This window comes from Rhodopirellula bahusiensis, from assembly GCF_002727185.1.
Lineage (GTDB): Bacteria > Planctomycetota > Planctomycetia > Pirellulales > Pirellulaceae > Rhodopirellula > Rhodopirellula bahusiensis.
The window spans coordinates 217501-329094 of record NZ_NIZW01000003.1 but is presented as its reverse complement, the minus strand read 5'-3'; the positions used below and the strand labels follow the sequence as shown (position 1 = coordinate 329094).

At 55.8% G+C, this 111594-nt stretch carries 63 protein-coding genes and 1 CRISPR repeat array (1 of these 64 only partly in view); of the genes, 35 read left to right on the top strand and 28 right to left on the bottom strand.

Features of this window, described 5'->3' with window-relative positions; all coding sequences use genetic code 11:
* Together CEE69_RS33080 and CEE69_RS06615 are read right to left on the bottom strand one after the other, a co-directional pair.
* Nucleotides 1–188: hypothetical protein (locus CEE69_RS33080; RefSeq protein ID WP_233214920.1), on the bottom strand; the 188-nt coding region annotated here is incomplete at its 3' end.
* A 134-nt stretch (nucleotides 189–322) separates the two neighbouring features.
* Entirely contained in the window at nucleotides 323–2179 is a 1857-nt protein-coding gene (locus CEE69_RS06615) for a TolC family protein (protein ID WP_099259924.1), read from the bottom strand.
* Between the two features lie 260 nt (nucleotides 2180–2439).
* On the opposite strand from CEE69_RS06615, the gene CEE69_RS06605 reads away from it, so the two are divergent.
* The 3 genes from CEE69_RS06605 to CEE69_RS06595 are packed head-to-tail and all read left to right on the top strand — an operon-like array spanning nucleotide 2440 to nucleotide 7132.
* A complete protein-coding gene (locus tag CEE69_RS06605; protein ID WP_099259922.1) occupies nucleotides 2440–3825 on the top strand; it encodes an HlyD family efflux transporter periplasmic adaptor subunit in 1386 nt (461 codons plus the stop codon).
* Nucleotides 3825–4925 carry an HlyD family efflux transporter periplasmic adaptor subunit gene (locus tag CEE69_RS06600; RefSeq protein WP_099259921.1) on the top strand — a complete coding sequence of 367 codons (1101 nt, stop codon included), beginning with the start codon at nucleotides 3825–3827 and terminating at the stop codon, nucleotides 4923–4925. The genes CEE69_RS06605 and CEE69_RS06600 overlap by 1 nt, the downstream gene beginning before the upstream one ends.
* The gene (locus CEE69_RS06595; RefSeq protein ID WP_099259920.1) at nucleotides 4922–7132 is read left to right on the top strand and encodes an HlyD family efflux transporter periplasmic adaptor subunit; all 2211 of its coding nucleotides are present in this window, start codon (nucleotides 4922–4924) and stop codon (nucleotides 7130–7132) included. The genes CEE69_RS06600 and CEE69_RS06595 overlap by 4 nt, the downstream gene beginning before the upstream one ends.
* A gap of 18 nt (nucleotides 7133–7150) precedes the next feature.
* Here CEE69_RS06595 and CEE69_RS06590 read toward each other — a convergent pair whose 3' ends face one another.
* Both CEE69_RS06590 and CEE69_RS06585 read right to left on the bottom strand, forming a co-directional pair.
* Complete coding sequence (locus tag CEE69_RS06590; RefSeq protein ID WP_099259919.1) at nucleotides 7151–12931, bottom strand: protein kinase domain-containing protein; 5781 nt, start codon at nucleotides 12929–12931, stop codon at nucleotides 7151–7153.
* Nucleotides 12921–15530, bottom strand: coding sequence for a hypothetical protein (locus CEE69_RS06585; RefSeq protein ID WP_099259918.1), 2610 nt, complete (start codon nucleotides 15528–15530; stop codon nucleotides 12921–12923). The genes CEE69_RS06590 and CEE69_RS06585 overlap by 11 nt, the downstream gene beginning before the upstream one ends.
* A 295-nt stretch (nucleotides 15531–15825) precedes the next feature.
* Between CEE69_RS06585 and CEE69_RS06580 the strand changes: the two genes are divergently transcribed.
* The 6 genes from CEE69_RS06580 to fae all read left to right on the top strand — a co-directional run bounded on the left by CEE69_RS06580 (nucleotide 15826) and on the right by fae (nucleotide 26210).
* Complete coding sequence (locus CEE69_RS06580) at nucleotides 15826–16629, top strand: hypothetical protein (RefSeq protein ID WP_099259917.1); 804 nt, start codon at nucleotides 15826–15828, stop codon at nucleotides 16627–16629.
* 147 nt (nucleotides 16630–16776) lie between these two features.
* Nucleotides 16777–17712, top strand: a complete 936-nt coding sequence (locus CEE69_RS06570) for a 3'-5' exonuclease (protein ID WP_099259915.1) — start codon at nucleotides 16777–16779, stop codon at nucleotides 17710–17712.
* Between the two features lie 16 nt (nucleotides 17713–17728).
* On the top strand, nucleotides 17729–18760 hold the full coding sequence (locus CEE69_RS06565; RefSeq protein ID WP_099259914.1) for a hypothetical protein: 1032 nt from the start codon (nucleotides 17729–17731) through the stop codon (nucleotides 18758–18760).
* Nucleotides 18761–18923: 163 nt separating this feature from the next.
* Nucleotides 18924–20084 (top strand): WD40 repeat domain-containing protein, encoded by a 1161-nt coding sequence (locus CEE69_RS06560; protein WP_233214919.1) that lies wholly within the window; start codon nucleotides 18924–18926, stop codon nucleotides 20082–20084.
* 158 nt (nucleotides 20085–20242) lie between these two features.
* Complete coding sequence (locus CEE69_RS06555) at nucleotides 20243–25426, top strand: SdrD B-like domain-containing protein (RefSeq protein WP_315852517.1); 5184 nt, start codon at nucleotides 20243–20245, stop codon at nucleotides 25424–25426.
* Nucleotides 25427–25661: 235 nt separating this feature from the next.
* Nucleotides 25662–26210 (top strand): formaldehyde-activating enzyme, encoded by a 549-nt coding sequence (gene fae / locus CEE69_RS06550; protein WP_008661069.1) that lies wholly within the window; start codon nucleotides 25662–25664, stop codon nucleotides 26208–26210.
* A gap of 79 nt (nucleotides 26211–26289) precedes the next feature.
* On the opposite strand, the gene CEE69_RS06545 is transcribed toward fae, so the two are convergent.
* Complete coding sequence (locus CEE69_RS06545; protein ID WP_099259912.1) at nucleotides 26290–27006, bottom strand: HEAT repeat domain-containing protein; 717 nt, start codon at nucleotides 27004–27006, stop codon at nucleotides 26290–26292.
* 502 nt (nucleotides 27007–27508) lie between these two features.
* Here CEE69_RS06545 and CEE69_RS06540 point away from each other — a divergent pair.
* From CEE69_RS06540 to CEE69_RS06500, 8 genes are all read left to right on the top strand, one after another.
* Nucleotides 27509–31498, top strand: coding sequence for a DEAD/DEAH box helicase (locus CEE69_RS06540; RefSeq protein ID WP_233214916.1), 3990 nt, complete (start codon nucleotides 27509–27511; stop codon nucleotides 31496–31498).
* A gap of 795 nt (nucleotides 31499–32293) precedes the next feature.
* Nucleotides 32294–35029 (top strand): type I-G CRISPR-associated helicase/endonuclease Cas3g, encoded by a 2736-nt coding sequence (gene cas3g / locus CEE69_RS06530; RefSeq protein WP_099259909.1) that lies wholly within the window; start codon nucleotides 32294–32296, stop codon nucleotides 35027–35029.
* Complete coding sequence (gene cas8g1 / locus CEE69_RS06525; protein ID WP_158230977.1) at nucleotides 35022–37259, top strand: type I-G CRISPR-associated protein Cas8g1/Csx17; 2238 nt, start codon at nucleotides 35022–35024, stop codon at nucleotides 37257–37259. Before cas3g ends, cas8g1 begins: the two co-directional genes overlap by 8 nt.
* A 58-nt stretch (nucleotides 37260–37317) precedes the next feature.
* The gene (gene cas7g / locus CEE69_RS06520; protein WP_199169808.1) at nucleotides 37318–38262 is read left to right on the top strand and encodes a type I-G CRISPR-associated RAMP protein Csb1/Cas7g; all 945 of its coding nucleotides are present in this window, start codon (nucleotides 37318–37320) and stop codon (nucleotides 38260–38262) included.
* 8 nt (nucleotides 38263–38270) lie between these two features.
* A complete protein-coding gene (gene csb2 / locus CEE69_RS06515) occupies nucleotides 38271–39884 on the top strand; it encodes a type I-G CRISPR-associated protein Csb2 (protein ID WP_099259907.1) in 1614 nt (537 codons plus the stop codon).
* Nucleotides 39885–40148: 264 nt separating this feature from the next.
* Nucleotides 40149–40439, top strand: a complete 291-nt coding sequence (gene cas2, locus CEE69_RS06510) for a CRISPR-associated endonuclease Cas2 (protein ID WP_099259906.1) — start codon at nucleotides 40149–40151, stop codon at nucleotides 40437–40439.
* A gap of 102 nt (nucleotides 40440–40541) precedes the next feature.
* Nucleotides 40542–42605 (top strand): CRISPR-associated endonuclease Cas4/Cas1, encoded by a 2064-nt coding sequence (locus CEE69_RS06505; RefSeq protein WP_099259905.1) that lies wholly within the window; start codon nucleotides 40542–40544, stop codon nucleotides 42603–42605.
* A gap of 190 nt (nucleotides 42606–42795) precedes the next feature.
* A CRISPR array of direct repeats spans nucleotides 42796–46541; the repeat unit is 36 nt; unit sequence CTTTCCGCGCTCAACGAAGCGCGGCCTCATTGAAGC.
* 80 nt (nucleotides 46542–46621) lie between these two features.
* On the top strand, nucleotides 46622–46846 hold the full coding sequence (locus tag CEE69_RS06500; protein ID WP_099259904.1) for a PDDEXK family nuclease: 225 nt from the start codon (nucleotides 46622–46624) through the stop codon (nucleotides 46844–46846).
* Here the strand turns inward: CEE69_RS06500 and CEE69_RS06495 are convergent.
* The 3 genes from CEE69_RS06495 to CEE69_RS06485 all read right to left on the bottom strand — a co-directional run bounded on the left by CEE69_RS06495 (nucleotide 46834) and on the right by CEE69_RS06485 (nucleotide 49766).
* A complete protein-coding gene (locus tag CEE69_RS06495) occupies nucleotides 46834–47067 on the bottom strand; it encodes a hypothetical protein (protein WP_099259903.1) in 234 nt (77 codons plus the stop codon). The genes CEE69_RS06500 and CEE69_RS06495 overlap by 13 nt on opposite strands.
* A 139-nt stretch (nucleotides 47068–47206) precedes the next feature.
* The gene (rtcA, locus tag CEE69_RS06490) at nucleotides 47207–48241 is read right to left on the bottom strand and encodes an RNA 3'-terminal phosphate cyclase (RefSeq protein WP_099259902.1); all 1035 of its coding nucleotides are present in this window, start codon (nucleotides 48239–48241) and stop codon (nucleotides 47207–47209) included.
* On the bottom strand, nucleotides 48234–49766 hold the full coding sequence (locus tag CEE69_RS06485) for an RtcB family protein (protein WP_099259901.1): 1533 nt from the start codon (nucleotides 49764–49766) through the stop codon (nucleotides 48234–48236). The genes rtcA and CEE69_RS06485 overlap by 8 nt, the downstream gene beginning before the upstream one ends.
* Before the next feature lie 184 nt (nucleotides 49767–49950).
* Here CEE69_RS06485 and rtcR point away from each other — a divergent pair, with 184 nt between their 5' ends.
* Complete coding sequence (gene rtcR, locus CEE69_RS06480) at nucleotides 49951–51567, top strand: RNA repair transcriptional activator RtcR (protein WP_099259900.1); 1617 nt, start codon at nucleotides 49951–49953, stop codon at nucleotides 51565–51567.
* A gap of 673 nt (nucleotides 51568–52240) precedes the next feature.
* Here the strand turns inward: rtcR and CEE69_RS06465 are convergent.
* The 6 genes from CEE69_RS06465 to CEE69_RS06430 form a co-directional block, all read right to left on the bottom strand.
* On the bottom strand, nucleotides 52241–53275 hold the full coding sequence (locus CEE69_RS06465) for a bile acid:sodium symporter family protein (RefSeq protein ID WP_099259898.1): 1035 nt from the start codon (nucleotides 53273–53275) through the stop codon (nucleotides 52241–52243).
* Nucleotides 53276–53280: 5 nt separating this feature from the next.
* On the bottom strand, nucleotides 53281–54297 hold the full coding sequence (locus tag CEE69_RS06460; protein ID WP_233214915.1) for a sugar phosphate isomerase/epimerase family protein: 1017 nt from the start codon (nucleotides 54295–54297) through the stop codon (nucleotides 53281–53283).
* Between the two features lie 615 nt (nucleotides 54298–54912).
* The gene (locus CEE69_RS06450; protein WP_099259897.1) at nucleotides 54913–55470 is read right to left on the bottom strand and encodes a hypothetical protein; all 558 of its coding nucleotides are present in this window, start codon (nucleotides 55468–55470) and stop codon (nucleotides 54913–54915) included.
* Nucleotides 55471–55502: 32 nt separating this feature from the next.
* Nucleotides 55503–56120: an imidazole glycerol phosphate synthase subunit HisH gene (gene hisH / locus CEE69_RS06445; RefSeq protein ID WP_099259896.1), complete on the bottom strand. Its 618-nt coding sequence runs from the start codon at nucleotides 56118–56120 to the stop codon at nucleotides 55503–55505.
* A gap of 460 nt (nucleotides 56121–56580) precedes the next feature.
* Nucleotides 56581–58569 carry a RecQ family ATP-dependent DNA helicase gene (locus tag CEE69_RS06435; protein ID WP_099259894.1) on the bottom strand — a complete coding sequence of 663 codons (1989 nt, stop codon included), beginning with the start codon at nucleotides 58567–58569 and terminating at the stop codon, nucleotides 56581–56583.
* 18 nt (nucleotides 58570–58587) lie between these two features.
* Nucleotides 58588–64068, bottom strand: coding sequence for a cadherin domain-containing protein (locus CEE69_RS06430; RefSeq protein WP_233214914.1), 5481 nt, complete (start codon nucleotides 64066–64068; stop codon nucleotides 58588–58590).
* 428 nt (nucleotides 64069–64496) lie between these two features.
* Here CEE69_RS06430 and CEE69_RS06420 point away from each other — a divergent pair, with 428 nt between their 5' ends.
* Entirely contained in the window at nucleotides 64497–65843 is a 1347-nt protein-coding gene (locus tag CEE69_RS06420; RefSeq protein ID WP_233214913.1) for a S1C family serine protease, read from the top strand.
* 19 nt (nucleotides 65844–65862) lie between these two features.
* Here the strand turns inward: CEE69_RS06420 and CEE69_RS06415 are convergent, their stop codons facing one another.
* Genes CEE69_RS06415 through CEE69_RS06405 form a run of 3 tightly spaced genes read right to left on the bottom strand, consistent with a single transcriptional unit; the run spans nucleotide 65863 to nucleotide 69881 of the window.
* The gene (locus CEE69_RS06415) at nucleotides 65863–67149 is read right to left on the bottom strand and encodes an ABC transporter permease (protein WP_099259892.1); all 1287 of its coding nucleotides are present in this window, start codon (nucleotides 67147–67149) and stop codon (nucleotides 65863–65865) included.
* Nucleotides 67150–67155: 6 nt separating this feature from the next.
* Nucleotides 67156–68679: a sugar ABC transporter ATP-binding protein gene (locus CEE69_RS06410; RefSeq protein ID WP_099259891.1), complete on the bottom strand. Its 1524-nt coding sequence runs from the start codon at nucleotides 68677–68679 to the stop codon at nucleotides 67156–67158.
* Nucleotides 68676–69881 carry a peroxiredoxin family protein gene (locus tag CEE69_RS06405; protein ID WP_099259890.1) on the bottom strand — a complete coding sequence of 402 codons (1206 nt, stop codon included), beginning with the start codon at nucleotides 69879–69881 and terminating at the stop codon, nucleotides 68676–68678. The genes CEE69_RS06410 and CEE69_RS06405 overlap by 4 nt, the downstream gene beginning before the upstream one ends.
* 505 nt (nucleotides 69882–70386) lie before the next feature.
* On the opposite strand from CEE69_RS06405, the gene CEE69_RS06395 reads away from it, so the two are divergent.
* From CEE69_RS06395 to CEE69_RS06360, 8 genes are all read left to right on the top strand, one after another.
* Nucleotides 70387–73341 (top strand): secretin N-terminal domain-containing protein, encoded by a 2955-nt coding sequence (locus tag CEE69_RS06395; protein WP_099259889.1) that lies wholly within the window; start codon nucleotides 70387–70389, stop codon nucleotides 73339–73341.
* Nucleotides 73341–76265: an MMPL family transporter gene (locus CEE69_RS06390; protein ID WP_099259888.1), complete on the top strand. Its 2925-nt coding sequence runs from the start codon at nucleotides 73341–73343 to the stop codon at nucleotides 76263–76265. The genes CEE69_RS06395 and CEE69_RS06390 overlap by 1 nt, the downstream gene beginning before the upstream one ends.
* A gap of 48 nt (nucleotides 76266–76313) precedes the next feature.
* Nucleotides 76314–76526, top strand: a complete 213-nt coding sequence (locus CEE69_RS06385; RefSeq protein WP_099259887.1) for a hypothetical protein — start codon at nucleotides 76314–76316, stop codon at nucleotides 76524–76526.
* Nucleotides 76523–77947, top strand: a complete 1425-nt coding sequence (gene miaB, locus CEE69_RS06380; protein WP_199169807.1) for a tRNA (N6-isopentenyl adenosine(37)-C2)-methylthiotransferase MiaB — start codon at nucleotides 76523–76525, stop codon at nucleotides 77945–77947. The genes CEE69_RS06385 and miaB overlap by 4 nt, the downstream gene beginning before the upstream one ends.
* An 89-nt stretch (nucleotides 77948–78036) precedes the next feature.
* On the top strand, nucleotides 78037–79335 hold the full coding sequence (locus CEE69_RS06375) for a M16 family metallopeptidase (protein WP_099259886.1): 1299 nt from the start codon (nucleotides 78037–78039) through the stop codon (nucleotides 79333–79335).
* Nucleotides 79332–80594, top strand: a complete 1263-nt coding sequence (locus tag CEE69_RS06370; protein WP_099259885.1) for a M16 family metallopeptidase — start codon at nucleotides 79332–79334, stop codon at nucleotides 80592–80594. The genes CEE69_RS06375 and CEE69_RS06370 overlap by 4 nt, the downstream gene beginning before the upstream one ends.
* Nucleotides 80595–80601: 7 nt before the next feature.
* The gene (locus CEE69_RS06365; protein WP_099259884.1) at nucleotides 80602–82569 is read left to right on the top strand and encodes a hypothetical protein; all 1968 of its coding nucleotides are present in this window, start codon (nucleotides 80602–80604) and stop codon (nucleotides 82567–82569) included.
* Nucleotides 82570–82854: 285 nt separating this feature from the next.
* Nucleotides 82855–83535, top strand: coding sequence for a transposase (locus CEE69_RS06360; RefSeq protein ID WP_099259883.1), 681 nt, complete (start codon nucleotides 82855–82857; stop codon nucleotides 83533–83535).
* Nucleotides 83536–83619: 84 nt separating this feature from the next.
* Here the strand turns inward: CEE69_RS06360 and CEE69_RS31900 are convergent, their stop codons facing one another.
* The 6 genes from CEE69_RS31900 to CEE69_RS06330 all read right to left on the bottom strand — a co-directional run bounded on the left by CEE69_RS31900 (nucleotide 83620) and on the right by CEE69_RS06330 (nucleotide 93756).
* Nucleotides 83620–84117, bottom strand: coding sequence for a hypothetical protein (locus tag CEE69_RS31900; RefSeq protein WP_143549175.1), 498 nt, complete (start codon nucleotides 84115–84117; stop codon nucleotides 83620–83622).
* Nucleotides 84118–84770: 653 nt separating this feature from the next.
* Nucleotides 84771–85892, bottom strand: coding sequence for a hypothetical protein (locus CEE69_RS06350; RefSeq protein WP_233214912.1), 1122 nt, complete (start codon nucleotides 85890–85892; stop codon nucleotides 84771–84773).
* A gap of 539 nt (nucleotides 85893–86431) precedes the next feature.
* Nucleotides 86432–88636: a sensor histidine kinase gene (locus CEE69_RS06345; RefSeq protein WP_099259881.1), complete on the bottom strand. Its 2205-nt coding sequence runs from the start codon at nucleotides 88634–88636 to the stop codon at nucleotides 86432–86434.
* Nucleotides 88637–88729: 93 nt separating this feature from the next.
* Entirely contained in the window at nucleotides 88730–90721 is a 1992-nt protein-coding gene (locus tag CEE69_RS06340) for an ABC transporter ATP-binding protein (protein ID WP_099259880.1), read from the bottom strand.
* A gap of 57 nt (nucleotides 90722–90778) precedes the next feature.
* Nucleotides 90779–92806: a vWA domain-containing protein gene (locus CEE69_RS06335; protein ID WP_099259879.1), complete on the bottom strand. Its 2028-nt coding sequence runs from the start codon at nucleotides 92804–92806 to the stop codon at nucleotides 90779–90781.
* Nucleotides 92803–93756 carry a DUF58 domain-containing protein gene (locus tag CEE69_RS06330; protein WP_233214910.1) on the bottom strand — a complete coding sequence of 318 codons (954 nt, stop codon included), beginning with the start codon at nucleotides 93754–93756 and terminating at the stop codon, nucleotides 92803–92805. The genes CEE69_RS06335 and CEE69_RS06330 overlap by 4 nt, the downstream gene beginning before the upstream one ends.
* A 273-nt stretch (nucleotides 93757–94029) precedes the next feature.
* Here CEE69_RS06330 and CEE69_RS06325 point away from each other — a divergent pair, with 273 nt between their 5' ends.
* Genes CEE69_RS06325 through CEE69_RS06310 form a run of 4 tightly spaced genes read left to right on the top strand, consistent with a single transcriptional unit; the run spans nucleotide 94030 to nucleotide 98626 of the window.
* Entirely contained in the window at nucleotides 94030–95424 is a 1395-nt protein-coding gene (locus CEE69_RS06325; protein WP_099259878.1) for a vWA domain-containing protein, read from the top strand.
* Between the two features lie 6 nt (nucleotides 95425–95430).
* On the top strand, nucleotides 95431–97119 hold the full coding sequence (locus CEE69_RS06320) for a sensor histidine kinase (RefSeq protein WP_099259877.1): 1689 nt from the start codon (nucleotides 95431–95433) through the stop codon (nucleotides 97117–97119).
* The gene (locus CEE69_RS06315; RefSeq protein WP_099259876.1) at nucleotides 97116–97835 is read left to right on the top strand and encodes a response regulator transcription factor; all 720 of its coding nucleotides are present in this window, start codon (nucleotides 97116–97118) and stop codon (nucleotides 97833–97835) included. The genes CEE69_RS06320 and CEE69_RS06315 overlap by 4 nt, the downstream gene beginning before the upstream one ends.
* On the top strand, nucleotides 97832–98626 hold the full coding sequence (locus CEE69_RS06310; protein WP_099259953.1) for a cupredoxin domain-containing protein: 795 nt from the start codon (nucleotides 97832–97834) through the stop codon (nucleotides 98624–98626). Before CEE69_RS06315 ends, CEE69_RS06310 begins: the two co-directional genes overlap by 4 nt.
* A 20-nt stretch (nucleotides 98627–98646) precedes the next feature.
* On the opposite strand, the gene CEE69_RS06305 is transcribed toward CEE69_RS06310, so the two are convergent.
* Complete coding sequence (locus CEE69_RS06305; protein ID WP_099259875.1) at nucleotides 98647–99345, bottom strand: Uma2 family endonuclease; 699 nt, start codon at nucleotides 99343–99345, stop codon at nucleotides 98647–98649.
* 124 nt (nucleotides 99346–99469) lie between these two features.
* Complete coding sequence (locus CEE69_RS06300) at nucleotides 99470–102523, bottom strand: protein kinase domain-containing protein (protein WP_099259874.1); 3054 nt, start codon at nucleotides 102521–102523, stop codon at nucleotides 99470–99472.
* An 80-nt stretch (nucleotides 102524–102603) separates the two neighbouring features.
* On the opposite strand from CEE69_RS06300, the gene CEE69_RS06295 reads away from it, so the two are divergent.
* Nucleotides 102604–103233, top strand: coding sequence for an RNA polymerase sigma factor (locus CEE69_RS06295; RefSeq protein WP_099259873.1), 630 nt, complete (start codon nucleotides 102604–102606; stop codon nucleotides 103231–103233).
* Between the two features lie 25 nt (nucleotides 103234–103258).
* On the opposite strand, the gene CEE69_RS06290 is transcribed toward CEE69_RS06295, so the two are convergent.
* From CEE69_RS06290 to CEE69_RS06280, 3 genes are all read right to left on the bottom strand, one after another.
* Nucleotides 103259–104737, bottom strand: coding sequence for a DUF7133 domain-containing protein (locus CEE69_RS06290; protein ID WP_099259872.1), 1479 nt, complete (start codon nucleotides 104735–104737; stop codon nucleotides 103259–103261).
* A gap of 67 nt (nucleotides 104738–104804) precedes the next feature.
* Entirely contained in the window at nucleotides 104805–108404 is a 3600-nt protein-coding gene (locus CEE69_RS06285; protein WP_099259871.1) for a family 16 glycoside hydrolase, read from the bottom strand.
* Between the two features lie 23 nt (nucleotides 108405–108427).
* The gene (locus CEE69_RS06280; protein ID WP_099259870.1) at nucleotides 108428–110044 is read right to left on the bottom strand and encodes a neutral/alkaline non-lysosomal ceramidase N-terminal domain-containing protein; all 1617 of its coding nucleotides are present in this window, start codon (nucleotides 110042–110044) and stop codon (nucleotides 108428–108430) included.
* Nucleotides 110045–110184: 140 nt separating this feature from the next.
* Between CEE69_RS06280 and CEE69_RS06275 the strand changes: the two genes are divergently transcribed.
* The 3 genes in view from CEE69_RS06275 to CEE69_RS06265 are tightly spaced (at most 48 nt apart) and all read left to right on the top strand, a layout consistent with a single transcriptional unit that may run on beyond the window.
* Nucleotides 110185–110934, top strand: a complete 750-nt coding sequence (locus CEE69_RS06275) for a sulfite exporter TauE/SafE family protein (protein WP_099259869.1) — start codon at nucleotides 110185–110187, stop codon at nucleotides 110932–110934.
* Nucleotides 110935–110976: 42 nt separating this feature from the next.
* A complete protein-coding gene (locus CEE69_RS06270; protein WP_099259868.1) occupies nucleotides 110977–111531 on the top strand; it encodes a GNAT family N-acetyltransferase in 555 nt (184 codons plus the stop codon).
* A 48-nt stretch (nucleotides 111532–111579) separates the two neighbouring features.
* Nucleotides 111580–111594, top strand: partial view of a DUF4870 domain-containing protein gene (locus CEE69_RS06265; protein WP_099259867.1) — the beginning only. Its footprint extends 333 nt past the window's final position; only the first 15 of its 348 coding nucleotides appear in the window; the start codon lies at nucleotides 111580–111582; its stop codon lies off the right edge, out of view.

The window sequence follows — 111594 nt, the reverse complement described above, 5'->3', positions numbered from 1 at the left end:
GTTACGGACTGCTCATTCGCTTTTGGTTGCTCTCCACCCTTTCTGTTGAAAACGCAGTTACCATCAGCTACGGGGCGGTAACGAATTCCCCGGTCAGGACTTTCACCTGACAATTCAATCGCCTTTGCAGGCGCACTAGCCGACAGAGGCCCTCTGTCGGCAAAACACGCCGGCAATGCAGCAGACATCGGCAAACTCATCGCCTCGGACCTACTTGGGAAACCAATCCCTTCCTGCGCTGGGTTGCGCTCAGGCCGACGGAGAGCCTCCGTCGGCTACACTCGACACGCCAATCATGTCGCCGACAGAGGCCCTCTGTCGGCTACTCCGAGATAGCTGGCAGCGCTTTGACCGTGTCGCCGATGATTCCGACGTGGCAGTTTTCGAGCAGCGTGCCGGATTCGAAATACACGTTTTTGGCCGCGATCATGTACTCGGTCATCGCCAAGTGATAGCGAGTTTGTGATTCGTTGAGCCGTCGCTGGGCGTCGAGCAGTTGCTCCAAACTGATCGGCAAACCTGCCTTGCGGTTGGCCTCGAGAGCATCCAGTGCGTCCTTCGAAGCCAGGTAGCGATTCAGGTTGGTTTCCATTTGGGCGTATGCCCGTTCTGTCTCCGCGATGACGGCCAGCAAGTCATGGGTGATCTGCCGCTCTTGCTCTCGCAACACCGCCCGCTCACGTGCCACCTGGATCTTGGCGTGCTGCACCGCGGCGTGTGCCTGACGAAAACCGACCGGCATTCGGAACTCGACTCCGGCCTCGTACTCTTGGTAGTCGCCAGTCCCAAGTTCGTTGAACGCGGAATCGCTACCCGCCAAATCCTTGCCGAGACCGCGCAGCCGATACGTGGTGACCAAGTCCAAGGTTGGCAGCTGAAAGTTCTTCGCCGCAATGACTTCCAACTCTCGGCGTTTGACCAGCAACCGTTGCTGCTGCAATTCGCTCCGCATTCGCAACGCGTCAACGGCCAACGATTGAGAGTCAAAGATCAACGGAGCCGACAAGGGCTCGTCGACAGGACGCAGCAGTTGCCCATCGGCGATCGGCAATCCAATCAGCAAACGCAAACGACGCTCCGCCGCTTGGACTCCCGTGACACCCGCGAACGTGCCGCCAGAGGTAGAGTTGTTGGTTTGAGTTCGCTGAATCAGCTTGCCAGCAATCGCATCTTGTAACTCCGACACAAACCGGTAGTACTGTTCTCTCGCAAGTGCTTCCGCCGAACCGCCACGTCGGTTCGATGACTTCTGTGCGTCGTAGCTTCGCCAAGTCTCCAGGCTACGAGCGACTGCTTCTTGCTTGGCGTCGACATCACGATAAGCGAAGTACAAATCCCAGTACGCATTGACGACATTGCTGAGATAGTTGCGAGCGTCTTCGCGAAATTGTGCGTTGGAGATATCGCTGTTTGTTTTCGCAATCAACACACCGTTGTACACACCCGGCAAAGCCGCCGGCCCGGCGATCCGGTTGAATGCCAACCCGCCGCCCTGCAGCAATGGTTGCCGCAATTCGGCATGCAGTTGCGTTTGCCAAGCACTGGGCGTCAAGTTGCCCGTCGCGTTGTTTGCGTCGTAATCGGTGATGCTTCGCAGACTGATCTCCGCACCCGTTGCCGTTCGCTTAGACAACTGCAGCACGTAATCATGCACATCTTGCTTGAACGCGTTGGCACCACCGCCAAAGAACCGGTTGTTGAACCGACGGTCGTTGTTCTGCCAAGTTCCCACTGCGGTGAGCTGCGCATCAAACGCCGAGAGCGCGGCCTCCATGCCCAACTGCGGGTCGGTTTGAACCAAACCAGGGCTCTCATCCGTCGTCACCGTCTCGGGTGCTCGCAGCACGGTTGCGTTCAGGTCTCGCAAGACCTCGCTGTTGCTCATCGCTTGATTGAGAGCCTGCTGCAGCGTCAGGTCTCGATAATCCGCTTTGGCCAAAGCCTCGGGATCTCGCAATGTCAGCGGTGCGATGACGGGAGTCGTGAGCGTCTCCGGCGGTGCCCCGGCGTCCACTCGCGACATGATCTGATCGACGTGAGCGGTGCGATTGCCGAGCGTTTCAGGCAATGCCCGCGAAGCACGGCAACCCAACGAACTGATCGCCGGTACCATTGTCAGGACCATTCCGCCGGCGCACAAAATCCGCCGAGCTCGATGACCCAAAGCCCATCGAACCATCGAACGACCTGCACTGGGTCGACCTTTGGTCACACTTTCCCCTCGATGAATCCGCTAATTGAGGGCGCAGGAAGCACAACTGATGCAACCCGCACTATCCGGATTCTTCGACTGATCGATGCATCGAGATTGAGCGAATCTCAATCAAATGGAGCAGCGACGGATTCCAAGTACGCCCAAACAACGACGCAAAGACTTTACAGCGGCTGGTTAAACTAGGCAGCTGGTTTCGACCGTGAAACCGGCTCCAAATCGCAACCATGACAGCCACCATTCCATCTCAGACCGTCGTGTCGACCGATGAACTGACACCGTATCAACTGTGTCATCACATCGTCGCTCACACTCGCGCCGACCGAGCGTTGTGGTTTGCCCGACGACAGAACCAATGGGTTCCGATGGGCTCCTCCGTGCAATCCGAGATCGCGGTGGACTCGCCCGTCGCTCGCGATTGGTCCTCGATCCTTTCGCACATTCACGAATCGACCGAGACCAGCACTGACACGGTCTTTCAAAACCAGCTGGATCGATATCGCGAGACCTCCGGTGCCCAAACGATCCTGATTCTGCCGCTGCGTGCCAAAGAGGCAACCGGAGCGACATCGTTCTTGGTTCTTGAAACGTTCGACTCATCTGCACAACAGGTCGACTCGGCGGACCTGCAAGCGGATTGGGAGTCGATCAGCCACACGCTAGCTCCTAAACTCCAGCGTGCTGTCGACCAAATTCAAACGTCTCCGCCACGCCTTAAACGTCAATCTTCGCGAGCCATTTGGGCGGTCGTCTTTGCGGTAGTCGTGTTAATTCTGTGGGTCGTCCAGGTTCCCTTGCGACTCCCCGTGGAAGGCAGCCTGGAACCGATCCACCAACAACGTCTCTTTGCACCGACAGCGGCCCGAGTGGTCACGGTACACGTCGAAGATGGACAACAAGTTGAGCAAGGCACCCTGCTCATCGAACTGCGAAGCGACGAACTGGACCTGCAAACCCAAATGGTCGCGGGCAACTTGGCGACCGCGAAAGCGGAACTGGCCGGACGCCGCACCATCCGATCCGATCGATCAACTCCATCGGGCTCTTCCAACTCATCGACCGACTCAAGCGGCCTGCAGTCATCGACAAACGAATTGGTTCTTCGAGAACGCATTCGGTCGTACGAGAAACAACTTGAGCTACTGCATTCCGTGCAAGCATCGATGTCGATTCGATCGACAGTCCAAGGCCAAGTCCGACGTTGGGATGAGGAAGAGACCCTGGTTGGCCGTGATGTCTTCCAAGGACAATGGCTCTTTGACGTAGTGGATTCATCCGCCGGAATGATCGCTGACGTGGAACTGGCCGAGCAACACGTAGGGCATGTCCTGCAAGCTCAATCCGAAAGCCAGCCTTTGACGTGCCGCTTGCGTCTGCGGGCCCAGCCTGATGTCAGCTGGACCGGTGAAGTTCAACAAATCGCATCCGCGGTGCATCCCAATGCAGAACAGCAACCTGTCGTCCAACTCAGCGCGACCGTGCCGTCAACACTGGAAGGCATTACCGACCAACCCATGGGCTCGACGGTCGTTGGCGATGTAGAAGCAGGACGACGAAGTCTCGCGTACGTCCTCTTTCGTCCCTTCTTCGATTCCCTTCGGGAGATTTGGTAATGCACCGAGCACTGATCGCAGCGGGACTTTCGCTTGTCGTCGCTTTCCCCGTATTCGCCCAAGACGCGCAACAGCCAACTTGGATAGGCGATCTGATTGTCACTCCCGCGCAATCAGGTTCCGCCGTTGCCATGCATCCCGGACGGTTGGTCAAGATTCATGTGACCGAAGGCGACCCGGTTACTCAAGGCGAACTGCTGGCAAGCCTCGACGATGAGGTCGCCAAACTGCAACAACAGTCGGCCGAACAAGATCTCGCGATCATCCAATTTCAAAGCGACCAAACACTGGATCTCGATGCTGCGCTCGCATTTCTGGAAGAACAAAAGAGCGCAGCCAAAGAACACGATGCCGGCGCAGCGATTCAAAAACGTCTGGCCGAAAACGATATCCGTGTGCTCGCTGCCCAAAAAGCCGAAGCGGTTGCCAAGAGCGAATGGACGCGTGCGGTCAACGCCAAAAAAGATTTCGACGACGCGGTTTCGCAATCCGAGATCGATCAATTCCGCCTCGCTTACGAACAACGAAGCTTGGAAACCCAGCAAGCCATCTTCGAACAAGAGAACGCTCGTTTGGAACAATCGGTCGATCAGGCCACGGCGTCATCTCTGCAAAACAAAATCCGATCGGCCGAAGTCGCAGTCCGACAAGCCAAAGCCGCGGCGAACGTTGTCCAGCTCAAGACGAAACTAAAAGAGCAGCAACTCGAACTGGCAACGGTGAATGTCGACCAACACTCATTGAAGTCGCCGATCAATGGCATCGTGGTCGAGGTTTCGCACCGCGTGGGTGACTGGGTCCAACCCGGCGAATCGATCGCCCGTGTGGTGCAGCTCAATCGTCTGCGAGTGGAAGGCTATCTGCCCGCCAAATGGATCCATTGGCTTCGTGACGAATCCAAACCCAAGCTGATTATTGAGCTTGCGACAAGTGAGACAACCGAACGAATTGGCGAAGCGAAATTCATCAGTCCCGAAGTCGACCCGCTCACGCGAGAAACGCGATTTTGGATTGAAATAGACAACGCCGACGGGAAACTGCTTCCTGGCTCGCCGGCCCGACTGATGCTCCCGAACAACGATCACGGAACGACACGATGAGTTCCGCGGCCATCCAGCCTCGATTGCGTCCGGATTTGATTTGCCGCATCATCCGCGTTGGCAAAGCCTTTCAATGGGTGATCCGAGACCCTGTCGTATCGACGCGAGGCTCTCACGACCGCTTCTCGGCGCAATGGATGGTCAACGAGCAAGAATTCGCGATTCTTCAAAGTCTGGATGGACGTCGGTCGTTCGAACAAGCCCACCTGCATTGCCAACGTCTGCTCGCTCCAGTCGAACTTTCGCGAGAAGATTTTGCAGCCTTCGTAGACCAAGCCAACCGAAACGCTTGGGTCACAACCGCGTCTGCTGATGGCACTCCACTGCTTTCGCAGAGTGGAGCGGGAACTCAGCGACATGAACTCGGCGAGTCGTTTTGGCAACGGATTCTACACAACCCTTTGGCCATTCGAATCCCGTTGCTGGATCCCGATCGATGGCTTGATCGCCCTGTGAAAATCGCTCGAAACTTTGTTGCAAGGAATCAACGTACATGCACGGTCATTGGTTCCGCATGGACTGTGCTCACAGGAGCCATTCTTCTTACGCACTGGGAACGATTGATTCCAGCGATCGGCCAGAGTGCTTCGGCGCTACAATCTCCATCCACGTGGATCGTTCTGGCGTTTGTGATTTCGGGGGTCAAGCTGATCCACGAGCTCGCTCATGCGGTAGCATGCAAATGGTTTGGAGGAAGCTGTCACGAGATGGGTGTCATGCTGTTGTTTGGTATCCCTTGCTTGTACTGCGACGTCAGCGACGCTTGGTTGATGCCGCAACCATGGAAACGAATGCTCGTCTCCGCCGCAGGAATCCTGGCTGAGTGTGTGCTTGGATCCCTCGCACTGGTTGCCTGGACCCATTCGATGCCTGGACTGCCGCAAAACGTGTTGTTGTTTGTGTTGATGGTAACATCGGTCAACACGTTGATTCTGAACGGCAATCCACTGATGCGTTATGACGGCTACTACCTGCTGTCCGACGCGGTTTCGGTTCCCAATCTGGCAACACGTTCCCGAGTCGCGTTGCAAATGCGATTGCGGTCTTGGTTCTGGGGTGCGTCATCGATTCAAACGGAATCGCAGTCCCAACCCACCGCGGTGCAAAACGATCGCAACTCACTCGGCTTGCTCGCCTATGCAACTGCCAGCAGTGCTTATCGCTTAGTCGTCTTCGGAACCATCGGCTGGTTGCTGCTCAATCATCTCGCGTCCATCGGTGCGACCACCATCGGCATCGCCGCTATTGCGATCCTTCTGTATCGCGTGATGCGAGTTTGGACCGCTCCCATCCTGCGAACGCCATCCGAGGTCGCTCCCGTGAAAGCTCGCCGCCGATCTCGAATGATGATTGGTTTGGTTGCTGCCTTATCGGTGGCAGTTCTCTCGATCCCGCTTCCTCACCGCGTGAATGCGACGGCGAAGGTTCAACCGATCCAGCAAACCGAGATTTTTGCATTGACCGCGGGACGTTTGGAATCCATTGCCTCCACGGGACATTTCGTACGAGCCAACGAGTCGATCGCTAGGTTGTCGGATTGGAAAACCTTCCTCCAAATCGAACGCCTCGAGGGCGAGATTGCTGAATTGGAAGCTCGTCTGAAGGGAACTCGCATGAGGCGCATTCAATCGGACGCCGGAACTCCCACCTTGGCCAATATCCCGACCATCGAATTCGCACTGCAATCCAAACGCGAAGAACTGCTGACGATCCAAAAAGAGTCGGAGCACCTTGAGATTCGTTCGCCTCACGCGGGCCGGGTCGTTGCGGTCTCGGCCAAACCCGTCACACCATGGCATCGGTCACGATCCCAAATTGGTTGGAGTGGGCAACCAACCGAAGCGATCAACCGGGGAGCTTGGATCAACAGCGGAACTCCCATTTGCAATGTCGTTTCAGACGATCAGCACAAGGTCTCGGTGTCCATCGATGCATCGCAGATCGGATGGATGCGAGAGGGCCAAGCGGCCGTCACGACATTCCCCTCCGGTGCCACATGGATCGGGAATGTTACTGAAGTGGGCACGCGTCCGTCTGAGAATGATGGGACCTACGAAGTCACCGTTGCACTTGATCCTGACAAGCGACCGTTTGACTTCCCTCCGCCATCGAACTGGACGGCCAAAGTGAGCGTGCACGTTGAGCCCGCTTCGCTGTGGAAACGAACTCGGCACTGGTTGGCCACCCACTTCCGTACGAATAGCTGACGATCGACCAACCGGTCATCAGTCGGAACTCGTCGCCGCCGGCCACAACCGGACGGTGCCATCTTCGGACGCGGTCATCATCAGATCCCCCTTCTCGGTCAAATCCAACGCGGACAAGGCATCCTTGTGACCTCGCAGTTCCAGCAACTCTCGTCCCAACCTGGCTTGTTCGTCACGATTCGCTCCCTGTGCGATCGGATCCCACACTCTCACCGAGCGATCTTCACTGGCGGTAAACAACCGAAGCGGATTGGACAGCACGGCTAAATCGGAGATCGGTTCCGCATGTCCAATCATCTGAATCGGGGCCTCAATGTCCGCCGTTCCAAACCTTGGATTGGCGAACCACTTCTCCACGTCCCACATTCGCGCGACGTTGTCGGATCCACCAACCGCGACCCATTTGGAATCTTTGGAAAAGCGGCCGACGTTCAGTTTGCCGAGCGATGGATCCGCCATCAGGTTGAGCGTCTCCTCCCCGTCCATTCGCATCAACGTCGCCGCACCTTGATTGGTTGTCGCCAGCAAACACGAACCATCCGGACTGAAGTCCAACGAAGCGATCCCGCCTTGCAAAACCGGATCGTTCCACCGACTGACGGACTGGAATGTCCCTGAGTTCTCTTCAAAGTCCCAAACGCGAACTCGTGAATCGTCACCACCGGTTGCCAAGCGAAACGTTTCCGTAGGAGAGATCGCAATCGCGCGAACAGTGCCCTCGTGAGGCGACTCTAATTTGCCGATTGTCTTGCCAGTCTCCGCATCCCAAACTTTGACACTGCGACTGGCCGTGATCACACGGCGATCACCATCGGCAAAGGTGGCTCGTGTGACCGCACCGTGAGCTCGATAGCTCATCAGATGCGAGTTGGAGTCACCGTCCCATCGAAACGCCGCATTGCCGTGCATGGTCACGAAGCGATCACCTTGCAGCGACGCCACCGCGGTGCATTCCCCAATGCGTTCTGGCAGTTCAACCGCGGCGACTCGTTTCGCCGTCCCGATTTCGCTGGATAGGTCCCAGGTCTCAACGCGACTGGAACGATCTCCGGCTGGAGTCACAACCAACCGAGCCAACCGACCGTCTGTTGAAAATGCCGCTCCGCCAAAGTTGGGACGGCCACCAAAGACGCTGGTTTGATCCTTTGAAAATGTTTCCGAAAGCAATCGTTGTTGTCTGCCGCTGGGAAGATCCCACCAAGTCACACTGGCAATGGTTCGGTCGGTTCGCTTCGATTGATCGATCGTGATTGCCTGCCGTCCATCGGGCGAAACGACAAGGTCCATCACAAAGCCATCGGTGTCATAGCGGTCCGCCCAACTCCGATCGGACCAACGCCAACGCATCAACGATTGATTATCGGATCCAACCCAAACGCTTTCTGAATCACCCGCGAACGATGCCGTGTTGATGCGAAAGCCGAGGAAATCGTCGATTGGTCCACCGACCGGTTCGCCTGTTTGCAAATCCCACACACGGCCTCGGCCCGCTCGATCGCCGCTGAACAACCAATGGCTGTCAGGAGAAATCGCTAGAGCAGCGACGGATTCTTCATGCCCATTCAAACGATGCAGTAACCGAGGCGAAATTTGCTTGGACGGATCCAACTTCCAAACCAAAACGTCCGATTCGGTGGAACTGGAACCGGTGGCAAGAAGGCTGCCATCTTTCGAAACCGCCAACACATCGTTCAGCCCCGTCCCACGAACGCTGCCGAGTTCTGTTCCACGATCGATGTCCCAAATGCGGACCGTCGCGTCGGCATTGCCGAGAAACAATCGACGATGCACAGGGTCCATTCGCATAGACATCGCACCGAACGCGCTGCCTTCTTCCAGTGTTCCCCCATCTTCTGCCGGCGACGATTGCTCGTCCGACGAGATCGTCAGACGAGTATCGAATCGAGATGTATTGGAATCAATCGACAGCACTCGCGCCGTGTGATCGCGACTGGATGTCACAACCTTTGTTCCATCGGGGCTAAATCGCGCCGACCAAATCTCGTCCTCGTGGGCGGCCGTTTCGAATGCGTCCAAACCATCGGCCGCTAAATTCTGATCGCCCTTCGGCTGAGTGGATGTGAGATTGTCTTCCAATCCACTGTCCAACCGTCCCGTTTCTGATTCCCAATAACGAAGCGTTTGATCGTCGCCCAAAGACAGCACGTCGCCACCGGATGCAGGAACAAACACCGCTGACTTCACCGCCCCGCCGTGGCCGCGCAACGATCGCTCGCGAGCCCAAGGCCCAAGTTCGGCTTCGCTCGGAACGTCCGCACGCGTCCATGTTCTCACCACGTAGTCTTTACCGGCGGTTATCAGTCGATCGAGCGTCCCGTCATATCGAATGGCCTGCACCCCGCCGCGATGAATTGGTGTGGTTTCGCTCAACGCTGTGGAGACATCGACATTGCTTTTGGAAGCATCAACCGAAGCCAAGTTCTGGACCGCACTTTCGATGTTTTTCTTCGGATCCGCATCAACCAGATCTTCTTGATCCCAAACGAATACGTTTCCATCGGTGTCACCACTCGCGAAGACGGGAGAGTCATCCTCCATCCAAGCCGACACCGCAGACACTTCCGAATCATGCCGCATGAAACGGCCAACCCGAGTCCCAGCATCTGCTCCACCGACACCGATGTTCCAAACCGCCACACGTCCCCGTGCCGAATCGTTGACCGCCGCAGCAACCCAAACCGTTTCCCCATCGCGAACGGCAGTGACTTGTGTGACTGGACCGACGTGCCAATGTTCGTTGAAAGTAGGAAAGCCATCATCGCCATTCGAAATCAGGTCCCAAATCCGGACCGTACGATCGGTGGATGATGACACCAACGTGTTTGAGTCGGCAAAACCAAGGTCGCTGACCGGTCCGTCATGCGTCGGCAAACGCGATATGCGTTTGGACAGATCCCCGTTCCAAATTTCGATTTTTCCGTCGAGCATTCCGATTGCAACTTGTTCGCCTGATGCATTCATCGCGGTGGCCGTGACGAATCCGCCATTGGGATCGTCCCACGCTTCCGCCATTGTCAATTGACCGGAACTGGCGAGAGAGAATGTCGCGATCCGCCCGTCATCTTGAACAATCAAACCACGCCGAGACTCACTCGTTGGAGCCTGAGCCAACAACAATTGATCCGCGATCACGGGTAGCGAAGCGACTGTTTTGGATTGACGAACGGTAGCTGACAACCAACGCAGTTCCCATGGCAACGGCTCCTTGGGGAATCGCTCCCGATAGCCATCGGCCAACTTCGAAAGAATCCGTCGAGCGTCAGAGAACTCGTTGCGATCCACACGTGCTTTGGCCAATCCAATTTGAGAAACATAAGACTCGTATTCCGCCTCGGCTTGGGCTACACGGGCAGCTTCTGCGCTGACGCGAGCTTTTTCCGCATTCTTGTTGGCGCGTACTTCATTTCGTTCAGCCTGTTCCCTATTTTCGATTGCTGTGCGCTCGTTCGCCTTAGCGAGCTCAGTTTGTTCATTCGCGATCTTCCGTTGTTTTTCTGCCTCTTTCCTACGTTTTTCTGCAAGGGCCTTCTGCTTTTCAGCCACCGCTTTCTGACTTTCCGCGTTTTTTCTTTGCTCCTCAGCGATGTTCTTCTGCTCGGTGGCCGTTCTTTTTTCTTTCAGCGCGACCTGTTCCTGTTCTTTCGCGATCCGGGTTTGCTCCTCGGCTCTACTTGCCTGTCGCCGTGCCTCTTTCTCCTTCGCGTTGATCGTTACCAATGCGAACGCACCGCCGACGAAGATGAACAGCAACATCGCAGCAACCGCACGCTTCAAGAACTTGAACCGTGACTCACGAGCCTTTCGATCCTGGATGGCTTGTTCCAGCTTCATCGCCATTTCTTCGTGCTCAGGCGATTCATGCAGCAACACGCCATCCGGCTTCAGCAGCGACAAGCCAAGGTCGAAATCTTCGTTGTCATGGGCCGCGGAAGCATGAGCCAACCGCGCCCGAGCCATGCCGTCTCGCGCGGCTTGGTTTCCATCCCAAAGATGCAATGCTTCTTCAAAACCAAACGTCGCTCGTGAGAACAACGTGTACGAAAGAGTCTGTTCTGCCTTGTTCAGATCATCTGTCGCTCTGGCCGCCAGCGAGATGCTTTCGGAGTGCGAACGATATTCGCGAATCGCCTCTTGGAACTCAACCACGCTCGCATAGCGGTCTTCGATGCGAGTCGCCATCGCCTTGCGAGCAATGTTGAGCAGCTCACCTTCGTGCCGAGGATCAACATCCCGAATCTCGTTGGTCGCAACCGCTCGCAAGCATTCCCGAACGTTCTTGGCATGGTGCGGGGCCTTGCCGGTGACGATCATGAACAGCGTCGCACCGAGCAGATAGATATCCGCCGCTGGACCAATCGCCTCCAGTGGTCCCGTCGCCATTTCAGGCGCCATGAACGATGGCGTGCCACCCAATCCCTTCGCAGGTGTGATCGAACTCAGCTTTTCGAATTGGGGCAGTGCCAACGCGATGCCCCAATCCATCACCATCACGACACCAAAGTCACCCAGCATCACGTTTTCGGGTTTGATGTCGCGGTGGATGATCCCTCGCGTGTGAGCGAACGCGATCGCATCAGCCACCTTGATCAAGATCTCAAGATTTTCGTCCCGCGACTTCTCGCCGATGACCTTGTTCCACGGCGTCCCGACGACACGTTTCATGGCATAGAACAAAGTGTTCTCGCCGGTCACCGCGACATCGTGAATCGGAACAATGTTGGGGTGATCCAAGTCGCCGGTGATCACCGCTTCGGTCAGAAACTGCTGACGTCGACTGTTTTCGGTGGACTCCAAACGCCCCTGTTTTCGAAGTGCGTCGCGTTTGTCATCCTCCAGAGGTTTGATGATTTTGACCGCGATCAATCGATCCAGCGAACCTTGTCGAGCGACGAAAACATTGCCCATCCCGCCTTTACCAAGCAGCCGAACCAGTCGGTAATCGGACGCTTCCGTTTCACTCTCCTGCGGCGTCGTGACCTGACGTCCGCGAAGAGGCAACGACGAACCGGCAACCGCCGATCCAAATTCACTGAACGAAGCGACGGTGGCTGCGCCGGTGTGGAACTCTTGCGACAACTTGGACCAATAAGTCACATCCTCGGATGTCAATTCGCGAGGGTTGATGGTTTGACCAATGTCCTCGTCTGTCAGGATCGTTCCCGCCGTCGCTGCGTTGGAGTCTCCCGAATCCTCGTGTGTTTCCGAGTTCGATCGGATCGTGGGAAGCGAGTTCTCTGCCGTTTGGTCCAGCGTCGCGTTCAGGTCAACCGTGGCTTCCGTTTCCGGAATGGTCGCATTCGCCTCTGTCAGCGATTCGTCGATGACAGTGACGTTGGCATCGGTGAGCGTCAGATCCGTTTCCACCAAGGTCGCGTCGGGATCGAAGTCGGCGTCTTCCTCGACCGTTGCATCCAAATCCGAAACAGTCGACGACGCATCCGTGACCGTTGCATCGGCATCAACGACGGTGAAGTCGTTTTCGTCGATTGTTTGATCCGAATCTTCCACCGTCAGGTTGGTTTTCTCGACCGTTTGATCCAAGTCCGAGACGGTCGCATCGGGATCGTCTGACGGTGCGGCAGGGACGATCTCCCCTTCATCCAAAGTGGCGTCCAAGTCAGCGTGGTCAATCGTCTCCCCCAAACCGCGATGGTCGTTTCGTTGCTGCGGATCGGTTTCCTCGACCGTTTCATCCAAATCGAAATGGTTTTCGGTCGCATTCTCATCCTCTGGCATACCGTGATCTGGTTCACCTTGGCGATCTTTATCATTCGTCATGATCACGCTCCTCGTTTGGGAGTTGATCCGAATCCAATTCTTCTAGATCGAGCGGAATCAAACGCAACGTACCAGCCTCCAGGTCATCGCCGGTTTGGATTGGACGCCCATCTCTCAATTCAACCTGCAGGATCGTGCGTTCATCCGACTCACCGATCACATATTGAATCTCATACTCGCCATCGGGAAGCTTCGAAAAGAGGCGATTCAAGGAATCACTTTCCAAAGAACGATCCGGCAAACGCACCGGTTCGATCAAGTCTTCCGCATCGGGATCCGGCGAGAGCGCACGAAGTTGAAAGAACTCCTCGCGAATCGACGCGGGACTGGATGACGCTTCGGAAGTTTCGAAAGTCACGCTCGTCAAGGTTGTGGTCGTGGTCGTCACGACAGGCGTCACCGGATCAACTGGTTCTGGGATCACGTCTCGAATGGGCAAAAACGCCAGCGGAACGTTCACACGGGGAATCACAAAGAACGCTGCCCCTGATTCAAGAACCGGCCCAGCGGCCGTTTGCGTCAGCGGATTGTCTGTTGATGAGATCACGTTGCCAGGAACGTCCATTGAGACGAGCGAGCCGTCCGTGTTGGGTTGGGCGATCGACTCGCCGAGCAACACAATCGACTCATGATGTTCCACAGCAAACAACACGTTCAACGGGTCGGTTGCACTCCCGCGGCCATTCAAGGTCGATTCCAGAATGTCGTTCTCCATGTAGACATGGCTGACGCTGGTCGTTTGAAACGAGCCCGGTAGATTCTCAACACGCTGGAAGCGATCCGTGTCGGCTCCCCAGTCGATGATCAGCGTCAAACCATTCTCGCCTTCGGTACCAAGATTGACCGACAGAATCCCCTCGGCATCGTTGACATCGAACTGAGACAGAATGTTCGTGCGAATGGAATCGTGTTGATAGAAAGCTTCCGTCAATTCCCCCGGCTCCGGCGCCACGGGTGGAGCGGCCGGACGTGGCGGCAAATCAGGGTTGGGCGGCACAAGGTCTTCTGGATCGAGTTCTGGACGCGGGGTGAACTGCCTCGCGATTCCAACGCCGTTCCCGGTGTTGATTTCAAATTGCTGCCCCAGTTCGATTGCTGGTGCGGACAAGGTCACCGCGCCGGATTCGATCGATGCCGCTTGGATCTGAACGTTGTCCGAAGCGACAATCCGCTGGTCGGATGTCAAACGCACACGGCCATCGGTTCCCAGCGCAACGACCTCCGGATCCAATTTGCGATCTGGCCCATCATCGGTGGTTTCGTCATCCACCAAGATCAAATCGCCTTCGGCGTGAACATCGACATATCCATCACCGGCGACGACATCGTTGATGATGATGTTGCCATCGTTGCGAACCCAAATGGAACCTTGATCGACCATCACTCTTTCAAGCGTCAGGTCCAACCCACCATTCTGTTCCAATCGGAAGTCACCGCTACCGAAGTCGATGCGTGCCACAACGGGCTCGTCGACCGCCATCCATACCAAGTCCACGTTTCCGTCGCCGGCATCGACGTCCAACTGAGTCACCGACTGCAATTCCAGTTCTTGCACGTTGCCGATGCCATCGTTCGCTTCGAGCAGAAGTTCATCGGCGATGAAATCCGCCAAGTTGTCGTCCGCTGAATCGTTGATCGAATTCGCGAACACCTCGACTCTCGCGTCGCCCGCGTTGATCTGCTGCACGATCAAATCGGACTGGCTGACCAATTGCACATCCGCATCAGCCGTGAGTATTCGGACGTTGGAGATTTGGTTGCTGGTTTGATTCAACGTCACGCCCGCATCAGCCGAAACGTCCAGATCGTCGACCACCAACGTGCTGGTCACCAACTGACGGACCGCACCTTGGCCAGTCACTTCCAAAACCGGTGTTGTCAAAGATGACTCCAAGACCAGATCATCTTGCAGACCCAGCAGTTGAACTCGATCTTGAACCGTGGTGGTTGCTTCTCCCAAGTCAACGCGCCCGACATCTTCGGTGGTCAGTTCGGTGATGTTGACGACCGACATCCCCAACTCCGGCAGCAATGCGAATGATGTGTTGGCGTTGCCACGGACCGAAATCATTTCCGCGGCGACGTCGACATCATTTCCGATGGTCGATGGCGATAGCACTTCGACATCCACGCTGTCTTTCCCGAGCCCGCCACGAACGGTCGCATCCAAACCATCAGGCAATCGCAAGTGCAACGAATCGTTGCCACCGCCCAAGTTCACTCGAACGCGACCGCCAGTAATCGCGTCGACGCCGATCGAATCGACTTGGATCGGATTGCCAATCACGTCGTGGCCAATCGTGATCGGAATGATGCCCGTCACCGAATCAGTGAATTGAAGTTCGCCTGTTGGTGTCAACGATGATTCGATCGTGTCAAATCCCGCGTCCCCTTGGACCAGAAGATCGCCCAGTGCGGTCAACTCAGCGGTGGCGTTGAGAACCAACCGTTTTTCCAGCGGACGAATGCTCGGAACAAACCGGGCCGGCGGGCCGACTTCGGCGACATCCGCTCGGATCCATTTTGCCCACGAACGCGACCAAATTCGCGACGCCTTTGGCCTCCAATCGCGAGCCAATTTGGACTGGAGAAATCGCATGATTCTGGAGGCTTTGGTGACCGAGTGAAGAACGTGTATCGAGACGATTTCGCGAAGAAATATTCTAATCCGCACTTGCTTCAGGAACATTCAAAAGCCTCCTCCCCACCGAAGAACTGGCTCAGGTGGAAGAAACCGCCCAAATCGCAACGTTAAGGTGTTCCGATTGCAACGATCCCTCCCGGTTTAGCGGTTGTTGCGATCAAAATGGGGAAAGGAATGGGTTCCGCCGATTGAGACCATGAGGGACCAGCGTGAGTTCCCTCCGGAACTGGACGCAAATTGAAGCGAAGCTATGAACTTCATCCAAGCACTGATGGCTCAATCGCGATCGACCGAAATCATCGTCGCCGATGTTTCGCGGCCACTGTGGGTCGGTCGTGTCTCGAGAATCGCGATGCTGGTGCTTGGTTGTGCGAGTTTTCTTTCAGCGACGGCGACCGCCCAACAATCGCAATCCGTGTCGCTGGCTCCCGCGACGCAGTCCGCTTCGTTTCGAAGCATGCTGAAGGACGATCAAATCAGCACGCACGCGGCGCAAACGGTCTCACACCAATTGACCGATCAACCATCCGCGTCAGACGCCGCCCAAACGGCCCCACAGCAACGCGCCGCGGAAAGGCTGCAATCACGATTCGCGGCACTCGAAAAACCCATTCGCGAAATTCGCGTGGTTCAGGCGGACGTCGCGGGTTCGTTTCCCGAAAACCACGCCGCCGAGTTGCTCGCACCGATGGCCGCGCACGTGATCGAAAGCGATTGGCATGAGATCCCAACTTATGATCGCTATCCGGTTTGTTTCTTCCACCAGCCATTGCATTTTGAAGAACGCAATTTGGAACGCTGCGGCAACGGACACGGCTACCTGACCAACGCCGTCTCCACATTCTGGTTCCTCTCCAACACCGCCGTTTGGCCGTATCGAATGGCCAGCGAACCGCATTGTCAGTGCGTCAACTCAGCGGGCGACTGCAAAACTTGCCAACGCTACGCATTGTCGATCGAACCTTTGCATACCGATCCCACTCGGCATGAACTCGCGAAAGGTGTGCTGGCCGAAGCCGCCGTGATCGCCGGTTTCACCTTTTTGGTGCTCTGAATTGGCCTCGATCGATGCAGCTCATCGCGGCACGAATCACCCAATCTCGGTGAGTCTGTGGTAGTTTGTTCGCACCGATCAAAATGTCCCGAGTCGATGGCAATTTCGGCCCATCCGGTCACGGGCAAACGTTGAAAAGGAAGCACCATGAGTGACGCAGTCTCGCACCTGATCTTTGACGTCGAAAGCATCGCGGATGGCGATCTCATCTCGCGCGTCCGTTACTCGGGTGAAGACCTGTCCCCAGACGAGGCCATTGCGAAGTATCAAGCCGAGCGATTGGAACAAACCGGGTCGACGTTCATTCCCCATACGTTTCAAGTTCCCATCGCGGTGGTGGTCGCCAAAGTCACATCCGACTTTCGCTTGGTGGACATCAAATCGCTGGACGAACCCGAGTTTCGCCCGCACGTCATCACCAAGTACTTCTGGCAAGGCTGGGAGATGTACAACATGCCCCAGTGGGTGACGTTCAACGGCCGATCGTTTGACATTCCGATCATGGAACTGTCAGCGTTCCGGTATGGAATTTCGATCCCCAAATGGTTTGACGACAGCGGCTACAAGTCGCGTCGCAATCGATTCAGCACGCATGCCCATTTGGATTTGCAGGAACTGTTGACCAATTTCGGTGCCGCTCGCTTCAACGGAGGCCTCAACCTGGCCGCCCAAACGTTGAACAAACCCGGCAAGATGGGACTCAGTGGCGATCAAGTCCAAGCGTCTTACGATGCCGGCAATCAGAAAGAGATCAGTGACTATTGCCGCTGCGATGTGTTGGACACGTACTTCGTGTTTCTGCGGTGCATGGTGCTGACGGGCAAACTGGAATTGGAACGAGAGATCGAACTGGTTCAGCAAACGCGTGATTGGATCGAAAAGGAAAGCGAAACCTGCCAAGCCTGCGCCGATTACATGACGCAAATCGGGGATTGGAACAACCCTTGGCTCGCCGAATCGGAAGAGGCCGACGCCGAGCAAATTGAAAGCGAAGAAGACGTCTCCGCCGACACGGGTTCGAAAAGCACTGCATCATCGGGCGGCGAGCAAGACGCGGCTGAACCGGACGAATCCAAAGCGTGAATGCCGAGAATTCCTGATGAGCAACCAAGCATTGCGAGTGACCTGCCCGAATTGTGTGGCATTGATCGAATTTCCCGTTGTTTCACGCGACAACGAATCGAACAACCAACCGTTCCAAAGCGGTTCATGCGCCGCATGCTCACACATAATTGACTTGCGAGTTGCCGGCAATCAAGTCCCCGCCGACCCACACTCGTTTGCCAACCGGCAACGAGCCGTCACGCTGTTGCAGCCTACTGAATCGTCGGTTGAGAGCGTCTTGTTTGACGCACTTCAATTGTTTCGCAGCAATTGGAAAGTCCTGTTGGGCGTGTCTTGCCTGACAACTTTGATTTGGTTTGTCTTGGTCGCGTGGCCTTGCCGAAAGCTAAGCGATCTTTGGACCTTGGCTCAACAAGACGCGACTCAGATGCTGACCTTTGTTCTCGCGACTTTCATGGTGGTCTGCGTTGGCATTTTGACCACCGCCTACACAACGTCCGTGATGGCGAGAATGACGTTGGCCGTGGCTCGTTATGGCCGCGGCCGAAACCAGTCACCCCTTCGATTTGCTCCTGGATCGGACGCGATGCCGTCCCGGGGAAGCTTGTCCGTTCCCCCGCGTGTGCTGTTTCACATGACTTTGTTCATGCTGTTCGTTGCCGTGATGATGGGAATGCTGTTGTTAGTGGGCGTGGCGGTCATGATTGCGTTCATGTTGATCCTTCCGTTTCCGCGTGAAACAGCGACGCTGGTCGGCACCTTCTCCGTCGGCTGCGTTTACTTCGTTCTGATCTTCGCGTTGCAGTGGCTCCTTTGGCCAAGCGTTTGCTTGATCGCCGACGGTCGGTCCTCGTTCGGGCAGAGCCTGCAACAAAGCTTCGCGCTATCGTGGATACATCGGCGGGTGAGCCTGAAAGTTGTCACATTCTACTTTTTGCTATCCACGATCGGTGCTTTGCTGTTGTACGTCGGCCAAGCCATCACCACTCCGATCGCGAGTCTGCCGTTGGCGGTGGCATATCTGCGGATGACGGGCGGCCAAACAGCCCTCGACTCGACCGAGTGAAAACGGGCGCGAGCCCTTTCCCCCCGCCTGATTCCGATCTCGAAACACGCTGCGTGCGGATTTCGGTTCACGACCTGGGCGGATCATGCCGATCCTTCCGATTGGAGTGCGTACGCAAGGAACGCGTCGTCTCACCCTGGTTCGTCATGCGGGGGCATACGAAATGAGAAACACAATCAATCGGCGTCAACTCTTGGTCGCACTGGCAACGGCATCCATGGCCTCACCGGCTTGGAATGCGTTGGCGGAACCGCCGTTGGGCGTCAATGGCGTTCAATTGGTGGGCGAGCCCACTCAGTTGATCACCGCCAACGACCTGCCCGCGGCGCGTGTGGTTCGTCTTCCACCGGTTGATGACCGTGTGAAACAGGTGGTTGTGACCGCACTGGCGATTGACCCTCGTGGCGAATGGTTGGCTGTTGCAGGCGACGACCACGTGATTCGTTTGCTTCGTCAAGAAACGCTGCAAATCGTTCGCACTTTGGGCGACGGCCAGCGTTCTGGAGAATCCCCGATCGGCCACAGCGACATGATTCGCACGTTGGCCTTTGATGCGACGGGAAGCCGATTGGCATCCGCCGGCAACGATGGTCGGTTGGTGATTTGGGACCGCAACGAACAATTCAGAGTGTTGCAAGAAATCGGATCCGCGCCCGCTTTGGCGTGTGTCAATTTCTCACCGACCGGTCATCAAATGGTCGCAGTTGGATTTGACAAAGAAGTGTTCTTGATTTCGAACGAACCAACCAAAAACGATCGACTGCTTTGCGATTGCAACGATTTGCGTTGCTGCGTTTACCGACACGATGGCGAAGCACTTGCGATCGCCGGTCGTGACGGGCACCTGCACTTGTTTGATCCCAAGACGGGCAAATTGATCGCGGACCAGCACTTGCACGAACGACGCGTTCGCGACTTGGCGTTCATGCCAAACTCGGACATCTTGGTCAGTGTCGACGAAGACGGCGTGATCCTACGCTGGGACACACGGACCAACGAAGTGCTTTCGCGTCAAAAGATCACCTCGGGACGCTTGTTCTCATTGGCGATCGTCGACAGTCATCGCATCGCGGCGGCCGGCAGCGACGATGTGATTCACTTGGTCGACTTGGCCGACGACGGTCGATCGCTTTATGTGTCCGGACAACTCAGAGGCCATGTCGGATCGGTGGCAACGCTTGCCGCCGTCGATGGCATGGTGTTCTCCGGCGGATTTGACGCGACTTTGCGGCGTTGGGATTTGAATCGAAACGCAATGGCGGACAGCAAGATTGCACTCGGCAACGACGGGTCGACCCCGGCCAGCGAACCGACACCTCGCTGACCCATCGACCGCATCTCATCCTTCCATTCCTTCAGCTGACCTGAACTCCCTCGCGTCCAACTGAAATCAATGTGCGGTACAAGGAGGTACCAAACGTGATCTGGAAACGTCTCGAACGATTGCTAACACCCAACACTTCTGCTTCGACCGGGCGGAAGATGCGCATCGAGTCGCTGGAGAATCGTCGTTTGATGGTGGCGGATCCGATCCATGTGGGATTGGTCTATTTGGAAACGGACTACTTGGAATCCGATCAAGACGTCGGCAGCGACTCCAAGGGCGACCGATTTTTGCTTTCGTTCACCGGCGGAGCCCCCGGCACCGAGCTGACGGAATTGATCATCCGCACCGACAAAGACGGCGATGGAATTTCAGTTGGCGATCCGATCTTCGATACCGAAGTGGGCAACCGTGGAAAGAACGGTGCGCATCCCTTCACGGTTCAGAAGATTGAGACACTCGATGGGACTCCCGCCGATGTGACCGCGACGGTGGACGATGGTGGACAAGTCCTGAAGCTCAACTTCCGTGGCTTCAGTGCCGGCGATCAGTTGGAGTTCACGATCGACGTGGACGAAGTGTTGCGCAACCTCCCGGACCTCGATGAGTTCAACCAACGACTCGACGTGATCACGTCGGGACAAGAGTTCCAAGATTCGATTTTGGAAGCTCTCTTCGAAGCTCCCGATTACTACGCTGCCGAAGCCGACGCGATCTTCTTGAACGACTTTGGAGACCCGGCCCAGCAATACGGTTTGGATCTGCCGCCGGACGAAGGCACCGACATCGATAGTCGGCCCAACCGATCCGCCGCCGCGGTCGGAACCGCCACGCAGACTCCGATCCCCGCCTCGATTGGTGGATTTGTCTATCGAGACGACAACGATTCGGGCACCAAAGACGCTGGCGAAGTCGGCCTGGGCGGAGTCACGGTTCGGTTGACCCCAGTCGACACGATCGCGCCACAAAACCAGCTCGAAACCAAAACCAACGCCGACGGTTCGTACCAATTCACGAACCTGATGCCAGGTCGCTATCGCATCGTCGAAGTCGACCAGCCCGCTGATTTGGAAGACGGCAAAGATTCCGCAGGTACAATCGATGGCCAAGTCGTCGGTTCAGCGATCAACCCGGGCGACGAAATTCGCGACATCGTTCTCGGTGGTGGTGATGTCGGGGTGGAGTACAACTTTGGCGAAGTCCCGCTGGGATCGATTGGCGGCTTTGTGTACTTGGCCGCACCCGGTGCAGACTGCGATGGCGATCACGACGAAGGCGACAGCACGCCGCTGCAAAATGTCGAAGTTCGTTTGATCGACGAACAAGGCAAACTGGTCGCAACAACGCGAACCGGGGCGGACGGCAGCTACCTCTTTGACGATCTGCGCACCGGTGTGTACGAGATCGTCGAGATCACTCCCGATGGCTTGCTCGATGGCGGGTCGCATCCCGGAGAAATTCGCACCATCGCGTCGAACATCTTCGTCCCCGTCGGTGGATCCGTCGACGGCGGCCGAATCACCAACGTCGCGTTGCCACCTGGCGGCGAAGGTCACGAGTACAACTTCTGCGAAGCCGCACCAGGATCGTTGTCCGGCGAGGTCTATCACGACCGCGACAACGATGGAACTCGAGACGCCGGTGAAGAAGCGATCCCCGGCACCGAATTGGTGCTGGTTGGTTCGGACGGAAACGTTGTTGCCACCACCGTCACCGGTCCCGATGGCGCGTACAAGTTCAGCGGTTTGGCGGCCGACACCTACCGCATCATCGAAACGCAACCGCTCGGCTACATCGACGGCATCGACTCGGTCGGTCAAATCAATGGAACCACGGTCGGTGGACTGGGTTCGGATTCAGACAGCTTGATCGGCATCACGTTGCGTCAGGGTCTGCACGGCGTCAACTATGATTTCGGCGAACGCAAACTCGCTTCTCTCAGCGGACGCGTGCACGTTGACTTCGACGAAGACTGCTTCAAAGACGACGACGAACCAGTCTTGGAAGGCGTGACCATCACGCTGGTCGACGACAGCGGCAACCAAGTCGCGCAAACAAAAACGGACGCGGACGGTCGCTACTACTTCACCGATTTGATTCCCGGCAACTACACCGTCATCGAAACGCAACCGGAAGGCTACTTCGAAGGTGGAGCCAAACCCGGATCGGCTGGCGGCGTCAGCGAGAACGGCAGCCGAATTGGTTCGATCACGTTGACGTCGGGCGAAGTCGCGGTGGACTACGACTTCTGCGAGCGATCACCATCGGAAATCTCCGGGGTCGTGTATGTCGATCGTGACGCCGATTGCTTCCGCGATCCAGGCGAAGAAGGCCTGTCAGGCGTTCGCATCGAACTGGTCAACGAAGCCGGGAACGTCATCGCGACCATGCTGACCGATGCGTCGGGATCCTACAAGTTCACCTTCTTGCCAGCCGGCTTCTACACCGTTCGCGAAATTCAGCCGAGCGGCTATTTCCACGGCGGCCAAAAAGCGGGCAGCCACGGTGGCAACGACTCCCAAGCCGATGTGATCTCGACCATCGACATGGGCTGGGGCGAAACCCTGACGCAGTACAACTTCTGCGAACTGTTGCCATCCGAATTGTCCGGCATCGTGTATGTCGACAAAGATGCCGACTGCTTCCGCGATGCTGACGAGATCGGTCTGGCCGGCGTGATTGTCGAACTGTTTGACGAAAACGGTGCCTTGGTCGGCAGCACGACCACTGACGCTAGCGGTGCCTATCACTTTGGCAACTTGAAATCGGGCGTCTACACCGTTCGCGAAACGCAGCCGGAAGGCTACTTCCATGGCGGACAGGTCGCGGGCTCGGGCGGTGGCGATGACAGCGTCGCCGATGTGATTTCGACCATCGACATCGGCTGGGGCGAAACGCTTATCGACTACGACTTCTGTGAGCTTTTGCCATCGGAGTTGTCAGGCGTTGTCTACGTCGACAAAGACGCCGACTGCTTCCAAGACAACGACGAACCCGGCTTGGGCGGCGTTCTGATCGAGTTGTTCAACTCGGCTGATGAATTGGTCGCGACGACCACGACCAGCGCAGACGGTTCGTATCACTTTGGAAACCTGCAAGCCGGTTCTTACACCGTTCGCGAAACGCAGCCCGAAGGCTACTACCAAGGCAGCCAAATGGCCGGCAGCGCGGGCGGCGACGACAGTGTTGACGATGTGATCTCGACGATTCCGATTGGTTGGGGCCAGACGCTGACCGATTACGACTTCTGCGAAGTCTTGCCCAGCACGATTTCGGGCATGGTTTGGGCTGACACCGTTCGCAACAGCGTCTTCGACGACGGCGAAACTCCGCTGTCCAACGTGATCATTGAGTTGCGTGACGAAACCGATCAAGTCATCGCGACAACGCAAACCGACAACGAAGGTCGCTACACGTTTGATTCGTTGCCACCGGGAACCTACTCGGTCCATGAATCACAACCTGATGGCTACTTCCAAGGAGGCCAAGTTGTCGGCGACTTCGGTGGCCGCATTCTTCGCAGCGATGTGATCGGCGAGATCACCATCCCCGGTGGAATCAACGCGATCGGTTATGACTTCCCCGAATTGCCACCCGCAACGATCACCGGATATGTCTTCCAAGACGGCGAAAACCTGGTCCTTCGAGAAGCTCCCAGCCCGGAAGATTTGCGAGAGTATCGCGATGGCGAACTGACCGATGACGACACTCGTCTGGCCGGCGTCACACTCGAACTGCGAAACGTGTTGGGCAGCCCCATCGACAGCTCGACTGGAGCCTTGGCGGGAACGTATGGAACCGAAACCATTCGCGTCACCACCGACGAAAACGGTTACTACGTCTTCAGTGGCTTGCGTCCTGAAACGGTTTACTCGGTCTACCAAGTCCAACCTGCCGGCTTCATCGATTCGCTCGACACCCCCGGAACACTTGGTGGCTTGGCCATCAACGTTGCTGACTTTGTATCCGACAGTGGTGAAGGAACGCTGACGTTCCCAACGTCCGTTCAAAACTTGATGGCCGATGCATCGACCGATCCAAAGTTCGATGCAATCTTGCAACTGTTCGTCGGTGCGGGCCAAACCAGTGCCAACAACAACTTCAGCGAAATCGCGATCGAAGACCCACCAGTCTTCCCACCGCCAGAATACCCGACCGAGGATCCAATCACTCGGCCGTTGGCACCGATCGAGACGTTCGAAACTCCGATCCGGCCAATGGCATTTGGAATCCACTTGGATCCCAACCAGCAATTCTTCTTCGCCGATGAATGGCAAGTCAGTTGGCACCTCAGCGTGATCAACGGTGGCTTCCCTCGCGGCGACGGTGTCGATTCGGCAATCGTGCAAGCGGATGAGTTCTCAGATGACGGTGATCTGATTCGCCCCGCCAACTATCGTTTGGGTCTCGATGGCGACGGCAATGAAGAAGGCGATCGAAAAGGCAAGCTGCCCAGTTCCTTGTTGCGGAATGATTTGATGGCGGGGCTTTGGCACATCCAAACACCCACCGTTCGAACGTTGGCATCGCAACCTGAAACGGGTTCACACATTCAAATGGGACACCCTGACGCCACGGCGCTCACGGGCGACTTCAATGGCGATGGCGTCGACGAAGCCGTGCTATTTATCGGCGGACAATGGTTCGTCGACCTCAACGGCAACGGCACCTGGGACGCTGGTGACATGTGGGTCCGTCTGGGAACCGAACTGGATCGCCCCGTGGTGGGTGACTGGGACGGAGACGGCAAAGACGACATCGGAATCTTTGGACGCCGTTGGGAAAACGACTGGGCTCGTATCCGACGCGACCCCGGTTTGCCCGACCCCGCCAACATTCGCCGACGTGGCCTGACACGCGAAGAACTGGTTCCTCGCGAAACGACCGCCAACGAAGACCAACAACGCATGTTGATGCGTGGTGAAGACGGCGGGTTGCTAGCGGATGCGGTGGACCACGTCTTCCAGTATGGCGAACAAGTCGACACGCCCATCGCGGGTGACTGGAACGGCGACGGCATCGACCAAATCGGTGTCTTCCGCGGCGGCCAATGGTTGCTCGATGACGATGCCGATGGTCGTTGGACTGGCAAAACCAAACCTCACGACTTTGGGCGTCCCGGTGACGAACCCATCGTCGGTGACTTCGATGGCGACGGCATCGACGAAATCGGCGTGGTCCGAGGTGACGTGTGGATCATCGACAGCGATGGCGACCGCAAGCTGACGGCCAATGACAAACGCATTGTCGTGATGCGAGAGTCAGCCGATTCGCAACCGATCGTCGGCGACTTCGATGGCGACAACAAGGATGACCCCGGCTACTACACCAACGCCGGCTGATCGCTGAAACCATCCGGCCAAACCGTACGATGGACTTCCAAGTCCGTCGGTGCCCGCTACTTGTGACGGACTCGGAAGTCCATCCTACGGTCAGCAAACCAAATTGGCGTTTGATGGTCGCTCCAACCGCGGCCTTCATTGCCTGGAACAGGAGCACGGATTCGCTTACCCTGCGGTCCGTTTGAACGTGACTTTGAAAGAAGTCCCACTCCTCCTCCATGATTGAGCTGATTGAATGTCGGATCGCATCATCCTTCGCACTGGTGAATCTCTCGTCGCCGGTGGCCCGCCTTTTACCGCCGCAGAACCCGAAGTCGTCATCGGCGAACTCGACGGCCCCGTTGGCACCGCCCTGGCCACGCTGACGGGCGATCAATCGATGGGTCACTCCAAAGTTTTCGCGATTCTGAACACGGACATCCAAGTCCGCCCGGTGACGTTGTGCGTCAGCAAAGTGACGGTCAAAAGTAGCCGCTACACCAACATCCTGATGGGCACCGTTCAAGCCGCGATCGCCAATGGCGTCTTGGATGCGGTTCGTGCCGGCGACATCCCCAAGGAAAAAGCCAACGACCTCGGCATCATCTGCAGCGTGTGGTTGAATCCCGGTGTCATCGATGACGACAACTTGGACCACAAAGCCTTGTTCGACATCCATCGCAAAGCGATGACGCAGGCAATCCACAAAGCGATGAACAACGAGCCATCGATCGATTGGTTGCTAGAGAACCAAGACAAGATCACCCACAAGTATTACCAGATGGGTCTCGACGGCAAAATCTGATTTGTCGGTGGACCTGTCTCCGATTGGCACCGACAGATCGAAGACACCAACGACAGTTCGAAGAGTCTTGTCCGACTCGTTACCGGAATATTGATCCGCCGGCAGGTTCTTCACTTGGCTGACCGTTCAGGGCGGCGATCCATTCCGCAGGGTCGTTGCCCAAGTCTTTTCCGGTGCTCTCGCGAAGCGTTTCGATCACCAAGTCCTGCGTGGCAGGATCCCGGTCTTGAAGAGCGAGTTTGAGCGAATTGGTTGAGATCTCGCCGGGGTGTTTGCCCAGAGCAGCGATCGCCGCGTGACGGACATCTTGGTCTTGCGATTCACCGGCGATCGACGCCAGCAACTGAGCCGCTCTTTCTTCGGAACGCTCACCCAAAGCGCGACACGCTTCCATGCGAACCTTCAGGTTGTCGTCTTTCAAACCTTTCGCGACCAAATCGATTGTGGTCGCGTCTTTGGAACGTCCCGCGGCCAAGATTGCCAATCGACGCATCTCCGCGCTGGGATCGTTTTCGTAGATCTGTTCCAGGTGCGGCGTCCAGGTTTGTTGACGCTCGGCGGGCATGCCGTACATCGAATTCGCCAGCGTCTGCAATTCTTCGCGACGTTTGTGATCCGTCACACCGATCGCTTCGTCCGCCTTCCACTGCCGCATTGTGAAGTACGGATTGGCGTGTTTGAGTGCGTACATGGGACCATCGTGACAGCCCCCGGACAGCACCAAAACGGGTGCTAACACGACGACAGGCATCAACGGAACGATCGACTGGAAAAGGCGACTCGCCATGCGGTTCATCCGAGACGGGAAGATTCATTGAACAATTCAACCTTCGACGTAACAAAAGCAAGCGGATGAGAAAAACCCCAATTCATTCCCGCCATGTTTCACGGGTGTGTTTCTCAGTGATAGATCCTGTCCCCAAACGAGGTTGAAACAGGAAAGAGGTGGAACCAGCGTCGGTTAGGCACCGTCCGGCGGGAACGCTATCCTTTTCCCTTCGAAGATATCGCCAGCGAGTCGAAGTTTCGATTCTCGATCTCTGTTTCCCCATCGTTGGGCCGCTCTTGCGAGAGGCACCTGACACCTCCTTCCCGACCCGATACTAGATTGAAGTGGAGCCCTGCCTTTGTCATCCCACGGTCTGAACACAAAATTTGAATCCCTCGGGGGACTGGAGCAGTTGGCGTGTCAGCTTCTTGCCATCGCCTTTGACACCGTCGACCTGCCGGATCTAACGAAAATGGTGCGGCACGCGTTACCTTGCTTGAGCCAAGCCGGGAAACCGACGCCCCCCAAAGTGACCCAGACAATCCTCAAACCGGTGCTGAAACGGTTGCAAGACACCGGTTACATTCAGTCCCAATCCAACCTGCGGTTCCACATTCTGCCGTCCGTGGCCGACGCGGTACTGAGATCATCCATCCACGAGGGAACGTTCTCGGAACTGCTGGTCACCGTGAACACATTTGCGACTCACCACCGATTCCCGTGGAGACAAATTTACCAGTCAGAAAAACAGAAGAATCAACGGCTGGCTTTCTATCAAGGCGATGTGGAAAGCTATTTCGAGCTTGTCCCTGATGAGGCGATCCAAACACGAAAACTGGGCCTGCTAACTCCCTTTGACGAAACCGTCTACGAAGGCCTGCCTATCGAACTTCAAGACGCCTACTGGCCGGTCTTCGGACCGTCCCTGTTGCACACGGCGAATGGCTCGACGGGGATGATGGATCATGTCGAAGCTTGGTTGAAACGTTCTTCTCCCGACGACGAAGTCGCCATTTCCGTGGGCACCGATTTATTGTTTGCAGCAGGTCGCTGCTCGACGTTGCAACCGTTGGCGGAGCTGCTGAAAAAGCAACGCCCCGAAATTCTCGGGCTGGTCTGCCTTCTGCAAGGTGACCGAGATCAAGCGATCCAACAATTTGCCACCGCAATGCCAGCTGCATCGCTTGGAAAAAGCTCGTCCTCGACGGCATGCCAAACCTTCGCCGGACTGTATTACGCGCTGCTATTGCTCCGGCAGTCCAATCCTCAGGCGACCGCGACGGCCGAAAAAATCATCCAGCGACGCATCAAGAAATTGGATCAGGATCTGCTGCTTGGATGTGACGCCGTATTGAGCGGCTGCGACTTCTTAAAAGACCCAGGACTGATCCAACACATCCAAGTCAGTTGGACCGATGATGCATCTCGCCCCTTGGCAACGTTGCTCAGCGGCTATGTGCGTGAAATTTGTTCCAGCGCCGAAAATGCAGCCAGTGCACTGAAAAACCTTGCCAAAGTCAGCAAGTTGTATCGCACCTCGGGACTGGATTGGCTGGCTGCCGAAGCGATGACCCTCGCCAACGAGCTCAAACCAAATCAGTCGACGAAGAAAACGATCGAGAAACTGTACAACGCCACCGGCACATCACCGATGGCCGGCCAGTTCGAGCGAACACCCATCTGGAAAAAGCAGCTCGGCGCCTTGCAAGCTTTTGCGGCGAGTTACCAGCCCGCGTCTTCCCCCGCGAAGCAGACGGGCCCCGCAACGCCGCGAGAGAGCGACCGCCTGGCATGGTTGGTGACCATTGCTGCCAATGGCCACCACCTCGATTGTCGGCCAGTTCACCAAAGCTATGGCAAAAAGGGCTGGTCCAAAGGTCGCCCGATTGCTTTGGAGCGAATCTATGACCCGAGTCGACTCACCGAGTTCGATTTCTTGAAGCCAGCGGACCGAAAGATTTGCGGCTCGCTCCGTTGCGACACTTCACGTGACCGCTACGGGTACACCGAATATCGCTACTACTTTGAAACCGCATTGTTGGTCGATGCCCTGGTCGATCACCCCTGTCTGTTCATGGACGACGACTCCCGATCGCCAATTGAAATTGAAAAGGGTCAGGCTCGTTTGGTGGTCGAGCAATCCTCCGAGGGTGGCGCAACGATTTCCTTGTCACCTCGACCAACATCCCGTGACTGTCATTTGCTGGTCCATCGCGAAAGCACGTCGAAGTTTTCGATTGTTCAGTTCAGCGACGCGCAGTTGAAACTGGCATCCATGTTGTCCGACGGTTTAACGGTGCCCGATTCCGCCGTCGATCAGCTGCTCGACGCGGTGCGGCCACTGGCGCCGATCGCGCCGTTGCATTCGGAGATCGAAGTCGCTGCCGAGGGTGCGGAACAAGTCGTCGCCGACAACGCCATCCACGCTCACTTGACACCTTACGATCAAGGTCTGCAAATCGCGTTCTTCACTCGCCCCTTTGGCGACAGTGGCGGTTTCTTCGTTCCGGGTCAAGGCAGTCGAACGGTTGTCACCAAGATTGACGGTCAGATGCGATCAACTCGCCGGGATCTGGAGGCGGAAATAGAAAGCCTTCGCGCGGTGCAAAACGATTGTGACTTTTTGGGTGAGCAAGCCGGTGCCGATGTCATCGATCTGCCCACCGCAGCGGAGGCTCTCGAAGCACTGCTGGAGCTGGAATCGCTGGTCGAAGAATCACGTTTGACATTGCACTGGCCCAAGGGGCAATCCTTTCAGATCGCTGGGTCCGCGGATGAGTCGGACTGGAAGATCAAGATCAATGGGGGCCAAGACTGGTTCGCCGCTTCGGGGCAGCTGCATGTCGATAGCAAATTGGCCATCGAGATGAAGGACCTGCTGGAGATGGCTAGCACCAGCACGTCCCGATTTGTGCAGCTCAACGATGGGCGATTTGTGGCGCTGACCGAACACTTTCGCAAGCGGCTGGAAACGATGGCCGCGTACACGGATCGCCGCCAAAACGAAGTGCGGTTTCCCACCATTCGCACCACCGCGATCGCCGAACTGACTGGCAACGCGGACCTGACCGCCGACCAACAATGGAAATCCCAGATCAAGCGAATCGAATCGGCCGACCGAGTCCGGCCGAAAGTGCCCAAAACGCTGAACGCCGAACTACGTGATTACCAAGTTGACGGTTTCAAATGGATGTCCCGTTTGGCTCACCTGGGCGCGGGTGCCTGCCTGGCCGATGACATGGGATTGGGGAAAACGCTGCAGTGCCTCGCGGTCCTACTCAACCGCGGCAAGTCAGGTCCGGCATTGGTGGTCGCGCCGACTTCGGTGGCCGCCAACTGGGTTTCCGAAATCGCACGCTTTGCCCCGTCGCTTCGTCCGATCCTATTCAGCGAAGCGGATCGCGAAACGGTTGTTAAGTCCTTGGGAAAACGAGACCTGCTGATTTGCAGCTACGGTTTGCTGGCCAACGAAGCCCAGAAATTACAATCCCGACGTTGGCAGACGCTGGTTCTCGATGAAGCCCAAGCGATCAAGAACGCCGAGACCAAACGCAGCGAAGCGGCAATGGGACTCGAAGCGGATTTCCGAATCGTGCTCACCGGCACGCCCATGGAAAACCATTTGGGTGAACTGTGGAACCTGTTTCAATTCATCAACCCAGGACTACTCGGTTCCTCGGAGTCGTTTCAAGAACGCTTTGCCATTCCGATTGAACGCGATCATCGCCGCGACGTTCAACGCCAACTCAAGCAATTGATCGCACCGTTCATTCTGCGACGGACGAAGTCACAAGTTTTGGATGAACTGCCACCGCGAACCGAAATCACCGTGCCGATCGAATTGGGTGAAAACGAAGCCGCGATGTACGAAGCCATTCGTCAAAAGGCACTCCAAAACTTGGAGGACAGTGACGACGACCGACCCATGCACATCAAGATCCTGGCGGAATTGATGCGTCTGCGCCGGTTCTGTTGCCATCCCGATTTAGTCGACCCCAATGCTGGTTTGGAAGCGGCAAAACTGGAACGCTTTACCGAAACAGTGACGGATCTGATCGCGGGCGGTCACAAGGTGTTGGTGTTCAGCCAGTTCGTCGGCCACCTGCAACTTTTGCGAGACCGGCTCGATGAGCGAAAAATTTCATATCAGTACCTGGACGGCAGCACGCCGGCGAAGAAACGCAAGACCAGCGTGGATGCCTTCCAGGACGGCGAAGGCGACGCGTTCTTGATCAGCTTGAAAGCCGGAGGCGTGGGGCTGAACCTGACGGCAGCCGACTATGTGATCCACATGGACCCCTGGTGGAATCCCGCCGTGGAAGACCAAGCGTCCGACCGCGCCCATCGCATGGGACAACAGCGGCCCGTCACGGTGTACCGATTCATCACCACAGGGACCATTGAAGAACGAATCCTGCAACTCCACGAAAGCAAACGCGACCTCGCCGACAGCCTGCTCGAAGGCACTGAATCATCCGCCAAACTCTCCGCCGAAGAACTCATGAAGTTGATTCTGTAGAGAGAGAATACCGGTTGCCCAAAGCCTCCTGCCAACCTGGCTCGAATCAATCCGTCACCTCTTTCCCAGCGTCGAGGTCGTGCAGTTTTCTGACACCGCAATTCGGCAGATTTTCAAATGACGCACATCTCCCAAAACGAAGTTTGGGGAGAACTCAAGCGCCGCCGTTCAACCGTACGCGAGGGTAAGAGCCGGGAATGAGAAGTGACGCATATTACCCTCCCCCAGAAAGCCCACACAATTTGAACTTTACAATTTACAATTTCACTTTTTCACTTTTTCAATCACCGCCCCGCCTCTCAGCCTCCCCGCCACCAACTCCCACCGTCCACCAGCAAAGCCTCTCTTCGCCAAGCTCGGCCCCCATTCGCTCCCCCTCTACCACAGAGCCGCCAGCCGCACCCCGAGGGCCCCCAATCGGCATAGACCCACGCGTCCAGGCACGCTAATTTTGAGCACACCGCCACCGACGGCGCCGCGAGCTCCTCTGAGCACCCACAAAGTGACGTCACCCTCCGAAGCGTCACCGCGCAGCTACCTGTTACCAAGAAACTCCCCACCCGAGTGACCAAACGTGTCACGTAGGCAGTTACAAGGGGGAACACAAACCATCCCCCGCTCCATTCCAAGTGCTTTGCCTGACGAAACCCACCGCCAGCCCGGACATCGCGGCCGCGCCCAGCCGCCCAAATGACCATGGACAGCTGCAGTTAAACAATTGCGATCAGTTTTGACCAAGTGCCCCCCATCAAAGCACTCTCTCCGTAAGCCTTGAATCGTCACATCAAACGCACAATGACCGACCAAACGCAAAGCTACAAAGAGTTTTTCCTCCGCGTCACGAAAGACTTTTCACCTCATCCTTGGCAAAAAGAACTCGCTGGGAACCCCGACTGCGGGAACCGGCTGATTCGCATCCCCACAGGAATGGGCAAGACCCTTGGCGTTCTCACAACCTGGCTGTACCACCGAATCGAGCAAGGCAATCAAGATTGGCCGACGCGTCTGGTCTGGTGCTTGCCAATGCGAACTCTTGTCGACCAAACAGCCCGCGAAGCCAAGCTACTGCTGGAATCGCTTGGCATGGAACAACACGTCGATGTTCGTGTGTTAATGGGAGGCGTTTCCGAAAAACGCTGGTATCAGTCTCCCGAGAAGCCGCAAATTCTCATCGGCACCCAAGACATGCTGTTGTCGCGCGCACTCAACCGCGGCTATGCGATGGGCCGCGCAGCATGGCCGCGAGCCTTCGGCTTGATCCACACCGACACGCTCTGGGTGATGGACGAAGTTCAGTTGATGGACGTGGGCCTGACAACGAGTGCACAGATCCAGGCGTTTTGGGAAGACTACGAGTCGCTGCTTGGAAAACCACGCGTGACGTGGTGGATGAGCGCCACGCTACAACCCGAATGGTTGCACTCCGTCGAAACCGCATCGATGCTTCCGCAACTCTCCGACAACATGCTGACGGTACGAAGGGAAGATCGTTTTGGCTCACAGTGGGCGGCAAAAAAGCCCATTGAACGTTTCGTGGCGGCTCCCAAGGATTGGGCTCAAAAGGTCATCGAGACTCACTCGTCCCACACAGCGGATCCCCAAACAGGGCGTCAAACGCTTGTCGTCCTGAACACCGTTCGCAAGGCACGCGACCTGTTTGGCGAGCTTGAGAAACACTACAAATCCGATGAACAAAGACCAGACCTTCGATTGGTTCACAGCCGTTTCCGTGAAGCTGATCGAGAATCATGGGCAGATGAATTCCTTTCGAGATCCACACTGAGTCCTGACACCAATCGGATCCTTGTCGCAACGCAAGTCGTGGAAGCCGGAGTCGACATTTCCGCCAGTTGTCTCTTCACTGAGTTAGCTCCTTGGCCAAGCTTGGTGCAACGGTTTGGGCGGGCAGCTCGGTACGGGGGCAACGCCAGCGTGATAGTGTTGGATAGCGAGGACAACAAAAAAACGCAGCCGTATACTCCCGAGCAATTGACAGCAGCCCGTGAAGCCGTTGAGCAAATCTCCGATGTCTCTATCGGCTCGCTGGAAGACTACGAATCGAAGTTGTCGCCTGAAGACCTGAAAAAGCTGTATCCGTTTACCCCACTTCATGTCTTGTTGAACGAAGAGTTCAACGAGCTCTTCGATACCAGCATTGACCTTAGCGGCTTTGACATGGATGTCAGTCGATTCATTCGACAAGCTGACGATTCAACTGACGTGCACGTCTTTTGGCGTGATTGGGAGGGTGAAACCCCTGACCCAGAACTACAACCCCATCGGTCGGAACTGTGTCGAGTTTCCATTCGCGACGCGAAAGATTGGCTGAGCAAAGTAACCAAACGAAAGGAAGCCGTTTGGAAGTGGGACTACTTGGACGGTTCCTGGATCAAAACGAAGGCGGATGATCTCTCACCATCTTCAGTCTTTCTTGTTGCGCCTCAAACTGGCGGCTACAGCAAAACCAAAGGTTTCACCGGAGCTCCACCAAGCAAAAAAGAACCAACGGAATCGGTGCCCCTTCAACAGAAGCCCGCATTGGACGACGAATCCAAAAGCGATCTCGCTGACGAGAGCGAGGCAACATCCCAAGTCGACACCTGGAAAACAATTGCAACGCATTGCTGGGAAGCTGCCCAAGTTGCAGACGAACTGTGTGAAAGAAACGACATTCCCGCCAACTACAAAAGGCTTATCAACCTCTGCTTGCGATTGCACGACTGGGGAAAAGCCCACCCATCATTTGCGAATGGAACGTACCGATGCGAGCCAAGTCGTGCGGACCTCGCCAAAGCGCCCGACAAGGCATGGCGAAAAGGAAACGCCATTTACAACACGCTTTCCCACGGCCCACGACGCGGCTTTCGTCATGAACTCGCATCCTGTTTAGCCGTCCTTGAATTGCTTCGCAGGATTGATCCAACGCATGACGCCCTCTTGGGACGCTACGAAGTGTTTCTCTCAGAATTGGGAGAAGAACCTGAAACGCAACCTGGGATTCACGAAACGAACTCCGTAGCAGCGGAACTTCAACAACTTTCGGAACAGGACTTCAACCTGCTGCTCTATTTGATTGCGTCGCACCACGGCAAAGTACGGATGAGCCTACAAGCATCCCCCAAGGACCAGGACTTCCCTCTCGACAACGCCCAATTCCAAGGCGAAGGAATGCCAATACGCGGTCTACGATCGGGCGACGAACTTCCACCAACACTCGTCACCGATGCAGACGGGAACGATGCATTGATGCCCGATATCACGTTCGACTTGTCGCCGGCCACATTGGGGCTCTCGACACGCTACGGAGAAAGTTGGGCCGAGCGAACGCTGAAGCTCGTCAAGTCGATCAATCCATTCACTCTCGGCTATTTGGAAGCGATCGTGCGAGCAGCCGACTGCCGAGCCTCGGATGATTCAGCAGCCCCCGGCAACCTGCCTGACAAACGATTGGTTGACCAACCACTTTCCATCCCTGAGCACGAAGGCACGAACGAAGAAGCCTCAACCAAGGAGGAATTGCAGCATGTCTAAAACCGAACAAATTCAGATCCATTCGCTGACCGGATGTCGCCCCACGCCACTCGCTCACTACTTGAAGGCTTTGGGAATCCTGCGACTTGTTTCCGAACAAGCCGATCCGTCAGCACGAGGTTGGTGGAAGAATGACGTCTTCCACCTGGCAACAACCCTGCGCAGGCACGAACTAGAAACATTTTTCAACAACAAATATGCACCAACGCCAATGACAGCGGCATGGCTGCCCCGCTCTGGATACTCAAAGGGAAGCAACCACAAAAAAACGAGACAATTCCTTGAACCGTTAATCGAATCAACTTGCTCACGCTTCGAGTCATTTCGCATGGTCGCCTCGCTAATGGAGGACATCTCACACACGGATGGGTTTTCAATTGACGACCCTGCCTCGCTGAGAAACATGGCTTGCATATTGAAAGCTCGTGCAAATGGACCGAGAGCATTTCAGGAATGGTGTGACACAAGTATTGTCTTCGCAACAGAGAAACAATCCTACCCGGCTATCCTGGGAACAGGCGGGAGCGAAGGAAGTGGTAGCTATATGGCCAACTTTTATGTCGCACTGAATGCAACAATCATTGAAAAGCTCGAAGGCGTTGAAAATTCTCTATGGCAACACACAAGCCCGTCCCTAAACTCTCCCCTTTCTCTCTACCTAAACCGATCCAACTTTAACGCAGGTCATTTCGATTCCCAGATCAAGCAACAGTGTCCTTGGACCTATATTTTAGCAGTCGAAGGCACACTACTTTTTAAAGCAAACGCAACACGTCGTTTGAGCCCCGAACTCTCATCGCCAGTCAGCGGAACGAATGCGTCAATGGCAGCCCCATTTGCTGTCGGCAATAGTTGCGTAGGCTACGGCAGCAGCTCTCAACGGGACTCAAAAACCAAACAATCCGGAAGCCTTGCAGGAGGACGAGGAGAACAATGGTTCCCAATTTGGAATCAACCGGCAACTCTTGATGAACTAAAAGCGTTCTTCGCGAAGGGGCGTATGACAGTAGGCCGCGAACGCGCGAAATACGCTACGGATGCCGCAAGAGCAATCAGCCGAGCAGGGATCGAAAAGGGCGTCGAGGCATTCGAACGATACGGCTACCTTCAAAGAAATGGTGACAATCACATCGCTGTTCCTCTAGGACGCTTCGCCGTTCGCTCGCCGAAAAACCAAAATCTACTCGACGAGGCTGCTCCCTGGATTGATCGCCTCAGAAGAATTACCACGGACAAGAATGCACCCACTTCATTGCTTCGAGCGTTCCGCAAGTGCGAAGACGCGATCTTCCGCTGCGTTCGAAATCCGATCGGCAATTCATTCCTGCATTTGCTGATCGCGATGGCCGAGGCAGAAGACCAGCTCATATCCAGCCCTAAGTTCGCCGCCGAAAAGAACGCATGGCCAATTCCTTGGCTCACAGGGCCTTGGATGGAAGAGATTGAACAGTCCGAACAATCACATGAGTTCCGTCTCGCTCGTTCGCTGGCACGGCAAACCACGCCCTACTCGAAGGGAACACAACAAACGCCCATTCGCGAGCATTGGGTCCCGCTCTCGGGATCGTACTTCGCCAAAGGAGAAAGTGGTCTTACCAACGGGCCACAGCAATGCGCGACCGGAATGGACCTTTCTCGTGCCACGATAGAAGTGATGAAACGCCGCCTCTTGATGATGCATAACTCTCAACTCGCGAATGTCCCGCTTGTCTTGGATCGCGAGGCAGACGCATGTTCGCTAGCCGACATCAAGGCATTCGTTGAACGACGCGTTGATCAGAAAAAGATCTTGTCCACTGCTCGCGCTCTCATGGCACTGCAATTTCGTTCGACACACGACAAAAATAGCGGATCACAACCGGAATCAAATTCATTAGCGGGGCTCGCAACCTACGGCCTTTGTCGGCTTGCGTTTTCCAATCGCCCAATCTTCGTTCCTCAACAAGATGACGTTGACGTCAAAGTGTCTCCGACTGTCTTTGTGCGACTCGCAAACGGCGACTCGCCTCGGGCCGCCGACCTTGCAATCCGCCTCCTATCCAATGCCGGATTGCGTCCCAAGGTGCAACTCGCTGTCACCTCCCCCACAGTCTCCAAGCGGATTGCCGCGTCAATGATCTTTGGTTTGTCCAGAAGCAGCATGACTCGTATCGCCATGGAACTGACCGCCCCACAAATGGACCCAAGTACGGAGCAGGAAATGAAAGAATCCTATTTCGACCCTGTTTAACTGGCCCCCCACAACGTTCCCCACCTCACTTCAATCCTCTCTAGCGATTTAATCAACGATGTCAATTGATCTAGCTCCCGTTCGCTCCGCCCGCCGTCTCTTGATCGAAGCTGAACTTGAACCCGTACAGGGCAAGCGATTTCAACCGACAGGCTTCCCTGACCTCGGCCCCGCAACCTTTCAAGCAGGCGACACCGCATGTCTTCTACTTGAAAGTGCACAAAGCATGGCCAACCGATTAGAGGAAACCATCTGGGACACAGGATCAAATTCTCTTAAAAACAACTTTGAAGGGTTGAGCTATATACGAGTCAACGACACAGAAGGTGCCTTCCTTACGTCATCGACCCTGGAGGCCCATCGTCTAAACAGCGTCTATATCGAAAAATGCGAAGGCGACTTCTTCACAAAGGAGATATCGTCCGCAATTGGTGTAGATAAGAAACAACCTGTCGATCGTACCAAATTTGTAAATGCCCTTTTTAAATATGACATAAACAGTCTATTGCATGGCGTATTTCTTGAATCGCTTGACGGTCGTCTGAGAATCCCCCGATCGCTCTCAGCTTTCATTGAAGCTGATTCGGTTACCAGTGTTGCTTCTGGAGGGGTGAAGAACGATCGAGTCCAAGCCTCCAAGGAAGACGGGAAGGCTTCCAAGGATGGATTTGGCAATGTTCCCTTCCACCGAGAAGAGTTCACAGCGGAGACGATCACAGCATATTTCAATGTCGATATTCAGCAAATACGAAGCTACGGGCTCGATGACGATGCCACCGAACTCCTGATTTCATTGGCTCTTTTCAAGATCCGTGCGCTTTTGGACGGTGACCTTCGGCTTAGAACTGCGTGCGACTTGCAACTTAAGGAGAAACAGGTTGTGGCAAAACGCCCAGACAGGTTCGTGCTTCCATCGCTCGATCAGATTGCTGATGCATTGACGCTAGCGATCAAAAAATGCGTAAGCAAAATGGTTGCTAGCACTGTCGTCTACAAAAAGTGAGGCGTCCCATGGTTGTTATTTCAATTGAATTCGTTGCCAATCGCTACCATGCCACCCCATGGGGAGCGCATGTCAACGAAGGACAAATCGAATGGCCACCTTGTCCCTGGCGAATCCTACGGGCCCTGATAGCCGTCGGATACAACAAGCTGGGCTGGTCAGACGAATTGCCCTCGAATGCAAAAACGTTGCTCGAAAAGCTATCGCAAAGCGAACCGGCATTTTGTCTACCAGCGACATGGACCGAGACGCACACCCGGCATTACATGCCCGTTCGAGACGGGAAAGCCGAAAAGAAGGCCAAGGTATTTGACACGTACCTGCGTTTCCACCAACCAAATAGCAAACTGTTGGTTCGGTTCGAGACCGATCTCGACAATGAGGAACGGACTATGCTCCAACAACTCGTCGAAGCTCTCGCATACCTCGGTAGAGCAGAAAGCTGGGTCGAAGCATCCTTGCTTTCCACTCAAGACGCCGAAGAGCTCAACGAGCAGAGAAACTGGTGCGTTCCTGCATCAGACTCGACGGAAGAACGAACGCAGCTTCTTTCACCAGTTGCCAAAAACCAATACGCCGAGTGGCGAAAAACCGCGGTGGCAACCGCCGGAGATCGAGCTGAACGGGAAGTCGTCCGTGCAGCAGAGAACAAAAACAAAACGGCGTCACCAGCAATAATCAAGAAGGCTCGCAATAAAGCCGCCGCTCAATATCCAATTGACCTCGTGTCCGCTTTGCAAACGGACAACAGCACTTGGCAATCTGCTGGATGGCCTCGACCACCTGGGAGTCACTGGATTGATTATGAAACACCGCAACCTGCGGCGTCTTCAAGGACCATTAGTTCCCGGGTGAACACCAACGCACTCACATCAACTGACACTTTACTGTTGTCGATTGACGGTGAGGGCAAACAGGGGAACGTGCGACCATTGATGAAACGTTGCCTCCCGCTGATGGAATTGCTTCACGCTGAGGCTGTTCGGCAAACGGACAAACTAGGATTCGGGTATCTACCGGAGATCACTGGAACAACTGCCGACGGACGTCCTCTCCCGGGATCGCACAAGCACGCTCATTGGTTGCCGCTATCCTTGTTCGGACGTGGACAAATTGACCATGTCCTAGTCCATGCGCCCGGACGATTTTCAGAATATGCCATCCAAGCAGTTTCCAATATCCGTTGGGCCTATGCAAAAGGGATTAAAAAACTATCTGTCAACCTCGTGGGCGAAGGGACACTCCCGGAATTAGTCGACTCACTGCCCTCCCAACACCAAGGTGCGTTTCCTCGTTACGGAGGGCAGGTTTTTGAATCAGTTGCTCCAATGGTGCTCAGGAAATACCTCAGCCGTGGGAAGAAATCTGTTCAAGGACAAATCCGTGAAGAACTGCTCGAACGTGGATTCAGCGAGCCCGAGAGCATTGATGTCTGGTGCGATCAGAAAATGGTTGAGAGAGGGCTAAAGGGTTACGTACTTCAACGAAAACCCGGGAAACCACAGCCAAGATTTGCTCGCAGTTGGGGAGCGACCATACGATTCGCATCACCGCAAGGGAGCGTCCCTCTCGCGCTCGGATATGCCAGCCACTTTGGGTTGGGCCTCTTCCGCAGTATCTAATTCGAAACCTCGAACGATCTGTTCTTTCTCAAGTTGGTTGTTTTCTATCAACACTTCTTCCTGCCGTTCGGCGTTCTGGGATCGCTACCGAACGCTGGACGGGATGGAAGATTCGTGCTTACTCGGGCCATTGCCATTCAACAACATGCTTGCCCCGAAACGCTCAAAAATCGTAATTTTCGCTTGTCCTCACCCCCCCTCGAGCTAGAGTGGATTGCCGCACGGAGGGTTAACCAACCGTCCGAATGAGGAGAATGCTTCACCATGCGACGCATTTACCTGATCACCTACGACGTCTGTGATCCCAAGCGTCTTCGTCACACCTTTCGCTGCTTGCGAAACTGGGGCGATCATCTGCAATACAGCGTCTTTGAGTGCCAACTCACCGAGACCGACCTGCTCCGCTGCAAAGCGGAATTGGCCGAGATCATTCACCACAAAGAAGACCAAGTCCTAGTCATCGACCTGGGCCCAGCCGCCTCCCGCCGCGATGACTTGGTCGAAGCCATTGGCCAGCCCTACTCCGCCATGGCCGCGCCCTGCCTGGTCATCTAGTCGATTCGCCTCGCCATCGTTTCGCACCACCAGAAAACCATCCGCCAAACGATCGGCCGACTTCCGCCCACACGCTCATCCTGCCCGACGAGGTTGACCGCCATGATTCGTTCTACCGATCACGAACTCCATGACTCACCTTCCGTTTCAGAATCCACGGACGATCCCAAACGCACGGAAAAATTCACGGAGTACCTACCGGTCCGAATGATCAACGAGTTCGTCTATTGCCCTCGTCTGTTTTACTTGATGCACGTCGAAGGCCAATTCGCAGACAGCTATGAAACGATCGATGGTGGCATCGTGCACCGCCGAGTGGACTCGGGCAACGGGCACCTACCGTCCGTGAACGAACCAGCCCCAAGCAACGATCTCTCCTTTGCCGCGGAAGAACTGGACGATCCGCCCGCGGATGCATTGATGGAGCAACTGCCACAACCCAAACGCAAACGCCGCAAACACATTCAACCGCCAACTCTGTTCGTTGACCCCGAGGACGATTCCGAAGACGACACATCCTCTCCGGTCGACGATGCATCGCCCAATTCCTCACGTCCTCCATCCAAAGAACACGGCGCAGAAACAGCCAACGATCGTGAGCAGGAGGACGAATCACCGGCAACAATTCATGCTCGCTCGGTTACCCTCAGCAGCGATGCATTGGGCGTGATTGGAAAACTCGATTTGGTCGAAGCCACTGGAGACGTTGCCACACCAGTGGACTACAAACGCGGTCGCCCCAAGAAGATGTCAGATGGATCGCTCGATGCATGGCCACCCGAGAAAGTTCAAATCTCGCTCCAGGCAGCCTTGCTACGTGACAACGGCTATCGAGTCAACGAAGGCGTGTTGTACTTCAACACCACGCGGCAACGAGTCGTCGTTCGCTTGGATTCCGAACTCGAAAATCAAACTGCCAAGGCGATTCAAAACGCCAGACAACTGTTTGAGTCTCGCCAAATACCGGCACCGCTGGAAGACAGCCCCAAGTGTGCCAAGTGCTCGCTGTTGAAAATCTGTCTCCCTGATGAGACTCGCTCGCTGATGCCAGTCATCCACGAACACGACGCGGACGCCCCGCCGGCGACCAGTGACGTCGCAGTTCGGCCGATGATCACAGCACGAGACGAACGTCGCCCGTTGTACTTGAATCAACAGGGCTTGATGATTGGCAAAAAGGATGACCTGTTGATTGTCAAAGAGGATCGCAAAGTGATCCAACAGGTTCGATTGCGCGAGATCAATCAACTCAGCCTATTTGGCAACATCCAGTTGTCCACTCAAGCTGTTCAGCACCTTTTGCACATGAACATCCCGGTAGCATACTTCACACGGCGTGGCTGGTTTTACGGCACCACCCAACCACTTGGCGTGAAGAACATCTTGGTTCGGCGAGAGCAGTTTCGAAAGGCGGACGATCCCGTCACCTGCCTGCGACTCGCCCGTGAACTGGTCCGCGGCAAAATTCGCAACAGTCGAACGCTGTTGATGCGAAATCACGTTGAGCCACCTCGCACGGTACTGGCAGAACTGAAACGACTCTCCGAACGAGTGCTGAAAGCAGATTCGCTGGCCTCGCTGCTGGGGCTCGAGGGGACCGCCGCACGAATCTATTTCTCACAGTTCACAGGGATGCTGAAAGTCAAATGTGATATTGAAACGGATCCTGGATCCGCGTTAAGTGAACGCCGCCCCGCATTTGACTTTCGTGGACGCAATCGTCGTCCGCCCCGCGATCCGGTCAATGCGTTGCTATCACTTGCGTACAGTTTGTTGACCAAAGACTGCACGATTGCCTCAACAATTGTGGGACTGGATCCTTACCTCGGTTTTTATCATCAAGTGAAACCGGGCAAACCAGCCTTGGCGCTCGATCTGATGGAACCCTTTCGCCCACTGATTGCCGAAAGCGTCGTGCTGACTGCAATCAACAACCGCATGGTGATACCCGAGCATTTCATCGTCGCAGGCAAATCGGTGGTCCTCAGTGATGCGGGACGGAAAGGATTCCTCATGGCCTATGAACAACGGATGGATGCGCTCGTCACTCACCCGTTGTTTGGTTATCGTGTCAGCTACAGAAGGCTCCTGGAAATCCAGACGAGGCTGCTCGGAAGATGGTTGACAGGAGAGATTAGCGAATACCCTGTGTTCATCACCCGTTGAGCAACACTCGCGACACCGACGCGAGCGGTCCAGTGCCGAGCCAATCCTGGGCGGCACTCGCGAGCCCGTAAAACACGAAGAAAACCACACTTTTCCGAGCAAAAGCATGAGCCCCAACCGAGTCGCCAAGCAACACCGCTCGCAACTCCGTTCAAAAACGATACCTTTTCCGCTAGCTCCGACAGGGGCTCTTTCCGCGCTCAACGAAGCGCGGCCTCATTGAAGTTTAGCCAAGCCAGCCTCCCTCTCTTCGATCCGTTGCTTTCCGCGCTCAACGAAGCGCGGCCTCATTGAAGTAAGCTCAACTTGAAGTAACGCCGATCGAAGACGTAGCTTTCCGCGCTCAACGAAGCGCGGCCTCATTGAAGTTAGACTTCGCGGGGAACACCAACCGCTTAGGGCCGACTTTCCGCGCTCAACGAAGCGCGGCCTCATTGAAGTCAGCCATTGCAAGTTTTCATTCCGTCTGAAATATCCACTTTCCGCGCTCAACGAAGCGCGGCCTCATTGAAGTTACAGTTGTACTGAGCCAGTATTCGACAAGCGCTGGTCTTTCCGCGCTCAACGAAGCGCGGCCTCATTGAAGTACAGGATCATAGAGTGTGATCGCTCGCGTCGACGACTTTCCGCGCTCAACGAAGCGCGGCCTCATTGAAGTAAGCCGGTTGATCTGGCGTTGCTTTCCGCACTACTCACTTTCCGCGCTCAACGAAGCGCGGCCTCATTGAAGTGATGCCTTTTCGTAAACGTAACCGGCACGCTCAGGCTCTTTCCGCGCTCAACGAAGCGCGGCCTCATTGAAGTGAAAAGCCCATTCAATTCTTGCCGATGTGGGTTACTACGGCTTTCCGCGCTCAACGAAGCGCGGCCTCATTGAAGTGTGTCGGAGTCAGCAATTAAAGATTCGCCATCACCAGTCTTTCCGCGCTCAACGAAGCGCGGCCTCATTGAAGTCCTATGGTGGCTCGACCGGCGGCAGTGTCTCGCAATACTTTCCGCGCTCAACGAAGCGCGGCCTCATTGAAGTACCCGTCGCATCGAACCAATCACAAACACCAATCAAAGGCTTTCCGCGCTCAACGAAGCGCGGCCTCATTGAAGTGATGGCTGCTGTGGACGCTGTCGAGGTGCTTCTCCCACTTTCCGCGCTCAACGAAGCGCGGCCTCATTGAAGTTGTTTCGATGACGCAGATATCCAGCTTGACTGGGTGCTCTTTCCGCGCTCAACGAAGCGCGGCCTCATTGAAGTGATGAGAACGCGGTCAATGCGATTCGCGGCGCACTTGACTTTCCGCGCTCAACGAAGCGCGGCCTCATTGAAGTGTGGCGTGGCAGGCTACTAACGTCCGACCAACTTGTTCTTTCCGCGCTCAACGAAGCGCGGCCTCATTGAAGTGACTCAGGATTGCTCGACCAGTTGTATGACTCGTTCTTTCCGCGCTCAACGAAGCGCGGCCTCATTGAAGTCCGCCGATGGCAGTGATGCCCTGCCGCTCGATGTGTTCTTTCCGCGCTCAACGAAGCGCGGCCTCATTGAAGTCTAGACGAATTTGAATGTTCCTTTTTCGCGAAGGAGTCTTTCCGCGCTCAACGAAGCGCGGCCTCATTGAAGTCGGCGATTGTCGCCATCGGCGCGGCTCGGTTCAGCTCCTTTCCGCGCTCAACGAAGCGCGGCCTCATTGAAGTTTCTTCGATCATTGATTGTGCGTGAATTCCGCAGCCCTTTCCGCGCTCAACGAAGCGCGGCCTCATTGAAGTAGTGTGTCGACGGCCGCCGAGTGCGTGACCGAGCTGCACTTTCCGCGCTCAACGAAGCGCGGCCTCATTGAAGTCCAGCAATCCGAAATGATCGGAACTTACGAAGAGTCTCTTTCCGCGCTCAACGAAGCGCGGCCTCATTGAAGTGGGCGGCCCTTGGACGATGATTTGGTCGACGACGTCTTTCCGCGCTCAACGAAGCGCGGCCTCATTGAAGTGTTGGTTTTTGCATCTTCGCCGTGGTTGTTGCAGCGATCTTTCCGCGCTCAACGAAGCGCGGCCTCATTGAAGTGCGATTGCGCAACGTAATGTTCGCGGCCTCTTTCTGCTTTCCGCGCTCAACGAAGCGCGGCCTCATTGAAGTAGAGTTGGCTTTGGTTGAGCCGACGCGGTGATCGCTCTTTCCGCGCTCAACGAAGCGCGGCCTCATTGAAGCCTGCCGGAATAGATTGGCCTCGCAGTCATGTGATCCGCTTTCCGCGCTCAACGAAGCGCGGCCTCATTGAAGCGATCAGATGGAACCAGCCGACGAGAAAACTCACGGCGACTTTCCGCGCTCAACGAAGCGCGGCCTCATTGAAGCGACGGTTTCGGGCGATACCATGTCAATCTCGATAATCTTTCCGCGCTCAACGAAGCGCGGCCTCATTGAAGCTGACGGCTGGGGAATCGTAGACCTGCAAGCTTACTCCCCTTTCCGCGCTCAACGAAGCGCGGCCTCATTGAAGCAAGCTTAGATTGGTCGATGTGGTTCTTGGCGTCCTTTCTTTCCGCGCTCAACGAAGCGCGGCCTCATTGAAGCGAGAACAGAGCGGGTTTGAGGTTGCCGTCTTTATCATCTTTCCGCGCTCAACGAAGCGCGGCCTCATTGAAGCGCGGAAAGCTTCACGCGCGCATCACGGCAACGCGAGCCTTTCCGCGCTCAACGAAGCGCGGCCTCATTGAAGCCCGATGAAGAACGAAGACCGCGACCGCTACATTGCAGCCTTTCCGCGCTCAACGAAGCGCGGCCTCATTGAAGCAAGATGGGGCGAGACATTAAGCACATCAAACACGCTCTTTCCGCGCTCAACGAAGCGCGGCCTCATTGAAGCAGCTCAGCGATCGGGTGAATCCGCCGCTGAGGTGAACTTTCCGCGCTCAACGAAGCGCGGCCTCATTGAAGCAAGTCTACGCCCGTGTCGGTCGCCAGCGAGATTGTCTTTCCGCGCTCAACGAAGCGCGGCCTCATTGAAGCCTTGTCCTGGAACACTAGCTCGGTTCCATTGGGAACTTTCCGCGCTCAACGAAGCGCGGCCTCATTGAAGCATTCGTGGGAAGTCCTCCCGCCTGGATCATTCAAAGCACTTTCCGCGCTCAACGAAGCGCGGCCTCATTGAAGCTTTGTCGCGGGTGATCCTGTTGCCCAGCCGCGGCCCCGCCTTTCCGCGCTCAACGAAGCGCGGCCTCATTGAAGCCCGTGTTCGCTGACAAGCATTTACCGAACCCGATGCTTTCCGCGCTCAACGAAGCGCGGCCTCATTGAAGCAACGCCAAGGGAGCCAACACGATGGGCCGCTTTGGCTTTCCGCGCTCAACGAAGCGCGGCCTCATTGAAGCAACCCCATGCACTTGACGCATGCGTTGAGGATGTCACCTTTCCGCGCTCAACGAAGCGCGGCCTCATTGAAGCGTGTCGTGCGAACTTTGGAACAGCGGTTTGGTTAAGCTTTCCGCGCTCAACGAAGCGCGGCCTCATTGAAGCAGATTGGTCGCCATCGCTCACCCATACATTGCTTCCTTTCCGCGCTCAACGAAGCGCGGCCTCATTGAAGCTTTGTAACACTCGCTGATATTTTATCGCGAACTACAACTTTCCGCGCTCAACGAAGCGCGGCCTCATTGAAGCTTTGGCTTGCGTCGCCGGGGCGTTGCCAATGCTTCGCGCTTTCCGCGCTCAACGAAGCGCGGCCTCATTGAAGCCATGCCCGCATTTCATGCGGCACGTTTTGATACTCGCTTTCCGCGCTCAACGAAGCGCGGCCTCATTGAAGCCCGAGGTCGCTGGTCTTGCCGCGGCGATGGTGCCACCTTTCCGCGCTCAACGAAGCGCGGCCTCATTGAAGCGCGACTTGGACGGACGCAGTGCCGGACACTCCTGAACTTTCCGCGCTCAACGAAGCGCGGCCTCATTGAAGCTACGTCAGTCGGTCCGCCCGAGCTGATCATCGAAATCGCGGGTTCCTCAAGCAATCTACGCCTTCCGCGAAAGACGCGAGATGCTCGAAACCGCCGGCGTCGACGAATACTTGGTCTTCGAAACACTCGAGGGTCGTATCGAATGGTGGCACCATGATGGCAACCAGTTTCTCGAAGGACCGCGAGATGCGACCGTTTTCAATAGCGCGACCTTCCCAGGCCTGTGGCTCGATCGCGACGCGCTCCGCGCGGGCGACCGCTTTCGCTTGATTGAAACATTGCAACACGGCATTCAATCCATCTGAATGCGTCTTGTTTTGCCCGATTGGTCGGGAATCACGCCGATCGGAAAACGTCTCGAATGTCCGTCGATGATCGTTTCGATTACAGCCTCGCCTCCGACAACCGGTTCGGGACGCTTCAGCAGAATGATGTCACCACCGACTTGCCCTAGCTCGTGTCGTTTTCCGGCACAATGCAACCACAACTCGACTTCGGCAGAATGACAACGATTGGGAGCGATCATGGAATTATCGGGCTGTCACGAAGAGCAAATCAAAAGCTACGCGAGCGGTACGACACAAAGCCCACGCGAGTACTGGGCAAAGGCACACGGGGTACCGCTTTTACCGTGCAAAGTCCACGACAGCCATGGACATTTGCGGTCAAATTCCTTCGACACTGACGTGGACGGTACCGTTTTCGTTGGAGATGCATCTGATATCGACGTTCAAGAAACGTTGCAACACGTCGATGTGGGTTTGGCTGTGCAGCGACAACGGTCCGGTGCAAAATTCGCTTCGGTATCCGTTGCGTGCCGCCAAGCCCATTGGCAATAACAATTGATCGGCGAGGTACACACCCACCGGCACTTCGCTGGCCAAATGGGCTCGTGCTTCGCGCAACGCCGCACGAGCGACCTGTTCCGCTTTGACGCCGAGCTTGCCGAAACCAATGATCAGTTCACTGACATTGTCAAACCCCAGCTCAATCATCACGACATTACCGGGACCGCCCGCCTGCTGAACATCAACGACCTGGAACGCCTTTTTGTCCCATCCGGTTTTGCGTGCGATCACATCACACTCCCGCTGGCCGACCGATTCTGGAATTCGGGAAACCAATGCGGTGACACTCGGCTTCAGTCTCCCGCCTCGTTCCATCAGTTCAAGCCCGTTCATGCCAGTGGATGGCTTGACCTTCATCACCATCCTTCCGCCACCAGCCGGATAGAACCCATAAGATTCGATGTCAGCGTCAACGTTCGCGTTCATCCGAGCCAACAACGGCAGGTAGCAACGCAGAAAAAAATCGAACGGTGGTGCCCAAGACGCGTGAGTCCCGCCACCGATTGTGATCGTGGAAGGCGCGTCCGCATGAAGCAAAACCGGCAGAATGGTTTGAGCTACCAAAACAGCACTGCCCGCCGAACCCACTTCGAATCGATAGTCGCCGCCGGACAGTTCACCGGGCACCAAAGTCAATTCACACGAACCAAGTTGGTCTCCGCTGACTTCGCCAGAACAAACCTGCTGGATCGCGCGAACACCCGCCAGATGTTGACGAAGCAAACCTGGTTTCTTGCGACCGCCACGAATGTGGGTGATGCGAACCGGTTGCCCCGTCACCGCCGCAAGGGCGAGCGAGGAGCGAACAATTTGCCCGCCTCCCTCGCCCTCGCGTCCGTTGATTTCAATCATCCGCTTTGCTCGCATCCTTGATCACGAATCGTGCTTTCAAACGAGCCACCTCGCTTGCCAATCCCGCGGACTTCACCGAACGCAGAACTTCGTTGAAGTCTTTGTATGCGGCGGGGGCCTCGTCGATTGGGTACTTGCGACAATTGCTCAGGATATCGTTGGAATCAAATTCTGAGTCCACGGTTGTTTGATCCAGCACACGCTTGGCATGACGACGCCCGAGCACTCGTCCGGCACCATGATTGACGCTGTAACAGGACGTCGACGCGCCCTCATCAGCCACCATCACCGCTGAACCATCTCGCGGATTCCCGGGCAACAAAATCGGATGCCCCGACTTTGCAAACGGAGTGTCGGCAAGCGAATGATGCCCACCTGGCATCGCCCGCGTGGCACCTTTTCGGTGCACCCATGCCGGTTGATTGTCCACGATTTCCTTTCGAGCAATGTTGTGACTGATGAAGTAAACCAAGTTCCCACGTGTTCCCGGAATCACTTCTTGGAACGCTTCCAGTACGAGAGCATTGATCAGCAAATGGTTCACGGTCGCGAAGTTAGCTCCCAACGCCATGTCGTCCAGGTAGTCGTTCGCTTCATCGGATCCCAAAGGAGCGTAAACCAATTGCCGATCACCGGCAGGAAGCGGAATTCCCCACCGATCAAACTTGTCTTGCAACGTGCGGAATTGCCCCGATGCCAAGTTGTGACCAAAGCCTCGTGACCCACAGTGTGACAAGAACGCAACTTTCCCGTCGATCAGACCAAACGTTTGAGCCACGTCGCGGGCTCGGTCATCGTCACCGACTTCCACCACCTCACATTCACCGAAGTGGTTCCCGCCTCCATACGAACCCAGTTGTTGCATCTTGTCACTGAAGTTACTCATATGGCGATGTCCCAGGATCGTTTCCAGTCGGTTTTCGAGTGCCAACGGCGTGTCATCATGTCCAACATGATGTGAGTCCTCGCAGCGGTACGCCCAACTGGTCGGGATCCCAAGAGCGCGACACACATCGTCGCTTGCTCCTTCGGTCACCAATTGCTTTCCGAGTGTTCGGTTGACGTGCCGAGCCTTGGTCACGCTGCGTTGTCCCTTGCCCGCCCCCGTCGGTGTGCGTTGGCAGATCGTGGAAATCAATGCTCGACGAACCTTGCGGTCCTCAATCGCTTCGGCGGGAAGATCCAATTGCAGCAAACTCATCGAACACTTGATATCGACTCCAACCGGCCCCGGATAAACGTGAGTGGGCGAGACCATGACGCAACCGACCGGTGCTCCATAACCACAGTGCGCGTCTGGATTCAAAACCAAATCCGTCACACCGGGAGCCAACCGCGAATTGACCGCTTGTTGCAGGCACAAGTCGTCAAAAGTTTCGCGAATGGACTCGGTTCCGAAGACACGAATCGGTGGGGTCGTTTCCGTTCGAAGCAATGCGGTTGCTTCGCCGGTGGCAACCATTCCGGGGCCGGAGTACTGGTTTCGCGAGTCCGTGCTGGGACGGGTCTTGGTCGAAGTCGTCATGTGAATCTCGAACAAAGGAAAAGTGGTTGTTGTTACGAACCGCTAACGCACCGCCTGTGCCAAACCGCCCACAATTCCCTTAAAGACCTATTCTAAAACCACTTACGAAATCCAGGCTATTTAAAACGCGGCACGAAAAACCCAAGCTGCCTATCCTCTCCGCTCGCCATTTATACTGTGGTCTATGAGCAAGAAATGTGTCGTTATCGGTTTCCTCGGAGTCCATTTGGATCAACCCCGGAAATCTCGTGATCGATGGGCCACATGGCGTCCGACCGTTGCGATCTGCCAGCAAGAAGACTTGATCGTCGATCGATTCGAGCTGATCGTCGAACGCCGCTATTCCAAGCTAGCCAATCAGGTGATTCAGGACATCGAAACCGTCTCGCCCGAAACGTCCGTGCGAGCTCATCCGGTCACACTTAAAGACCCTTGGGATTTGGAAGAGGTTTACGCGGGACTGCATCAGTTCTCTCGCGAGTACGCGTTCGACACCGACGCTGAAGACTATTTGATTCACATCACCACTGGGACGCACGTCGCACAGATCTGCTTGTTCCTGCTGACGGAGACGCGGCACCTGCCTGGACGTCTGATTCAAACGTCGCCGCCACCGGGACGAGGCCGATCGAAACACGACGAAGCCGCATCGGTTGAAGGGACGTTCCAAATCATCGACTTGGACCTGTCCCGCTACGACGAACTGGCCAAGCGGTTTCGGCAAGAGCACGATGAAGCACGCTCCATCCTCAAACGTGGCATCGATACGAAAGACGAATCATTCAATGCATTGATCGATCGAATCGAGAAAGTCACCTTGGCAACCAAAGCACCGATCCTGATGTCGGGACCAACGGGTGCAGGCAAAACGCAACTCGCGAAACTGATCTACGAACTCAAGCACAGCCGACGGCAAGTCTTCGGCCCGTTCGTCGAAATCAACTGCGCAACGATCCGCGGCGAACAAGCGATGTCGGCCTTGTTCGGCCACACCAAAGGTGCATTCACGGGCGCGAACTCCGCGCGTGCGGGACTGCTGAAATCCGCCGATGGTGGAATGTTGTTTCTTGACGAAATCGGCGAACTCGGACTCGATGAACAAGCCATGTTGTTGCGTGCGATCGAAGAGAAGGAATTCACCCCGGTTGGTTCCGACCAAAGCATTCACAGCGACTTTCAATTGATCGCGGGAACCAACCGTGACTTGGTGGCGGAAGTCACTGCAGGCAGATTTCGCGAAGACCTGTTGGCGAGGATCAACCTCTGGTCGTTTCAGTTGCCGGGCCTTCGTGAACGGCGCGCGGACATCGACCCCAACCTCGATTACGAACTGCAACAATTCACACGCGACTCCGGTCAGAAGGTCACGATCAGCAAAGAGGCTCGCAAAGCGTTCCTTGATTTCGCGATGGACCCGACCACAACATGGAACGCGAATTTCCGCGATCTCAATGCGGCTGTGACACGAATGGGGACACTTGCCGAAGGCGGACGCATCACCATCGAGTTGGTCCACGAAGAAATCGCCAGGCTACGATCAAGCTGGCAAACCACGGATGCTCACGGTGACGACGACGTCTTAGCGAGTTGCTTGGATGATTCGCAAATCGCACAGCTGGATCGTTTCGACCGAGTGCAGCTCGCCGAGGTCGTTCGAGTTTGCCGTCAAAGCCGATCGCTGTCACAAGCCGGCCGCACCTTGTTCGCCGAGTCACGCAAAGCGAAGGCAAAACCCAACGACGCCGACCGACTGCGAAAGTACCTGCATCGCTTTGGCTTGAGCTGGGATGAATTGCTCTGATCGTGGGATAGGCTTCCAGCCTGTCATCCCCGTCAAGACAGGGCGCGAGCCCTCAGGTTCCTCGCCGGGCAGCTCGCGCCGCACCGCTAGGCTAGTCACTTGTTGTTCTTGGCTTGCTTGGAGGTGATGCGATTTTGGCAGGCGCTGATTCGTGGTTTAAATCAATGCGTCACCTCTCCCTCAGCGAAGGAGGTCGTGCAGTTTTTAAGTGCTGTGCTCGCAAGTTTGAAATCACCCTCCTGAACGCAGTTGGGGAGGGTCGGAATGCGAGCGTTCAGCGAGAATTCCGGGGAGGGTAGTGCGCGCCCTTTCCCATGCTCGGCCCTCACCCTCGCGTACGCCTGAACGGCGTCGCTCGACCTCTCCCCAAACTTCGTTTCGGGAGAGGTGCGCTGTGTGTTAATCTGCCGAAAAGCGGCACCAGAAAACTGCACGACCTCCGAAGCTGGGGGAGAGGCCGGAGCGAGCGTTCAGCGAGATCCGGGTGAGGGGGCCACGCGTTTTGCGAAGCCAAGTTTGCGGTGCATAGCCCCCTCACCCGAACAGGGCCTCGATCGGCCCGTTCGACCTCTCCCCCAACTTCGTCGGGGGAGAGGTGACTGAAAACATACGCACTGGAAAAGGCGGGGGAGATCTCAAATTTCAAACGGCTCACACAAAACCTGACCGCACATCACTCGGCGGAATCCTTCTTCCCCTTCGCCAACCAAGCATCGGCGACGACGGTGTCCCAGATCAATTGAGTGACGTGATAGATGATCATCGGCAACACGCTGACGCCCAGGTCCATCGACGTTTGCAAACCAATCGCGAGCGTCTTTTGACTGGCCGAGAACCCCACCGCGATTTGGGTCTCGCGTCCGCGACGCAAGATCCATCGCGTGAAAAGGATCCCGACTACTAAACACACCAAGTGCATCGCAGACGCGGCGGCAATCAATTGGGCAAAGACCGCTGCACCGCCTTCCTGCGTGATGGCAACCAACTTGTCGGCGGTGGTCACGGCACCGAACACCACCATGATCAGGATGCCTCCCTGAGCCGCCCAGGACAACGTCGGCTTGGCTCGATCCGCCCATTCGGCCCATCCCCAACGCCGCATGCACTGGGCCAAGGTCAAAGGAGCCACCACCACCAATCCTAACTTGATCGCTTGACTCGCCAGCGTCTGGCCACCTGTACCGCTGTCGTCACCCCCGACTGCTGCGCCGATCTCCTGCAGCCCTCGTGTGAGTTCCGCTACGGCTTCGGTATCCGACACCAACCACCATCCCAGCGGGATCACGCCGACGCAGGCGAGGTTGGTCACCACCGTGGTCAGCATCGGGATCGAATCGTCACCGCCGGCGCGGCGTGTCCACACCATTGCGGAGGCGAGCGTGCATGGCACCAGCGACGCCACGTAGAACGACAACTTCCATTCAGGTGCGATCCATCCTGCAATCCACCATGCGGCCAAAGGGACCGCCACGGTATTGAGGCTGACCGCTGCCAACACCGCGGTCGGCCGCCGCACCGCATCGGTCACCGAACGCAAAGGCAGCGTCAGGCCCGAGGCCCACATCACGGCAAACACCACCGCACTGCGAAGCCAATCCTGTTCCGCCACCGGCCGAAGATAGTCGGCGGCGGTGAATCCAATCGCGAACAAGACCGCCAACGTCAGAAGAAACCCGTGCCGTCGTCCCCAGGCGAAAAGTGGTTTCATTCGGTTCAAGCCTGCTCGGCTGCGTCTTGCTTCGCTGCTTCCACCGCTTTCGCGATCACGTCTCGCGATTTCTGGCAACCTTCCGCGGCAACCTTGTCAGCGGGCAGCTTCCAATAACCGGGGTTGAACAACTCCAACGAAAACGTGCCGACGAATCCATTGCGAAGCAACATGGCAATGGTGCCGACCAAGTCACACACTCCATCGCCCGGGTACACGCGATCCTTGTCAGCGATCACATCGATGCCGGGCTGACCGGGATAGTCATTGATGTGGAACAGCGGCATGCGTGACGCTTCGATCATGCCCAGCGACGACATGTCATTGCCGCCTTTGTAGATGTGATAGAAATCCGGCAGCACCGCGGCGGACGGGTGAGACGCCGCCGTCGAAACGTAAGCCAATTCTGCCAAACGATGCAGCACCGGCGAGAACCCCCAAAGCTCCAGCAACGGTGTCACGCCCATCGTGTCACCAAGTTCCAAAATCGCCCGGTAACGCTCCCCAATCGTCTCGAGCGAAGGTGCACCGCCATCGCCGAGTTCTTCCGTCCGATGAACACCAATCGGAGGAGCGGCCATTTGTTTGCCGCCGAGCGAAGCGACCAACTCCATGTCCCGCTTGGCTTCGTCCAAACCAGCCTTGCGTGCCGCGGGGTCATCGACGATCCAACGAGCAAAACCGATCGCGCCGACAACATTCAGTCCCGCATCGTCGAGCTGTTTCTTTAGATCGGAGACGCTGCCGCCACCATCGACATAGCTTCGCAGATCGCGAATCCATGGTTCGATTCCATCAAACCCAGCCTTGGCAACGACCTCGATTTGCTGGGGCACGGTCAAGTTGTGTCCGCGAAGCGTGCTGGTGTTCATCGCCAGCGGAGGCGTCGGAATCGCTTCGACCAACGAATTTGCCGCCGTCAGCGTCGCGGGTGACTCGGACGCGAAGAGGTGCGAGGCGGGCAGTGCGGCGACGGTGGTGGCCGCCAACAACGCTTGGCGACGAGGAAAGGTGTTCGACATCGAGGCAGCATCCTGAGGAATGAAAACCCACAGTGTATTTCAAATGAAGACCGAACGGTCGGTTGCTTTGCATTCGCTCCCAGCGGAGCGGCGTGAGTCGCCCGGTCTTCCCCTCTTCGAGGTCGTGCAGTTTTTAATTGCCGCTTTTCGGCAGATTTACACACGGCGTACCTCTCCCGAAACGAAGTTTGGGGAGAGGTCGAGCGACGCCGTTCAGGCGTACGCGAGGGTGAGGGCCGAGCATGGGAAACGGCGCTCACTCCCCTCCCCGGAATTCTCGCTGAACGCTCGCATTCCGGCCCTCCCCAACTCCGGAGGTCGTGCAGTTTTATTTCACCCTCCCTTTGGGAGGGTCGGCCCGCTTCGGGCCGGGGAGGGTTACGCGCTGGTTCCGATGCTCGACCCTCCCCTCGCTTCGCTCGACCCTCCCAGGGGGAGGGTGATGATAAACGCTTGGCAACACAGCAGTTAAAAACTGCTCGGCCTCTGCGTTCAGGAGGGGGAATTCAAACTTGCGAGCACGGCACTTCAAAACTGCACGACCTCCTTAGCGGAGCGGCGCGAGCCGCCCGGTTCCGCGTCACCGGAGAGCTCGCGCCCTTCCGCTACAAAACCCTAAGTCGCCCCGAGCAGATCGTAGCTCCACTGCCGCGTTCGACCGCCAGCGGATTGATCCGGCACAAATTTGGTTCCGCCGTTCGCCCCCGACTGCCGAACCGACTGGGTTTGCCCCAACAAAGAAACCGGGAGCATGTTTTCTGCCGAGTACTGGGTCCCCAAATCGGCAACGGGATGCTCCTTGGCATCGGACGCGGTCATTCTCACTGCCCAGTCAAATCGAACGCGGGGCGATTCGGATTCGTTGTCATCCCCATTACCCTTTTCCAGCACTTGCACGCTGACACTGAAGTGACTGCTGCCGGCACAGCCAACTCCCAAAATCGTTGGCACGCCTTCGATGGTCTCGGTCGACAATTGCTGAAGTGCGGGTGAGGCGGGCCAATCCTGATCGGACGAACCTTCCACGCTGCGGGCTTCGACCACCTCGCCCGATTCCGACTGCCAGCGAACAACGTGGGCGTAGCGATCTTGTTGCCACTCAAACCGGATTTGCAAACTCCCGTTTTCGGTTTGCAATTGGTGTGCGGGAGGAGTCGAGATAGAAGAAGACATGCGAGTGTGCTCGTGGTTGTATGGCGAATGAATCAGGCAACTTCGACCGGTGAGGTCGCGAAACGCTGCATCAATCGCAGTCCGTCCCCCTGGCTCTTTTCGGGGTGGAACTGGGTCGCCATCAAATTGCCACGACGCACCGCGGCACAAAACTCGCCACCGTAATCACACGTCAGTGCGACCACCGATGGATCGGTCGGGCGAACGAAGTACGAGTGCACAAAGTAGAAATGCGTTCCGGATTGAATGCCGAGATCCGCGCCGGCGGTTTTCACATTAACCGCGTTCCATCCCATGTGCGGGACTTTGAACTCGGCGGGCAATTCGAATGCAACCACATCGCCGCCCAAGACCCCGAGTCCTTCGTGGGTGCCGCCCTCGAAGCCTTGCTCGAACAACATTTGCAGCCCCAGGCAGATTCCCAAAAACGGTTTGCCCGACGCGATGAAATCTTTGATCGGCTTCTCCAGATCACGACGACGAATCTCGCCAATCGCATCCCCAAACGCTCCCACGCCCGGCAGGATCAATCGCTCCGCCGCCGCGATTTGGCTGGCGTCGCTGGTGATCTCCGCCTCCACGCCCGAACGTTCCACCGCCTTTTGGACGCTGCGGAGGTTTCCCATTTGATAGTCGACGATGGTGATCATGGGTGCCAGTCTCAAAAGTGGTTTCGAGGGAATGTGGTTTTGAGGGAACGAGTCAAGGAATGGCGTGCATCGGGTCGTTTTATAAAATCAGCTTGCGAGTCCTAACCCGACGCGCAACCGCATGTTGATTTAGTTGCAGGTTGGCCACTCTTGGCCGACATCCACAACTCTGACGGGCAAGAGTGCCTTTTTGTACCCCACATCTTTTGGGAGCCGCTTGCGTTGGGAATACAAGCGGTTTAAGGCTAAACATCCCTTGCCGAGGAATCATTAGTGTTTGATTAGCGGCGATTAGTGTTCCCTTGACCGCTCTGGTGGAACACTAATCCACTCTGATCGGACACTAATCTTTGGTGTTTCGAGATGTGGGGTATAAAAAGGCAAGAGTGCCCATCCTACATGCGTGAAAACGTCATTAACGACTAATTCAACAACCCGGCGAGCTAATGACCGCCACGAATCAGTTCGCCCTCATCGCCGCCAAAACGGTCGGGAAGGGAACAGATTCACAGACACCAAAGCCAAAATGCCGGTTCACGCGAAAACGCATGAAAGCGGGTGAATACAAGCCACACAGGAATTTGGCCCGATCGATCGGATCTGAAAAGAGGTCGGGATACTCCGCGATCGCATCGGACATCGCTTTTTGGGCAGAATCTCCGATCGAATCAGGCGGATTCAACTGGGTATCCCACGGCCCCTCGCCGCGACAAGTTGAGCATTTTCCGCAGGGCCGCGAACGTCGCGAACCGAAATGTGCCGCCATCGCGACCGGCAAACACTCCTTGCAGGAAATGAACTCCATCATCGAATCGATGCGTTGCTGAGTCGCCTCCATCGACGCGTCAAACCGTTTCAGCAAGTGTTTCACCGTCGTCGCGGGTCGAGCGATCCGTTCTATCCAGCGGTACCCATGCATCAACTCGGACGACTCCAACTCGATGATGCCGGACAATGACAATTCTTCCAGGGCCGCGACCAAGCGGGTTCGAGGCACGCGATACTGACGCGTTGCCACCACCAAATTGACCCGGTACGCCCGCTTGGCTTTGACCAGCGAAGCAACAATCGCCGACACAGCCTCCGGATCAATCGCCTCACTCCGCGAAACAATTTCCGAAATGTCGCACCTTGGTTTGACGCGGTAAACGTCATACCGAGCGGGCAGCAAGTCCAGGTGCCCGCGCTGCCGCAATTGAATCATGAACGTGCCGACCACGCCGGATGACAGGTTCACCTCCCAAGCCAACTTGCCCAACGCCAGATAAAACGAATCCGGTTGGCCGATCAATCGATCCAGCAAACGTTCCACGGACTCCTTCGTCGGCCAATCACTGCACGGCAAATTGCGGATCGCGACTTGGTCTTCGGGAACCAACCAAGTTTGACACTGGGTCGCTTTGCCATCCCGTCCGCCACGACCAATCTCTTGGCTGTACCCTTCCAGCGATGACGAAGGGTTGTAGTGAATCACTCGGCGAACATTGGGTTTGTCCACACCCATGCCAAAGGCCACGGTGCCGACCAAGATGCCGTTGTTGGATTCCAGGAACCACTGCTGAATGGATTCACGTTGCTCGCTGGTCAATCCCGCGTGATAGGCCATCGCGGAAAGGCCCGCTTCGCTTAGCGACTCAGCCAACTGCTCCGCAGTTCGACGACGAGTGACATAAACGATCGTGACGCCTTTGCTTCGAGACTTCGCCGCCTTGCGAAGTTGTTCCAACAATCGCTCGTCCCGCTCCCGTGAAGTCACCTGTGTGCACTGCAGATGCAAATTCGAACGATGCGTGGGAACCTTCACAACATCGGTTCGTTCCAATCCAAACGCGGAACGAATTTCGCGAACGACGCGTTGCGGCGCGGTCGCGGTCAACGCCAACACCTGCGGGATGCTGTGTTCTTCCACCACATCCGGCAACCGTAGATAATCAGGGCGAAAATGGTGCCCCCATTCGCTCATGCAATGAGCTTCGTCGACCGCCAACATCGAAATCGGCGTTTCGCCCAACACCGCGCGAAAACGCTCATTGAAAAAACGTTCCGGAGAGACGTACAGCAATTTGCAGTGCCCCGACCGAACCCGCTGCAGATCCAAACGCAGTTCTTGCGGCGAAGCGGAGTGATCCAGCCTCGCGACCTCGATGCCGCGCCGTTTCAGCGAATCGCCTTGATCCTTCATCAAAGCGACCAAGGGCGACACAACCACGGTCAGGTGCGGCAAGCATTGGCTGACCAATTGGTAGCACAGACTCTTGCCACTTCCCGTCGGCATCACCGCGACCACATTGCGACCATCAAACAGTCGCTCAATGACCTTCTGCTGGGGTGGCAGCAAACGCTCGAACCCAAACGATTCCTTCAGAACCCGCTGAGCATGAACCCAGCGGGTGGAGAGTAGGTCTGCGTCAATGGAAGCATTCTCGGCGTCCGTGCCCGTTTCTTCCATCGTTATCAGTCTCTTCCATCAAAACAGCGAAGGTGTTTCCAGTTCAATCGCCAACACCTCGTCAACCGCTTCTTCGCGACGCCAGAAATCATCGACCAAAGACTCGTCATCGATCGGTTCTGCACCGGCGACAACCTGGGCGGCTTCGTTGGCCAAGCGATTGATTTCGTTGATCACCAACAATGCATCCAGCGACGTGACTTCGCCGTTGCCCGAGACATCCATGAAGCCCGGGAATGATTCCAACGTGTTCGGATCCAAGATGCCCGGCCCGTTGGACTGAAGGTAGTTGATGATTCGCAGTGCATCCAGCGGTGCGACAGATTGATTGGAATCGACGTCAAACCGGTTGCGACCATTTTGGAACGGTGCCTGACCCAACGAGACGGTGTATGTGAACTGCACATCGGTCGCGAGTGGACGAGGTCCAAACTCCAAGGCGCGAGCGGTCAAGTTGTAGACACCGGTGTCCAACGGCCCAGGTGTTCCCGTCAACGTCTGCGATTCAATGTCGTACTTCAGCCAGCGCGGCAAAGTGCCTGATTCACCGAAGATACGGATCGAGAAATTCCCGCCTTCCGGATCGCTGACCATGTTCTCGGGCAATTGCATTTCCACGTATTGACCGCTGACCAACGCTCGGTCCTGGAAGGTTGCATTCGCCATCGCCATGTCGAAAACGGGTGGTTCGTTGACGTTGTTGACATCAACGGTGATGGTACGATCGGTCGACGTCGTCCCATCGTCCGCACGAATCACCAAGGTTTGAGCGGGTGCCCCCGGTACATCGACATCAAAGACGGCATTCGGACGGACTCGAAGCAACCGTGAATTTGGGTCCAAGTCAAAGTTTGCAAAGCCGGTTCCACCGACCAATTGCGTGGTCACCAAATCACCGTCAGGGTCCGTCACACCAATGCGTCCGACGATCACCCAGTTCTCACTCGAACCGGGTGCACCGTTTGGATAAGGCACTTCCGAAACGACAACACGCTCAGTGGTGATGGTGGGGTTTTCGTTTCGGTTCAGGACTTCCACCGACAACGTCGCGGTGAACGGTGCGACGGAGCTATCAGCGGTGTCCGTGATTCGGAAACTCAATTGGTGAACCGATTGATCTTCAAAATCCAATTCCACTCCAGTCGCGATTCGAAGCGTGCCTGTTCCCGCATCCACGCCGGTTCCGGCAACAAATTCAAACAGTGAGTTTGATGGACCATCCAGCAACTCGATGCTGTGGTCTTGGGGTCGCTGTTCAGGATCCACCAAAGTCAGAACCTGATCCGCCGAAGAAACATTGCCCTCATTGAACTGAACGGTCGATGGTTGCAATCTCGGAGGTTCATTCACACCCAGCACTGCAATCTGGATATTGACCGTTTCGGCCAAAGGTGGACCGCCATTGTCGCTGACACGAACTCGCAACGTCATGTTCGGGAACGACTCGAAGTCCAATTCCGCACCGGGCAACAATCGCACGGCACCTTCTTGGGTCACCCGAACAAAGTTGGCCGCACTACCACCGACAACAGCAAAGTGGTGGGTTTGGCCCTCGTCGGGATCGTTGACTTGCAGTCGGAACAATTCTCCCGTCGCTGCTTCTGACACAGCGAACTGCGTCTGTGAAATGGTCGGTCGGTCATTCTCATTGAGGACCAAGATTTGTTGCTCGACGATGTTCTCAGCCGGAATCGCTGCATCGTCACTGACGCGGACCAGCAGAGTACGCTGCATGTTGTTTTCGAAATCCAAACTGTCGGCGTTTAACAATGTCACCACACCGGTGACCGGATCCACGCTGAAGTCATTTTGAGCTTCACCACCGACCAATTCGAACGAGAGTGATTGGCGGAACGCGGTGTCGGGATCAAACGCCTTGATGCGTCCAATGGCAGAACCCGCGGGCACGTCTTCGGTGACCACCAACGGCGAGTCCTCCACAACCGGGGCCTCATTTATGTCGCGCAACGAGATCGTGATGCGGTTGGTGGTTTTCGCACCCGCAGCATCCGTGATTCTCATGGTGATGATTCGATTTGGTGTCGTTTCGAAATCGAGGTCGGCGTCAGCCGTCACCATCAAATTGCCCGTGGCGGATTCGACAACCAATCCCGCCGAGTTACCACCGATGATTTCGTACAACAAAGGCACGCCACCATCGGCCGGCTGATCGGCATCGTCGGCTTGCTGAACCATGATCTCGGTTCCGGCTGGCAAGTTTTCGTCAACCAAAATGACTTGGTCGGACGTTTTGGGAAGCGTGTTGACGCGGAACACATCTTCGAAGACGTAGTTTTCAAAACGCGAAACGGTGAAAGGATGCTCAGCGGTACCCAGCAACGCCGTTGCACCGGTCCCGGTTTGGACTTGTAGGTCATAGTTGCCTTCGAACAACGATCGCAATTCATAGATGCCGTCTTGATCAGTCACCGCAGACGCTTCGCTTTGCACGTAGGTCAGTCGATCAAAGGCACCAAACGTGGTTCCGCCAGTGATGGTGGTGTCCGAGTAGGCTTCGACGCGAACGATCTCATCCGATGGCACCGACAACGTCACCGTTTCACGACGACCATTGACCAACACACCGCTCACCGCCGTGGCGATCAGATCACCGTCGGCGTTGAACGCGTCCAAACGACCGTAGGAGACCAGCGAGGTGAACGCGCTTCCGAGAGCATCGATCGAAACTGATTTCACCGGCCGATAGAAATCGAAACGCAGCCGATTGAACGTCGAAAATTGTTGAAAGCCGCCGTCGCTGAACACTCGGTTGCCGCTGATTCGGCCACTCAAGTATTGGCGTTCTGCCAAGACGGGCGTGTTTGAAAAGAAGCTACCACTCGTACTGGTGATGGTTACACCTGGGTATTCATTCGTGAGCACATAGTCCAAATCCTGAACCGTCGGGTCCAATGGATCAAACGGCGGCACCACGTCGTCGGGCTCGACGACAAATGTCAAATCGTCCAAGCGATCGTTGTCATTGGTGTCAGCGAAAACGGTGATGCCTTGACCGGGCAATCTCAAATCCTCCGGAGCTCCATCGGCGATGGCCCCCGCCGAGGGTGCCAGCAAAATCTGCCCGCGAGCACCACCAACGAAGTTGCTTTCGCCAATATGGTTGAGCAACCGGTCCGCCAGCGCTGGCTGCGAAACCGATGATGCCAGCAATTCGTGCTTGCCGCCGGTTTCAAAGTCAACCGCCGATGCATCCGCAGCGTCCACTGGTGTTCCGAAGACCCAATCGTCCGCCGAGGAACCAATGGAATCCCCCAGACGGCCGACGTAGCCAAATCCATCGGCTTCCACCACGGTGCCGCCCGGAGGCAACACGTAGCTTCGCGTGGAGGAACCGATCGTCTCAGCAAACAGAATCGGGGCGTAAGCGAAGTTGTCACCAAAGACATAATCTTGAACAGAAACGGCATCCATCACGTTCCAAGTCGACAACAATCCACCCTCGTCCGCTCGTTGGTCGTCGTCCGTATCGATGTCATCGCCTAAGACCGGTGGGACATCGGATTGGATGAAGAAGTACCCACGATTGTCGAAGGTCCGAAACAACGAGCCATTGTCCGACTCATCCGAATAGATCCCGTCGGGCAGTCCTACGAATCCCGACTGATCACTTTCTAAAACTCGCGACCCAAAGGCTGCTTCGTAAGTGTTGCCCTCTTGTAGCAGCACCAAGAAACCGTTGGCACCAAAGGTTTGGCCCGACAAATCGATGATGGTTTCAACGGTTCCTTCATTGAGGTTGTCTTCGGAAATCGCAACAAAGTAAGTCCCGTCGGCGAGCCGTTCGTTCGGGTTTCCACGCAGTTCGATGTATTGGTCGTTGAGAGTATTCAGCGAAGCACCAAAACCACCTTCGATCATCAACTCATTGATCACCGGTTGGTTCAAATCCACGGACAACACTGGTGGAAGCACACGCACGCCAACCGTTCGCAGCGGCAGGTCGATCCACGCGGCATCTGACAAATCACTATCGACCACAATCTCAAGGTCGATGTTGGTGATCACGTTGACTGGATTGTCAGTGTCGGGCGAAACCATCACGCGACGAACTTGATCCCAATCGTCGGGCGTGAACACGAGCTGATTGGTTTCCAAAGTCACACCTGGATTGCTTCCGCCGGGCGCAATCACGTCCAGGTTGAGGACGACATCGGAATCCGGACGGCGATTCAACGTCACTTCTACGACGTCGGGACCGATGGCACCTCCGACAACGGTCAACCCTTCTTGGCCCAACGCCCCCACGCCTGATTCAGGATTGCTGGGACGAACTCGGAACCCAATCACATCGGGTGAAATCCCGAACTGCAATCCTGCAACCGTTTGAAATTCGGTCACTTCGACGTACTGAGAATTGTTGCCCGTTGTGGGCCGAGTCAGAGCGACCGGTTTGATCGGTTGATTCACGCGGAAGGAATCAAAGACAAACCCGGTGTCGACATCCACCAAGATGGACGACACCAACTCAGTGTCATCCGCATCGAACATCGTCACGTAGGTGGCATCCGCTGGCAACGCGGCGGTCAAATCCGAACCAGCCAAACTCATCGTGAACGTGTCAACGCTTCGTGAGGAGAATGACAACGTCCGACCGTTGCCGAACATGTCGAACGCGAAGAACTCGTTGTCGGTGTCATCAAATCCGATTAGACGTCGGTTGACCGGATCAAACGTGATGTCAGCAACCGATGCCAATCCCGAACGACCTCCACCGATCAAGGTTGCCTTGGCCGTGTTCACATCCAAACTGGCGAGACGTCGCAGCGTGTTGTCGCCTCCACCTTTCACCAACGTGTAGACGCTGTCCGTCACCGCGTCGTAAGCCAACCCGCCCGTGATGTCGACGTTTGTGTTTCCCAGACGCGTGATCTCACCGTTGCTGGGATTGATTCGGAACACTTCGTTGGCGCGCGTATCAACCGCCAACAAGTCACCGTCACTGATTCGAGTGATTCCATCGAGTCGACTTGTGATGGGCTGGCCCAGCAACTCGATCACACGTTCGTTGTCGACTTCGTTTGTTCCAAACTGGAACGCTTGAGACGCACGGACGTTCACCCCAGACTCTTGCATCACGGTTTCTAACAAACCAAACGATGATTGCGGGGCAGTCTGCACGAACCCCTGGTCCGGCAGAACGCGAACGTTGTAGTCACCGGCGGGCAACTGCGAGAACGAGAAGATCCCTGCGGAGTCGGTCAGCACCGACTCTTCACCTTCGTCCATGTTTCCATTCACGTTCTCATCCAGGTACACACGAACGTCGGCGGCGGGATCTTCGGTGACCTGACGCGTGCCATCTTGATTGAGATCCAAGAACACTTCACCACTGATCGCGGCCAGCAAATGCCGGTTCTCGAGCGTCTCCATTCGACTGCGTCGCGGCCTTGCCAGTTTCCGTTTTCTCGATCGAACGCGAGCGTTTTTCGATTCGGTTCGGGACAGAGACGGTCGAGCGTTCCAAGAGGTGCGTTTCATGATGAGACCAGCCATTCGCGTGCGATAAATCCCCTAATCAAGGGATCAGATAATTGCTCTCAGAATAAATGTCAGCCCCCCGCCAAACAACATAGAACACCCCTTTAACCCAAAAGACCGGAACAATCGCTTCCTTTGAACACTCGGATTGAGCAATTTTGATCGAAATTGCGTTCGGATTGGTCGGTTTCTGGCAGTTATGCGTCACCGCTCCGCCAGACAAAAGCTGGTCCGACGACTTGGACGATGCGTAGAATCGCCCCGCATTCCTGATCGCTATTTCGGTTGGCTTGCGTTCGGGGCGCCCCCGTTCCTCATCGTTCCACTCCCGCGTCCGGACGTTCGCCAACGTGATCAATCTCCAACGTGACGAATGCAGCCGTGTGTCCGTTTCTGGCAACGACTTCCCGATCGCAAACGGAACCCCGATGAGTTTTTCCTTCAGCGCAACCATGCAGACCGCGACGTTGACGTTGCTGGCATTGTTGGCTGGAGTTCACCATAGCCCGCTGGCTTCGGCCCAAGACGGTGCACCGCGACAGGTTCTTCGAAAAGCGTCCCCCGATCGCGAAAACGTTGGCGTTGGATCTCGATTGGATGGACCTCGGTCCGGCGCGATTTTGCCCACGTCCGATCAAGTCGACGTGGCGCGAGATCGTTTGTTCGACGAGTTGGCCGAAGAGTTTGAACACTTCGACCGGTTAGGCAATTTGGTCCGCCGGGTCAGTCACTTGGTCAAACCAAGCGTGATCCACATCGAAGCCCACAAGACTCAGGGCAGCGGTGCAACAGCCGAGTCGTTTGACGAAGCCGGCAGCGGTGTCGTCCTCGACGTCGCGGGTGATTCGTGGGTGCTGACCAATCGTCACGTCATCAAGGGCGCCGCATCCAACCAGATTGTGATGCGCACCAGCGATGGCCGTCGTTGGGTCCCCGAAAAGATCTTGATGGATCCCAACACCGATGTTGCTGTCATGAAACTGTCGGCTTCGATCGCGGGAATCGCATCCGCCGAGCGTGACTCGATCCGGCGTGGAACCAATTCGTTTGCAAAGATGCCACCGGCGGCTCGGTTGGCCAACAGCGACGAAGTGCAAATCGGCGATTTCGTCATCGCGATCGGCAGTCCCTTCGGCCTCAGCCACTCGGTCACGTTTGGCATCTTGAGCGCCAAAGGCCGCCGTGATTTGTCACTGGGCGAAGAGCGAATTGACCTGCAAGATTTCTTTCAAACGGACGCGGCCATCAACCCGGGCAACAGCGGCGGTCCCCTGCTGAACCTCCGCGGGGAAGTCATCGCGCTCAACACCGCGATTGCCAGCAGCAGCGGCGGCAGCGAAGGAATCGGATTCGCAATTCCAATCAACATGGCCGCTCGTGTGGCCGAGGAATTGATCGTTCATGGTCGCCTGCGTCGTGGATACCTCGGCGTCACGCTGGATCCCAATTTTGCCGCCGCGGATCTGTCGCCCGCATCGGGAATCTACGCTTCGATGAAGATCACCCCCGATTTCGATTCGCGGCTCGGATCGCAAGAAGAAATCAAACTGGGCGGAGCTCGAGTGAAGGACATCCGTCCCGGATCGCCCGCCGAGCAAGCTCACCTGCAACGGGGCGACATCATCCTGCAGTTCGATTCCATCAATGTTGAAGACGACGATCACTTGGTCGCTTTGGCCGGCATGGCTCAACCCGATCAACGTCCAATCTCGATGGTCATTCTTCGCGACGGCAAACGCTATCGCACCGAAGTCACGTTGACGTTCCAACCCTGATCAGCAGGCTGACTGCGGCCTAGGTCGTGACCACGGACTTGGCTGACTTCCACATTTGATATCGTCGCCAGACTTCATCAAACAGAACGCTGGCGAGCAGTGCGCCGCCGATGATGACCATCTCCCACTGCTGCTCGATGCCCAGAACCACAATGGCTTTGTAAAGGCATCGCATCACCGCGGCACCCGCGATCACGCCGAGCACGGCACCTCGGCCGCCACGCAGCGAGCAACCGCCCAGCACCGCGGCCGCGATCGCGTACAACTCGTAGAAATTGCCACTTGATCCGGGCTGCACCGAGTTCCATTCCAGCAAGAACAGAATGCCCGCCAGCGCGGCCAACAACCCGCTGACCACGTAAGCCATCACGGTCAATCGATCCGTGCGAATGCCACTGAAGCGTGCCGCCTCTTCGTTTTCGCCCACAGCCAACAAATGGCGACCAGCGACGCTGTGTTCCAAGAACACCCAAGCCGCAAACGCGACGACGATCAGCAGCACCCCCGTGAAAGGAAAGGCGATCCAAGTCCATTCGGACCAAGACTCAGAAGCACCCGACAACCTCGCGACCAACGGGAGCGGGAATTCAAAAACGTTCCCCGTCACAGTCGCTTTGAAGTCAGCCAACGCGCTGCCCAATCCGACTTGATCATCGCCGGTCCAAACGCGAGCCAGACCGCGATAAACAAGCAGCCCACAAAGCGTCACGACGAACGGTTGCAGATGAGCCCGAGTGACTAGCAAACCGTGCAGAGCTCCGATGAACGCGCCGGCCAGCAACACCAGTCCACAAGCGAGCAACGGATTGGTGTAGCGAATGCGTTCCATCGAAACCGCAGTGCCTGACTGCAAAGAGCGTGCTGGGTTTTCAGTCGTCAACCAAACGTTGCCTTCTTCTTCCACTTGGCCGGTCAAGTAAACCTTTGATTCGCTGAACGCACCGGCGTACACCATCCGATCACCGGCACGAACAGGGTCAATCGCCGTATCCAAGCGAAGGCGTGTTTCACCATCTTCGAGTCGCTCAATCGCCTCGATGCTTCCGATGGAATCGTATCGTTCGTAACGCACATCGATGACCTGGACCATCATCACACCGCACAGTGCGATCAGCGATCCGATCGACAGATCAATCCCACCGGTGATGATCACCATCGCCACGCCGATTGAAATCAATCCGTACAAACTGGTGTCACGGATCAGCGTCTTCAAATTCGCGGCGGCGACAAAATTGCCTTCCAACCAAGTCGCGATGACCACAATCGCGATCAGCAACGCGAAAATGCCAAAATTCTTGCCACGCATTCTTTATCAACCTTGGGCTGGTTCGCCCTTTGCCACCGCGAGACGCATGATCGCCTCTTCGGTCAATTCCGATCTTGTCAATTCGCCCGCGACACAACCATCGGAAATGACAATCACCCGGTCGGCGATTGCAAAGACTTCTTCCATTTCACTGCTGACCACCAAAACACCCATGCCTTGACTGGCCAACTGATCGATCACTTCGTAGATCTCAGATTTTGCGCCAATGTCGACGCCTCGTGTTGGCTCATCGAGCATCAAGACCTTCACATCGCCCGCCAACCACTTCGCTAACGCCACCTTTTGCTGGTTTCCACCGGACAAAGAAGCAATTTCAATTTCTTGCGAAGCAGTCTTCACTCGCAGCCGATCAATCAGTTCCGCGGCGGTCGCTCGCTCCGTTTTTTGGTTGCGAAACACGCCTTCCTGGGTCATCGAGACAATCGTCGCGTTGTCGCGAACGCTCGATTGAATCAGCAACCCGGTCCGCTTTCGATCCTCCGGAACCAATGCCAACCCAGCCGCGATTGCATCATCGACGCCGCCGTTCAACGGCTTCGAATCAATTGTGATCTCGCCGCCAAACCGCTCGCGAACACCAAAGATTGTCTCCACAATTTCGGTCCGTCCAGCTCCGACCAAACCCACCAAGGCAACCACTTCGCCGCCGAGCACCTGGAGATCGACCGGTGGCGCCGCACGAGAACCAACCTTCAATCCCGAGACCGTCAGCCGCGGTTCGAGACACTCTTTCGCAGTCTCGTGAGATCGTCGCGTGAGATCGCGTCCCACCATCGCACGAACCATCGTGTCGTGGGTGATATTGCCCTTCTGCAGCGTTTCGACGTGTTCGCCATCACGCAGCACTTCCACCCGATCCGCTAAACGAATGATCTCGTGCAAACGGTGCGAGATGTACAGAATCGCGACGCCGTCTTCGCGAAGCGTTTCGATCAAATCAAACAACCGCAACGACTCTTCTTCGCTGAGGCTGCTGGTGGGTTCGTCCATGATGACAACGCGAGCGTCGGTCGACAAAGCACGCGCGATCTCAATCAACTGCTTCGATGCAATGGGAAGCGGTCCCACGGGAGCATCCGGGGACACGGACAACCCCACGCGATCGAGCCACACGGACGCGGTCCGTCGTAGCTCCGCCCGGTCAAGCAAACCATAGCGTGAGGGCTCGCGGCCGAGAAACAGATTCTCGGCCACACTGAGATTGTCATGCAGGTTGAGTTCTTGATGTATCAACGCAATGCCAGCGTCAATCGCATCACGAGGACCTGACCAAACGAGTGTCTGACCGTCCAGTTCAATCTGCCCTTGGTCCGGCGAGACGATCCCCGCCAGCACCTTCATCAGGGTACTTTTGCCGGCTCCGTTTTCACCAATGACCGCAATGGCTTGGCCACCTTCCACTTCCATCGAAACATTCGACAAAGCTTGGGTGGAGCCAAACCGTTTGCTGATTCCCGACAACCGTAAACGAGACGGTTGATCAGGACTGTCCGCCTGTGGCGAGATCACTCACCATCTTCCGTCGAGTCTTCGTCTTCTTCCGACTCTTCGACGGTCGCGACTGAACCCGAGAGTTCTTCGAGCTCTTCAAGCATGCTCTCCATGCGTTCTTTCTGACGGCCTTCCGATTTCTCGATGGCCTTTTTCTGTGCCTCCATCGCTGCGTCGAATCGCTCCAACGAAGCGTTCAATTGAGCGACCAACACGTGCATCAAAGGTTGAATTTGTGGGTCCGCACCTTCGATTTCAGCGTTGAGTGCCACCAAGGTTTCGTCGGCCAATTTGCCCACTTCGGCACCTTGTTGGATCGACGACATCAATCCGTAAGAGAACTGAGCCATCGCCTGCGGGTTGCCCTTCGCTTCTTTCAGTTGCCCACGGAAATACTCGACCACGTCTTCGGAAAGATCGCCTGAGTCCAGACGCAAACCGTATTTGAACTGCGTCAGTTGCTCACGAACCGACTCGCCCATTTCATCGTCGACGCCTTCGAACTCTTCCAAAACTTTGTCGATGACTTTGATCGCATCGTCGAAGTTGCCTTCGCCGGCCAAGCGATTGACTTTCTGCATCGATTCTTCCAATCGTTGCTGACGAGCCATTTGTTCTTTGAAAGCTTCGCGATCCCATGTGCCTTCGATGACTTGTTCCAATGGCTCGTCAAGGCTCATTGGGTGGCCGATCCATTCGATCAAACCCGACTTGCCGACCAAGAACGCGGCGGGAATGCCGTTCTGATTCGCGGCACGCATGTAGTCGTCGGTCGATGAACCGTCGGGGTCAACCGTCAACGTGTAAGCCGAGGTCAGCTCAGCGAACGTGACGCCTTCCTTGCCGGGATAGTCACGTTCAAGGATGCCTTCGACGGTTTCCAAGTCTTCGTCCGAGATGCTGACGATCTGAACACCTTTTTCGCGAAAGCGTTCTTGCAACTCGACCAGGTGAGGCATGCTTTGAATGCAAGGCCCACACCACGTCGCCCAGAACTCGACGACGTAGATCTTGCCTTCTTCGAACTCGGTAACGGGGCCGAACTTGCCAAGTTCTTCGTGGATGTAGTGTTCGATGTCGAGTGCGGGGGCTTTCGATCCAACGCCCAACGTCGGCTCAGCTTGAACCGCAACGCCTCCGGTCAGGAATGCAACTCCACAAGCGGCACCCAGGAGAGCCTTACGTGTCCAGGCGACGGGAAGCGAAAAAAAGCGACTCATTGAAAACTACTTTGCGTTTGTTTGGTAAAGAAGATAATCGACCGAGCGGAGCTCGATACCAGGTCTGACAATGTCCATTTGGCGAGAACACTCGCCCCGTCTCAGGTCAAAACGGCTGTTCAATCAAAAGCAGCCTCAACGGCCGCGCGCGAGATCGTTGCGATTAGGATCTTCCCGCGGAACGCGACACGCATACTGTAGTGGACCAAACCCCAAAAGGTTCAGCACTGCAATCGTCGTTCCCCCAAGGGTACCAATCCGCTTTTTGCGAGTCGAGAGAACCCTATCGGCCCACGCGGGGTGTTTTGATTGTATTGTCAGAGGGGTTCATTCATAATGCGTCTGCGGGTCCCCGATCCGCCGTCGCCTCCGCACGACGTCCCCCAACGCCCCATTCTTCTCTATCAAGAGCGCATTTGTGCTGCTTACACCCCCACATGGAACGTTGAGATCGGCCTGTCGATCAGGCGTCCGACTCCGGGCGTCTCGTATCGCCGTTGCATCGTTGTCGCTGGCAATTTTTTCTTTGTCGCTCGCGGCTCAGACGCCCACGGTGATCCGAACCCCTGATGGCAAAACGATCACCACCAGCGGCCCCATGCCCGGCCCCGGTGGAGGTCCGCCGGGAGCCCCACCACCGGGCGCCCAGCCAGGCGGAAAGAATGGCGAGAAAAAAGATGGCAAGGACGGCGAAGGCAAACCGCCTGAATCAGCCGCCCCCAAAGTCATTCGCCGAGACAGCGCCGATGCCAAACCCTCGGACCCAAATGAACTGAAAGCAACCGTCGGCGACGATGGCAAAGTCGGCTTTCGGTTCCGCAATCAGGGTTGGGTCGATTTGGTGCGTTGGTTGTCGGACATCTCCGAACAACCGATCGACTGGCAAGAGTTGCCGGGAGACACCGTCAACTTGATCAGTCCCGATCGTTTGACCGTTTCCGAAACAGCCGACTTGATCAACCGTCACCTGCTCGCCCGCGGCTACACGATGCTCGACCTAGAAGGCGGCATTGCCATTGTCAAAACCGACGCCGTCAATCCAGGAATGGTTCGGCGAGTGGACGTCAGCGAACTGAACGAACTCGAAGACCACCGCTACGTTCGCACGATGCTCGACGCGGGTTGGCTTTCGGCGGAAAAGCTTTCCGAAGAACTCAAAGCCATGCTCAGCAGCGCGGGCAAAATGATCCCGTTGGCAACCACCAATCGCATTGAAGTGATGGACGTCGCAGTGAACCTGCGGCAAGTCGCTCACTTGCTCGCCGAAGAACGCGACGCGGCCAGCCGTGACGCGTTGGCGCCGGAGTTCCGCCTGCGTCATATCCCGGCCGAAGAAGCCAAGAGCATGCTCGAACAATTTCTCGGCGTGGAAAAGAAAGAATCCGCTCCGATGTCACAGCAACAAATGCAAATGATGCAGCGAATGCAGCAGATGCAACAACAGCAAGGCAAAAAGGGCGGCGAAGCAAAAGGTGATATGGAAATTTCCATCGTTGCCAACACGCGTCAAAACTCCGTGCTCGTTCGCGCACCGCTCGACCGAGTCGCCATCGCCGCGGAATTCATCAAACGCATCGACGTCCCCGGTGGATCGCTCCGCAGCCTCACCGATGCGACCTCACGAGTCGATGTGTTTCGGTTGGTTTCACTGGATCCGGAAAAGCTGATCGAGATCGCTCAGGAAATGAACGTGCTCGAACCCACCACACGAATTCGAGTGGACAAGGACAACGCGGCGGTCATTGTTTCCGGATCGGCCGCGGATCGCTTCATCATCAAATCACTGATTGAAAGACTCGATGGCGGCAAACGTCGCTTGGAAGTCCTGCAGTTGCGCCGGCTCGGTGCAGCCGAAGTCGCGGAGTCGATCTCATTCCTGATGGGACAAGAACCCGAGGAAGACGACAACAACTCTCGTTCGCGATACAGCTACTACGGATGGGGCGGCAACGACGACGATGACAAGAAAGACAAAGACAAATTTCGCGTGACCGCGAACGTCGCCTATCGACAAGTCTTGTTGTGGGCGAATGACAACGAAATGGAAGAGGTCCGATCGTTGCTGATCAAACTGGGTGAGTTGCCACCTCCCGGCGGAAGCGAACGAACGATGCGAATCATCGAGGCTTCGGCAACTCCCGAAACGCTGGAGTACCTTCAGCGTTTGCAACGACGCTGGCAACAGCTTTCTGGTACCGAATTAGTGCTGCCGGATGCGGACGAATTCAAAGACCCGATCGATGCGATTGGCGAAGAACGCGAAGAAGAAGACGCGAAGACCGAGGACGAAGATTCAATGGAAGAAACCGAGGAGGCTCCAGCGGTCATCCTGCCACCGGAAACCGAACTCACGGGTGCCGACCGATCGGGCGAGCAATTCACTTGGGTCAACGCTTTCTCCGATGACAACGCGGCGGCTGACTTGCCTAACCAGGAATCAACGTCCACAACCGACCGCTCGACGGCAACGGCAACGAGTGTTTCATCTGCGTCGGCGTCATCCAAACCGAAGATCGAAATCAAGTTGGACGCGGCGGGCAATTTGGTTCTCCGCAGCGACGACACCGACGCGTTGGATCAATTGGAGGACTTGATGCTTCAGGTATCACCACCACGGCGTCCTTATCATGTCTTTCGCATCCGCTATGCATCTGTTTCCTACATCGCGATTGATCTCGAAGATTACTTCGAGGAGGACGAAGAGGACGAGGACGATGATGAAGATCGCTTCTACCGCTACATCTTCGGCAGCGGAGATTCGGAAGACAAAGGCCCGAAAGGCCTGGATGCCGCGGGCAAGTTAAAATTCCTTCCCAACTCTGATACTGGCACCCTGATCGTCAGTGGTGCGACGGGCCAACAACTGCAAACCATCGAAGAGCTCATCCGTTTGTGGGATGTTCCCGAAACAGTCAATCCGCGAAAGGTCCGCTACACCAAACTGATTCATATCCAATACGGCAATGCTGCGAAAATTGCTGACACGGTCAAAGACGCGTACCGCGATTTGCTCAGCAGCAATGACAAAGCGTTCCAAGGCGGCGGAGGTCGCGGTGGCCAACGTGGGGGGGCAAAGGAGGCCAGCAATCGTGAAAGCGGCGCCGGATTGGAAGACAGCGAAAGCGGAAAAGATGGTGGCGGACAAGATTTCTCCTTCAACGGCAAGCTTTCCATGGGTGTCGACGAAGTCGGCAACACGTTGTTAATCAGTGCCGAAGGAGAGTCGCTGCTTGACTTGATCGCTGAGATGGTCGACAAGTTGGACGTTGCCGCGAAACCGGGAGGCGATGTTGAGATCATCAATCTCAGCGGAGGTGTCTCGGCCGAAGCTGTCCAGCGAGCCCTCGCAGCTTTGGGAGTTGAATCCGATGCGCGTCCTTCACGGGATCGCAATTCAAATTCAGATGATCGTCGGCGCGACAACAATGAATCCCAGCGTCGCCGTCCCTCACGCGATTAATGAAAACCAGCGCCACCCAACGATTCTCTCGACAGGTCATCGCACGTGCTCATTGGATCGTTTTGGGTTGGGTCGTTTTTGCAGTCCTCTGCAAAGCGTTTTCGCCTTCTTGGAAACAAGTCGCCCTCGACGGCGACTTTGAATACCTTCCCGCGACCCAAACCAGCGTCGCCGGCGGAAAACTGCTCGACGAAGCTTTCTTTGGCACGCGAGCCCGCAGCCAAATGGTCGTCACGCTTTCGCGTGCCGAGCAAGACCTGACGAAGACCGATCGTCTGGTTGGGCTGGACTTGATCCGCCGTCTCTATCACCGGCTCGGCGAAGTCGCGTGGCAGCGAGCAATGCAGCTTCGCGACAGCGATGAGAAAGACACTTCTGCTCGATGGTGGAACGTCGCGACGCAAGCGTTTGACCAAGCGATCGAAATTGATTCGCAGTTCTACGAAGCACTCGGTGACCGCGTTCCTGAAACCTCGCCCACTCCCTACGAACCTCGACTAGCAATCGCCTACTGGGACCGAGGCAACTTGCTTGGTTCGCAAACGGTGGATCGACCTTCCGTTGTGCCAGGACCGAGTCCAAAGAACAACGACGCGACTGAGAAGAGCCAACCGGACGAAAAACCGTCCGCCGTCTCCGAGACAACCGCACGCGTCGCCGAAGACCTGGAATCCGCTCTGGTCCTGGATTCGGACCTGCCGATGTCCGTGCTGCCGATCTCCAAGCGACCGCTCAAGGATTGGGAACCGCTGCTGGACATCTACAGCTGGGAAGACCGCACGCTGGGTTCGCAGCTCAAAACCCCGCGAGCCCGATTGGCGGTGCTGACCCTATCGAGTGAACTGGCCGCGACCGGCAACATCGAACTGCTGGAACAACTGCAGGAGATCGTCGATCAAACGGTCGCCTACAGCCATGTTTACTTGACCGAAGAAGAACGAGCAAAATCCGGATCGCCCGAACTGCTGGTCACCGGTTCTGCCGCGATCGGCGGCCAAACTCTTTCCGCCGCACGTTCAGCCATTCAGTACACCGAGTGGTTCACGGTGGTGATGATCCTCTTGCTGCTGGCGATCGTTTACCGTGCCCCGTTGTTGGTCGCTGTGCCGCTGTTTTCGATCGCGGTCGCGGTGATGGTTTCCACCGCCGCGGTCACGTTTCTCACCCAAGCGTCGCAATCCGGTCTGGTGCCTGGACTGGACGTTCAGATCTACACAACCAGCCGAATCTTTGTGGTCGTGATTCTGTTTGGAGCCGGCACCGACTACTGCCTGTTCTTGATCGCTCGTTTGCGAGAAGAGGCCGCTCAATCGCCATGGCCCGTCGCCTGCCGCAAAGCACTCACGCAGGTCAGCGGCGCGCTGATCGGCAGCGCCATGACAACAATCGTTGGCTTGGGCATGCTGTGGTTTGCCGACTTTGGAAAGTTTCATCACACCGGCCCGATCATCGCGGTCTGCCTGTCGATTGGATTGCTGGTTTGCATGACGTTGACTCCCGCGTGCTTGAGCTTGCTGGGACCAAAAGTCTTTTGGCCAACCTCGGCCGGCCAGGTCAGTCGCGAACCACGAATCCAGTTGATCAGTAATCGCAGCGTCAACGACAAAGACGGCTCGCCCGGCGACTGGCTGTGGAACTGGATGGCGATCCAGCTCACACGTCGCCCAATGATGACACTGCTGATCGGGCTAGCACTGTTGCTGCCACCGGCCTGGGTCGGCTTTCAAAACGAGCGCACCGTCACCTACGACATCAGCGGTCAGTTGTCTGCTTCGGCGAGCACGCGACAAGGCATGCGTGTGCTCGATCGTGAGTTTGGCATCGGTCAGCTCGCACCGATCTCCGTGTTGATGTTGTCCGAACAACCAATGCAGGAAGCGCAGCAAAAAGAGACGCTGCAAACCATCACCCAGGCTCTCTATCAAACCGAAGGAGTCACCGCCGTTCGGCATCGCAATGATCCGCTGGGTGACTTCCCTCCCGATCGCGAAATGAGTTTGCTCAGCAGTGAAGCGTGGCGTCGCCGGGCACTACAGAATCATCGTTTGACTCAGCTTCACTTTGTGTCGTCGATGCCGCAGTATGCCAATCGACTGATTCGAATGGACGTGATCATCGAGGAAGATCCGTTCAGCGAATCCGCTGGCAACAACTTGAAGCAGATCGAAGAAACCATCGCGGAACAAACCGCCGCCCTCGGACAAGCGGGGCTCAACATCGACGCGTACTACGCCGGCACGACACCGTCCATTGTCGACCTTCGCGAAGTCACACTGTCGGACACGTTCCGAATCAAGCTCGCCGTGATCGCCGCCGTTTTCGCGGTGCTGGTCTTGGTGATTCGCCGAGTTGCATTGTCGATCTATTTGATTGCAACGGTCTTGCTCAGCTACTACACGACGCTCGGGCTGACGTACCTGTTCTTTCGTTTTTGGCACGGACCGACGTTCCCCGGCCTGGACTGGAAGTTGCCCATCTTTTTGTTCGTGATCTTGGTGGCCGTGGGACAGGACTACAACGTCTACTTGGTCACACGAATTCTCGAAGAGAAACGCAAACTCGGTTCGCTCGCCGCGGTCCGCCGCGCGGTGGCTCGAACCGGTGGCATCATCACTGCCTGCGGCTTGGTCATGGCCGCCACCTTCATCAGCATGACCGCGTCGTCCTGGTGGCCCTGGATCACCCAAAGCTTCGCGTTCCTGACCAGTGACGACGCCGCATCGCTCGGCGACCAAATTGCCAAGCAGCCGACCACGCTCCGGGGGATCACGGAACTCGGGTTCGCACTCGGTCTCGGCGTTCTTCTGGACACGCTTTATGTTCGAACGGTGCTCGTCCCCAGCTTTGTGGTGCTTCACGACAGATGGCGAAAATCGTCGTCTTCCCAGCGTTTTCAAAGGTCAAATGGGTCTTCCATCAATTGAAAATGGCTCGGCTTCCGAGAAACCGCCCCGGGGCGTTATCCTGGAGCGATGATTGCGCCATGGGGACAAACTTTTCTGACCAATATCAACTGGCTGTGGGTCGCCGGAGCGGCGGTTGCCGCTTGGATCGTCGTGGGTGCCATGAACCGACGACAAGCCCACCTGACGGGGCTCCTGCGGGACCACGTTAACCGCACTCAAGAGGCCCAAAAGGCCGCTCTCGAAGCCAGCAAAAAACTTACCGAAGACGAACCGGAGTGATCTCCATGACTAAAACTGTTTACATCAAGACCGTCGGCTGCCAGATGAATGTTCTGGACAGCGAAATGGTGATCGCCGACCTGAAACGTCACGGCTACACCGTTGTCGACACACCCGGCGAAGCCGACCTGCTGCTCTACAACACATGCAGCATTCGCGAGCAAGCTGAAGAGAAGACGTACAGCGCTCTCGGGAAGCTCAAAGAAACCAAAGCTCGCCACCCCGAAAAAACCATTGGCGTGATGGGATGCATGGCTCAGAAAGACCAAGAAACGATCTTTCGACGTGCCCCCTTCGTCGACATGGTCGTCGGCCCCGGACAACTGCACGCGATTCCCGACATGCTGACGAAAGTCACCAGCGGCGAAGGACGGCAAATGGCCGTTTCGCTGGGTCGCAAAGATGGCAAGCAAACCGTCGTCGCCCGCAGCCACGAAACGTTCGATCCGTTGCGGGATCCGACCATGCGTCCGACTCCCTTCCAAGCCTACCTGCGGATCCAAATCGGCTGCGACAAGTTCTGCACTTACTGCGTCGTGCCCAACACTCGCGGTCCCGAACAAGGCCGATCGCCCGAAGAGATTGTTTCCGAAGCTCGCGTGCTCGCTGAACAAGGCGCTCTTGAAATCACGCTGCTCGGACAAACCGTCAACAGCTATCGCCACCGCGGACCAGACGGCGAAACCGACATGGCTGGACTGCTGGAACGTCTGCACGACATCGATGGCTTGAAACGCATCAAGTTTGTGACGAACTACCCCAAGGACATGACGGCCCGATTGCTAGAAACCATTCGCGATCTGCCCAAGGTGTCGCCTTACCTACACGTGCCCGCCCAAAGTGGCAGCGACGCGGTTCTCAAACGCATGAAACGCGGCTACACGATCGCCGACTACATGGAGATGTTCGAACGCATCGAAACGATCCTGCCCGAAGCCTCGGTCAGCAGTGACTTCATCGTCGGCTTCTGCGGAGAAACGGACGAGGACTTCCAAAAGTCGGTGAAACTGATCGAACGCTGCCGATTCAAGAACAGCTTCATCTTCCAGTACAGCGTTCGCGAAGGCACCAAAGCCGCCGCCAACCTGATCGATGATGTGCCACGCGAAGTCAAAGCGGCTCGCAACAACGAACTGCTGGCGGTCCAAGATCGAATCTCGAAAGAGGACAACCAAAAACTGATTGGCGGCACCGTCGAGGTGTTGGTCGAGGGACCAAGCAAGAAAGCCGACAAATCCGATCCGGAAGCTCCCGTCGTTCAAATGACCGGACGAACCATCTGCGACCGGATCGTGGTGTTCGATGGCAACCGACGCCAAGCCGGCCAATTGATGGACATTCAAATCGATGACGTCAGCAGCCACACGCTGATCGGCCGCGTCAAAACAGTGGAAGTTGTCTCGCTCGGAATGCCGGGTTAGCTCCCAACTCCCCAACTCCCCAACTCCCCAACTCCCCAACTCCCCAACTCCCCAACTCCTCAACTCCTCCTCAGCCCTCAGCGATTCCCTTGCTCAGCACTCAATCTCCCCCGATTCAAACTCGAACGCTCGACAACGGACTGACCGTCGTCGTGCAACCGATGCCTTGGCTGCGAACCGCCGCGTACACGCTGTGGTTGCCTGCCGGGATCACAACCGAGTTGCATGGCTTGAGCGAAGAACAACTGGCCGACACGGAGTTCTTGGCTCGTCGCGATGGCCTGGCTTCGCTGACCTGCGAAATGGTCCAGCGTGGTGCCGGTGCCTACAACAGTCGCCAACTGGTTGCCGCCGAAGACAACCTGGGCATCGACAGCGGCAATTCGGCCGCGACAAGCGTCGCCGGTTACTCCGCACGCATGCCCGCGGAATCGTTGCTTCCCGCCATCGAACTGCTGGCCGATGTCGTTCGTCGACCACACTTGCCGGGCAACCAATTCGACGACGCCAAAATGATCCTGCGGCAAGAACTCGCCGCGTTCCAAGACGAACCGACTCAGCGTTTGATGCGGCGTCTTCGCGAGCGTCAATACGGACCTTCGCTGGGACGAGGTGGATATGCCAGCGAAGCAAGCCTGGAAGCGCTCAGCATGGACGACGTCCGCCAGTTCTACACCGATCAATATCATGCCGGTGGAAGCGTGCTGGCCGTCGCGGGCAACTTCGACGCCAATCAAATCTTTGACTCCATCGAGCAATCTTTTGGCGACTGGAAGTCAGGCAAACGCCCTCCCCTCCCCTCCCCTGCCCCGATCGATGGCAACGAACACATCGAGTTGCCCAGCAGCCAAACGCACATCGGATTTTCATTCGATTCGATTCCCTACGGCAGCGACGACTACTTCGTCATGCGAGCCGGAATCGGAATCCTCAGCGATGGCATGAGCAGTCGCCTCTTCGATCGCGTTCGCGAACAACGCGGACTGTGCTACAGCGTCTGGGCCAGCACACACACGATCGGCCAGAACGGTGCCGTGTTCGGTTACGCCGGCACCACGCCCGCACGAGCACAAGAAACGCTGGACGTCAGCCTTCGCGAAATCCAGAACCTAGCCGACGACCTCGAACAAGAAGAACTCTCACGTTGGAAAGTTCGCATCGAAAGCGGACTGATCATGGAACAAGAATCGGCCGGCTCACGAGCCAGCTCACTCGCATCCGACCAATATCAACTCGGACGCGTCATTCCAACCGAAGAACTCGAAGCCAAAATCGAAGCCATCACCCTCGACCAAGTCGCATCCTATTTTCGCCAACACGGCCCGCGGCAATTCCGAATCGTGACCGTCGGACCGGAAGCCCTTCAAGGAGGCGAAACGCTCGCATGAACGAACTCAAATCAACGACCCTGGCCAATGGGTTGCGAATCGTTGCCGACATCGACCTGCGTGGTTACTCCGCCGCGGTCGGTTACTTCGTGCGTGCCGGTGCTCGTGACGAAACCGACATCGAATCGGGACTCAGCCACTTCCTCGAACACATGATGTTCAAAGGAACCGCTCGTCGATCGGCCGCCGACGTGAATCGCGAACTGGACGAACTCGGCGGTCAATCCAACGCCTACACGTCCGAGGAACAAACGGTTTACTATTCGTCCGTGCTGCCCAAGTACCAAGACCGAATGGTCGACTTGCTGACCGACATGCTCAGCCCGTCGCTCGACGCCGACGATTTCGCGACCGAGCGAAACGTGATCCTGGAAGAAATCGCCAAGTACGAAGACCAGCCTCCGTTTGGCGCCTTCGAACGGGTGATGGAATGTGCCTACGGACCTCGCGGGTTGGGACGGCGCGTGCTTGGCACGACTCACTCGATCGAATCGATGCAAGTCGAATCGATGCGAGCCTATTTCAATCGCCGTTATCGGCCCGAGAACATCGTCCTGGCCGCCAGCGGCAACGTCGACTTTGATGGCTTGGTCGCTCAAGCCGAAAAGATGACGCAGCATTGGCTCGACCGCCCTGCCCCGTCGGATCTGGCCGGTGATGACCTCAGCACCACCCCCGAAGGCATCGAACTGACACAGCACTTGAGTGTCCCCGATGCAGCGCAAAGCTACCGCGTGACTCTTGGCGACGGCCCGTCCATGCAGTCACCGCTTCGCTACGCAATGCGGTTGCTGGCGTCCATCGTCGGCGATGATGGCGGCAGTCGGCTGTTCTGGGACTTGATCGACACCGGCCGTGCCGAAGTCGCCACGCTTTGGCCGCAAGAGTTCACCGACACCGGTGCCCTGTTCACCTACTTGGTCTGCGCCGCCGATGACATGGATTCCAACGCTCGCTTGATGAACGAAGTCTTTGGCCGAGTCGCCCGTGATGGCGTCGAACAATCCGAGCTGGATCAAATCATCAACAAGACGGTCGCCGGCTGCATCATGCAATCCGAACGCCCATCAAACCGCTTGTTCGGATTGGGCAGTCGCTGGTTGTGCTGTGGTGACCACCTGTCGCTCGATGAGTTGCTGGACGCCTACCGTGGTGTGACAATTGAAAGCGTTGCCGAAGCCGCCCGAACCTACTTGGGCCAATCAGCAACCGAAGTCGTTGCCTCCTCCGCTGAACCGCAATCCAATTTGGTTGGTTGATTAAAAGATGAGCGACACGGTCCCCGAGCTGCTACGCCTGAACGATCGCGTCACACTGCTGCCCATCATCCACGGCAGTGGACAGTTCGCCTGGCTGACCCGTCGGTTCATGCTCGAACACAACTTCGATTGCCTGGCCGTTCCGCTGCCGCCGTCCTTCCAACAACCGGTCGAAGAAGCGGTCTTGGAACTCCCGCGTCCTTCGATCGTGTTGCAACACCCCGCATCACAATCGACGTTCGAACCCCCGCTGCCCTTCAACCCTGAATTGTCGGCGGAAGAATATGGCGAGTCAGCCGACGAAGACGCTGATCCCCTGCCAAGCAGCTACGTGCCGATCGATCCATGCCAAAGCGTGATCATGGCGATCCGCGCCGCAATGGGCGAACACATCCCGCGGCACTTCATTGATCTGGAAACGAACCACTTCCAGCCTTTCTCGACCGTCATGCCCGACGCCCATGCGGTCCGACACGTTGCGATTGAAAAGTTCGCCGCCGCGATCCTCCCCAGCATTCCACCACCGAGCGATGAGCTGACTCGCGACCGAATGCATTACATGGCCGCCCAGCTCACCGAATTGGAAAAGAGCTACCAGCGGATTCTGCTGGTCACCAGCATCCTGCACTGGCCATGGATTCGCGATGCCCACCGACTCCTGCGAACCGACCAGGGCCGATCGGTTGACGACCTTGAAAACGAAGAGGTTTCCACACCGACTCGGCACAAAATCAATTCGAAAACGCTGCTGTTCTTGTTCGGCGAGTTGCCTTTCATCACGTCGCTCCACGAACGTGCGCGAGCCGAACTGGAAGACGACGAAAATTTGCAGATCGACGGCGTCAAAGAACTGTTGATCGCCGGCCGACAAAGCTACCTCGACGACCTGGGCAACCGAGCCCGCAAAATCACGCCGTTGCTGCTTTCGAAGTGCTTGCAATACATCCGCAATTTGTCATTGATCAACCGCCGGATGACACCGGACATGGTCACGATCATCACCGCCTGCAAACAAGTCCTCGGCGACCAATTCGCATTGCACGTCGCCGAAGTCGCGACCAAGTACGCCTACGCGGACGACCCGGGTGCCAACTCCGACCAATGGATCCCTGAATCCGATCAACCGATCACGCTGGGAATCGATCAAGCTCGCTTGCCCAATCAAGATGTCGTGTCGCTGGTCAATCGTTTGCCAGGACCACCAATCTCGTGGCAAACGATCCAGCTCCAACGACGGCCCAACGACAAAGAACGCCATGAATGGCAGCACAATTGGAACCCCTATTCCCAGTGCAGCTACCCGCCCGAAGACGAACGCATTGAACTGCTGAGAAACCGAGTCAGCGAACGCGCCCAGGCGATCATGGGTCAAGACTTGGCTCGCACCGAAAAGTTCACCACCAGCGTCAAAGACGGAATCGACATCCGGGACACGATTCGACATTGGTACGAAAAAGAGATCTACGTCAAAGTCATGCCACCCAGTCGCGGGCAACTCGATGCCTGCCTGATGCTGTTTGACTCCCCTGCCGACCCACGAGATTACCCCTGGCGCACGACCTGGTTCGCCGAGCACGAATGGGAATCCACCCTCGCGTTCTTCGCCAGTGACTTCCAACAAGAGATGGTCGGCCCAGGCATTGGGCTGGGGATCTATGGCGGTGCGATGTTCTTGTATCCGCCCGTACCGATTCGCGACATCTGGCGTGACCGTCGCTTGAATTTCACCGCGACGCTGGAAGAACGATTGATTGCCGCTGCCTGCATGCACTCACGCAGCAAACACGTCGCGATCATGAGCCCCCTGCCGCCCGGCGGCGGTTGGAAACGTTTGGCCCGCCGGTTCAAGAAACACTTGGTTCACGTGCCGATGTCCTCCTTCAGCGACCAAGAGATCCAACAACTCCGCATGGTCCACGTCCTCAACGGCGGCGAAGTCCGAAGCTACGCCGCCGACTTCATCCGAAAAGCCTAACTGCTCTTCCCGACAAAGTCTCAGCAAAGCGATACGTTGTCACCATCGGCACGAACCAGTGAATGCGGGACAACATCGCTGAATTGGTTGGGCCAGTCCCAACGGGATGACACGTCGTTGCCACGGGCGTGAGCCCGGGGAGCAGCAGCAACTCACAACAAGAAAGCCCTGAAGGGGCGGCAGGCGCTCGGACTCGCGCCCGCGAAAAGGGGACGGGGGTCTTTTCTGGTAACCTGTCATCGAACCAACGACTCCAAGATCACTTTTTCTCTACAGGTGTGAGTGATGCCTCGACAAAAACGTCTGGATGTGGCCGGCGGGATCTACCATGCGTTGAATCGCGGGAATGCTAAGCAAAAGATTTTCCACAAGCCGGAAGACTACGCGGCCTTCGAGCGTGTGCTGGGTCAGGGACTGGAACGCTACGAAGTGCAAATCTACTCCTACGTCTTGATGCCAAACCACTGGCATCTCGTGCTTCGCCCCGACCGCGATGGGCAAATGGGAAAGATGCTGCGTTGGGTCACCGCCACGCACACCCAACGCTATCACGCTCACTATCACACCGCAGGCGAAGGACATCTGTACCAGTCGCGTTTCAAGAGCTTTCCCATCAAAGACGATGAACACTTCCTGACAGTGTGCCGATATGTGGAACGCAATCCAGTGCGAGCAAATTTGGTCAAACGAGCCGAGTTGTGGCAACACGGTTCATTCCACCGTTGGGCAAACCATTCCGACCGAGATCCAAAACTCTTGTCGACCTGGCCAATCCGTCGCACGGCAAACTGGAGCAAGCGGGTCAATCAAGCACTCAGCGAAAAGGAGATCGGGATGATTCGAACGAGCGTCCAGCGAGGCCGCCCTTTCGGCGACATCGACTGGGTCGAAAAACTCGCTGACAAACACGACCTGTGGTCAACGCTCCGATCACGAGGAAGGCCCAAGTCGACCAAACGCCCCTAATTGACCCCCGTCCCCTTTTCGTGTGCTTGCGAATACAGCCATGACAGTGCTTTTCCTCGTCCTCGTTTTCTTTACGTGTAACGTTTACTTCACCTCGCTTCGACTGCGTCGCAATGCGGGCATTTCGCAATTGATCATTGAATGACAGATGTCCGCAACGTCGAGTTCTTGGATTTGCAACTCCACAATTTTCGTGAGTTTCGCTGGATCGTTGATACACCTGATCATTTTTTCCCGAAATTCATTCTTGCCACCAAAGGTCTGGAATATAGATTCGTTTTCCTCTCGGAGTGTCCGCTCAAGTTCGGCCTCAGCTGCTTCACTCTGGTCGCAAAGAACCAATAGCCCAATGACGTCTGATGAGAGGATCGCTCTTTGACGGCTTCCAAGCGGCGTTGTCATATGCAGGTGATAAGCCTCGACAACTGCTCCAAGTTCGATTGGGCTATCATCCAAAGGAAGTGGCGATTGCGCATGCAATCTACGAGCTGCGTCTTCAAATTTCTCCCGATGGTATTTCACCTCAACGTAATCTGGGCCGCCTGCTGCACTCCTAAGTTGAGAGCAAAGCGTCAGTGACACGACGGGAAATTCCTTTCCAAGAAAGTGACAATGAAAACACGGTTTGTACCTGTCACCACCGGAGTCACGATCTAAACAGACTCCCACCAACAACGGCCCAGCTCGTCGGAGGAGGTGCCGCGGCTTGTAAATCGACAACTTTGGTAGCAGGCTATGCCAATCGTTAGTTATCAACTTTTCAACTTTTGCAGTGAGTTTCATTTGTAAAGAGGGATAACAGAATTGATCCCCGGCCCATGCTGAAAGATGCGATTAATTTGACTCTGGGACATTGGCGTCACGCCAAATTTGTAGTCCCAAACGTCGCCAGTAAGAGTGTCAAGAACATCCAGTCGCGTGCTGCCTTTCGGGGCCCCGCAAAGGGGACGGGGGTCTTTTCAGCATAGACCGAGATGCAAAACTCTTGTCGACCTGGCCAATCCGTGGCACGGCAAGCTGAAGTAAGCGGGTCAATCAAGCACTCAGCGACAAGGAGATCGGGATGATTCGAACGAGCGTCCAGCGAGGCCGCCCCTTCGCGACATCGAATGGGTCGAAAAACTCGCTGACAAACACGACCTGTGGTCAACACTCCGATCACGAGGAAGGCCCAAGTCGACCAAACGCACCTAATTGACCCCCGTCCCCTTTTCGTGTGGTTCGACCAAACGCACTTAATTGCCCGCCGGCTTCTTTTCTTCGCCAGAGTTGACATATTTGACCTCATTGATGCGGTCCAATACGTAGGCGTTGAGAGGAATCGACTCTTCAACAATGCCGTCGTCAGCCGCGGGTGCTTGCGAGATACTGAGCAACTTCACTGTTGTGACGCTCGTTCCTGTGCTAATCACCGTCGATGTTGGAAGCCGACCGACTTTATCAAACAACTCATGCGACTTGAAGACAACGCTGTTGCGACCCGAGGATTCAACAGTGCAGAGGCTTCCGTTCGAGAACGAGTATTCCCCCTGGAAATACGCAAGCAGATCGCCAGTCTTGGTGTCGAATGCGACATACGTGAACGGTGTCCCACAAAAAAACACAGTCTTCCCATTGAAATCAGCGGTCTCTTCCCATATTCCCGAAGCGTCTGCAATTTCTGCAATCGGTTCTACCATGCCACAGATGCCGTAAACTGACTGAAACCTGTCGGGATAGTACTGGAGCAATGGGTCATCCGTCCGTATAGCCTCCTGATACCCTTGAAAAGCAGTTATATCTGCACGCCAAATCACGGAAGGAATCCCAATAGGCTCATTGCAGCGATAGCCTTCACGTTGGAACCTCATCAACCTCTCCCCGTCCGTAGCCATGGTTCCATATAGAGCAGGCTCATCATTGACATACTTTGTTATTGCAAGAGAGCAGTTTTTTCCATCGTGAAAGGCCTGAAGATGCGTGATAGATGGAAACTCGCTGTAAGTGACTTTGAACTTGTAGCTTGCTGGCTGAGCGACCTCTCCTCTTTTGGAATGTTCCTCGACCACCTCCGCCCATTTCAAAGGGACGTCTTGCAAGGAAAGATAGAGAGATTGGATACAACCATAATCTTCCGCGTCTAGCTCGGACGAAGTTTCGCTCAAAAAACTGGCGAACTCGTGCAACGAAAACAGCCTTCCAAACTTCTCGGATTCAGTTGCCAACCTCGCCCAGGCGGTCACTGCCGCTGGCGATACCAAGCCAATTTCCACGCGACGGTCGAGAAGAATTTTCGCACGCTCAAAACGCTCAGGTATTGAACGGTGTTCTTCAACGGCATAGGAATGATTGCCAACGGTCAACACTGCGAAGAACACGATGACGCATATACCGCAACTGAGTCGAAGCCGCCCATTGAAGCCAACGTTGACGCAGCGAACGCATTTCGCCCAAAGATGGTTTGGGAGATTCAAATTGCAGCAAAGCATTTTTTCTTGAGTCTCACAAAGGTGACGTAGGTCAATTTCATCAGTCTGTCACAGACCCAAACACGACGAGATCAACATGCCTTCAAGCGAGCGTCAGGTCACGGCCGAAGTTGCCTGAGTTTGATTGGGACCGTGCATGGCGGTCGCCGATCGCCAAAACTCACAGTGCCCCAGCGTTCATGACATCATGCGACTTCGGGAACGCAAACGGTTTTGATTGAACGCAAGCACGCAAGGAGCATCACTGTTAACGACCCTAGAGCGAAAGAACCTGGTTCATTGGCACGGCCACGAAGTGGATGCATCGAAGTCGTTTCCGCGGCAAGCTACAGAGACTCGAACGATCACACTACCCAAATCCCCATTGAACCAATCTTTTTCGCCGAACCTTCATCTCCGCAAAGCCGAACCTTTCATTTCGGTCAGACTTATCCTTCAGACTCGGCTGACACAGGTGACTCGACGCTTTCGAGTGGCATCACGATCTCTCTTGGCCAATGCAGGATGAACCTAGTGCCCTGCCCCAATTCAGATTGCAACTCGATCTTTCCACCGTAGGTTTCGACGGTCTTTTTAATGATCGACAATCCCATGCCACTCGAGTTTTTCCAGTCCGCATTGGGAGCAACGGTACGAAAGATTTCGAACACCTTCTTCTGAAAACGCGAGGCGATTCCCGGTCCGTCGTCTTCGACAATGAACTGAATCAACTCGCCGTGATCAACCGCCGAAACGCATACTCTCCCGTCTGCGCGGTCATGGTGTTTGATCGCGTTGTTGATCAAGTTCCGCAGACACGTTTCCAGTGGTGCTTTCAGAGTCAATAGCGTCGGCAGTTCCCCATCAATGCAAACTTGCATGGCATCTGGCTTTGCCAGCATCCCGAAGATCCTTGTTACCAGCTCATTTGTGTTGACCTGAGTCAATCGATCATGAACTCGCCCGGCGCGAGAATACTGAAGCAGATCATCCAGCAGTTGCTCCATCCGATCGATGCACTGCTTCAATGTCTTCAGGTGTTCTGCGCTCTCAACGGGTAACTGATCCCCGGTGTCCTCCGTCACCCAATCAGCCAGATGCTTGATGTTTCGAAGTGGGGACCGCAAGTCATGCGAAGCGACATAGGCAAACGCATCCAGATCCCGATTGCTTCGGCTCAATTCGGCGATTTGCTGTCGTATCAACGCATCAACGCGCCGCTGCTCGGTTACATCACGGACGATGATCGCCGCAAGTTGTTGTTCGCCATCATGCCAATAAGAGATCGAAATTCGCGCAGGAAAGGTCGCCCCGTCTTTTCGAATGCAAAGCAGTTCGTCGTCCGTGATCGATGACGAAGCGGACTCGTCGGTTCGAAGTGACCCTTCAAACAGACAACTCGCTGAGGTGCCAACCAACTCATTTTCAGAGAACCCAAAGGCATCCATCGTCGACGGATTCCCATAGACCACCTGGCGTGATTGATCCAACAACACGATCGGATCATGAGCGGTGTCGCAGACGGCTTGGAACTGTTTCTGGGCTTTGCGAAACTCGCTGGTCATCTGTTCGGCAATTCGTTCCGCTTGCCGCTGTTGACGCCCGATCGATCCAATCACCAAAAACAGCAACACATCCACCAGCAGCCCGATAAACGCGACTGCCAAGCTAATTGCCGATTCGCCACCACTGATAAAATCGGGCTGGGATTCAAAATGGATTGTCCAATCGCGTCCGCGAAGATGGAGCTGCTTCGTCAGCACAAAATCTGCATCGCCCTCGCTGGCCGGCCTCAACATCGGGAGGTGACTGCTGTAGAGCAAGTTGGCAGTCGACTCGCTCTCACCATCGTAGATCTTGAAATCGATGTCCGGCAAATTCGATTTCCGAATCCCGACCATCAAATCTCGAGTTCGAAAGGGCGCGTACACAAAGCCAACAACCGATGCCAATCGTTGATCTTTCCCCTCAACCGTTTCGCCGTTTTCAAAGACCGGCAAGTACAGCAAGAAACCTTGTTGGACATCGTCCTCGGTTTCCTGCACCAATTTGACAACGCCTGAAATGGTGGGTTCGCCCGATGCAACCGCCGCGTCCATTGCCGCTCGCCGAGTCGCCTCGGAGTACATATCGAATCCGAAGGCCCGCTGATTCCGCCAATCGAACGGTTCGAGATAAACGATCGCTGTGTAGACATCGCGTTCACCGGCGGGCCGGATGTCAAACTCGGGAAAACCCTCGGCGCGAACGGCTTCGACAAATGCATCTTTTTCATCCGCCTTCACAACCCGACTGAATCCAACTCCTTGAATACCAGGGTAGTACTCCTGGAAACGAGAGTTCTCAAAGTAGGTCCGCCACTCGGCTCGCGAGACGTTGTTGGATGCTTCCATCAATCCAACGCCGCCGCGAAGCACCTGTTCGTATTCCAACATCCGTTGCTCGATCGAGACTTCCATTTCACTCACGCGAAACAGAAAGCGGTCCGACGCTCGATCACGAATGTACTGGCTCGACAAAAACCAAGCGATGGCTGTCACGGTCAGCGAAATGGCAAGAATGCACCATGCCAATGCGGAACTGCGAGTCACCGCAAAGTCACGCAGAAGATTGATCATTCGACCAAAAAGCGGTTGTGAGGTCGAATTCGTCATCTGCTATCAAAACACTCGCGACACGTGGAACGCATCGCTGATTGCAAGCCAGGACGCTAACCGCGAATGATAAGCGATCACGCGAGTCCTGTCTCACCGACTCGTTTGCATGCCTTGGTCCATTTGCAGCATCACCATGTCGCGATATCGCCCGCCGCGTGAGACCAATTCATCGTGCGTTCCAATCTCAAGCACTTCCCCATCTTCCAAGACCACAATCTTGTCCGCGTTCATGATCGTGCTCAATCGGTGAGCGATCACAAACGCGGTCCGGTCCTGCAGCAATTCGCTGAGGCTGTCTTGAATCAACCGTTCGCTTTCACTGTCCAAGTTGCTGGTCGCCTCATCCAAAATCAGGATCTGAGGATCAGCCAAGATCGCCCGAGCGATCGCCAATCTCTGACGCTGACCGCCCGACAATTTGACACCGCGTTCTCCGATCACGGTGTCGTAGCCTTCGGGGAACTTGCGAATGAACTCATCCGCGGCCGCCGCACTTGCCGCCGAAATCACATCGTCGCGAGACGCACGCCGACGAGCGTAGGCGATGTTCTCGTGGATTGATCCGTCGAACAAAAACACATCCTGTTCCACAATCCCAAGCAACGATCGATAGCTCGACAATTGAATATCACGCAAGTCCCGACCGTTGAAACTAATTGTTCCTTCGTTAGGGTCGTAGAACCGCGCGATCAAGTTAGTCAGCGTCGTCTTGCCCGCTCCGCTGCGTCCCACCAACGCAACCGTTTGCCCCGACGCCACTTCAAAACTGACCTCCTTCAGCACCGGCGTCTCAGTCCCCGGATACTGGAACGAAACGTTCTGAATCGACAGGTCACCGACTCGCTGACGAGAAGGCAACGTGATCGCTCCTTCACGACTAGGCAACTCTTCTTCCACGTCCAACACGTCGAGAACTCGATCCAGTCCAGCCAGATTGTTCTGGAACGCCACCGCACTTCCTGCAATGGTCGCCAGTGGGTCCAACAACATGGTCAGGTAAACCAAGAACATCATTAGGTCACCGAGTGTCAGGTTTCCCTCGATGATTTGATAACCTCCGTAGAGCAGCAAGCCAGTTGAAGCGAGCGGAATCAACACTTCCCAAATCGTCTCGATGGTTCGCATCCACCACCAAGTGAACAACTGCTGACGGACCAAGAAGTCACCTTCCCGAACGTAGCGGCTCGACTCACTGCGAGATCGTGAAAACGTTCGGACGACACGAATACCGCCAAAGGTTTCCGTTGCTCCGCTGTCGATCTTTTGACGCTGTTTCCGGACATCTCGAAAAAGAGGCCGGATGCGGTTGATGTACGTTCGGTGGGTCAACCAAACGGTGGGCAAAAGAAACATTCCGCCGAGCATCAGCTTCCAATCCACCAGCATCAGGATGATCAAGCTGCCGATGAACTGCACGATCGCCCGCCAAGGGTTGTAAAGCATGCTGAAAATCAGATCGGCAACGCCGCCGGCGTCCTCGCGTATGAGGCTTGCCACGCCACCGCTCTTCATCGAGTGCACGTGATGCAGCGGCAAGTGGACCGCATGATCAAAGACAGTCGCTCGGATGGACACTTGCGTTTTGTTGACCGCTTTGGTCGCGATCCAACGCCCCACCAAATTCACTGCGGTCCCAATCGCGGTCAGTACCGTCACGATCAAACCGATCGCGATCAACACTCGCATCGGAGACGCCATCGGGTCGCCGAGAATGGCGGTCAGGTTGGGAATTGTGTCGAGCCACTCCGGCAACGGTTTCGGAGGCCGAGTCAGCACCGAATCGATCGCCAACTTGGTTCCCAAAGGCGGTATCAGTCGCAACCCAATGCTGACGGTCAGCAACGCCAAAGCTGTCAGAATTGCACCACGTTGCCCGGAAATCAGCTTCCAAAAGGCAACAAACAATTCGCGAAATGATCGGTCTCGGGTCCCAATCTTTTTTCCGCCAGCTCCGCCCCCGTGTGGGTTCCCACCGCGGCCGCTGGACAGGTCTTTTGAAGTGTCTTGATTGCTTTGACTGTGACGATCGCGAACCGCTTTGCGATAGGCTTCAAAACGACTGCGACTGGGCAAACTCGGCATCTAACAACAATGTACGTGGAAAAAACAGGCCGATGGAATCATCGGGGTCCGTCAATCCTACGCCAATCGTCGCGTGTAGAACCACCACTCCAATGCCATCAACAGCAACACCGCGATCAACAGTGGTCGCCAAAATTCACGGCGCACTTCGATTCCGGCATCGGTTGCCTCCACCGATTCGTACCCCAATTCGACGGTAGGTTTTGCCGCCAAACGACTCTCACGAGCGTCAAACAAATTGACTGCGAATCGATCCACAACCTGGTCCGTTTCCGCTGCGATCAACTGGTAGTTCCCCGGCTGAGACGTCGCGACAATTTCGACCACGCCTCCCACACCAACTGGCTGCTTCCCCAAAGACTCCGCCCTGCCCTGCTCCACCGTCCGCACCACCTCCACCCGTTCCAGGACGTTCTCCAAACGAGCCATCACGGTTTGCCCGGGCTGGTAACTCGGTGCCCCGGACGACTGAGCCGCTCCCGCCAGGTTCCTCAAGACGTTGAACATGAACACGGGCCATGAACGCTCGGCGTACCAGTTCGTGTTGGCCTGCATGTCGCCCGATTCGTCCTCACTCACGAGCGGAAACCCCAACACCAAGTCTTGGTATCCATCCCGCGAAGCAATCGACATCACAGGACCGACGTCCGATTCCACCAAAGTCAAAGCACCAGCCGGACCTTCGACGGCTCGCCCCGAAAACACCAGCAAGGAATACATTTCCAGATAACGCAGAACCGGATGTGTTCGGTCAATGTCGATCAACGTCAACGCTCCCGCCTCCGTCTTCCACTTCCAATCGTCGTTGGGCAATTCGCCCATCGTGAATGTATTGGTTGGGGGAGCCCCCTTTGGCCGGCATCGATCAAAGATAATCAAGTCGTCGCGTCCCGATGACGCTCGCTTTTGATACGCCTCCGTTTCCATGTAGTCCGGCGTCACGAATTCGCAGGTTGCGATCTGCTGGCACTTCGGCGTCGTCAGCCCCAGCTCCAAGGCTCGGTTGCCAGGCGTGACCACCAACACCGAGACCAATCCAGCGGGCGTCAGCGCAGCAAAGGCTTCATTGTCGATCTTCAAATCATCGTCGCTATCAAGCTGCAGCCTCAACGCAACCGCATCCGAGGATTCGATAGTGAACGACAATCCCGTTTGAGCCTCCGGTTCCAATTCAACCGAAGCCGCATCCACCAAGTTCTGATCGATGTACAAGGATGCTTCGGTGGACTCGTCCGAGGTGCCGGTGTTCAGCACCGTCGCGAAAACTTGAATCTGATCAGGGTTCTGCAAATCACGCTGAGCCGAGAATGAAACGATCGCCAAGTTGCGAACCTCATCGGATCCAATTGCAACATAGGTTGGTTGCAAGTTTCCCAAACTGAACTGAGTGATGTCGCCGAAGTTGCCATCGCTGTAGAGCATCAACTCCGCGGGCATCGCATCAGCAACTTGAACGTCGTTCACGTCGCCGATCTCGCTGGTCCGGCGAGGATTGGCCAATCCATCCGCCGCCCGAAGCGCGCCCAGAATATCCGTCGGCCGGTTCGTGACTTCGCAACGATCCAGCGCATCTCGCAAGCGATTGCGGTCCGACGTGAATGCCTGCATCACTTCGGCTCGATCGCTGAACGTCACCAACATTGCCGACTCAGAATCGGTCATCGTGTCGATGCGATCACCAATTTGTCGGCGAGCGTCTTCGAACCGACTGCGACCGCCCTGCCCTGCTCCATCCTCGCTTCCCGCCGGCGCCTGCATGCTGGCGGATGTATCCAGCAAGAACACCATTCGGCCCAGCGAATTCGCTTCGCCTCGGATGCCCGGTCGGAACAAAGCAAACGCAGCCAACAACACCGCCAGTAATTGCAGGAACAACAACAGACTATTGCGTAGTCGTTGCAGCAAACTGTTGACGTGCAAATCTTCGATCGTCCGAGACCACAAATAGGTGCTCGGCACTTCGACCGGCTCACGTCGTAGCTTCAAGAAGTACAGCAACACGATTCCCAGCGGAACGCACGCCAGCACCACCCACGGCCATACTCCAGACAAGGCTGGGATCCAACTCATGCCACCACCATTCATCGTACAACCCCACGTGTTCGCAGGTACTTGGTGATCACGGTTTCTATCGGCGTGTCGGTTGGAACCATCACATGCACGATGGATCGTTTCGCACAATACTGCCGAATCTGATTGAGAAACGCTTTGAGGTTGTCTTGGTACTTGTCCAACACAAATTGATTGACGGTGATCTCGGCCGCATCGCCGTCCTCGACATCAATCAACCGTCGGTCACCTCGCAGCGGCGGATCGATTTCTTCTTGTGACAAGACCTGCAAGACAAACACATCGATTTGCCGACCGACCAGCATCCGCAGTGCCGATTCGTAGCCGGCTTTGTCCATCATATCGGTGATCAACACCACCACGCCGGCGCCGCCACCTCGCATCACGAAGTCCTTGACTCCATCATGCAGCGAAACGTTCTCGCCTCCCGACAAGCCGTCCAAATAATTCAGCATTTTCCAGAACGAGCCCCGCGATCGTAGCACCGGTGCATGCTGACCTTCCGCCCCCATGGCTCGAACGCAAACTCGATCACCATGACACAACCCGACATACCCGAGTGCGGCGGCGAGTTGCTTGGCGACACGCAACTTATTCGGCGTGCCAAAGTTCATTGACGCACTGGTGTCGATTAACGCGTGGAAATGCAGGTCCTCTTCTTCTTGAAACAGTTTGAGAAACAACTGATCCAATCGGGCGTACAAATTCCAATCGATCAACCGAAGGTCGTCCCCAGGGACGTAGTTGCGAAAGTCCGCGAACTCGACGCTTTGACCTTTCCGACGACTGAGCCGCTCGCCTTTCATCCGCCCGCGAAAAATCTTTCGCGAAACGAGCTCCAAACGTTCCAGTCTGCCCAGCAAGGCAGGTGTCAACAGCGGCCCCAACGAATCTCGAGCGGTATCAACCGAAGTGGTAACAGACGGCGACGGATCGGACACGGAAGATGCGGGTGCGTTGCTCATAGGGAGCAGTTTACCTGATTCAAACTCCGGTGGAGCATGTCACAGCACACCAACCCTCCCCTTCAAAAATTGGAAATTCTTCGTGAATCGAAGATCGGAGTGTTTACTCGCGGCAAATCCCCTGCGAAACAGCATGAATTCAATGTCTGACATTTCTTTTACAATTGGCTGACACCCATTCGAACTTCTGAGCGACCGCTTCTCGTTCAATGAGTGGCGTCCGAGCCATGTCCGGCTCGACCGCTAGTCCTCACTTGTCTCAGGAGCCTTCCGATGCGTTTCTCACTGTTGATGTTACTGGTCGCTGCCATGACGGCCTCGCCGCTTCACGAAGCGGCGGCAGAACAAGTCAAATTGGACGTCCGACTGGTGCATCCGGTCATGAAGTCGGGCGAAAAACAAACCAACCACTTGCGCATCGCTCTGACTGGTTTTGAACTGAAGTCCGCGGAAGAACGACCACCGGTCAATGTCTGCTTGGTGCTGGACCAAAGCGGTTCAATGAGCGGACAAAAACTCGCCCGCGCCAAAGAGGCTGCCGAAGCCGCGATCGATCGACTCAGCAACGATGACATCGTCTCGATCGTTCTTTATGACAGCAACGTCACCGTCTTGGTCCCGGCCACCAAAGCCACCGATCGCGAATTGATCAAACAAAAAATTCGTGGGATCCAAGCCGGCAGCTCCACCGCCTTGTTCGCCGGAGTCAGCAAGGGTGCCGCGGAAGTTCGTAAATTCCTCAGCGAGGAACAAGTCAACCGAGTCATCCTGCTTTCGGATGGTCTGGCCAACGTGGGCCCCAAAAGCCCGCAAGAGCTCGAGGGCCTCGGACGGTCACTGATGAAAGAAGCGATCAGCGTAAGCACTCTCGGCCTCGGCTCCGGTTACAACGAAGACCTGATGGTCGCACTGGCCTCCGTTGGCGGTGGCAACCACGCGTTCATCGAGGACGCGGACAGTTTGGTCTCGGTGTTCAACCAAGAGTTTGATGGACTGCTCAGCGTCGTCGCCAACGAGTTTGACATCGTGGTCACGCTCGACGAATCCGTTCGCCCCGTTCGGATGATCGGCAGCGAAGGAGACATTGAAGCTCAAACGATTCGCATTCCGCTGGCCCAGCTTTATGCCAATCAAGAACGCTACTTCATCGTCGAAACCGAAGTTTCACCCGGCACGGAAGACTCCACCCGAGACCTGGCAGAAGTCACGGTGCAGTATCGCAATCTACAAACCGAAACCAAAGAGAAACTGACCAGCAGCATCCAGGTTCGCTTCAGTGACGAAGAAAAGATCGTCGAAGAAGCCAAGGACATGGAGGTGTACGCCTATTGCAGCTTGCAAATCACCACCGAACGCAACCGTGAAGCAACAGCAATGCGGGATGCGGGCCAAGTCAAAGAGGCCCAAACGCTACTCGCAAAAAATGCAGCTTGCCTCAACCTGATTGCCCTTGAATGCGCATCCAAAGGTGTCAATAGCGTTCTTCCAGAACTCAAGCAGGCGGAAGAGAGCAACGAAATGCAAGCGGAAGCGATTGTCGATCGTTCCAAGTGGAATTCAACTCGCAAAAGCATGCGGCAGTTGCAAAATGCAGTACAAAGTCAACAACCCTATTCGGTTGATGTGCCCAGCCTCTCGTCTTCCCCGTCCTCCGCCTCTGGCAAGTGATCGCTTTTGCTTCTCCGTCACGTTCTCGCATTGCTGTTGCTCATCGTTTCGCCGCTGATCTTGATCGGCTGGTTCGGAACCGCCACGCTCGCGCGGCAACAACAGCAGCAACGTGACCAACTGCAGGAACTCTTCGCTGGGCGACTGCGGGACTTGAGTTCCAACTTGCGTCCCATCGCCCAGCGATATGAATCCGATTTAGGCAACCAACTTCGCGTTGCCGATCGTGACTTAGATCAGCTCGCTGAGCTTCGCCGTTCTACGCCCATCGTTCGCTCGGTCTTGTTGGTCGATCGCGATGGGCGTTTGATCTACCCTCGCAAACCTGTTGTCGACGAAACATCAGAAACGTTGTGGCACGCCGCCCTGAGTGAACTCGCTCGCGGTCGACCGATTGGAGAAATCGAGGAAGCCAATGCTCCTCGAGGTAACTCCGGATCCTTGTCGTCCATCAAGCAAAACCTCTTGCGGTCACGAAATTCTCGGACGTCAAAATCATCGTTCGCAAGCACCTCATCAACCACCAGCACTCGCTGGCAAAGTTGGTTCCACGAGGACGGCCTGCAATTGGTGCTCTGGTTGCCGCGATCCGACCAGACCGCCACCGGAATCGTTCTGGAACGAGGGCGATGGATGGCCGACCTTGTCGAAGCCTTGCCCGCCTCGTCTTCGGACAAATCCGGTCGTTACGAACTGCGAGACAGCACCGATCGAACGGTGTACCGCTGGGGAGATTCCTCGAATGCAACCAACCAATCCCAACCGCTGGCAACCATTCGGATGGAGTCACCCTGGAACGGATGGCGGTTGCTCTACACACCATCCATCACACCCAATCCGGGATGGCTGGCCGACGGAACCATTCCATTGCTGGCAACCTTGCTGGCGCTCGCGACCACGATGCTATTGCTCGGCGTGTATGTCCTGACAACGATTCGTCGGCAAATGGCTTTGGCTCAACAACGCGTCAGCTTCGCCAGCCATGTGTCGCACGAGTTGCGAACGCCGTTGACCAACATTCGCTTGTACGCCGAGCTCGCCAAACGAGACCTCGATACCGACGCCGATCTTTCACCCAATAAAACAAGCCAACACCCAAAGCTGCTCGAACGGTTGGATGTAATCGAAGAGGAAAGTCAGCGGCTCTCACGGTTGGTCACGGGTGTCCTCGACATGGTTTCCGGCAAAGGAAAACTGCATCCGACCCGTGAAGTTCCCGATCAAATCATCCGTCGTGTCGTGGAGAGTTTTTCCCCAGCGATGGAGAGCCTTGAGATTCAATCCGACTTGGAATTGAACGCCGCCGAAGCGATTCAAATCGACACCGACGTGATCGAACTGGTCCTGGTGAATTTGCTGAGCAACGTCGAAAAGTACGCCGCCTCGGGTGAACAAGTCACGATCACGAGTTCGCAAACGCCAACGATGATCACCATCAACGTGATCGACGATGGTCCCGGGATCAGCAAGCCGGAAGCCAAACGTATCTTTCAACCCTTCGAACGACTCGACGATTCCTTGTCGGCACCAGCAGGCACGGGCCTTGGACTGGCGATCGCTCGCAACGCGGCTCGTCGTCACGGTGGCGAACTAATGTGGATTCCTTCCGAGCGTGGCTCGCATTTTCGCTTCACGTTGCAACCGGTGCCCTTAACTGAACATCGTCCCTCAGCATCCCAAACGAAACGACCATGACTCGGATTCTGATCGCGGAAGATGACCGCCACACCCGCGCGGCGCTGGAAGAACTACTCCAAGCCGAAGGCTACGACGTGGCCACGGTTGGCGATGGACTGTCCGCATCCAAGATGATGGAGTCAAAGAAATTTGATTTGGTCTGTTTGGACGTGATGATGCCAATGAAAAGCGGCTATGACGTCTGCCGACTCTTGCGAGCCAACGACAAACAAACGCCCGTCATCTTCATCACCGCCAAAGGGGAAGAGATCGATAAAGTGGTTGGTTTTGAGCTGGGTGCAGACGACTACATCAGCAAGCCATTTGGGTCCCACGAAGTCATCGCCCGTGTCAAAGCGGTCCTCAGACGCTGCCAACCAGAAACGAGTTCAGCACCGGACTCGAAAGACCCCACCGCCCATCTCGCCTTCAACATGGATAACTTGCAAATCACTCCCGCCAAACTGCGAGCGACCCGCGGCGATACAGTGATTGAACTCACCGCTCGCGAACTACAGATCCTGATTCTGTTGCATGATGCCGACGGCGACGTGGTGCATCGCCAAACGCTCTTCCAAGAATGCTGGGGGCAGAACCGAGTCCCCAACAGCCGAACCGTCGACCAAACGGTCAGCCAACTTCGCAAGCGAATTGAGATCGATCCCAAACACCCCCGAATCATCCAAACTGTCTACGGCATCGGTTACCGATGCGAATGCGAACCTCGCACATGAAAACACTCATCCTTTCGATCGCTTGCCTTCTCATCTGCCGCTGTGCTTCCGCTCATGCTGCTGACCTGCGATTGCAATTCTTGTTCGATGGTCCAGCCCCCATTCCCAAACCGCTCGATGTCGACCGGGACAAAGCGGTGTGCGGTCAATTGAATTTGCTCGATGAGCGTCTGCTGGTGGACCAGGAAACAAAAGGTATTCAGAATGTGGTGGTGTACCTCTACACCGGTCGTGGAGGAACGCAATTGCCTGCTTCCAAACCATCCAAGCAAACTCGAAATCTACGGGCAAAAGGCTGCCGTCTTGAACCGCGTGTGGTTCTTGCTCAAAGCGGAGACAAATTGGTCTGCGATGTGTCAGAGGCCAAGGTTGGTCACAACATCAACATCAATTTCATTCGAAACAATCACTCGGGTATCCTCATTCCTGCCGGCAACAATCGCGACTATTCGTTACAACAGGCAGAGCCCGCACCGCTACCGATTGACTGCAACATTCACCCTTGGATGCGAGCTTGGTTGGTCGTTCTCGATCACCCCTACGCTGCCGTCAGCGACGCGCAAGGACGGATTGAAATCAAGGGTCTTCCCGAGAACCAGGAACTCACTTTTCGCGTCTTCCATGAAGACGCCCGCCACCTGACCAACATCACGATCGATGGCAACGTTCAACAGTGGGACCGCAATCGATTCCAGGTCACCTTGGCCGAAGGCATCAACGACCTGGGTCAGGTGAAGCTTTCACCCGAGAACTTTGCGAGCATTCAAACAGCAGTATCAACCGGACAGTGACAACGAGGAATGCTGCTCAATTAACCGTTTGCGACGGTAGGACTCTCGTCCACGTCTGGACCGTCAAGAACTGCGAACACTTCCGCCAAGTTGATCTTCAGCCCGGGCAGCACCTCGCCACCATCGAGTGATTCCGTTTCACCAAGTACCGAGGACTGCGTCGCCGAGGTGAAGACTGCAACGGACCTTCGAATGGAATCCACCGTCCAAACCAACCGGACGCCCGCGTGAAAATATTCGCGACGTTTGCGAGCCATTTCCGCCCGAGTGTTCCCCGGACTGAGAACCTCCACCACCAAATCAGGAACAATTCGGGGAAACGCCTCCTCCGGCAATCGTCCGCCCGGGAGCCGATCCCAGGACAAAAAAGCCACATCGGGACCGCGAATCAGATCTGGAAAGAGGGTCACAAAACCATCCGGCCCCGAGACGATGCCCAGCTTGTGTTGCCTCGCAAATGCACTCAAAAATTCGATCAACACAGCCGCCAGCAGTGATTCTTTGAACCCCATCTGCTTCTCCACCAATTGGCCATCGACGAGTTCGCACATCACGCCCTGAGCGTGAAGGATGGCAAGATCCTCCGCTGTGGCGGACCTGGAGGCTTCAACCACCCGCAATCGATCGGACGAAATGCCTCCCAGGTCCGTCAGCGTGTCAGCGACACTGAGAGGCAAAGCCGCATTCGCGGTGGCATTGGGAAGACTGGGAATTTGCATGGTCACATTCTAACTCAAATCGAACGGTGATCTCAAACGAAAGGCCCTGCCTGACCCAACAGACTCCGTTGAACTCGCCACGCCCAACGGCGGATCGCAGAAGACACGACCGATTGAAGCCAATTCAAGGTTCAATGCGTTCTCCACCGTCCCGTGTGACCAAAGCCTTCAGTTTTTCTTCGTCCACCGGATCCATCGTCCTCGCGGATCCATCGGCCATCAGATACCGAAGAACGGCATCATCAGCAAACTTCGGCAACTCACTGAGATCTTGCGGCTTCGTCCAAGGAACTGACGATTTCGTTTCCAAAATTAGCAACGTGTTGACCGTCCCGTCTCGGATGTCTCTGAATTTGACACCATCGTCGATGCCCAATGCACTGCCACCATCGGCGATGCCTTGATAGTTGGCATGCCCAACGGGTTGGTCTTCCGCCGCATCGGGACTTCGATAGGTGGAAGGCATCTTCGCCAGCAACTTCAAGTTCGCTTCGCTGTCCCACGGTTCGTCGAAATGATACTGCTCGAACAACTCCTGTTGCTCAATGAAAGGCAGAATCGCCACTCGCCAAGAAAACGGCTTCAACTCGGATTGGTCGTTGATTCCAATCGCTCCCTCTCTCGCCATCGATGCCGACGCAGGAAACTTGCGATAAGCCGACGCAAAGTTGTGAAAGGCAAGGCCCATTTGCTTCAATTGATTGGTGGACTGGACATCGCGTTCACCTGCCTGGACCCAGAAGTCCACGCCTTCAATCTTTGCTTGCATTATCAACAAGAGTGCAGAGTTGATCGATTGGCGCTCGATGGCATCAGCTTTCGACACGACTGGCGAATCCATCAGTGCTTTCACTTCAGTCATTTCGGTCGGAATGCTTCCAATGCGTTCGGCGACACGAATGTTCTCGACCTGATAGGAACCGGTAAAGTCCAATGACGAAAGCGGCTGCAGCGTCTTCGACCCAAGCTCCAGTTTATCTCCATTCAAAAACCGAACCATGTAGACCGGGTCTCCCTGAGGCCCCCCTGGGAACGAGTTTTCAAAGTGAACTTCCATCCATTGGTCACGGTGAGGCATGACAGTCATCTTCCCGGCCGCTCGAATCCACTGATCGGTCGCCACCAAGAATCCTGAATTATCGAACGCAAGCAACCTGCCCGCTGGCTCATCACTGATTTTCCAAACGCCTTGAAGACGCCAGATATCGATTGGTGCCCGTGTCACAACCCCTACTTCTGACAGTGGCTGAACGAGTCCACTGTTCAACGCATCCATCAAGAAGCTGATTTCTTCCTGGGTAAACCGACCCGTGATTGCAATGTCACGGCCCACTTCCGCCATGATCGTCGGTGCCATTCGGATCTTCCCGTTGACGATGATCGCCAACCTTCGTCGCATGTTGTTGCGGGTGAGTTCACGCAGCGACTCCCCAGCAGCCTCGCTCAGTCGAAGCTCGATCTGCTCATTGCCCTTTGCTTGAGCCATTTCGATTTGCTCGCGAAGCTTGTCTTGATCGATTGCCAGCGAACCAGCCTCACGGACCAAATGCAACGCATTCCCATTGATGCGTAACGGCGAAGAAAGGTCAGCATCAGGATCAACTGCATACCATCGAAAACCATCTCGGATGACATCGAAATCCTCCGGAAGCCCCTCATATTTCGAACCGTACTCCCGCATTTCTTCTTCGGTTGCCAAAATCGCGAATTTCAGGAACGCTTCTTCACGTTGGTCTTCGGAAGTGGTAACGGCCGGCGATGCGATGTTTTCAGATGGTATGTCTGGCGATGCATTGGGGACGACGCTGACTTCGCTTCCATCAGGTGCGTTCACAGTCACGACCGAACCGTCGGGCATCTTGATGCGGATCAGCACACCACTCATCAATCCAATGAACAACCCAAAAAATCCGGCGGCGATCGCCGCGGTGATGGGCACCGATCGTCGCCGCCAACTTTGTGTCTGGGACGAAACCTTGGTTTCTGGATGGCTGGCGGGCGCACGCTCGGACGAGGCTGTTCCGGCACGAGCGATCAAACCAGACAGATTGGCGTCACTCGCAAATGGCTTTAGCTTTTCAGCGACCTGCATCGGCGTTTGTGGTCGCGATGTTTGGTCTTTGTCCAACATCGATGCAACCAACTTGTTCAACCCAGCGGGTGCATCGGTCAAGAAATCGCTGAGCACCGGCGGTGGCGAGGAAACATGAGCGGTCATCTTGGCAAACGCGGTCGTGCATTGCGGCCCAGCAAACGGTGCATGCCCGGTCAGTAACTTAAACAAAGTGCAGCCAAGCGAATAAATGTCGGCGCGAACGTCGACACCACGACTGTCCGTGACCTGCTCGGGGGCAATGTAATCCGCTGTCCCCATCGCTTGTCCGGTGCCGGTCAAGCCTGATGTTTCGTGACGAGGCTCCTGCAAACGAGCCAATCCCAGATCCAACAACTTCACTTCGCCGGAATGGCCCAGCATGATGTTCGACGGTTTGACGTCGCGGTGAACGAAACCTTGGTCGCTGGTGTATTGCAGTGCGACGGCCACTTGGCGAATCAGATCACAAGCGTCCGCAACGCCGATCGGCCCGGTTCGCGAAACCAACTGAGCCAAATCCATTCCGTCAATGAATTCGGTGATCAATACCGCTGTGCCATCGATTTCACGAGCGTCATGGGCCGTGACGATCCCAGGGTGACTCAACTGTCCCACGGCCCGCATCTCAGCCTCAAACCGCTCCTTCATTTTGGCATCCGCGAGACGATGCCCGGCCAAGACCTTGAGTGCGACCAGGCGGCCCAGTTTGGTATGACGAGCCAAATAAACATTGCCCATTCCACCGCGGCCCAACGGCCGAACGATTTCATATTCACCGATCGAGACCGGAAAAGCCGGCATTTCCGAGACGGTGGGTGACTGCTGGCCAATTCCGATCGCACCCAAAGCAGCGATCACGGCCACGTCGCATTGTGGCTCGAGAATCCATTCCGAAGCGTCATCGGGCGATCGGATGGCTTGGATCAAAGAGTCCTCGCCATCGCCGATCGTTTCCAATTCAGATTGGCAAACTTCACAATCGCGAAGGTGGTCCAGCATTGAGTCGCTGTCTTCTTCGGCCAATCGGCCCAGCGTCAAATCCTTCAATCGTTCGATCGACGGGCATTCAGTTGCGGTCATCATGGGTGTCCTCCGGGATAGTTAAGGTAACGCACCAGGATGAACGCAGGCGTCTGACACCATTTACTGATAAAATCTTTTTCATGAGCCACACGTCGCCCTCGAACGAACATCCCACCCTGTCATCGATGCTGATTTCCGGCGTCAAACAGATGGATGCCGAAAGCTGGACCCGTTTGGTCGGCACCTTCGGCCCGATCGTCTACCGCTGGTGTCGGACCTCAGGAATTCCTGCATCCGATGCACCCGATGTGGTGCAAGAAGTCTTTGCATCCGTGGCCCGAGGCATTGGCGACTTCCAAAGAAAAAAGCAAGAAGGCAGTTTTCGTTCTTGGTTGGCCACGATCACACGCAATCGCGTTCGTGATCACTTTCGAAGGCTCAACAAACTGGCTGAGGCTGATGGACGAGCGATCGGAGGCAGCGAAGCGCTCGATCAATTGCATCAAATCGGTGAGCAAGAAATTGCCGACACGCTGGATTCCACCATTTGCCCCGCGTCAATCGAAAGCCCACTGATCCGACAGGTCATGGCATCGGTCGAATCCGAATTTGAAACCAGGACCTGGCAAGCGTTCTGGGCCACCACCGTCGATCAGCAACCTGCATCAACGGTCGCAGACAAGTTGGGCCTTTCCGTGGCCAGCGTTTACCAAGCGAAGTCGCGAGTGCTTCGCCGACTTCGCAAACGGATGGCGGAGCTGCCGGAATAGATCAACGGCAAGTCATTGCCCTGAATCAGTTGGCCTCGTTGATCTTATTCAGGGTGTAGTACGCCTGAGGGTGCAAGAGCGGGTTGCCGTCTTGGTTGCGGACTCCATTGGAATGAAGCTCGTGAACATGACCGAGTTGCAATCCGTCGATCACCAATCGCACGTGCATTCCGTCCTCCAAAACAGTTGCCGATGTGATCGTGGGTTTGGTCGGATCCACCTCTGGACTGCCGTACTGCGAACGGTACTCATACGTGTAAGTCTCGATCTCATAGCCAGCCAAATCGGTCGCCGTTGCCGCATCAACAGGCTGAGTGAATTCCAGATCGAAACCATCTGCCGTTGACTTCATGTGTTTGATTTCAAACGGGACTTTCCCAGTCCAATCCATCCGTTCGACCGCGAATGGTCGCGGCCCGGTTGATCCCCAACCACGGTTGGTCCCGCCAACAAACATCGATCCGTTGGGAGCCATCTCCATCCCGACATTTCCTGAGGCAAACCCTCGTCGGAAAGGAAAACAAACGCCCTGCCAGACGCCATCGACTTCTTCCAGGTCGACTCGCATGACCGTGCTCTGCGACTGATCGCTCACGAACAATTGGTTTTCGAACGGACCGAATTTGCCGCCTGACTGATCGCAAACGATGCCCGACGCACTCTTTCCCATTTTGTTGTACGGGAACATGACCACCGTCGGGACCAGTTCTGGGATCTTGGCCGCTTCGGTCAAAATGCGACTGCCGCTTTCAGGCTCTTGAGGACGCTTGCCCATGTTCGGTGCATCGTCATACCAATCCCAACCACCGGGATGGCCCATGAACTTGCCTTCCCGCAGCACTTTTAGACCACACGTTCCGTTCCAAGGGCCTTGGTTGTCGGTGTAGAAAACATTGCCGTTCGAATCGGTCCCCATCCCACCGGGCGAGCGCACGCCGCTGGAATACGGAATGGTTTGGCCGTCCGAAGTGACCTTCATCGCCCAACCCCGAAACGGAACTTTGCTGCTGAACGACCCGGTCAAACACAACGTGATCAGCATGTCACCGTTGGCATCGAGTTTCGATCCAAACGCGTATTCGTGGTAGTCACCCGACACGCCCCATCCGTCGGCATGCGTCTGAAAAACGTCCGCCGCACCATCGCCATCGGTGTCCTTCAAACGTGTGATTTCAGGACGCTGCGTCGCGATCAACCAACCGTCTTGTTCGGTCAAGCTGAGTGGTTCATGCAGCCCGCGAGCGAACACGCTGAACTGATCCGCGGTCACTTTTTCAGCGAGTGGATTCTCGATCATGAAGATGTCGCCACGGCGCGAACACACCGCCAATCGACCGTCTTCCATCCATTCAAAGCCGCACGCTTCGATGACCTCGCCCTCCGGAGTTTCGAAGGTCGTGATCGTGTAGTAATCGTTTTCCTTCGGTTGATCCGCCCGGGTCGCTGAGACAAAGCTCAACAGCAAAACCAAGCTGGCCAAAAATCGAATTCGCATGAAGTTCATCGTTCAGGTCGTCAATTAAAAGTTCGGTGGCAAAAGTGTCAATTCAAAGCAACGCGTCGGAGATTCATCACCAAGCAATTGTCTGCTGGATCGTCGATGCTTCCCCGGCCGGCAAAGCAGCACGCCAAATCGCTTTGCCATCCACCGTTACTTTCTCAAGCCGTATGCCTTGAATCTGCAAACTCGTTTGGTTGCTGACTCGGAAAACTTGCGCGCCTTTCGATTCTTCCACGAGTTCCATGGGCTGGTCGGTCGGTTGCCATACCCACTGCTCGCTACCATTCGCAGCAGGAACCGAAATCGTCAACGTTCGACTCAGTCGAGCCGATGGTTTCTCACCAGCCGGCGTTTGCGATGAAATCGTGTCCTCCACTTTCAAATCACCTTGAGCAAACCCAATGGTGATGGTTTCGCCGCCACTCAATTGATACCCGCCAAAACGGAAGTCACGAGCCCTCGCCGACTTCTCCGGCCAAACTGCAGCGATGCTTGGAAGCTGCGCCAACGTTGACTGCCCCTCCAGAATCGCGACCGCATCCCCAAGAGGTTCCTGGCGACCTTGCCCTCGGCCACGCCAGTGCATCGATGCATCGAAGAAGCCATTCCTCCAAACCCGAGCCAACGTCATTTGCTCGGCATCCCAAATCAGGTTGGTTTTGTTTGGGAAGGCGATCCCGATTCCGCGTGCACTGACCCCGGTAAAGAAGTTGCGATAGATCCGCAGTGCTTGCTCGGTCGGCTGCAAAACAATCGCATCCTGCTTCAGCCCCACAGGTTCTTTGGCTTTGTCGCCAAGCGACAGATACTTCCAAATCGCGTCGGTTTGGTTGACCGGGTCCCCGTCTTCAATTGTGGTGATCGCGGACTTGCCATCCACAAAACTGTTCGGCATCCGAGTGCCAGGTCGATACAGCGTCGGGTTTTGCAAATAGCGTTGGAACCATTCGTATCGAAGTCGTTTGGGCATCGTCAAAAGATCAATCGCTCCCAATCCACCCCCGGTGTCTCCACCGAAACTATGACACTTGATGCACGCCAATCCGTCATTCCCACAAAGCTCGCGACCGTTGGAAACGATCGTCGATTCACTGGCGGTGGTGTCCGCTTCTTCAACCGTCGAGTCCATGTCCAAACGTCCCACCGCAGCATGCCAGTCTCGCAGTGGCTCGTATGCAAACGCCGGCATTCGCGTGCCCATGTAGCTGCGAAGGTTGGCACCGTGATTCAAGACATCGGTGATTGTTTGCGGAGTTAGTTTGTCCCCAACACCCGTTAATTGCGGGGGCAAACGGCCTTCCAATCCCATCTCGGGAACCGTCGACACAAACGACTCATCACGCGACAACTCGGGTCCGCCGACACCATCGCGTTGGTGACAGGCATAACAATTCAGTCCCACCATCGTCATGTGAACACGCCGAGCGTCAGTCACCTTGGGGCGTTGTCCCGAGCGTCGGCGTTTCAGTGCCGATTCAATCGCAGACGTCTGCGAAGCTCCCAACGCAAAGTTGACTGCAGGTGCCGAAACTTCATCCGCCAAGCAGCCCTTCCCTTCGCTCGCCTGATCCAACGCGGGTGCTTGAACCAATTGCAATTCGGAAGCCTTATCTTCACCCACCGAGTGACAATTGGCACATCCGGCGGAATAGAACTGCTGCCTTCCTTTTTCGATCAAAGAAGAGTCCGCCACAAATTCGCTTGGCAACAAATCCAGCGGCTTTCCACCGACGGTGTTGCTGACCCAATAGGCAATGTCATCGCGAGCAAAGGAATCGCTTTCCACTTCCAAGCTCAGCGAAGTTTGTCCTCCACCATCAAAGTACTCCACGCGAACTGGATAGACTCCAGCCTTCAACTCGTATTCGGCTTCGACCGTTTTGTGAGGATGAATCCCATCGTTCTCCAATCGATGGCCGTCGATTTCGAGCGCACTGCCGTCGTCGCTGGCCAAGTAGAAAGTCAACTTGGTGTCCGAGTTCACATGCAAATCGGTTTCGTAAACGATCGCGAAATTGTTTCTTCGTTTCAGGTCATCGAACTTCAGACCGCTGACTCGATCTTCGGAGACTGGTTCCAACGAATCAAACGTTGGCAGTTGATCCCATGAACCGTGGTAAACCGTTCGAGTGAATGCATCCGCGGTTTCGCCCACAGTGACCTCACGAGTCAGGTAAGCCGCGACCGCCATGATCTCTTCGTCGGTGCCGACCATCGCTGGCATTCGCAAGCCCGGACGAAGTTGGTTGCACGTTTTCAAGAACTTCGTCAGAGACGGCAACGTGTATTTCCGATGTGGCTTGCCCAGCGGAACCGACATCGGACTGGGACTGGCGGGATCGGCCGAGTGACAGGCTGCACACCCCACTTTTTGATAAAGCTTTTCGCCGCGATCAGCGAGCTTGTCACTGACGATTCGATCTTCAAGTGGTTGATCGTTGATCGAATGCAGATAGCTCGCGATTTCTTTCGCGCGTTCCCGTCGTTCGGCCGCCTCCATTCCTGGCCATGGGTCGGGCATTGTTGTGCCACGTTTGGTGGCATGAGGATCTGCGATCATGTCAACGATGGCGTCAGCGCGAACTCGCCCGAACACCTGCGACAAATCGGGACCGCTCTGCGAAGGCAACATCGATGTTCCTGCTGCGTGGCAAGACCCGCAGGCCAAATTGTCAATCAACACATCACCCGCATCAGCCAACGACAATGCATTGGTGCCAGCAAAACGTTCGAAGCCCGAAACGATTGGACGTTTGGCTTCGCGTTCCGCGTCTCGTGGCAAAACCCAAATGTTTCGGTATCGAACCTGGTTCCCGTGATCTTGCAAATAGATGGGTCCCGGCTCGGGCCCCTCTTTCAATTTCGCGCCCCGAGTCGCATTCGGCACAACAACATTGTTCTGAACAATGACTCCGTTCAAACGAACGGTCATTCGAGCATCAGTGACCTTCTTCCCTGCGTCATCGAATCGCGCCGCCGTGAAATCGACATCGTAGGTCTGCCACTGCATTGGCGGATAGCAAACGTTGACCGCGGGAGCACTGACGGTGTAAATCGCACCGCATTCGTTATCGAGCCCTTCCAATCCAAACGAATCCAACACCTGAGTTTCGTAGCGGCCTTGGTGATAAACACCGCTGTTGCCACGCTTTTGGCCCGTTGCCTTGGGCATGAACGGCGTCCGAAACTCCAGGTGCAGGGTGAAGTCTTGGAATTTCGGCTTGCTCGTTGTCCCCTGCATTAACCAACCTTCGGGACTGACGCGACCGTTTTCCCAGTTCGCTTCCGCCGAATCTTTGGTCCCATCGAACAGCACCGTGGCTTTCGCGGGAGCGGTCCGGCCCATCGTGCTGCTGACGCGTTCGACCCGTCGCAGATTCATCGAATCGAACAGACCCAAAAGCACATCTTCATCCGCCTCAATTTTTCGAGGCGAAGGTTTTGCACCAGCTCCAGGCAAGCCGCCTTCGTAGATCACAACGTCAAACTCGCCGTCCCCGATTGCGATGACTTGGACGCCAGTTTCTTCCGCGACGTACTCGCCTTGCAGTTCCAGATCAGGATCATCGGCAGCGGGTTCTTGTGCCGAGACGAAAGCCACTCCCGCAACGCACCAAAAAACAACAAACAGTCCGGCCAGAAAATTCGGCACCGGCAGATGCATTCGCATGAGGAAAGTCTTCAAAGTAAGAATCATCGGGCAGTCAGTTCAGAAAGTGTTTCGTATTTTGCAGGAGCATCGTCGGCAGCCGCACTTCGCAACAAAGAGAGTGCTGCGGCAACCAACTTCTCACCCGATCCGGGTTTCGTTCGGGAATTGATGACCTCGTAACTGCCTTGCGCATACGCTGCGTGCGTCGGCAGATAAGCGGTTTCGACACAGTTGGACAATTCAATCACCAGCGTCGTTTTGAATGGTGAGTGTCGTTTGATCGCCAAACCCAAGTCAACAAAGACCTCCCCGGGCAGGAAAACCATCGCCAACTCATCGCCCAACGTGATCGTGGAAACTTCGACGGGCAAACGATCACCGATCCCCTGCCATGCGATCATCGGTGAAACATTCGCAGGATCGTCGTCATCAATCCACGAGGGGTCGTTTCGAAGCCGATCCAATTGAACGTCACGATTCGCAGCCACGAGATCTTCGAAATCAATCTTTTCGCCCTCGCGCGCACGAGGAACCAAAGCCTTGGCTCGAGCGATCTTCTGTTTCGTCAATGTCTGCAGCGGCAACGGCACCACAGCATGGCGATATTTTAGTTGCGGTGATGGTTCCGACGATGTCTCTATTGATTTCGACAACATCGAGCGGACCTCTTCCACCAAAGTTTCTCCCAACGCATGCCCGATGAATTCGCACGAATTGCGTTCTTTGCGAGACGGGTCGGAGTGGTTGATGTCGCCACAAGTGCCGGCGCCAAAGATCGACAGCACATCCTCGCCGAAATTTTCAGCCACAGCTCGCTGCATCAAAGCGGGATAATCGGCACTCCATCGAGTCCCCCCGACAGTGTCCAAATGCAGTGCATAGCTGCTGCAAATCGTGAACGGTCGACCACTTTTTGAATCGACCACTGCAACCAAGCCCAATTGATCATCGATCGGACCAGCCGCGTGAAGTCGATCTGAATTGGACTCACCTTGCCAAGTCCGAATGCTGCCATCTTTCATGACCGATCGTCGATTGAATGAAACCGGCACCGTCTGGGTTGCATTGCCGGCCACGATTTTCGAGGAACGTTTGTTCGAGATCGCTTCACCGATTGCTCCGACGATTCCGTCAACCAACTTCGTTGCGTACGGAGAATCCTGGCTCTCACTTTCGTCGGTTTCCAGTTCTCCGCGAAGATGTCGAACCAAATGAGCTTTGTAATCGGGGGCGGTGTGAGAATGCGTCGCCGACAAAATGTGGTTTTCGGCTGGGATCCCATGCAAAGATTCCGATTTTCGCGACACCACTTCGTACAAGTCGCGAGTGACCCCAACCAAATCGCACACCACCCAAACCACGGTTGTGTCGCCCTGCTCTATCACCATCGCTTTTGCAAAGAGCGGATCACTTGTTTCGGTCGCCAACCGCTCGTGAAAGTAACCCGACATCGGAAATCCCGTTGGCGGAGTGATGTCTTGTTGGGCGCTACCAATCAATAAATCCGGGATAGCAGTCGATCCTGCCTCCGGATGCTTCGCCTCGCTCTCCTCCGCGTTCGCGATTGCCCCCCAAGAGCCAAACAAAATCAGGCAGCCAATCAGCCAGACGCCGAAGAAACTGATCAGGCGAGCGGAAACATCCAAGGAACGAGCCATGGTTCTTCCAGTTTGAGAGGCGGGCATTGGGGAGGGGACCGGAGTCGGTTGGTGGGGTGGGGTTCGTGAACCCGTGCATATTGTAGATACTCCCAATCCTGCCCACCGGCTCTCAGCACCTTCGATTCACACAAAATTCAATGCTTTCATCCCTCACTCCCGATCAAATCGCACTGTTGGCAGTGGGAGCGACCGGCATTGGGTTTTCAAAATCTGGCTTCCCAGGCATCAGCATGCTGCATGTCGTGCTATTTGCCTTTGTGTTTGGAGCTTTGGAATCGACCGGTGTCCTGCTTCCGATGCTAGTGGTTGGCGATCTATGCGCCATCGGATTCTTCGGGCGGAAAGCGGATTGGTCACATGTCCGACGATTGCTTCCACCCACGTTGGTGGGCATCTTGATCGGCTGGGCAATGATGGACCGGCTGAATCCTGAATACTTCAAGACACTTGTCGGCGGAATCATCCTGGCGCTGACCGCGGTCCAAGCCGCACGGCTACTCAGGCCAAAGATATTCGAGAAATTTCCGCATCAAGTCTGGTTCTCGGTATTCCTCGGGTTGCTCGCAGGTCTAACAACGATGTTGGCCAATGCGGCGGGGCCCGTGGTAGCGCTCTACCTGATCGCTGTCAGCCTGCCAAAGTGGGAGCTGATTGGAACGAGCGCTTGGCTGTTCTTGGTTTTAAACGTTCTGAAGCTCCCCTTGAGCTACAACCTTGGGCTCATCTCACCCGATACATTGTTAGTCGGAGCTGCACTGGCACCGATGATTCCGATTGGAATGCTGTCAGGAAAATGGCTCGTCACACGAGTTTCTCAAACCTGGTTCAACGCCATTCTTCTGGGATTCACGGCCATTGCCGCCGTGCGACTGATGGGTTGGTTTTGATCCGAACGATTTCAACCGCGTTCCTCCGGAATCCGCTGCCTTATGTCGATGGAAACACAATCCACTACCGACTCAGAGCAATCCGAAATGGACATCGAAATCCTTCGAGTCGACTACACGCACGAACCCCATCGCCAATCTTTGCTGAGATTGCTTTCGGAATACGCAAACGATCCAGCTATCGGAAGCCCCGGATTGAGCAAACGGGCTCAACAACGTGTTGCCACTGAATTGGCTCAGAGACCCAATGCGGTCTCACTTTTCGCGATGATCAATCATCCCGATCACCGGAGCGAAGCGATTGGATTGGCAAACTGCTTTGAAGTCTTCTCCACCTTTGCCGCCGCTCCCGTTTTGAATGTGCACGATGTTATGGTCAGCGCACCGCATCGGGGAAAAGGAGTTGGCTCGATGCTGATGCAGGCAATCACCGATCTGGCAAACGAAAGAAACTGCTGCAAAGTGACCCTCGAAGTCTATCGCGGCAATCGACCCGCACGTTCGCTGTACTCGAAGAACGGATTCGCCGGAACCGAGTTGAATTCGGAGCTTGGCGAAACGCTTTTTCTATCCAAGCGCCTGATCGGAGACGAATGACAGCCTGTCTAATTGAACCGATCCATTCCACGCTGCAAGGAAACCAATATGCAATACGAACAA

What these genes read in the sequence shown, in the direction of transcription:
- CEE69_RS06615 (WP_099259924.1), bottom strand. Translation starts at nt 2,179, where the DNA reads ATGGTTCGATGGGCTTTGGGTCATCGAGCTCGGCGGATTTTGTGCGCC.
- CEE69_RS06605 (WP_099259922.1), top strand. Translation starts at nt 2,440, where the DNA reads ATGACAGCCACCATTCCATCTCAGACCGTCGTGTCGACCGATGAACTG.
- CEE69_RS06600 (WP_099259921.1), top strand. Translation starts at nt 3,825, where the DNA reads ATGCACCGAGCACTGATCGCAGCGGGACTTTCGCTTGTCGTCGCTTTC.
- CEE69_RS06595 (WP_099259920.1), top strand. Translation starts at nt 4,922, where the DNA reads ATGAGTTCCGCGGCCATCCAGCCTCGATTGCGTCCGGATTTGATTTGC.
- CEE69_RS06590 (WP_099259919.1), bottom strand. Translation starts at nt 12,931, where the DNA reads ATGACGAATGATAAAGATCGCCAAGGTGAACCAGATCACGGTATGCCA.
- CEE69_RS06585 (WP_099259918.1), bottom strand. Translation starts at nt 15,530, where the DNA reads ATGCGATTTCTCCAGTCCAAATTGGCTCGCGATTGGAGGCCAAAGGCG.
- CEE69_RS06580 (WP_099259917.1), top strand. Translation starts at nt 15,826, where the DNA reads ATGAACTTCATCCAAGCACTGATGGCTCAATCGCGATCGACCGAAATC.
- CEE69_RS06570 (WP_099259915.1), top strand. Translation starts at nt 16,777, where the DNA reads ATGAGTGACGCAGTCTCGCACCTGATCTTTGACGTCGAAAGCATCGCG.
- CEE69_RS06565 (WP_099259914.1), top strand. Translation starts at nt 17,729, where the DNA reads ATGAGCAACCAAGCATTGCGAGTGACCTGCCCGAATTGTGTGGCATTG.
- CEE69_RS06560 (WP_233214919.1), top strand. Translation starts at nt 18,924, where the DNA reads ATGAGAAACACAATCAATCGGCGTCAACTCTTGGTCGCACTGGCAACG.
- CEE69_RS06555 (WP_315852517.1), top strand. Translation starts at nt 20,243, where the DNA reads ATGCGCATCGAGTCGCTGGAGAATCGTCGTTTGATGGTGGCGGATCCG.
- fae (WP_008661069.1), top strand. Translation starts at nt 25,662, where the DNA reads ATGTCGGATCGCATCATCCTTCGCACTGGTGAATCTCTCGTCGCCGGT.
- CEE69_RS06545 (WP_099259912.1), bottom strand. Translation starts at nt 27,006, where the DNA reads ATGAACCGCATGGCGAGTCGCCTTTTCCAGTCGATCGTTCCGTTGATG.
- cas3g (WP_099259909.1), top strand. Translation starts at nt 32,294, where the DNA reads ATGACCGACCAAACGCAAAGCTACAAAGAGTTTTTCCTCCGCGTCACG.
- cas8g1 (WP_158230977.1), top strand. Translation starts at nt 35,022, where the DNA reads ATGTCTAAAACCGAACAAATTCAGATCCATTCGCTGACCGGATGTCGC.
- cas7g (WP_199169808.1), top strand. Translation starts at nt 37,318, where the DNA reads ATGTCAATTGATCTAGCTCCCGTTCGCTCCGCCCGCCGTCTCTTGATC.
- csb2 (WP_099259907.1), top strand. Translation starts at nt 38,271, where the DNA reads ATGGTTGTTATTTCAATTGAATTCGTTGCCAATCGCTACCATGCCACC.
- cas2 (WP_099259906.1), top strand. Translation starts at nt 40,149, where the DNA reads ATGCGACGCATTTACCTGATCACCTACGACGTCTGTGATCCCAAGCGT.
- CEE69_RS06505 (WP_099259905.1), top strand. Translation starts at nt 40,542, where the DNA reads ATGATTCGTTCTACCGATCACGAACTCCATGACTCACCTTCCGTTTCA.
- CEE69_RS06500 (WP_099259904.1), top strand. Translation starts at nt 46,622, where the DNA reads ATGCTCGAAACCGCCGGCGTCGACGAATACTTGGTCTTCGAAACACTC.
- CEE69_RS06495 (WP_099259903.1), bottom strand. Translation starts at nt 47,067, where the DNA reads ATGATCGCTCCCAATCGTTGTCATTCTGCCGAAGTCGAGTTGTGGTTG.
- rtcA (WP_099259902.1), bottom strand. Translation starts at nt 48,241, where the DNA reads ATGATTGAAATCAACGGACGCGAGGGCGAGGGAGGCGGGCAAATTGTT.
- CEE69_RS06485 (WP_099259901.1), bottom strand. Translation starts at nt 49,766, where the DNA reads ATGACGACTTCGACCAAGACCCGTCCCAGCACGGACTCGCGAAACCAG.
- rtcR (WP_099259900.1), top strand. Translation starts at nt 49,951, where the DNA reads ATGAGCAAGAAATGTGTCGTTATCGGTTTCCTCGGAGTCCATTTGGAT.
- CEE69_RS06465 (WP_099259898.1), bottom strand. Translation starts at nt 53,275, where the DNA reads ATGAAACCACTTTTCGCCTGGGGACGACGGCACGGGTTTCTTCTGACG.
- CEE69_RS06460 (WP_233214915.1), bottom strand. Translation starts at nt 54,297, where the DNA reads ATGTCGAACACCTTTCCTCGTCGCCAAGCGTTGTTGGCGGCCACCACC.
- CEE69_RS06450 (WP_099259897.1), bottom strand. Translation starts at nt 55,470, where the DNA reads ATGTCTTCTTCTATCTCGACTCCTCCCGCACACCAATTGCAAACCGAA.
- hisH (WP_099259896.1), bottom strand. Translation starts at nt 56,120, where the DNA reads ATGATCACCATCGTCGACTATCAAATGGGAAACCTCCGCAGCGTCCAA.
- CEE69_RS06435 (WP_099259894.1), bottom strand. Translation starts at nt 58,569, where the DNA reads ATGGAAGAAACGGGCACGGACGCCGAGAATGCTTCCATTGACGCAGAC.
- CEE69_RS06430 (WP_233214914.1), bottom strand. Translation starts at nt 64,068, where the DNA reads ATGAAACGCACCTCTTGGAACGCTCGACCGTCTCTGTCCCGAACCGAA.
- CEE69_RS06420 (WP_233214913.1), top strand. Translation starts at nt 64,497, where the DNA reads ATGAGTTTTTCCTTCAGCGCAACCATGCAGACCGCGACGTTGACGTTG.
- CEE69_RS06415 (WP_099259892.1), bottom strand. Translation starts at nt 67,149, where the DNA reads ATGCGTGGCAAGAATTTTGGCATTTTCGCGTTGCTGATCGCGATTGTG.
- CEE69_RS06405 (WP_099259890.1), bottom strand. Translation starts at nt 69,881, where the DNA reads ATGAGTCGCTTTTTTTCGCTTCCCGTCGCCTGGACACGTAAGGCTCTC.
- CEE69_RS06390 (WP_099259888.1), top strand. Translation starts at nt 73,341, where the DNA reads ATGAAAACCAGCGCCACCCAACGATTCTCTCGACAGGTCATCGCACGT.
- CEE69_RS06385 (WP_099259887.1), top strand. Translation starts at nt 76,314, where the DNA reads ATGATTGCGCCATGGGGACAAACTTTTCTGACCAATATCAACTGGCTG.
- CEE69_RS06370 (WP_099259885.1), top strand. Translation starts at nt 79,332, where the DNA reads ATGAACGAACTCAAATCAACGACCCTGGCCAATGGGTTGCGAATCGTT.
- CEE69_RS06365 (WP_099259884.1), top strand. Translation starts at nt 80,602, where the DNA reads ATGAGCGACACGGTCCCCGAGCTGCTACGCCTGAACGATCGCGTCACA.
- CEE69_RS06360 (WP_099259883.1), top strand. Translation starts at nt 82,855, where the DNA reads ATGCCTCGACAAAAACGTCTGGATGTGGCCGGCGGGATCTACCATGCG.
- CEE69_RS06345 (WP_099259881.1), bottom strand. Translation starts at nt 88,636, where the DNA reads ATGACGAATTCGACCTCACAACCGCTTTTTGGTCGAATGATCAATCTT.
- CEE69_RS06340 (WP_099259880.1), bottom strand. Translation starts at nt 90,721, where the DNA reads ATGCCGAGTTTGCCCAGTCGCAGTCGTTTTGAAGCCTATCGCAAAGCG.
- CEE69_RS06335 (WP_099259879.1), bottom strand. Translation starts at nt 92,806, where the DNA reads ATGAATGGTGGTGGCATGAGTTGGATCCCAGCCTTGTCTGGAGTATGG.
- CEE69_RS06330 (WP_233214910.1), bottom strand. Translation starts at nt 93,756, where the DNA reads ATGAGCAACGCACCCGCATCTTCCGTGTCCGATCCGTCGCCGTCTGTT.
- CEE69_RS06325 (WP_099259878.1), top strand. Translation starts at nt 94,030, where the DNA reads ATGCGTTTCTCACTGTTGATGTTACTGGTCGCTGCCATGACGGCCTCG.
- CEE69_RS06315 (WP_099259876.1), top strand. Translation starts at nt 97,116, where the DNA reads ATGACTCGGATTCTGATCGCGGAAGATGACCGCCACACCCGCGCGGCG.
- CEE69_RS06310 (WP_099259953.1), top strand. Translation starts at nt 97,832, where the DNA reads ATGAAAACACTCATCCTTTCGATCGCTTGCCTTCTCATCTGCCGCTGT.
- CEE69_RS06305 (WP_099259875.1), bottom strand. Translation starts at nt 99,345, where the DNA reads ATGCAAATTCCCAGTCTTCCCAATGCCACCGCGAATGCGGCTTTGCCT.
- CEE69_RS06300 (WP_099259874.1), bottom strand. Translation starts at nt 102,523, where the DNA reads ATGATGACCGCAACTGAATGCCCGTCGATCGAACGATTGAAGGATTTG.
- CEE69_RS06295 (WP_099259873.1), top strand. Translation starts at nt 102,604, where the DNA reads ATGAGCCACACGTCGCCCTCGAACGAACATCCCACCCTGTCATCGATG.
- CEE69_RS06290 (WP_099259872.1), bottom strand. Translation starts at nt 104,737, where the DNA reads ATGAACTTCATGCGAATTCGATTTTTGGCCAGCTTGGTTTTGCTGTTG.
- CEE69_RS06285 (WP_099259871.1), bottom strand. Translation starts at nt 108,404, where the DNA reads ATGCGAATGCATCTGCCGGTGCCGAATTTTCTGGCCGGACTGTTTGTT.
- CEE69_RS06280 (WP_099259870.1), bottom strand. Translation starts at nt 110,044, where the DNA reads ATGGCTCGTTCCTTGGATGTTTCCGCTCGCCTGATCAGTTTCTTCGGC.
- CEE69_RS06275 (WP_099259869.1), top strand. Translation starts at nt 110,185, where the DNA reads ATGCTTTCATCCCTCACTCCCGATCAAATCGCACTGTTGGCAGTGGGA.
- CEE69_RS06270 (WP_099259868.1), top strand. Translation starts at nt 110,977, where the DNA reads ATGTCGATGGAAACACAATCCACTACCGACTCAGAGCAATCCGAAATG.